99 protein-coding genes (1 of these 99 running past the window's edge) are annotated in these 114,401 nt (G+C 63.1%); 58 read left to right on the top strand and 41 right to left on the bottom strand.

The annotated features are described in order from the left end of the window. Positions 1-1,568, bottom strand: the 5' portion of a protein-coding gene (locus tag ACODTJ_RS10010) for a DotA/TraY family protein (RefSeq protein ID WP_488848458.1). The gene continues 1,435 nt to the left of window position 1, outside the view; the window shows 1,568 of its 3,003 coding nt (coding positions 1-1,568); the start codon lies at positions 1,566-1,568; the stop codon falls past the left edge of the window. 224 nt (positions 1,569-1,792) lie between these two features. On the opposite strand from ACODTJ_RS10010, the gene ACODTJ_RS10005 reads away from it, so the two are divergent. The 3 genes from ACODTJ_RS10005 (at position 1,793) to ACODTJ_RS09995 (ending at position 3,026) form a co-directional block, all read left to right on the top strand. Next, positions 1,793-2,191, top strand: coding sequence for a hypothetical protein (locus ACODTJ_RS10005; RefSeq protein WP_488848457.1), 399 nt, complete (start codon positions 1,793-1,795; stop codon positions 2,189-2,191). Continuing rightward, positions 2,191-2,412 carry a hypothetical protein gene (locus ACODTJ_RS10000; RefSeq protein ID WP_488848456.1) on the top strand — a complete coding sequence of 74 codons (222 nt, stop codon included), beginning with the start codon at positions 2,191-2,193 and terminating at the stop codon, positions 2,410-2,412. Before ACODTJ_RS10005 ends, ACODTJ_RS10000 begins: the two co-directional genes overlap by 1 nt. A 356-nt stretch (positions 2,413-2,768) precedes the next feature. Then, positions 2,769-3,026, top strand: coding sequence for a hypothetical protein (locus ACODTJ_RS09995; protein ID WP_488848454.1), 258 nt, complete (start codon positions 2,769-2,771; stop codon positions 3,024-3,026). Between the two features lie 44 nt (positions 3,027-3,070). Here the strand turns inward: ACODTJ_RS09995 and ACODTJ_RS09990 are convergent, their stop codons facing one another. Beyond that, a complete protein-coding gene (locus ACODTJ_RS09990; protein WP_488848452.1) occupies positions 3,071-4,108 on the bottom strand; it encodes a hypothetical protein in 1,038 nt (345 codons plus the stop codon). A 273-nt stretch (positions 4,109-4,381) separates the two neighbouring features. Here ACODTJ_RS09990 and ACODTJ_RS09985 point away from each other — a divergent pair, with 273 nt between their 5' ends. The 8 genes from ACODTJ_RS09985 to ACODTJ_RS09950 all read left to right on the top strand — a co-directional run bounded on the left by ACODTJ_RS09985 (position 4,382) and on the right by ACODTJ_RS09950 (position 11,521). Beyond that, complete coding sequence (locus ACODTJ_RS09985) at positions 4,382-4,696, top strand: GcrA family cell cycle regulator (RefSeq protein ID WP_488848451.1); 315 nt, start codon at positions 4,382-4,384, stop codon at positions 4,694-4,696. Positions 4,697-4,701: 5 nt separating this feature from the next. Beyond that, entirely contained in the window at positions 4,702-5,403 is a 702-nt protein-coding gene (locus ACODTJ_RS09980; RefSeq protein ID WP_488848449.1) for a hypothetical protein, read from the top strand. 8 nt (positions 5,404-5,411) lie between these two features. Beyond that, positions 5,412-6,080 carry a nuclease-related domain-containing protein gene (locus ACODTJ_RS09975; protein ID WP_488848447.1) on the top strand — a complete coding sequence of 223 codons (669 nt, stop codon included), beginning with the start codon at positions 5,412-5,414 and terminating at the stop codon, positions 6,078-6,080. Then, positions 6,081-7,016 (top strand): glycosyltransferase family protein, encoded by a 936-nt coding sequence (locus ACODTJ_RS09970; RefSeq protein WP_488848446.1) that lies wholly within the window; start codon positions 6,081-6,083, stop codon positions 7,014-7,016. A gap of 55 nt (positions 7,017-7,071) precedes the next feature. Continuing rightward, positions 7,072-7,902 (top strand): hypothetical protein, encoded by an 831-nt coding sequence (locus tag ACODTJ_RS09965; protein WP_488848444.1) that lies wholly within the window; start codon positions 7,072-7,074, stop codon positions 7,900-7,902. Beyond that, a complete protein-coding gene (locus ACODTJ_RS09960; protein WP_488848443.1) occupies positions 7,899-8,270 on the top strand; it encodes a hypothetical protein in 372 nt (123 codons plus the stop codon). Before ACODTJ_RS09965 ends, ACODTJ_RS09960 begins: the two co-directional genes overlap by 4 nt. Positions 8,271-8,333: 63 nt before the next feature. Further along, positions 8,334-9,749 carry a hypothetical protein gene (locus ACODTJ_RS09955; RefSeq protein ID WP_488848441.1) on the top strand — a complete coding sequence of 472 codons (1,416 nt, stop codon included), beginning with the start codon at positions 8,334-8,336 and terminating at the stop codon, positions 9,747-9,749. A gap of 386 nt (positions 9,750-10,135) precedes the next feature. Further along, positions 10,136-11,521, top strand: coding sequence for a hypothetical protein (locus ACODTJ_RS09950; protein WP_488848438.1), 1,386 nt, complete (start codon positions 10,136-10,138; stop codon positions 11,519-11,521). A gap of 47 nt (positions 11,522-11,568) precedes the next feature. Here the strand turns inward: ACODTJ_RS09950 and ACODTJ_RS09945 are convergent, their stop codons facing one another. The 3 genes from ACODTJ_RS09945 to ACODTJ_RS09935 all read right to left on the bottom strand — a co-directional run bounded on the left by ACODTJ_RS09945 (position 11,569) and on the right by ACODTJ_RS09935 (position 13,043). Then, positions 11,569-12,066: a ribonuclease toxin HepT-like protein gene (locus ACODTJ_RS09945; RefSeq protein WP_488848436.1), complete on the bottom strand. Its 498-nt coding sequence runs from the start codon at positions 12,064-12,066 to the stop codon at positions 11,569-11,571. After that, positions 12,063-12,392, bottom strand: coding sequence for a nucleotidyltransferase family protein (locus tag ACODTJ_RS09940; RefSeq protein ID WP_488848434.1), 330 nt, complete (start codon positions 12,390-12,392; stop codon positions 12,063-12,065). Before ACODTJ_RS09940 ends, ACODTJ_RS09945 begins: the two co-directional genes overlap by 4 nt. Positions 12,393-12,470: 78 nt before the next feature. Next, complete coding sequence (locus ACODTJ_RS09935; RefSeq protein ID WP_488848432.1) at positions 12,471-13,043, bottom strand: hypothetical protein; 573 nt, start codon at positions 13,041-13,043, stop codon at positions 12,471-12,473. Positions 13,044-13,612: 569 nt separating this feature from the next. Here ACODTJ_RS09935 and ACODTJ_RS09930 point away from each other — a divergent pair. Genes ACODTJ_RS09930 through ACODTJ_RS09900 form a run of 7 tightly spaced genes read left to right on the top strand, consistent with a single transcriptional unit; the run spans position 13,613 to position 18,820 of the window. Beyond that, complete coding sequence (locus ACODTJ_RS09930) at positions 13,613-14,194, top strand: hypothetical protein (protein WP_488848430.1); 582 nt, start codon at positions 13,613-13,615, stop codon at positions 14,192-14,194. Between the two features lies 1 nt (position 14,195). Continuing rightward, positions 14,196-15,161, top strand: coding sequence for a hypothetical protein (locus ACODTJ_RS09925; RefSeq protein ID WP_488848429.1), 966 nt, complete (start codon positions 14,196-14,198; stop codon positions 15,159-15,161). Between the two features lie 56 nt (positions 15,162-15,217). Then, positions 15,218-15,697 carry a hypothetical protein gene (locus ACODTJ_RS09920; RefSeq protein ID WP_488848427.1) on the top strand — a complete coding sequence of 160 codons (480 nt, stop codon included), beginning with the start codon at positions 15,218-15,220 and terminating at the stop codon, positions 15,695-15,697. Between the two features lie 9 nt (positions 15,698-15,706). Further along, positions 15,707-16,090, top strand: a complete 384-nt coding sequence (locus ACODTJ_RS09915; RefSeq protein ID WP_488848425.1) for a hypothetical protein — start codon at positions 15,707-15,709, stop codon at positions 16,088-16,090. 2 nt (positions 16,091-16,092) lie between these two features. Then, entirely contained in the window at positions 16,093-17,196 is a 1,104-nt protein-coding gene (locus ACODTJ_RS09910; RefSeq protein ID WP_488848423.1) for a hypothetical protein, read from the top strand. A 5-nt stretch (positions 17,197-17,201) separates the two neighbouring features. After that, on the top strand, positions 17,202-17,870 hold the full coding sequence (locus ACODTJ_RS09905) for a hypothetical protein (RefSeq protein WP_488848421.1): 669 nt from the start codon (positions 17,202-17,204) through the stop codon (positions 17,868-17,870). Between the two features lie 2 nt (positions 17,871-17,872). Beyond that, entirely contained in the window at positions 17,873-18,820 is a 948-nt protein-coding gene (locus ACODTJ_RS09900; RefSeq protein ID WP_488848419.1) for a hypothetical protein, read from the top strand. On the opposite strand, the gene ACODTJ_RS09895 is transcribed toward ACODTJ_RS09900, so the two are convergent. Together ACODTJ_RS09895 and ACODTJ_RS09890 are read right to left on the bottom strand one after the other, a co-directional pair. Then, positions 18,810-19,970: a hypothetical protein gene (locus tag ACODTJ_RS09895; RefSeq protein ID WP_488848417.1), complete on the bottom strand. Its 1,161-nt coding sequence runs from the start codon at positions 19,968-19,970 to the stop codon at positions 18,810-18,812. The genes ACODTJ_RS09900 and ACODTJ_RS09895 overlap by 11 nt on opposite strands. A 59-nt stretch (positions 19,971-20,029) precedes the next feature. Then, entirely contained in the window at positions 20,030-20,386 is a 357-nt protein-coding gene (locus ACODTJ_RS09890) for a hypothetical protein (protein WP_488848415.1), read from the bottom strand. A gap of 143 nt (positions 20,387-20,529) precedes the next feature. Between ACODTJ_RS09890 and ACODTJ_RS09885 the strand changes: the two genes are divergently transcribed. Further along, a complete protein-coding gene (locus tag ACODTJ_RS09885; RefSeq protein WP_488848413.1) occupies positions 20,530-20,739 on the top strand; it encodes a cold-shock protein in 210 nt (69 codons plus the stop codon). Positions 20,740-20,796: 57 nt separating this feature from the next. Here ACODTJ_RS09885 and ACODTJ_RS09880 read toward each other — a convergent pair whose 3' ends face one another. The 4 genes from ACODTJ_RS09880 to ACODTJ_RS09865 all read right to left on the bottom strand — a co-directional run bounded on the left by ACODTJ_RS09880 (position 20,797) and on the right by ACODTJ_RS09865 (position 45,859). Next, on the bottom strand, positions 20,797-32,094 hold the full coding sequence (locus tag ACODTJ_RS09880) for a beta strand repeat-containing protein (RefSeq protein WP_488848411.1): 11,298 nt from the start codon (positions 32,092-32,094) through the stop codon (positions 20,797-20,799). A gap of 410 nt (positions 32,095-32,504) precedes the next feature. After that, positions 32,505-43,802: a putative Ig domain-containing protein gene (locus ACODTJ_RS09875; RefSeq protein ID WP_488848410.1), complete on the bottom strand. Its 11,298-nt coding sequence runs from the start codon at positions 43,800-43,802 to the stop codon at positions 32,505-32,507. Between the two features lie 319 nt (positions 43,803-44,121). Continuing rightward, entirely contained in the window at positions 44,122-44,880 is a 759-nt protein-coding gene (locus ACODTJ_RS09870; RefSeq protein ID WP_488848408.1) for a GntR family transcriptional regulator, read from the bottom strand. 385 nt (positions 44,881-45,265) lie between these two features. Then, positions 45,266-45,859 carry a hypothetical protein gene (locus ACODTJ_RS09865; protein WP_488848406.1) on the bottom strand — a complete coding sequence of 198 codons (594 nt, stop codon included), beginning with the start codon at positions 45,857-45,859 and terminating at the stop codon, positions 45,266-45,268. Between the two features lie 300 nt (positions 45,860-46,159). On the opposite strand from ACODTJ_RS09865, the gene ACODTJ_RS09860 reads away from it, so the two are divergent. The 3 genes from ACODTJ_RS09860 (at position 46,160) to ACODTJ_RS09850 (ending at position 47,548) form a co-directional block, all read left to right on the top strand. Next, positions 46,160-46,690, top strand: coding sequence for a transglycosylase SLT domain-containing protein (locus ACODTJ_RS09860; protein WP_488848404.1), 531 nt, complete (start codon positions 46,160-46,162; stop codon positions 46,688-46,690). Between the two features lie 64 nt (positions 46,691-46,754). After that, positions 46,755-47,243 carry a hypothetical protein gene (locus ACODTJ_RS09855; protein WP_488848402.1) on the top strand — a complete coding sequence of 163 codons (489 nt, stop codon included), beginning with the start codon at positions 46,755-46,757 and terminating at the stop codon, positions 47,241-47,243. A 14-nt stretch (positions 47,244-47,257) separates the two neighbouring features. Beyond that, positions 47,258-47,548: a hypothetical protein gene (locus ACODTJ_RS09850; protein ID WP_488848400.1), complete on the top strand. Its 291-nt coding sequence runs from the start codon at positions 47,258-47,260 to the stop codon at positions 47,546-47,548. Positions 47,549-47,554: 6 nt separating this feature from the next. Here the strand turns inward: ACODTJ_RS09850 and ACODTJ_RS09845 are convergent, their stop codons facing one another. After that, entirely contained in the window at positions 47,555-48,046 is a 492-nt protein-coding gene (locus tag ACODTJ_RS09845) for a L,D-transpeptidase (protein ID WP_488848397.1), read from the bottom strand. Between the two features lie 119 nt (positions 48,047-48,165). Here ACODTJ_RS09845 and ACODTJ_RS09840 point away from each other — a divergent pair, with 119 nt between their 5' ends. Then, positions 48,166-49,080: a hypothetical protein gene (locus tag ACODTJ_RS09840; protein WP_488848395.1), complete on the top strand. Its 915-nt coding sequence runs from the start codon at positions 48,166-48,168 to the stop codon at positions 49,078-49,080. A gap of 87 nt (positions 49,081-49,167) precedes the next feature. Here the strand turns inward: ACODTJ_RS09840 and ACODTJ_RS09835 are convergent, their stop codons facing one another. Beyond that, the gene (locus tag ACODTJ_RS09835) at positions 49,168-50,382 is read right to left on the bottom strand and encodes a hypothetical protein (protein ID WP_488848394.1); all 1,215 of its coding nucleotides are present in this window, start codon (positions 50,380-50,382) and stop codon (positions 49,168-49,170) included. Positions 50,383-50,585: 203 nt separating this feature from the next. On the opposite strand from ACODTJ_RS09835, the gene ACODTJ_RS09830 reads away from it, so the two are divergent. From ACODTJ_RS09830 to ACODTJ_RS09820, 3 genes are all read left to right on the top strand, one after another. Beyond that, positions 50,586-51,029, top strand: a complete 444-nt coding sequence (locus ACODTJ_RS09830) for a hypothetical protein (protein ID WP_488848393.1) — start codon at positions 50,586-50,588, stop codon at positions 51,027-51,029. A gap of 259 nt (positions 51,030-51,288) precedes the next feature. Further along, entirely contained in the window at positions 51,289-51,492 is a 204-nt protein-coding gene (locus tag ACODTJ_RS09825; protein WP_488848391.1) for a hypothetical protein, read from the top strand. 107 nt (positions 51,493-51,599) lie between these two features. Beyond that, positions 51,600-52,055 carry a MarR family winged helix-turn-helix transcriptional regulator gene (locus tag ACODTJ_RS09820; protein ID WP_488848387.1) on the top strand — a complete coding sequence of 152 codons (456 nt, stop codon included), beginning with the start codon at positions 51,600-51,602 and terminating at the stop codon, positions 52,053-52,055. Here the strand turns inward: ACODTJ_RS09820 and ACODTJ_RS09815 are convergent. From ACODTJ_RS09815 to ACODTJ_RS09805, 3 genes are read right to left on the bottom strand one after another with little or no spacing between them, the layout of a single operon-like run. Next, entirely contained in the window at positions 52,035-53,156 is a 1,122-nt protein-coding gene (locus tag ACODTJ_RS09815) for a hypothetical protein (protein WP_488848385.1), read from the bottom strand. The two genes, ACODTJ_RS09820 and ACODTJ_RS09815, sit on opposite strands and share 21 nt — an antisense overlap. A gap of 10 nt (positions 53,157-53,166) precedes the next feature. Beyond that, a complete protein-coding gene (locus ACODTJ_RS09810) occupies positions 53,167-53,844 on the bottom strand; it encodes a hypothetical protein (protein WP_488848383.1) in 678 nt (225 codons plus the stop codon). Between the two features lie 57 nt (positions 53,845-53,901). Next, complete coding sequence (locus ACODTJ_RS09805; protein ID WP_488848381.1) at positions 53,902-55,002, bottom strand: methyltransferase; 1,101 nt, start codon at positions 55,000-55,002, stop codon at positions 53,902-53,904. A 276-nt stretch (positions 55,003-55,278) separates the two neighbouring features. Between ACODTJ_RS09805 and ACODTJ_RS09800 the strand changes: the two genes are divergently transcribed. Further along, complete coding sequence (locus tag ACODTJ_RS09800) at positions 55,279-56,169, top strand: hypothetical protein (protein ID WP_488848380.1); 891 nt, start codon at positions 55,279-55,281, stop codon at positions 56,167-56,169. A gap of 251 nt (positions 56,170-56,420) precedes the next feature. Beyond that, the gene (locus tag ACODTJ_RS09795) at positions 56,421-56,837 is read left to right on the top strand and encodes a hypothetical protein (protein WP_488848378.1); all 417 of its coding nucleotides are present in this window, start codon (positions 56,421-56,423) and stop codon (positions 56,835-56,837) included. A gap of 124 nt (positions 56,838-56,961) precedes the next feature. Here ACODTJ_RS09795 and ACODTJ_RS09790 read toward each other — a convergent pair whose 3' ends face one another. Next, positions 56,962-57,303: a hypothetical protein gene (locus tag ACODTJ_RS09790; protein WP_488848376.1), complete on the bottom strand. Its 342-nt coding sequence runs from the start codon at positions 57,301-57,303 to the stop codon at positions 56,962-56,964. 161 nt (positions 57,304-57,464) lie between these two features. Between ACODTJ_RS09790 and ACODTJ_RS09785 the strand changes: the two genes are divergently transcribed. The 5 genes from ACODTJ_RS09785 to ACODTJ_RS09765 all read left to right on the top strand — a co-directional run bounded on the left by ACODTJ_RS09785 (position 57,465) and on the right by ACODTJ_RS09765 (position 62,078). After that, positions 57,465-58,061 carry a hypothetical protein gene (locus ACODTJ_RS09785; protein WP_488848373.1) on the top strand — a complete coding sequence of 199 codons (597 nt, stop codon included), beginning with the start codon at positions 57,465-57,467 and terminating at the stop codon, positions 58,059-58,061. Beyond that, a complete protein-coding gene (locus ACODTJ_RS09780) occupies positions 58,058-60,367 on the top strand; it encodes a penicillin-binding protein 1A (protein ID WP_488848372.1) in 2,310 nt (769 codons plus the stop codon). The genes ACODTJ_RS09785 and ACODTJ_RS09780 overlap by 4 nt, the downstream gene beginning before the upstream one ends. Before the next feature lies 1 nt (position 60,368). Next, positions 60,369-60,659, top strand: a complete 291-nt coding sequence (locus ACODTJ_RS09775; RefSeq protein WP_488848370.1) for a hypothetical protein — start codon at positions 60,369-60,371, stop codon at positions 60,657-60,659. Next, positions 60,652-61,467, top strand: coding sequence for a hypothetical protein (locus ACODTJ_RS09770; RefSeq protein ID WP_488848369.1), 816 nt, complete (start codon positions 60,652-60,654; stop codon positions 61,465-61,467). The genes ACODTJ_RS09775 and ACODTJ_RS09770 overlap by 8 nt, the downstream gene beginning before the upstream one ends. 95 nt (positions 61,468-61,562) lie before the next feature. Next, the gene (locus ACODTJ_RS09765) at positions 61,563-62,078 is read left to right on the top strand and encodes a hypothetical protein (RefSeq protein ID WP_488848367.1); all 516 of its coding nucleotides are present in this window, start codon (positions 61,563-61,565) and stop codon (positions 62,076-62,078) included. A 292-nt stretch (positions 62,079-62,370) separates the two neighbouring features. On the opposite strand, the gene rtcR is transcribed toward ACODTJ_RS09765, so the two are convergent. Beyond that, positions 62,371-63,963 (bottom strand): RNA repair transcriptional activator RtcR, encoded by a 1,593-nt coding sequence (rtcR, locus tag ACODTJ_RS09760; protein WP_488848365.1) that lies wholly within the window; start codon positions 63,961-63,963, stop codon positions 62,371-62,373. A gap of 300 nt (positions 63,964-64,263) precedes the next feature. Between rtcR and ACODTJ_RS09755 the strand changes: the two genes are divergently transcribed. Beyond that, positions 64,264-65,655 carry an RtcB family protein gene (locus ACODTJ_RS09755; protein WP_488848657.1) on the top strand — a complete coding sequence of 464 codons (1,392 nt, stop codon included), beginning with the start codon at positions 64,264-64,266 and terminating at the stop codon, positions 65,653-65,655. Positions 65,656-65,885: 230 nt separating this feature from the next. Here the strand turns inward: ACODTJ_RS09755 and ACODTJ_RS09750 are convergent, their stop codons facing one another. The 3 genes from ACODTJ_RS09750 to ACODTJ_RS09740 form a co-directional block, all read right to left on the bottom strand. Continuing rightward, complete coding sequence (locus tag ACODTJ_RS09750) at positions 65,886-66,389, bottom strand: dihydrofolate reductase (RefSeq protein WP_488848364.1); 504 nt, start codon at positions 66,387-66,389, stop codon at positions 65,886-65,888. Further along, on the bottom strand, positions 66,386-67,144 hold the full coding sequence (locus tag ACODTJ_RS09745) for an adenine nucleotide alpha hydrolase family protein (RefSeq protein ID WP_488848362.1): 759 nt from the start codon (positions 67,142-67,144) through the stop codon (positions 66,386-66,388). The genes ACODTJ_RS09750 and ACODTJ_RS09745 overlap by 4 nt, the downstream gene beginning before the upstream one ends. 88 nt (positions 67,145-67,232) lie before the next feature. Beyond that, positions 67,233-68,063, bottom strand: a complete 831-nt coding sequence (locus ACODTJ_RS09740) for a thymidylate synthase (protein ID WP_488848360.1) — start codon at positions 68,061-68,063, stop codon at positions 67,233-67,235. 117 nt (positions 68,064-68,180) lie between these two features. Here ACODTJ_RS09740 and ACODTJ_RS09735 point away from each other — a divergent pair, with 117 nt between their 5' ends. From ACODTJ_RS09735 to ACODTJ_RS09725, 3 genes are all read left to right on the top strand, one after another. Beyond that, positions 68,181-68,510 carry a hypothetical protein gene (locus ACODTJ_RS09735; protein ID WP_488848358.1) on the top strand — a complete coding sequence of 110 codons (330 nt, stop codon included), beginning with the start codon at positions 68,181-68,183 and terminating at the stop codon, positions 68,508-68,510. 39 nt (positions 68,511-68,549) lie between these two features. Continuing rightward, the gene (locus tag ACODTJ_RS09730) at positions 68,550-69,746 is read left to right on the top strand and encodes a hypothetical protein (RefSeq protein WP_488848357.1); all 1,197 of its coding nucleotides are present in this window, start codon (positions 68,550-68,552) and stop codon (positions 69,744-69,746) included. Positions 69,747-69,809: 63 nt separating this feature from the next. Then, on the top strand, positions 69,810-71,261 hold the full coding sequence (locus ACODTJ_RS09725) for a hypothetical protein (protein WP_488848355.1): 1,452 nt from the start codon (positions 69,810-69,812) through the stop codon (positions 71,259-71,261). 3 nt (positions 71,262-71,264) lie between these two features. Here the strand turns inward: ACODTJ_RS09725 and ACODTJ_RS09720 are convergent, their stop codons facing one another. Beyond that, the gene (locus ACODTJ_RS09720; RefSeq protein ID WP_488848354.1) at positions 71,265-71,765 is read right to left on the bottom strand and encodes a hypothetical protein; all 501 of its coding nucleotides are present in this window, start codon (positions 71,763-71,765) and stop codon (positions 71,265-71,267) included. A 125-nt stretch (positions 71,766-71,890) separates the two neighbouring features. Between ACODTJ_RS09720 and ACODTJ_RS09715 the strand changes: the two genes are divergently transcribed. Beyond that, positions 71,891-72,442 carry a hypothetical protein gene (locus ACODTJ_RS09715; protein WP_488848352.1) on the top strand — a complete coding sequence of 184 codons (552 nt, stop codon included), beginning with the start codon at positions 71,891-71,893 and terminating at the stop codon, positions 72,440-72,442. Between the two features lie 30 nt (positions 72,443-72,472). Here the strand turns inward: ACODTJ_RS09715 and ACODTJ_RS09710 are convergent, their stop codons facing one another. Beyond that, entirely contained in the window at positions 72,473-73,402 is a 930-nt protein-coding gene (locus tag ACODTJ_RS09710) for a radical SAM protein (RefSeq protein WP_488848655.1), read from the bottom strand. Positions 73,403-73,630: 228 nt separating this feature from the next. Here ACODTJ_RS09710 and ACODTJ_RS09705 point away from each other — a divergent pair, with 228 nt between their 5' ends. Then, a complete protein-coding gene (locus ACODTJ_RS09705; RefSeq protein WP_488848350.1) occupies positions 73,631-74,230 on the top strand; it encodes a hypothetical protein in 600 nt (199 codons plus the stop codon). Here ACODTJ_RS09705 and ACODTJ_RS09700 read toward each other — a convergent pair. Beyond that, positions 74,220-74,759 carry a hypothetical protein gene (locus ACODTJ_RS09700; RefSeq protein ID WP_488848348.1) on the bottom strand — a complete coding sequence of 180 codons (540 nt, stop codon included), beginning with the start codon at positions 74,757-74,759 and terminating at the stop codon, positions 74,220-74,222. The genes ACODTJ_RS09705 and ACODTJ_RS09700 overlap by 11 nt on opposite strands. A 150-nt stretch (positions 74,760-74,909) precedes the next feature. Here ACODTJ_RS09700 and ACODTJ_RS09695 point away from each other — a divergent pair, with 150 nt between their 5' ends. After that, complete coding sequence (locus tag ACODTJ_RS09695) at positions 74,910-75,839, top strand: hypothetical protein (protein ID WP_488848346.1); 930 nt, start codon at positions 74,910-74,912, stop codon at positions 75,837-75,839. 2 nt (positions 75,840-75,841) lie between these two features. Then, a complete protein-coding gene (locus ACODTJ_RS09690; RefSeq protein WP_488848344.1) occupies positions 75,842-76,468 on the top strand; it encodes a hypothetical protein in 627 nt (208 codons plus the stop codon). Between the two features lie 25 nt (positions 76,469-76,493). Here ACODTJ_RS09690 and recD2 read toward each other — a convergent pair whose 3' ends face one another. Further along, positions 76,494-79,118 carry an SF1B family DNA helicase RecD2 gene (gene recD2 / locus ACODTJ_RS09685; RefSeq protein WP_488848342.1) on the bottom strand — a complete coding sequence of 875 codons (2,625 nt, stop codon included), beginning with the start codon at positions 79,116-79,118 and terminating at the stop codon, positions 76,494-76,496. Between the two features lie 182 nt (positions 79,119-79,300). On the opposite strand from recD2, the gene ACODTJ_RS09680 reads away from it, so the two are divergent. Both ACODTJ_RS09680 and ACODTJ_RS09675 read left to right on the top strand, forming a co-directional pair. Then, positions 79,301-80,347, top strand: a complete 1,047-nt coding sequence (locus ACODTJ_RS09680; RefSeq protein WP_488848340.1) for a hypothetical protein — start codon at positions 79,301-79,303, stop codon at positions 80,345-80,347. Then, positions 80,347-81,324, top strand: a complete 978-nt coding sequence (locus ACODTJ_RS09675) for a DnaJ C-terminal domain-containing protein (protein ID WP_488848339.1) — start codon at positions 80,347-80,349, stop codon at positions 81,322-81,324. Before ACODTJ_RS09680 ends, ACODTJ_RS09675 begins: the two co-directional genes overlap by 1 nt. Here the strand turns inward: ACODTJ_RS09675 and ACODTJ_RS09670 are convergent. From ACODTJ_RS09670 to ACODTJ_RS09655, 4 genes are read right to left on the bottom strand one after another with little or no spacing between them, the layout of a single operon-like run. Then, entirely contained in the window at positions 81,321-81,539 is a 219-nt protein-coding gene (locus ACODTJ_RS09670; RefSeq protein WP_488848338.1) for a hypothetical protein, read from the bottom strand. The two genes, ACODTJ_RS09675 and ACODTJ_RS09670, sit on opposite strands and share 4 nt — an antisense overlap. Then, a complete protein-coding gene (locus ACODTJ_RS09665; RefSeq protein ID WP_488848337.1) occupies positions 81,536-82,150 on the bottom strand; it encodes a hypothetical protein in 615 nt (204 codons plus the stop codon). Before ACODTJ_RS09665 ends, ACODTJ_RS09670 begins: the two co-directional genes overlap by 4 nt. Before the next feature lies 1 nt (position 82,151). Next, positions 82,152-82,751, bottom strand: a complete 600-nt coding sequence (locus ACODTJ_RS09660; protein ID WP_488848336.1) for a hypothetical protein — start codon at positions 82,749-82,751, stop codon at positions 82,152-82,154. Beyond that, positions 82,741-84,501 carry a PcfJ domain-containing protein gene (locus tag ACODTJ_RS09655; protein WP_488848334.1) on the bottom strand — a complete coding sequence of 587 codons (1,761 nt, stop codon included), beginning with the start codon at positions 84,499-84,501 and terminating at the stop codon, positions 82,741-82,743. The genes ACODTJ_RS09660 and ACODTJ_RS09655 overlap by 11 nt, the downstream gene beginning before the upstream one ends. A gap of 269 nt (positions 84,502-84,770) precedes the next feature. Between ACODTJ_RS09655 and ACODTJ_RS09650 the strand changes: the two genes are divergently transcribed. Next, positions 84,771-84,914, top strand: coding sequence for a hypothetical protein (locus ACODTJ_RS09650; RefSeq protein ID WP_488848332.1), 144 nt, complete (start codon positions 84,771-84,773; stop codon positions 84,912-84,914). A gap of 113 nt (positions 84,915-85,027) precedes the next feature. Here the strand turns inward: ACODTJ_RS09650 and ACODTJ_RS09645 are convergent, their stop codons facing one another. Further along, positions 85,028-85,594, bottom strand: coding sequence for a hypothetical protein (locus ACODTJ_RS09645; protein WP_488848330.1), 567 nt, complete (start codon positions 85,592-85,594; stop codon positions 85,028-85,030). Further along, a complete protein-coding gene (locus ACODTJ_RS09640) occupies positions 85,591-86,025 on the bottom strand; it encodes a hypothetical protein (RefSeq protein ID WP_488848328.1) in 435 nt (144 codons plus the stop codon). The genes ACODTJ_RS09645 and ACODTJ_RS09640 overlap by 4 nt, the downstream gene beginning before the upstream one ends. A gap of 164 nt (positions 86,026-86,189) precedes the next feature. Between ACODTJ_RS09640 and ACODTJ_RS09635 the strand changes: the two genes are divergently transcribed. The 3 genes from ACODTJ_RS09635 to ACODTJ_RS09625 all read left to right on the top strand — a co-directional run bounded on the left by ACODTJ_RS09635 (position 86,190) and on the right by ACODTJ_RS09625 (position 91,365). Continuing rightward, entirely contained in the window at positions 86,190-88,634 is a 2,445-nt protein-coding gene (locus tag ACODTJ_RS09635; protein ID WP_488848326.1) for a DNA gyrase subunit B, read from the top strand. Between the two features lie 96 nt (positions 88,635-88,730). After that, positions 88,731-90,542, top strand: a complete 1,812-nt coding sequence (locus ACODTJ_RS09630; RefSeq protein WP_488848323.1) for a PcfJ domain-containing protein — start codon at positions 88,731-88,733, stop codon at positions 90,540-90,542. 28 nt (positions 90,543-90,570) lie between these two features. Continuing rightward, positions 90,571-91,365: a hypothetical protein gene (locus tag ACODTJ_RS09625; RefSeq protein ID WP_488848320.1), complete on the top strand. Its 795-nt coding sequence runs from the start codon at positions 90,571-90,573 to the stop codon at positions 91,363-91,365. A gap of 71 nt (positions 91,366-91,436) precedes the next feature. Here ACODTJ_RS09625 and ACODTJ_RS09620 read toward each other — a convergent pair whose 3' ends face one another. Then, complete coding sequence (locus ACODTJ_RS09620; protein ID WP_488848318.1) at positions 91,437-91,619, bottom strand: hypothetical protein; 183 nt, start codon at positions 91,617-91,619, stop codon at positions 91,437-91,439. 222 nt (positions 91,620-91,841) lie between these two features. Here ACODTJ_RS09620 and ACODTJ_RS09615 point away from each other — a divergent pair, with 222 nt between their 5' ends. The 7 genes from ACODTJ_RS09615 (at position 91,842) to ACODTJ_RS09585 (ending at position 101,169) form a co-directional block, all read left to right on the top strand. Next, entirely contained in the window at positions 91,842-92,192 is a 351-nt protein-coding gene (locus ACODTJ_RS09615) for a hypothetical protein (protein ID WP_488848317.1), read from the top strand. A gap of 75 nt (positions 92,193-92,267) precedes the next feature. Continuing rightward, complete coding sequence (locus ACODTJ_RS09610; RefSeq protein WP_488848315.1) at positions 92,268-93,005, top strand: bactofilin family protein; 738 nt, start codon at positions 92,268-92,270, stop codon at positions 93,003-93,005. Between the two features lie 22 nt (positions 93,006-93,027). After that, positions 93,028-95,877: a DNA gyrase subunit A gene (gene gyrA, locus ACODTJ_RS09605; RefSeq protein WP_488848313.1), complete on the top strand. Its 2,850-nt coding sequence runs from the start codon at positions 93,028-93,030 to the stop codon at positions 95,875-95,877. Then, entirely contained in the window at positions 95,874-96,791 is a 918-nt protein-coding gene (locus ACODTJ_RS09600) for a hypothetical protein (protein ID WP_488848311.1), read from the top strand. The genes gyrA and ACODTJ_RS09600 overlap by 4 nt, the downstream gene beginning before the upstream one ends. A gap of 15 nt (positions 96,792-96,806) precedes the next feature. Then, the gene (locus ACODTJ_RS09595) at positions 96,807-97,598 is read left to right on the top strand and encodes a hypothetical protein (RefSeq protein ID WP_488848309.1); all 792 of its coding nucleotides are present in this window, start codon (positions 96,807-96,809) and stop codon (positions 97,596-97,598) included. 67 nt (positions 97,599-97,665) lie between these two features. Continuing rightward, positions 97,666-98,652 carry a lytic transglycosylase domain-containing protein gene (locus ACODTJ_RS09590; RefSeq protein ID WP_488848307.1) on the top strand — a complete coding sequence of 329 codons (987 nt, stop codon included), beginning with the start codon at positions 97,666-97,668 and terminating at the stop codon, positions 98,650-98,652. A gap of 186 nt (positions 98,653-98,838) precedes the next feature. Next, a complete protein-coding gene (locus ACODTJ_RS09585) occupies positions 98,839-101,169 on the top strand; it encodes a hypothetical protein (protein WP_488848305.1) in 2,331 nt (776 codons plus the stop codon). Positions 101,170-101,555: 386 nt separating this feature from the next. Here the strand turns inward: ACODTJ_RS09585 and ACODTJ_RS09580 are convergent, their stop codons facing one another. Continuing rightward, positions 101,556-102,494, bottom strand: a complete 939-nt coding sequence (locus ACODTJ_RS09580) for a hypothetical protein (protein WP_488848302.1) — start codon at positions 102,492-102,494, stop codon at positions 101,556-101,558. A 9-nt stretch (positions 102,495-102,503) separates the two neighbouring features. After that, entirely contained in the window at positions 102,504-103,352 is an 849-nt protein-coding gene (locus ACODTJ_RS09575; protein ID WP_488848301.1) for a hypothetical protein, read from the bottom strand. Between the two features lie 477 nt (positions 103,353-103,829). On the opposite strand from ACODTJ_RS09575, the gene ACODTJ_RS09570 reads away from it, so the two are divergent. Then, positions 103,830-104,831: a site-specific integrase gene (locus tag ACODTJ_RS09570; RefSeq protein ID WP_488848299.1), complete on the top strand. Its 1,002-nt coding sequence runs from the start codon at positions 103,830-103,832 to the stop codon at positions 104,829-104,831. Positions 104,832-104,843: 12 nt separating this feature from the next. Here the strand turns inward: ACODTJ_RS09570 and ACODTJ_RS09565 are convergent, their stop codons facing one another. From ACODTJ_RS09565 to ACODTJ_RS09555, 3 genes are all read right to left on the bottom strand, one after another. Next, on the bottom strand, positions 104,844-105,458 hold the full coding sequence (locus ACODTJ_RS09565; RefSeq protein WP_488848298.1) for a hypothetical protein: 615 nt from the start codon (positions 105,456-105,458) through the stop codon (positions 104,844-104,846). Between the two features lie 84 nt (positions 105,459-105,542). Then, complete coding sequence (locus tag ACODTJ_RS09560) at positions 105,543-107,966, bottom strand: ATP-binding protein (protein WP_488848296.1); 2,424 nt, start codon at positions 107,964-107,966, stop codon at positions 105,543-105,545. Between the two features lie 9 nt (positions 107,967-107,975). Further along, positions 107,976-108,239 (bottom strand): hypothetical protein, encoded by a 264-nt coding sequence (locus ACODTJ_RS09555; RefSeq protein WP_488848294.1) that lies wholly within the window; start codon positions 108,237-108,239, stop codon positions 107,976-107,978. 157 nt (positions 108,240-108,396) lie between these two features. Between ACODTJ_RS09555 and ACODTJ_RS09550 the strand changes: the two genes are divergently transcribed. Further along, entirely contained in the window at positions 108,397-108,972 is a 576-nt protein-coding gene (locus tag ACODTJ_RS09550) for a YcbK family protein (protein WP_173050261.1), read from the top strand. A 69-nt stretch (positions 108,973-109,041) separates the two neighbouring features. Continuing rightward, positions 109,042-109,998: a hypothetical protein gene (locus ACODTJ_RS09545; RefSeq protein WP_488848292.1), complete on the top strand. Its 957-nt coding sequence runs from the start codon at positions 109,042-109,044 to the stop codon at positions 109,996-109,998. A gap of 10 nt (positions 109,999-110,008) precedes the next feature. Here ACODTJ_RS09545 and ACODTJ_RS09540 read toward each other — a convergent pair whose 3' ends face one another. The 4 genes from ACODTJ_RS09540 to ACODTJ_RS09525 all read right to left on the bottom strand — a co-directional run bounded on the left by ACODTJ_RS09540 (position 110,009) and on the right by ACODTJ_RS09525 (position 113,573). Next, positions 110,009-110,887: a hypothetical protein gene (locus ACODTJ_RS09540; RefSeq protein WP_488848290.1), complete on the bottom strand. Its 879-nt coding sequence runs from the start codon at positions 110,885-110,887 to the stop codon at positions 110,009-110,011. Between the two features lie 9 nt (positions 110,888-110,896). After that, positions 110,897-111,787, bottom strand: coding sequence for a hypothetical protein (locus ACODTJ_RS09535; RefSeq protein ID WP_488848288.1), 891 nt, complete (start codon positions 111,785-111,787; stop codon positions 110,897-110,899). Between the two features lie 83 nt (positions 111,788-111,870). After that, entirely contained in the window at positions 111,871-113,307 is a 1,437-nt protein-coding gene (locus ACODTJ_RS09530; protein ID WP_488848286.1) for a hypothetical protein, read from the bottom strand. 2 nt (positions 113,308-113,309) lie between these two features. Then, positions 113,310-113,573, bottom strand: coding sequence for a hypothetical protein (locus tag ACODTJ_RS09525; RefSeq protein ID WP_488848284.1), 264 nt, complete (start codon positions 113,571-113,573; stop codon positions 113,310-113,312). Positions 113,574-113,708: 135 nt separating this feature from the next. On the opposite strand from ACODTJ_RS09525, the gene ACODTJ_RS09520 reads away from it, so the two are divergent. Beyond that, on the top strand, positions 113,709-114,401 hold a 693-nt coding region (locus ACODTJ_RS09520), incomplete at its 3' end, for a hypothetical protein (protein WP_488848282.1).

The raw sequence follows: 114,401 nt of genomic DNA, 5'->3' as shown, positions 1-114,401 counted from the left end.
GCCGCCGTCTTCGCGAGGTTCTTGAGCTCGCTGTTGTTCGCGATCTCGGTGATCGCCTGCTTCTTGGCGTCGAGCATCGCCTTGGTGTTGCTGATCTCAGGGGTGTTGAGGCTCACTGCGAGAACCTCAAGGGAGATCATCCCGCAGACCGGGCCGTAATCCATCGTCTGGATGTTTTTCGGCACCGACTGGCTCGACCACATGTAGTGGTTGGGGTTCGAGACGGTGGTCCAGGACGGCGGGACCGAGATCTGGGCGTTTTGAACGCCGAGGCGCGTGTTGCCGAGGTTGACGATCTCCGCGCAGAGCGTCTTTTCGAAGATCGCCTTCACGGCGGCTGTCGCGTTTGCGGCGTTGCCCATCTTCACGGTGTCCTGGACCTGCTGCTGCATGCCCGGGATCGTGCCGGCGGTGATGGTGTCGATGTAGGGGTTCCAGACCAGGTTGGCGAGGTTCCCGCCCCAGGAGATCAGGTAGAGCACCAGGATCTGCGCTGCGCAGAGACCCTTCATCGCCGGCACCAGCATGCCGTAGCCGACGACGACGCGCATCGGGGCCCAGACCTCGTGATAGTTGCTGCCGAGGGCCTTGCCTTCGCGCGCGCTCGCCACCAGGCCGGTGGTGATGTGCCAGCCCGCCATTGCCGAGCCGATGAAGAGCAGAGTACCGCAGAACGCCATAAAGCCGTTCTTCACGGCCGAGTGCCAGCCCTGCATACCGATGTCCGGAGTGCCGACCGGGCCGGCGTCCGGGATCACATAGGCCAGCAGACGCATGAACAGGTCGGGCTGCGACTTGGTCTGGAAGATGTCGTTGGGATTGACCGTGCCCGAGGTGTTCGTGGCCTGGGCGAGCACCGCGTCGGGGAAGACAGCGATCAGCAGCGCGGCACCGAGCAGCAGCACGATGGCCGCGGTCGACCGCGGGGAACCAGCGGTCTTCTTGGTCTTCACCGGAACAGGTGCCGGCGCGCGCGGCGCCTTCGTCGGGAGGAACTCGCCCGAGCGAAGGTAGTCACTGAGGCCGTCAAGGCGCCGGCGGCGGAATAGCCAGTTCGTGAAGCCGGCGCGCAGCACCAGCGCCGCCAGGATCGGCAGGAGAGCGAAGCGGAAGAGAACGTCGGTGACCATGAAGATGCCCCGGCCGACGCCGGTGGCAATCAGGCTGCCCAGCCCCCAAGCGAAGGCGAGCACGAACAGCGAGGTGAAGAGCCAGAACTGGCGATAGGTGTTGTCGACCGAGCGATTAACCTCGGTTAGGGTCCGGCCGTTGGCCTCCATCGCAGCCCGGAAGCGCAGGTGAGCGTCCGTCACCTCTTCCTCGACTGCGACGCCTTGGTCGTCATGGCGGAACGCGCCGACCTTGAAGAAATTCCAGCGCCAGAACGAAGTCCGGCCGTGCTGAGCGACGCCCCCGACGTTTCGCTTCAGCGACGAGAAGCCGAAAAGATAGCCCAGCTTTGAGCGCTTCCATTCGCCCTTGCCGATGATCGTCTCCTGAACGGCATCCTTGATGCCCTCAGCAGCTTCGCGGCCGTAGTTGATGTCGTCGCTCTTGCCGGTTGCCATGGCTGGTCCACGATTCCTTGAAGGACAGGGTCCTTGATCGCGGAATTGTCCTCCGTTTCCTTGAAAGTGTCGAGGCCAGACGGCTGCAACGCTTGATCGTTATCGCGATTCTTGGAGGTAGCGCGGCACTATCCGTGGATTGAGCCCGGTCTATCCTTGTTCGCAGGCTCGCCCCACATCAGTGTCAAGCCATCGACTTCGATCTCTCATCAAGGAATGCCCCGATGTTCGCGGCCGCCTCCACCGACACCTCGTCCCACCAAACGGCTGCCGGCAACCACCAGCCCGAGGGCAAGCCGCAGAACCCGCTCACCGTCTGGTTCGGGCCGATGCCGGAGAGCAACGGAAAAACGAACTGGACGGCGGTGCTGATGCCGAAGGGCGGTCGCATCTGGGACGGCATCACCCTCGATCGGTCCGAGTATAAGGACCGGGTGCGTTACACTGCCGATCGTGTCCGCTATCTGCTCGGGGAATACGAGGAGGAGCCTGACCTGCTCGCCTATGATGAGAACCTGCAGGAGCATCTCATCCAGGAGGCGACCGACAACGATCTAGCCTCGAAGGTCGGCCAGCTGCGCGAAGCCCAGAAGGCCCATTCCTGGTTGGAGGGCCTGCGCTGATGCCTTGCCCTCATTGCCAGAACGGCTTTCTCGACAACCGCTTCGGCCAGGACGTTGAGTGCGTCAACGGGATTCTGATCGATATCGACGAGTATCATGAGGGTTGGAAGCGCGACCTCTGCTATCCCGTCGCGCCCTGTCATCCCGACTTCGCGAAGCAGGTTGCCGACCCGGACTACAGCACGAGCTTGGCCGATATCTCCAAGCGGCTCGGCGCCTAGGACGATGATGACAGCGTGGCGCCAAATTGTGCGGCCGGGCTGCCCCGGCAACGGGATCGGTGACTGATGGAACCAGAGAATACCAGGCTGAGCTTCTCCTTTGAGCGCCGGCGGAAGCGGATCAGCAGTCTGCCTCCCTATAGCTGGAAGCGGAGCACCGGCTTGTGGTCCACACCCAAGGAAGCTGACACCGCAGCGACCGAATGGCTCATCGCCTTCGCGCCGCCCGGATCCGTCATCGAGACGCGTGTCGTCGAGGTGTGGACTCCGGCGACCAGCTAGGAGGTTCTTGCCGACGAGCAACAGCAAGCTTACGCTGCGTCCGCTGCCGAATTTCCGGCATTGTGGAGGCTGCTATGCGTTGTGCACTGGTCTTCCTGCTTGGCATTCTGAGTTCTGCGGCGCTCGCGCAGTCGAGCGGCAACACCCCGCAAAGCCGAACAGACTACAATCCGCGGTACTCGTCGGGGAATTCCTCCGTCGGCACCTACAGCAACCAGAACACCTCGGGTGGCTATAGTACGGGCGGCTCCGGGCAGTACATTCCGGATAACTCCCGAGGGAGCACGGTCAACAGCTCCGGCGGCGTGATGTACGAATACCGCTTCAAATAGGCGGTTACCCGCGGGGAAGAACCGTTTCCCCGCGGGGCCTTTCCTTACTTGATCCCGTAGAGCTGATTGAAGGCCTCACGCGACAGCGTTGTGTAGTTGATGTCGCCCGTTAGTCCGCCACCTCCCTGCAGCCCTATACTGCCCTTGGCGCCATCGACGCCGCGTTTTCCACGACGTCCCGGCTCATCCTTGCAGTATGGGAGCGCCTTTGCTCCCTGAGAGCCTTCAGGCCCGCCCTTCCCGAGAGCGCCGCCTTCGCCACCATCTCCACCTTCGCCCCCTGCAACATCGGCGCGAACGAGCGATATCAGCGCGGGGAACGCGGTGGGCAGGGACACGATCGTGAACGTCCCGCCTTTCCCTCCTACGCCGCCTCTGCCACCCTGACCGCCAGTTCCGCCGGCTCCTCCGTTACCGCCGCGCCCGGCGCCCGACTTGCATCCGACTGCGCTTGCACTCGCGGGGGCGCCCTGGCGACCGACGCCTCCATCACCTCCCTGCTGCCCGGTCCCGCCCTTGCCGCCGCGCTGCCCTCGGAGGTCGACGATCGGGGGAGCGCCTTCGGCCGAGAGCATAAACACCGTCAAATTCGGCGCGGACTGCCCGGTAAGCCCTGGATTGCCGGGAGCTCCGTTGGATCCAGGGCCGCCGGATTCTCCGTCAGAATTCCCATGAGGTCCTCCTGGCGCCTGCCCGGAGTGAGGAGGACTGGCTGCGGGGCCCTCGCCCCGGGACCAGGTGATGATGCCCGGCTTTGATTGATCCTCGTTCACGATGGTCTTGGCTGCGAAGATCAGGTTGTTGCGGACCTTGAGCGCCTTGTCGCTGAAGATCAGCTTTGCGCCCGGCTTGAAACGGATGACGTCGGCGCCGACGAAATAGCTGTCGTAAAGGACATCCCCCGACACCACGAATTCTGGGGTAAGGCCGATCAGTGCCACGGACTCCCTCACCTCCTTGGCGTCACTCACGACGCTGGAAGACGGAACTTCCTTCGGCTTGCCATCTTGCGCGAGCGCCGCCCCCGCGATGCAAAGCGAGGAAACGGCGCATAACAGGCTGATTTTCGCCCTCGAAATCATGTTGTCCCCAATCCCTGTTCGACCTCGAATTGGGAGAAGAGCGGGTCGGCGCTGCTTCCCCATGGTCATCTAAGCAGACCATCCCGAGTGCCGCCATCCCCATACAGGGGGAGAGATAGCGAAATCCTGTTCCGGCCGCGAACGCGCGGCTCGGAAGTCGTCTTAACTCAGAGCTCTCAACTTGGTGGATTGGGGTGATTCAATCCTTGTTCCGGGGCGCCTCGACCCCGCATTATCGATGGCATCCTTAAGAATTGCGTGATTGGTCCATCGATGGCTCAGGATTACTGGACCCCGGAGCGGGTCGCGAAGCTCAGGTCGCATTGGGACACCGGCGCGAGCGCGACGAAGATCGCGGACGAGTTCGGCGGCATCACGAAGAATGTCGTCATCGGCAAGGCAAATCGGCTGGGGCTCGCCCGGCGCGCGCCAGGTCGCCGCCGCGGGAATTCGAGTTTCCCGATCGCGAAAGCCAACGCGGCGCCGGCAGCGGCTAAGCCTGATGGTCATCTCCCGCTGCCTTACGTCGATGTCGCTGTGGTTCAGGCGCACCTCGCAACTGCCAACGGCGCCGGCGGGAAAGGCTGAGTTCCATGGCTGATTCAGATCATCAGAGCCCTGCCCTCGTCCCCACCGGTGACGGGGAAGCGATCGCCGCGCGGTGGGCCGACCGCTTAGCGAGCCTGTTCGCGAAGCTCGAAGACGAAGCGCTCGGCCTCGTGGGCAGGGATCCCGCTTCCTATGATCGGGATGCGACAGAAGCTCGGATCGGGCAGCTGGGTGAAGGGATTCGCTCGCTACTGTCTGCGTCTGCGCCGACGCCGGCCGACGAGATCAACGCGCAGCGCGCACTCGCTCACGAGGAGATCGCGAACGATGTGCTCGGTTGGCTGCAAGAGCGCGGGCTCTACGACCCGCGGGACTTCGAGCACGAGGGCCCGAACGTCGCCGAGATCCTGACTGAGCATGAGGAAGAGCTGCTGAAGCCGCGAGATCCCCGCTCCGCCGAGGAGGTTCTCCGCGACATGATCGCGGCTAAGTCAGGGGGAACGTCAGAGCCCTCGCCCTTCAGCACCCACCCGCGCCCGAACTTGGCTCTCTCGCTCGCGAGCGACGCGTTGAACGCCATCGCTTGGGGTGCAGGCGCTCCGGACACTGCGGATCGCTCGACCGCGCTCGCAGAGGCCGCAGCTGAGATGGCCACCAAACCTCGCCGCGCTGTCAACTGGCTCGTCGCGCGCGCTGCGCTGCACGAAATCGATGCTCTGGCTCGCGCCGACGCCCGTCCCGAGTAGGAGTTCCAATGAACGCGTTTCTGATTAGCCTGGTGCAGGTCCTGGAAACCCACTGGCAAACGCTCGCGATCATGCTGTTCCTGATTGCAAGCGCCGTCGCGTATCTGTTTCGCGACCTTTGGACGGGCTACGGCCCGATGATCGTCTGGAAGATCGTCGACAGCCTCGGGCTTCAGGTGGTGCACAATGTATACCTGCCCTACGCCGGCGGCGTGAAGGTCGTCGACTACATCGTCCTCGCGGGCGATACCGTCGTGGTGATCCAGCACGCGTTGTTGCGAGGCAAGATCACCGGTCTGGCTCACGAACCGACCTGGCTCGTTGAGCGCGACGGCGTCTCGTCGCGGATCCCGAACCCGCTCCGTCAGAACTATCCGGTCGTGGAGGCGCTCCAGGAGCGTGTGGGCCCCAATGTCGAAGCGGTTGGCGTTGTGGCCTTCATCGGCGAGGCAACCTTCGCCAAGAGGCTTCCCGATGGCCTCTACACGCCGCGGGCGCTTCGCCGTTACCTGCGCGAGCTCACGCGCCGCGGAACGGGTGCGGCGGCCCTGGACTGGAGCTGGTTCGCCGGCACGCTGGCTCGCGGCGATCAGCCCGGGGATCTCGACAGCCGGGGCAAGGCCAGGAAGACGCCTGGCTGTCCGACGGCCATCAAGCTCCAGCATCAGGGGCTTTGAGTGAGCGGGTTCGGGTCCACAGTTCCCGCTTGGCGCATCAAGCAGCTTCGGACCTATCTCATCGAGGTCGGGCAGCGCGCTTTGACGGCCGGCGATGACGGCGTGGATCTCGAACACCGAGCTGCGCAGCGCCGCTTTCAGGCTGCGCGAGCTCGCGCTCTCCCGGTGGGTAAACCTGGCAAGCGGACGCTCCCGCAGGCAGTCGTGGACGAGATCTGGAAAGAGCTCGTTCCGGGACGTCAGGCCGGCCTTCTAACCAAAGACATCTACGCCCGCGTTTCCGAAAGATGCCTGAAGCTTGGAGTGCGCCCACCGTCGATCACCACGATCCACTCATGGCGGTGGCATATCTGCCCGAAGCGCGATGCGGATCGCCTCGGCCTCACAGACCTGCCCTTGCCGCTTGGCGACACGGTTGCGATCGGCGAAGAGGCCTACCAGGTGATTGCCCGGACGCACGGCGAGATCATCGAGGCGCCTGTTCTGACGGACAACTGGCGTCCCTGGGGCAAGTTTGAAGCCCACATCCGCAGCTCTTTGGCATTTCGGGAGCCAAATCTGGGCGTCTGGTGGGAGGCACGCCCCGCGCTGGAGGAAGCCTACCAGGCCGCCCCTGACCTCAATGATCGACATCTGGAATGGCGCCTCTGGGTCAGGGGTACGCTCGAATACGAGGACTATTTCCGCCGCTTTCGTGACAGCTTCCGGTATTCCGACAACGCGATGTCCGCGACGAGCAGGATCTCGGCAGGGCATTGCTGCAGTACCGTCAGAAAGTCCTGCCTTTCATCGTCCCGCTCAAGCCACCTCCGCCGGCGGACGCGGACAGCGATTTTGCTCGCTCCCTCGCTGACATCGTCATCGGCGCCTACGCCGCGGCTGGCACTGCTCCCGGCGGCGCCATCGACCTCGATGCGGTTATCAAGTGGCGGCTGAACGGCAAGCCTCTGAAAGCGACCGCTGCGTGACGCCCTGCTCCAAGGATCATCCAATGACGTCTGACGTTTCGACCACCACGCCCACCGAGGAAGAGATCGCGCAGATCATCCGCGAAGCCGGCGTCGACGAGTATGCTGCCGCTTCCCGGATTGCCCAGCTCTTTGCGCAGAAGCGGCTGCCCTCCCTCCCGCCGGCGACGGCTAAGCCGATCTCGGCTCACGACGCCCTGGCTCAGGCGATCTCCTGGATCGAGGACCTGCCGAGGAAGAACGCGTCGCACCAGATGTTGGATCACGTCCTGGAGGATCTGCGGGCGCCTCTCGTCCGGGCGGACGAGTCTTCGGCCGGCGCCGGTGCTCCTCCACTTGATAGCGATACCGCTGCTCTCCTGCGCCGCATCCACTTCGTGCTGAACGTCCGCAAGGGCGACACGACCGCCCTGGGTTCGGACGTGTGGGAAGGCGGCGACGGATTTCCCCGCTCCCGCCCGTTCACCGACATCTTTTGCGAGGAGATCGATGCCGCGCTGACCGGCAAAGCGGCCGCAGGACGCGTCGTTGGGCTGAAGCCGGCCTTCGACCTCCTCGACTTCGTCACGCATCGACGTGTCTGGCGGAGCTCCCTCGTGAGCGAGATGGGCAACGCCAACAGGCGCGGCGACGACATCTCCTATTGGAAGCGCGAGATCGAGGTCTTCGATCGCTGCTTCGATATCATCGAGCTTTTCGCGAAGGCCGCGAATGCAGACGAGGCAGCGGACCTTTTCGTTCGCGTTCGCGAATGCTGGGATGAGGACGAGTGCCCTGCCTGGGTTGCGGTCGAGCCTCTCGTAAGCGAGCTGGCGCGGCGCGCAGCCGGTGCAGCGCTGCGAGCTGCGCCATGACGAACAATCTGAAGCTCCCAGACACCGTCGAGGTCTGCGCCCTCTGCCATGGCTGGGGCGAGGTGATGCAGGCCTGGTGCGATGCGCCCGCTGGGCACGGCACCTGTGACCTCTGCATCGGCGCCCAGTGGGTATATCGCCACAACGCCAAGGGCGTGCCCGAGAGCGTGCGACACCAGATCGCCAACGCGAACGGGCTGGTCGAGGCTCATCGTCGGACGATGCGCGGAGGCGCGCTTTTCTACCCTACCGTCGACCACGAGCAGCCCTGGGGCGCCTGGCCGTTCCAGCACCAAGTCGACGCCGATCCCCGATTCCGCAAGCTGCTTGGGAGCGCCTTCGAGTGCTCAGAGGCTGGCACAACGTGACGCTGATCCGCAACGGTGTCGCATCGCTATTAGTTGGTAATCTTCCGGATTAAGGCCGCAACCATGGGTGTCACCCTTCCCAAGAACATGCGCTTCGCCTCGTTCAATGTGAGCGCGATTAAGGGAGGTCTCCAGTCGATCGATAAAACTGGATCTCCCCTCGCCTTTCTCCACCTCAAGAGTGTCGGCACGGGCTATCGGGACCGGGCCATGCTTTTCGAGGAACTTTTAGATCGCAAGCTGATCGAACGTGGGGAAGACTTCTACTACCTGACGGAAGCAGGCAAGGCGGTAGCCACCGGCAATGGCCGTGCTCGAACCCCAATCGCCAGGGCGCAAACCGAGATTGAATCCTTTCTCGCGAGAATCGAGGCCTACAACGCGGACCCTGAAGCGTTCCTCTATGTCGACCAAGTATGGGTTTTCGGAAGCGTTATGCGCGGAGAGGCTACCGTCGGCGACATCGACATGGCGATTTCCACCAGCCGACGGCCGGTTGATGAAGGCAACTGGGAGCAGATGCGGCAGCGGGTTCGAGAGGCCGTTCGAAAGCATGAGGACCGCCCGAGGAGGCGCAGCTCCCTGTTTTTCAGCGGCGAGGATTGGCTGATGAACCGTGCAATCTTCGGGCGGCGGCGACATCCCCTTCTATCAGGCGTCCAAGATGGAACCCGCGATCTTGAGACACTTGGCGCGCCATGCCAGCTGCTGTTTGATCGTATGCGTGGTGGACGAGTGAACGACCCCGTTCTTCCGCGTCATCCTGCGTCGGAAGGGCGGCGCGACAACGCGCCCGAGCCGCAACAGCTTCCGGATCTGACGCCTGATCCTTTGCGCCCGATGGATGCTCATTGGATTGGTGGGTACGACGTTCTCACGGTCGTCTCGGCCTACTCGATTTTCGGGAGCTGGGAGGACGCGAAGCGCCTCTACGTTGAACGACCGAGGAAAATGAGATTGCTGTTTGATGAAGACCTAGCTCATTGGCCCGGGTGGCGGCCCCACGCTCTGGAAAGTGGCGTCCTGGACGGAAGAGACCGGGTTCTCCTCTTGAAGGATGGTGACGAAGGCTCTGCGGGAACGAGCGTCGTCCTTAACCGGACGATTGTGGAGGACGAGACGGGCGTTCGCGTCATGGCGAGATTCGAGTCGCCCGAGTTGATCAATACGGTCCACCCGGCACAGGAGCTTTACGAAGATCACGGGAAAATCGCTGCAATCCTGGTTGCTGCCGACGCTCAACGCGTTCTTCGTCGCCAGATGGATTCTGGCTCAACTAAGGGAGTTTCGATCGTGATCGATTGCTCCGGCATTGAGGACGATCTGCGCTGCATGATCGCCAGCGACATGGCTTTCGCGTTGGAAGAGCGTCTCGTGTCGATCGAGCCGGCTGAATGGTCCGGTCCGACCGCCGAGATCCGGCGTATGAACATGGATTGGTACGTCTGTTCCTCAAGCGAAATGTCGCCGGGTCCGTAGTTCCTTCGACTCCTAGAGGAGGTTTCTCCTCGGCCGGAAAGCATTTCCTGACCCTTTCAACCGGACGAACCGCTGCCTCAATGACGCGCCCAATCCATCTTCTCGATGTCGCTCATCGGATGCTCGATCTTCTCGATCATCTGCCCCGAGCGCGGAGCCTTCCTCGTCGACCGTACGTGCATCGGCCAGAGCATGATCCGCCGGGCGTCAGGGCGGCGCGCGCCGTGGCCGAAGAAGCTCGGATCAATGTCGCGTTATCGGCGGCGGAGGCTAAGCGCGCTCGGCGGAATGCGGCGCGTCTGAGGGCAAAATCCGCATAGGGCACCGAATTGTTCCATGCGCAATTCACCCTATCCTTGATCCATTAAGGATAGGATTCGGGATTCATGGGCGTGACACTTCCGAGGGATATGCGCTTCGCCGGCTTTAAGGCGAGTGCGATCAAGGCCGGCCTGCAATCTATCTGGAAGACTGGGTCTGCAGGAGCGTTCGCGCAGCTGAAGGGTGCCGGGCCCAACGTCCGTGAACGCGCGATCCTGTTCGAGGAACTCCTCGACCGCAATCTCATCGAAGCCTCTCGGCGCGGCTACCAGCTGACGAAAGGGGGTGAGTCGATCGCGGTCGGCAAGGCGCGGACCCGAACGCCGATCGCCCGGGCGCGCATGCATATCGACAATCTGCTTGAGCGCATCAACGCCTATAACTCGGATCCCGACGGCTTCCTGTTCATCGACCATGTCTGGTTGTTCGGGAGCGCTATGCGGGGCGAGGACACGGTCGGCGATGTCGATATCGCGCTATCCACCAGCAGGCGCCCTCCCTACGACAAAAGCTATTACCTCATGCAGGAGCGCGTTGAAGAGGTGCTCCAGAAGCGAGGCGAGATCCCGGCGCAGCACGGCTCCCTGCTATTCAGCGGCGAGGAATGGCTCATGAAGAAGGCAATCTTCGGCGAGCGACGGCATCCCCTCCTGTCCGGAGTTCAGACCGGCACCGGCGACCTGGAGTCCATCGGCGCGCCGTGCCAGCTGATTTACGACCGGTCCCGAGGCAGGGTGAATGATCCCATCCTGCCTCAACATCCGAAATCGGAAGGTCGAGCAGAAGGGACGCCCGCCCCGAGACAGCTTCCTGACCTCAGCCCCGATCCGGTGCGGCCAATGCATGCTCGCTGGCTTTACTCGTACGACGGGCCCGAGAGGGTTTCACCCTATGACATCTTCGGGAACTGGGAGATCGCAGAACCGCTCTTCCCTTCGTTCCCCGATGGATTGAAGGTGATGCTCGCAGGGGACGGCTCCGACGCCGAGTGGACACCCAAGGCTCTGAACAAGAAGGTCGATGGTCGAGATCGAGTCCTTCTCAAGGTTGAGCGCTTGGGTGCTGGAACCAGCGTGGTTCTTCATCGCTCGATCGTTGATGGCGATGACGGCGTTCAGGTCGTCGCCCGGCTTGAGAGAGCGGAAATGGTCGGAACCTCCAGCCCGGCGCCGGCGCTCTTCGACGACATCTCTCGAACGATTGCTTTGCTGCTCGCAACCGATGCCCAGCGCATCATGCGCCGTCAGATGGACCTCGGGGAGATCAAGGAGGTCGCGATCATCGTCGACACGTCATCGCTCAAGGACCCACTCTCCGATCGCCTAGCCGATGACGCCGCGGCTCACCTGGAGAACCGTCATGTGAGCATCGAGCCCGACAACTGGAGAGGCAACCCTGTCAGGGTTGAGATGACTGATCCCGCATTGGTCGCTCACGCTCTTGCCATGTGAGCCAACCGCCACGGTCGCTACGACCCGTCCAACCAAGTGCTAGAAATCTAGCGCTTATAACCGGTCGACGGTGGGTCAATCACGGCCTTGAAGGCTTCGATGGCGGGACCGAGGCTTTCAGCCAGGCGCCTTGCAGCTTCGATCGCCGGTAAGGCGCGATCCGGTTCGAAGTTATCGTAGTCATGAGTGGCCCGGTGCCTGAAACGCCTGGATTCATCCACGTCATGGGCGACGCTTCCCGAAAGGATGGCCGGACGTTGGTGACCTTCCAATTCAAGCGAGCGAGTCACGCGCTTTATCAGGTCAGCATGCGAGTTGGCTCCGCTGGGTAGCTCTTCGCCTAGAATTTCCAAGATGCGCTTCAGAGCCCCCTCCAGTGAGGTATGCGCCGACTGCATCGCGTGCTGGAGGGCCATTTCGGACTTGTATCCGCTAAGCCCTTCGTCCTCGAACCCGCCTTCGTCGTAAAGACGGGCGGCGTTCCCGAAATGTTTGCAGGCCGACGCCAAATCGTCCTCAACCTCAACCCACCTGGCATCAGTCATGGTAGGCACAGCCCATTTGCTCGCGCTCGCTGCACGAACGCCTCCTTCGTCGTTGCAACATCGAGGATGTCCGCGGGGATGGCGTGCTCCGCGCAAATGTCCTCCACATAGACAATGGCCGCAGCCGATTTCTCGGGAGGGAAATCTACCAGGACATCGATATCGCTGTCGTAACGCATTCCGCCGGAAGCTGACGAGCCGAAGACGATGAAGCGGCCGCCTTCCGTGATGGCATATGCACGCAACCTGTCCATAACGCCCGCCGCCGCATTCTTGCGACGAGAGGCCTCCGCAATCTTTCTGCTCTGTAGCGTTGCCACCATCATCCGCGAAATATAGTCCCTATCGCGAAATCTCGAAACCGCGTCCCTGCGTGATCACGCTGATCAGCAGCGCGCCGCCGCTCAGATCCCCATAGACGGCCGCTGAGCCAGTTCGAGGTCGTGCGCCGCGGCGACGTCCCGGCAGAACATCGCATAGCCCTCTGTGGCCTCGCACGGGACGCCCAGCGAGGCGAGCGCAGCCGTCATGGCAGCCGCCTCAAGGTCCAGGTCGCCGGAATAGGCACGCACGGCCATCTCAGCCTCCTGGCCCCACCATCCCGCTTGCCGCGGCCTCAGGCGTTCGACGAGAGATGCCGACCACGCCGGCGCCTCGGGCTCTGGATAGACTGGCCAAATGTCGGCAAAGAGATAATCGACCTGCCGAGCTCCGATCCTGGCGCGGATGGAGGCCCGAAATTCGTCCGAGCCGGCATCGCAGCAGACGATGTGGACCTTGGGGCTGAGAGCTATCGCCCCAGTCACGAGCTCGATGACGTCCGGGTCGATCTCGGCAACGATGACCCGCTCGACTTCGGGCTTGGCCGCGGCCGCGTGCGCGAACAACGCCATGCCCAGTCCGGCGACGACCACGATGCCCCTTGCCTGGTGGAGGTGCCAGGCATGGCTCTCGATCTCCAGGAGCGAGCTCGCCATCCAGGGCACACCCTCGCGAGAGAGAACGTGGTGCGGGTGCTCGATCGCATGGGTCGCTACATAGGAAGACGAGAGACCGCCGCGACGGGCATCGATGCGCCAAGCGCCGAGGGTCGCTGGTCGATAGGCTGGAATATCGAGCGGGAGGGGGAAGCCGTAATCAGCCTCCATCTCCCCGCTACGTTCGGCCCATCTCGACCATGGAACGTTGTTCATCCGAGCAACGTAATGTCGCTGGCGGAGTGAACTAACGGGTTGCCTCAGCGGGCTTATTGGTCTGAGCCTCTCGTTCCCACTGCGCGAATTTCGGCCCGGCGTAGATTAAGCTGGCTCCCAGTACTCCGATGGCGATAGCCAAAAACAACAGGGGGGAGTTGACCTTGGACTTCCTGAGCATTCTTCGACCTGCGATTGGTGAGCGTGAAACTGTATCAGGGACTAAGCATGCAGTCGGACAACGTCGCAAGATGAGTGTCTCGTAAAGGCGTGGATGGGGTGCTCCCCCGGAGCGGGATCCTTTTAATTTTCACGCCTTCCGTGGATCCTCTGATGATTCAGGGAATCGATCCATGCTCACGGCAGACCAGTTTCAACTCCTCGTCGCCAATCTGCGCGCGGCAGGCTGGGCCGACGGTGATATCGGCTGGGCCGAGAACATCCAGCCGCCCCAAGATCCCGAGGCCTTCGCGCTGGAGACGATCTTCGTCATCTGCAACAGCGGCATGCGGTTCACGGTCGCTCAGAAGATCTTCGATGGCGTCAAATGGGCGCTACAGGCCGGCAACTCGGCAGCAGATGTCTTCGGCCACAAGGCGAAGGCCGCGGCGATCGACACGATCTGGCAGACCCGGGCGCAGCTCTACAAGGACTTCCTGGCGTCCGATGACCGAATGGCTTTCCTGAGGGCCATTCCGTGGATCGGACCGACGACCGTCTTCCACCTCGGCAAGAACTTTGGCGAGCAGGTTGCGAAGCCCGACGTCCACCTTGTGCGCCTCGGTCAGCTCTGGGGGAAGGAGCCGCAGGCGCTTTGCGAGGACCTCGCTGCAGTGACGGGGTTCCGGGTTGCTACGATCGATACCCTGCTCTGGCGCGCGTGCGCCACCGGCGTCCTCTGCACCCGTACTGGCGACATCCGGGCTGCGAGCTGACATGCGCATTTTCCTTTCACCCGCGACGGATACCGGTCTCTCTGTGCAGTCGGGTGCGGAAGTTGAGGACGTCTCGGCCCTGCCCGATTGCCAGGTCGAATTGCACACCTTCCGCTCGTCCGATACGGCCGGCGCGTTCGTCGCCGGGTTGGAGCTGGCAGGATCGCGCAACACGCTTGCCTGGACGTGGCAGCCCGGAGCAGATCAGCGCTCCAACCGCACTGTCGTGGTCCTGCGCCTGGATGAGCCGCGGCCGCCAGCGCTCGACGTCGAGAGCGCGGTTCGCCAGATCGGTCACGACCAGGTCCATTACGAGTCGACCGCCCAGGCAGCGGCCATGGATGCGCTTCAAGCCCGGCGACGTGAGGCTGACGCCGAAGCCTCGAGGCGGACCTCATCGCTCCGCGCGGCCGGCAAAGTCGCTGGCTTCGAAATCTATGGGTTCGCATCGAACTGGGTCCGGATTGGACCGGGGATCGTCTCCTACGAGCGAGACGGGATGGTGGTGAGCGTTGCCGACGGCCATGAAGGGAACGATCCGACGGTCCGCGATCGCTATGCCGAGTTGGCGCCGCCGGACACGCGCTACGACCCCCAAGAACACTGCTTCGTCTCGCGGCCGCTGAACAACGACGCCGAAGTCATCCGCACGCTTCGGGCCTTTCAGGAAGCCGTTCTGGCCTGCGCAATCCTACGCAAGGAAGCCTGGCACACCACCTTCGTCGCCTCGATGAAGATGAGCGCGCCGCGTCGGCGCTTCGTGTCCGCGGCGGCCGAGAGCGGTATTCGTCTCGCCTACCACCGCAATAATCTGCAAGCCTCGGCTGGCGGGATCGTCAGCGGCGCCACGGAATTCAGCATGTTGGAGCGCGTGGGCTGGGTCCGCCGCGATGGCATGACCGCGGCGGTAACCGATGAGGGACTTGCTGCGGCCGATCTAAATCCCTCGATGGCACCCCGTCTTTGATCGCCTTCGTGGCTTGCAAGATCCCTCGGTAGATTCCGAGCCGAAGGAGAATCCCCATGCGTCTCGCAATCGACCCGACCAAGCCGCTGCCGAACTACACCGACCACAACCTGCTTCGCGCTGCGACCCAGCTCTATATCGCGCGCGCCCATGGCGACCTGGATTTCCAGATCGATCGCGTCTCGAAGGGTAGCCATCGCACGATCGCAGAGATCGGTGATGCCCTCGTCGGCAAGGCCGGCGACCTGACTGCAGATTTCGGCTTCGAGGTGCACGAGCATCGTGCCGATGACAATCTCTCGACTGCGCGGGTCTATCATGCGGCCTGTCAGCTCTACGCGTCGGACCAGTACTGCTGGAACGATTTCGAGGGCGACTGCGAACGAGCCGTCGAGCGCGGCGATGTCATCGCCGACCTCGTCGACGAAACGGCCGCGGATTTCGATATCAGCAGCGTCGATGACTGGACGCGCCGCGGCCTGCGCGAGAGCGGCTTCCTGGCGCCCGTCGAGGACGCGCCCGCACCGCGCATGTGAGCTCCCACCATGGCGGCCGAGATAGGTATCGATGAACTGAAGACGCTGGGCATGCGGGGGATGTGCTCAGTGCTGGCGCTTGTTGTTCACGATCTCACCGGCTGGCCTCTCGTCGGTGTGTGCGAGGTCACCGATCGCGGCGCCACCGGCGTTTATCACGTTGCCTGTCGGGCGCCTGACGCGCTTCTCGTCGACGTTGCTGGCAGGCGAGATGAAAAAGACGTCCTTGCCGATTTTGCGGCGGAAGGTCGCCATCTCGGCCTTCGTGATCTCAATCGGGATTTCGTCTCCGCCAGCTTTCGGCGTGATCCCGTTTGGTACCAGAGATATTCCCAGGCGCTGCCCGATCTCCTCCCCGAGGATGCGTTGGCGTTGCCCAGGCCAGGACTTTGAAGATGCTGCCGGCGAAGATCCACACCGTCCAGATGGTGCGCCAGCGCGGCGTGCACGGGATCGATCTCACGACCACGATGGTCAAGATCCCCGAGGTCTCCCGCAAGGAGGTCCAGAACGCCTATGCCGGCAACCCGGGCGATGGGCGCCTTCCCATCATCTGGAAGGCCTACGAGGGAAGCCTGTGGCGGCCGCTCCTGGCGACGAACATCCCAGTCTCGGCGCGATACCATCGCCCGCCCGAGCTCCAATACGTTAGTGCCGACCGGGCGCTCGCTGGAACCATCATCGCCCAGTTGCCGCTCCTAGCTTCCATGCGTGAGGCCGCCGAGTGGCACATCGTCGAAGCCACGTCACATTATGGCTGGCATCGCGAGCCTCCGCTCACCACACGAGGCGCGGCCGCCGCCCTCCCGGAGGCTGAAATCGCGCGATGCGCCTCAAACTTCCTAGCGATCGACGGCGAAATCCACTGCCGCTCCGTCGGCCCCCTGTTCCAGGCTTCGCCGACTGGACATCGCCTGGTCTGCTGGGCGGACGAGCGACCGATCTTCACCAAGGACTTCGACCAGAACCGGAACCCGAGCTGGCGGCCTGTCTTTGCGACCATCGATGGCGAAGCTGCGCATCGGTTCTGCCTTGAGACGGGTTGGGCTGCAGGGTCGAACGCGACCATCGTTCCCCTGGATGCCGCAGCGGCCTTCCCGCTCGAAGATACCGCACGCTTCTGCACGGGGCGCATCTTTGCCCGCGGCCTGATGGAGGTCTTCACGCATCAACGCCTCACGTCGGCGCCCCGGGAGCGCGTTCGCGCCGGACACGCGCTGCGCCGGTTCTTCGCTGAGCTGGAGGGGATGGATCCAATCGAGGTCAAGAATGGCCTGAGATCGCGCAATGCCGTGTTCGACGATGTCGCCGATTACGACCAGGAGGTTCTCACTCACTTGCTCGATCGAGCGCTGGAGACGATGGAGCTCCATCCCTTCTCCGATCAGCATGACTACCGGCTCAAGCCGCTGGATCCGATCCGAGCCGCATACGCCATTTATCGCGAGCTTGCTCCGAAGCCCGAGGACGGGCTTGAGGGCTTCGGGCTGGGCATGTGACCACCATGGAAGAGATGTCCACCAGCGCGCTCCCTGAGCCCATCCTTGATAGCATCCCAGTCGAAGGCGAGGCCTATCGCGACTTCACCGAGACGGCGCGATGGGCGGTTTCGCTCGATGGCTGCCGCATTGGTGAGATCTGGCGGGCGGAACGAAGCTATATCGGCCAGCGCAAGCCGGTGGTCTGCTGGATGAAGAAGCCGGATGTTCTGGGGGTCTCCCTAACCGACACTTCCGTCATATCCGGCTACGGCCGGACCAGTCGCAAAGGCTGCGCGCAGCAGCTCGTCAGCTGGCATATGAACCGCGACCGCAAGCTCTTGATCGACGGTTGGGAGCTGCATTGCTCGACATCGCGTGACGACGACCTGACCTACCTTGGCGTCCATCCCAAGCTCGGCTGGCGCTGGATCCATGCGAGCTGCAATCGAGAGCTCAAACCGTATCGCGGTGCCATGGGTGGCCTCGGCTGGCAAATCACCGGATATCGTGGAATCAGGATGGTCATCGTTCATGACGCTCCCTCGCTCGACGGTGGGCTTGAGCTGCTGATCGCAAATATTGGCCGGAAACCTGATCCAGCCGATGCGCCAAAGCACCCGCCCATCTCCGGTCTCTCCGTCGAGCGCCACTATCCTCAGCCCGAGCCCGGGCTCTCTTTTCCCGGACGATGACGATGATCACCGAACTTCCCGCTGTCTACGAAGCCATGGCCGTTCCCGCCCGGGCCCGGAACAAGGTGCGTACGCTCATCGGCGAAATGGTCCCGGTGCATATCCCCGAGGTCGCACCCGGCCTCGCGCCAGAGGCTATCGTGGCTTCTACCGACGCCGGCCGCACGATCTGGCGCTTCTGCGATGGGATCCTGCTGGCTCCGGTTCAGCCGCCCGAACAGCCTTTCGTCGCCGACAACCCATTGATCACGCCGGCGATGCGCAAGCTTTTGACCGAGACGCCTCGCGTTCACGAGGCCGGCGAGCTGGAGAAGCGCTTTCGCTCCACGGATGCGGCAATGCGGCCTGACGCCGTTGCCGCCACCCAGCGCTATGCTGCGACCCTCAAGATGATCGACGGGCAGATCTATGTTCCGAGCCTTGGCCCGGTCATCTCGTTGAACCCGGTCGAGGACGGCACTGTGAAGGTCACGGTGACCGAATGCGACAAGGCACCCTGCCCCGCTTTCCTCCTGAAGGCGGATCAGTGGGAAGGGCTCGACGACATGCTGAAGCTCATCGGCACCGATGTGCGCTTCCTGCCCGTCAACCGGCCGGAGATCCTCATCGAGGGGTGCCAGGATTTCGATGTGGAGGAGATGGCGCTCGTCCAGACCGCCAGGGCGATCTTCGAGAGCGTCCCGGATCGCTACCTTTACAACTACACGGTCGACTACCTCGACGCTTATTTCGAATATTTCAGTGCCCAAACCAAGCCGGACGAGGCATCTCCGGAGCTGGCCGATCTCATCCGCCGCGTCGTTGCGGACGCGCCGAACGCCTATCTCAACGGCAACGGGAAGCAGCGTATGCAGCGCGGCTTGGAGATGGCCGCGTGGCTGTCACAGCGCCTGCAGGGTTCCACTAACCCGAATGTTCGACCCACAGGCGCCTTCGCGCTCAGAGCGTAAGGCCGGCCAGTTCGGGCGCCTCGATCGGGCGCATGGCGAGCTCGCGCTCGATTTCGGTCCAGCGCAGCAGTAGCTTCGCGTCCCGGCCGCTGATCGGCGACTGCAGGTTTCGGGCCGCACAGGTGTCCCTGATCGCAACGACGGCGTCCAGAGCCACCGAGAGATCGGGATTGTCGCTGTAGGCCTCCCTGCGGGCTTCCTGCCACATGTCGATGATGTCGTCCGGCAGGTCGTTTGCCTTGTTGCCGATGGTTCGGGTCATCACCTGGATGTCGATCTTCTTGAACTCCATCCGGGAGGTGTCGGGAAAGACGCTCGTGTCGACCTCGGTGACCAGGTCCGGACGAGCCCGTGCGAACTGGCCGAGCTCGGTTGCCAGGGCTAGCGCGAACTTGCGCGCGCACTCGAAGCGCCCCAGCGGGAAGATCCGCCAATCCGCCTCGAGGTCTGAGCGATCGCCGAGCTTACGCTCGCTCTTGTTCTGGCCGTACTGGAATGCCTTGATGACGGTTGGCCCGAAGATCTCGTTGTCGTCCCCGTCGAGGCGCGTCACCGGCTGCTCGCCAGGAATGATGTCGGTCATCGAGTAGGTGATCCGCACGGAGTCGGCCATCATGCGCAACACGATCCTGGGCTCGGTGCAGCGCACATAGGCCATATCGTCGATGACGATGATCCGCTCCAACTTGCGACGGAAGGAAGCCTCCGCATCGGCTTTCTGGTTGTCCCCGAACTTGCGGATGGTCCAATCCGGCGGGACGGTGCGTTCGGCGCGCGGCGCTGGGTCCCGATTGGTCTTCGGCCGGCCGGTGACGGGATCGTCGACCCAGTAATACTCCCCCATCAAGCCGAAGCGCAGCTGCTCGACATTGCACGGTGTCGGCACCTCGTCGGGAGCAAGCAGCGTCCGGTAGAAGCCATCGGGGCCCTGGCGGACCTCGATATGCGTTTCGTTGCCCTCGCCGTAGAGAAGCTTCGCGACGACTGGATAGTCCTCGGCCGCGCCCATGCGGATGGCCACCGGCACTTCCTGAACAAGGTCGCCTGATAGCCCCTGGATCTTCCCGGAGCCTTCAGACGGATAATACGTCTGCTTGTAGGTGTGCTGGGCCTGGACGATCAGGCGGCCGCTCTGGGTGGTCTCGGACATGGGTCAACCTCTTTCGAGGCTGAAGATCCAGCGCCGGGATGCAAGGCACAAAGGCTGGCTCAGGGCGTCATCGCAGGAGCCGGATCGGACGTGATCGCGATCAGTGTCCCGAAGCCGATCTCGCGCGATTTCTGAAAGTGGAACTCGGTCTCAGCTCCGACGGGATACCGAGCAGCCTGGTCGGCATCAAGCAGCAGAACCTGCCAGGCGCCGGCGCCGTCGGGGTCCGAGGAGAAGCCTACGAAGAAGTGCGGGGCGGATAGCGCAAACTTGGCATAGGCGTGCGTGACACCGGCCTCGGTGAGAGCCTTCTCGTCCGCGAGATCGTTTCGATAGACGACCATCCTGCTGGAGTAGCCGTGTGGACCGATATCGACCTCGGCGCCGGCGTCCAGGAAGTTGATGCTGTTGCCCATGGGGTCCCTCGCTTCCCAATAGACCTGTCATGCGACCTCGAAAGTTTCAAAGATCGGCGTCTTCAGGCCTTGGGTCGACAGATCCGGCCGGCTGAGTCTAGGCTGCGCCCGCAACCCACCTCTACAGCGCGACAGGATTGAGAATGGCGACCGGTACCGTGAAATGGTTCAACGCAACGAAGGGCTACGGCTTCATCACGCCGGACGCCGGCGGCAAGGACGTCTTCGTGCACATCAGCGCTGTTGAGCGTTCGGGCCTTCGCGAGCTCTCGGATGGTCAGAAGATCTCCTACGACCTTGAGGCGGATAAGCGCTCCGGCAAGGAGAGCGCGGTCAATCTCAAGAACGGCTGAGCTGCTTAGCGCAGGCTGGAAATCAGAAGGGGCGCCTCGCGGCGCCCCTTCTTTTTGTCACATCACGTTGATGATGATCTCTTCACTGAAGACCAACTGTCCGCGGCGGTCCGATCCGTTCATCTTGTACCCGCGGTAGCGACCAGGCGTCACTCCAACGGCCACGGTTCCCGAGATCGTGCCCGTCGCCTGATCGTAGACCAGACCCGAAGGCAGGAAGCTCTTCACGAAGTCGCCGTTCGCTCCATCCTGGACGCTGGAAGTTCCAGCACTGAGGCTCGCGCCGAAGGTGAACGGCCCAAGCGGCGTCGTAGCCGTCGCCTGGATCGTGACCGGCTGCCCACGCACCGCGTCGGTCATGGTCGGCACCTGAATCCGGGCGGCATCCGCGGCAACGACCTCGACGATGATCTCGTCAGAGAAAGTCAGCACATTGCGGACGTCCCTGACTGAGACCTTGTAGCCGCGGTATCGGCCAGGGGTCACATTCACCTGGATCGTTCCCGTGATCGAGCCGTCCGTCGGGTTGTACACGAGCCCGCCCGGAAGGGTGCCCTTGTTGAAGTCTCCCGCCTGACCGTCGGCCACCGGCGCGGTGCCTGCGCTGAGGGAACTGTTCCAGGTGATCGTGCCGAAGCCGTTTTCGACCGTTGGAACCAGCGACACGGCCTCACCGGGCCTCACCGTGACATAGGTTGGCACCTTCACGGTGAGCGCTGGGCGCTGCAGGACACGGATCAGGATTTCGTCCGTGCAAGCTGCCCGATTAATGCTGTCGGTCGCGCAGATGCGATATCCGCGATAGTTCCCCTCCGGCGCTTGCGCCGACAGAGTTCCAGTCAGTGACCCGGCGCTGTAGCTCAGCCCCGTTGGGAGGGACGTCTGCTTGATCGTGCCAATGCCATCAGTCTGGGTGTAGTTGGCAGTCGTCGAAATCGCGCTGTCCCACGTCACCGAGCCGAAGTTGCCCGAGATGGTCGGTCGAACATCGACGCTGTCTCCCGCCGTGATCTCCAGCAGCGACGGCGCCTTCAGCGTGAAGGGCTCCATCTCCGCGATGCGAATGATGATCTCCTGGGTCATGCCGCGATAGGTGGCGCCCTGGCTATCATTCGCCGCGATTTTGTAACCTCGGAAATTGCCGATGACGGTTGGCGTTCCGGAGATGGTTCCGGTGCTGGTATCGAAGCTCAGCCCAGCCGGCAGCGTGGTCAGCATCTGATCGTCGTTGCTGGCCGCGCTTGGTGAGGTCCGCTGGGTGAAAAGCTGCCAGCTCACCGCGCCGACCGCATTGCTGACGGACGGAGTTACGCTGAGGGACTGGCGCCGCGTCCCGTCGATGTAAGGCGTCATCTCGACCGTCACCAGAGGACGATCAGCGATTTTGAAGGTCACCTCGTCGGCGCAAGCCTGCCCTGCCGCCGTGGGCCCGCAGACCTTATACCCGTGCCAGTTGCCGCCAGCCGTCTGCTGAATGCGAGCCGCGCTGAACCTGCCGGTAGTCGTGTCGAAGCTGACGCCGCTCGGCAACGCGCTGCTATAGTATTCCTTCCCGCCCGTCAGGGACGGGATAGGGCCGTAGGTCAGGGTATAGGGACCAGTCACCGAAGCCGCGCCGGAAAGGACCGGAGTGACGTCGAGGGGTTCGTTCGCGGTCGCCACGATGGTGTTGTTCGTCCCGTAGGCGAGCTTCGGCGCCGAACTCGCGGCGGCACCAGCGAGCTTGAAGTTCCTCGCTGACACGGTGTTGTCGACGCTCGTTCCGTTAACCGAGCGGGTTTCTCTCAACTGCACAAAGTAGATGCCGGTGCCATAGGTCGCGACCGTAGGCGTGCCGGAAATGCGACCCGTCTGCGGGTTAAAGGACAGCCCCGCGGCCAGATATGTGGTTCCGTTGGAGGCAGCCCAGGTTGACCCGGTGAAGTAATACAGCGTGTAGGCCGTGCTGCCTTCGACGTTCGAAACGACTGGATCAATCGTCAGCGGTTGGCCGATCACCCAGTCCGTTCGCTCCGGATAGGCCACCGAAGGCATGTCCCAATTCGCGATCGCGATCGAGAACGCGTTCGAATAGAAGGTCTGGACGATCCCGTTCCGGTTTTCCGTGAAGATGTATCGGTAGAGCGCGTTGGGAGTGGACGTCGTGACGGGGGTCCCGGTGATGACGCCCGTAACGGCGTTCATCGTGAGGCCCTGCGGCAGGGTCGCAGTTGTGTAGTAGCTCCCGTTGAAGCCCTGAAGCTGCACAGGGTTCAACGTCCCCACAACGCCGGTGATCGTCGGCGTGATCGTCGCCGGAACGCCACGACGGATCTGAACCGTCTGATCGACCGTGGCAGCCGGCTTCGCCCAGTCCGCGACCGTGATCACCATCTGGTTCGAGTAGATCTGGATGCTCTGGCCGTTCCGATTCTCGGTCGCATAGAGGCGGTAAGACTGGAAGAAGGGGGCTGCACCAATCGGAGTGCCTCCGAAGGCGCCGGTGGCGCTCGACCAGGTCATGCCCTGAACGACGCTTCCGCTACCAATATTCGTCGTGGAGGTTCCCGAGAGACCGTAAAGGTACCAGTTCGCAATCGTGCCGGAAACACCCTGAAGGGTGGGGACAATCTCGATGGGCTGCCCACGGGCCACCGTCACATTGGACGGCAAAATGATCTTGCCGGTTTCCCAGTTCTGGATCGAAAGCGTGAACTGGTTCGACAACGCGGCCACGGACCGGGAGTCGACCGCGTAGATCGCGAATGTCGTCGCCGGCACGCTCTGGACGGAGGTGGTGCCGCTGATCGTACCGTTGGCGGGGTTGAAGGTGATGCCCGCTGGAAGATGGGATGCGGTCGCCCCGATGAGGCTTCCGCTCTGGGCAACGTACAACGCGTAGGTCGTCGCACCGACATTGCCGGTGATGGTCGGCGCCATCGAGAACGCTTGTCCGCGCTGGATGTCGAACTTCGACGCCGTCGAGACCTTCATGGGCTCCCAGGCTTCGACCACAATGGTGAACTGGTTGCTGGTTGCCGTGACGGCCGACGGGGATCGATTATCGACTGCAACGATCCGGTACGAAGGCTGGACTGAATTCGTCGTCGGTGCGCCGGAAATCGTTCCGGTCGTCGCATTGAACGTCAGGCCCGCCGGAAGCGCCGACGCAGGCGCGTTGTTCCAGTAGGTGCTCAGATACTGAAGGGTGAAGCTCTGCGAGGCGCCGGTGGCCCCCGTCAGAGTAGGAGCGACGGAAATCGACGCGCCCTGCTTCGTGTAGACGATCGACGGCATCGCCACCGAGAACGAGGCGGAATCCGCCGTGACCGCGATCGCGAACGAGCGCGAAGTCGCCGTAAGGCCGTCCCCGTCACGCACAAGCAGACGGATCTCGGAGCCGGTCCCGACGGTGGTCGGGGTGCCGGAAATCGCTCCAGTGCCGTTGTTGAAAGAGAGACCGGCGGGCAGCGTTCCAATGACTTCCCAGACCAGAGTGGGAACAGCATTGGTCACGGTCGGCGTGAAGGAGAACGCCTTGCCTGCCACCGCGGAGAGTGCCGAGATCGATGCGATCTGCGGAGCAGCGCCCACTGTGATCGTGTAGCTGACGTCCTTCGAGGCACCGGTGGCGTCCGTAGCGCGAAGCTTCACAAGGAAGCTGCCCGCCTGCCCTGGCGTACCCGTGATGTAGCCGTTTGCCGCATTCAGGTTGAGACCCGACGGGAAGGGACCCTGGATCAGGCTCCACGTCACGGTCCCGCTGGCGCCCGTCGCAATCGCGTTGGCGAGATAGACCTTGCCGACGCGATTGTTGGAGCTGACCTCGGTGACGGCCGCATCGAGACCATCCTGAACCGTGATGGTGATCGTCTGGGTGTTCGCCGTCTTCGAGGAATCAGAGACGCGCAGCGCAAGCTGATACGTGCCATTCACCGTCGGAGCGCCATAGAGCGCGCCAGTAGTTTCATTGATGGCAACACCCGCAGGGAGCGCGCCGGAAATGACCGACCACATCACGCCGCCGATCGTATTCTGCGACGTCGGGCGGATGTCGAGCTGCGCATTACGGCGGACCGTGTAGGCGTTGGCATCGAACGACGCCGTCGGGATCACGCGGTCGGAGACCGTGAGGGTCAGCTCCGGTGTGCTTGCCGACTGATAGTTATAGGTCGCCTGGATGCTGAAAGAGCTTGCACCGACCGCGAGCACCGTGGGCGTGCCGGACACGACACCGGTGATGGCGTCGAACGACAAGCCCTGTGGCAGGCGGCCCGAGATCACCCAAGAAGCGTATTGGCCGACAGTCTGGTTCTGCAGGTAGGCCACAGGAGCCAGCCGGAAGGGCTGGCCGACCGTAGCGGTGAAGGCCGTGGCGCCGGCGTCGACGACGAAGGCGTTCTCGCTGACGATGAGCGAGAGCTGCGCCTCTGCCACCGCGCCGTCGCTGTCCGTCAGGCGAACGGTGATGAGCGTGGGAGCATTCGCAGTCGGGCCGGTTGGCACACCGGTGATCGCGCCCGACGACGTGTTGAAGCTCAGCCCCGCCGGCAGGGTGCCGTTGAGCGTGAAAGTCGGTGCTCCAAGGAGGTTCTGCGTGGTCGGAACGATGTTGCTGTTCACAGCCGGGCGAATGACCGCCGACTGATAGACCAGCGACGGGCCGACCTGGACATCGAGCGTGTGCGTGAGCGTTGCGGCCGCATTCTCGCTGTCGACCACTTTCACGACCGGCACATAGCTGCCGAACTGCGTCGGAGTGCCCGAGATCTTGCCGGTGGAGTCGATCGTCACGCCCGGGGGCAGCGCGTTCGACGAAATCGACCAAGTCACCCCGCCGACCGCGTTGGCGACAGCCAACTGTGTCGTCGATGCAAGACCCTTGCGCCATTTCGGAGCCGCCGAGACGACCGAGATCACGTTCGGCTGAGCGACCGCCAGCACGAAGGTCTCGGACGAGCCCGAGATCGACGTCGCTGTGTTGAGCGCGTTGATCTTGAGCGACCCCGAAGTGACAGCCGTCGTCGGGGTGCCGGTGATGGAGCCGTTTGCGGCCGTGAACGTCAGGCCGGCCGGAAGCGTCCCGGTCAAGGACCAGGTGACCGTCGAGATGTTCGTGGTCGGGACCAGGGTGAAGGGCTTGCCGACCTTCGCGGTCGGGATCTCACCGAGGAACACGTCAGGCGCGTTCGAAACAGCGATACGGATGTCCGCCGAGGTCGCGACGTAGCCGTCGGTGTCTCGCGCCTGAACCCGGACGATGGACGTTCCGTTGACAGAGGCAGAGCCGCTGATCTGGCCGGTGCTGCCGTCCAGCGTGATACCAGCCGGCAAGGTCCCGCTGGAAACCGAGAACTGAAGCGCACCCAGGTTGTTGCGGACCGTCGGGTTCAGCGTCAACGATTGGCCGGGAGTGATCGGCGAGTTCGCGGTGTAGCTGATGGTCGTGGCCGGCAGAACCGTGGCCGTGACCTCAGTCGAAGCCGTCCGGCTGTCCTGCGAGTCCTTGACGGTCAGGGCGTAGACCCAGTTGCCGCTGGCTCCCGCCTGCGGCGTGACAACCATCGCGCCGGTCGCGGAATTGATGCTGTACGGGCGAGGATTCCCGCTGACATTCGCGATCGACCAGATCGGGGTCCCGCTGATACCAACGGCAGTCGGCGCCTGCGTCGTGAAGGAAACGCCAGCGCGCGTGGTGTAGGTCGGCTGCGCAGTGGTGACCGCGAGACCCGAATTGACCGTGATCGAGAAGGGCGACGATGTCGTCGACCTGTTGTCGGTCGTATCGGTCAGCGTCAGCGTTAGGCCAGGGAAAGTCGCAAGCGTCGCATAGCCGGTTGGCGTGCCCAGCAGGCGACCGGTAGCGGGGTTCAGCGAAACACCATTTGGCAGGTTCCCGCTGATCGTCCAGTAGCCCGCGTTCGGGTAGAACAGGTTGCCGCCGGTCGGCGCGAGAGCGTTGCTCTCGACTGCAGTCTCGTTGCGAAGCGTGACGTTGCCGACATTGCCGATCGACGGGTCCGGCATCACACCGAATGTGAAGGACGCGGTCGCCCTCGCATAGTCAGAGGTATCAGTCGCCGTCAGAGTCGCGATCGTCGGCGAAACGCTGGTCGACGGCACGCCCCGGATCTGACCGTTGGCGGGATCGAGACTGAGACCCTGCGGCAGCGCGCCGTTGGTCAGCGCCAGCGAGAAGGTCACTGTCGGACCGGCCTGGCCGATGATCGTCGGCTGACCGAGGTCGATGAACGAGCCGATGCGGGCGAAGTAGGAGTTGCCCAGGCCTGTGATCGAGAACTGCGGTCCGATGGTCAGCGAAACGAGTGGAGAGTCAGCGACCGACTGGTCGTTGCTGTCCGTCACCCGAATCATGAAGAACGACGAGCCAGGCGCGGTCGGCGTGCCGGTGATGCGGCCGGTGGAGTTGTCGAAGGTGAGACCCGCAGGCAGCTGATCGCTGCCTGGCTGGAACACCAGAGACCACGTCGGCGTGCCAGCCAGGCCGGTTGCATTCGCGGTCACGGAGACCGCGTCGCCGACGCGCTTCTTCACTGTGTCCGTCGAGACGGTGACGGTCGGCTGGTTGTAGACCGTCAGCGTGAACGGAGCGGACGAGGCAACCTTGCCGGTCGTGTCCGACACGATCAGCGTCAGTCCGCTGCTAGTCGTGATCTCATTCGGCGTGCCGGTCAGAACGCCTGTGGCGGCGTTCAGCGAGACCCAGGCCGGAGGGTTGGAACCCTGCCCCCACGACCAGTTCGAAGCGCCAACCGCATTGACGGCGGTGGGGCGAGCGCTGGTGAAGGCCGTACCGTTGCGAGCGAGGAAGCTGGTGGGGAGATTGGCGACGCCAAGTCGGCCGATCACCTGCAACGACAGCGTGAGCTCGTTGGACTTCTCCTGGTCAACCGAGTCGGTTGCCGTGAGCGTGAGCGGTCCGACCGTCGTCAGATCCACGGGCGCCAAACCGGTGATGGTGCCCGTGCCCGGGTTGAAGGTTGCCCAGCCCGGAAGGGTTGCGCCGGTGAGAGTCCAGGTCAGGGTTCCGCGCTGGCCGGAGACCGACGGAGCGTTGCTCGCGAAGGTGTCTTCGGCGTGCACCTGGACCGTGCTCGGGCCGGCGATGTTGAGCTTTCCGGCGATCTGGACGGTGAGCGGGACCGCGAGGGTCGCCTGGTCGCTCTTGTCGCGAACGATGAGGTTTGCGGTGAACGCACCTGCATTGCTCGGCGTACCACCAAGGGCACCGTTCGCGCCGTTCAGCGTCATCCCAGGGACGAGGCTGGCTTGCGGTGCGAGCGACCAGACCAGCTCTCCGAGAGAGCCGTTGATGGTCACTGGAGCCATGCTGAAGGCGCGCTCGACACGTCCTCCGTAGCTCGGCGCCTTGTTCGCGACCGAGAGGCCAGGAGTAGCCGAGATCGTGAAGTTCGGGCTGGTGCTAACCGCGCCATCCGCCTCGGTCACCTTGAGCGAAAGGGTCCAATCGCCAGTCGCCTCAGGCGTGCCGGTGATAGCGCCCGTCGACGGATTGAGCAGAGCCCACGCCGGGAGCGTGCCGGTGTTGACGCTCCAGCTCGTCGTCGTGACGGCGCCAGTGACGGTGGGCTCGAAGGTAAGCGGAGCGCCGACGCGGACGGACTTGTTCGCAACCGCGATCTGCGCCGAATTCTTCGTGTCGATCGTGATCGGCGTAACCGTCGCCGAACCGCCGGCGGAATCCGTCAGGCGGAGAATGACCGTGTGATTGGACGCAGCGGTTGGCGTGCCGGAGAACACGCCCGTGGTCGTGTCGAGGGTCGCCCAACTCGGGAGGGTCCCCGAGTCGATCGACCAGCTGATGGTGCCCTTCGCGTTGAAGACCTGCGGGGCCTCCGATGTGAAGGCGACACCGATGCGGGGGGTGTAGTTCGAGGGAGTCGCCGCGGATAGGCCGGAGCTGATGACGATCGAGAACGGCGTCGAGGTCGCGACACCGCCTGCGGCATCGGTCATGCGAAGCGAGATGCCGGAGATCGTTTCGATCGCGGTCGGGCGACCGCTGATGGCTCCGGTCGAGGTGCTCAGCGTCGCCCAGCTCGGAAGCGTCCCGGAGGCGAGCGTCCAGGTCTGCGGACCAATAGCATTGGTGACCGACGGAGTGGCTGCGAAGGCAGCGTCGCGCGCGCCCGGATATTCAGAGGCGACTGTGACCTGAGGGTCCCCGAGAACCGAGATGCTGAAAGCGCTCGTCTGGGCAGTGGCCCGATCGTAGCTATCCGTGACCGTCAGGATGAGGTTGGTCGCCGAGACAGAACTCGACAGATTGCCCGAGATCACGCCGTTCGACGGGTTGAGCGTCAGGCCGGCCGGCAGTGTGCCGGAGGTGATCGCGAAAGTCGGTGAGCCGAGCACCCCGGCGAGCACCGGCGCCGGGGTCGCGATCGGGCTGTTGATGTGGAAGCTCAAGGACGAATCCAACGTCGCCGTCAGCGTCGGGCGCTTAACCGTCAGCTTGAAAGGCGTTGTTTGGGCATTCGTTCCGTTCTCATCGGTTACGCGCAGGCGCAGCCCTGCCGTCTCGGCGAGGGAGTTCGGCGTGCCGCTAATGCGCCCGGTCGAGGTATCGAGCGTAGCCCAGGCCGGCAGCGTCCCGGCTGCGAGCGACCAGGCGACCGTGCCCTGGGCGCCTCGAACCGTCGCGGCTGGCGCGTTGAACGGGACATTGAAATAAGCCATCAGCTCTTCGCTGAACGGCTCCATCGTCAATGGCGAAGGACCAACCGTGATGGTGAACGGCTTGGTCGAGGTCGTTGCGCCGCTCGAATCCTGTCCGGACACGACCAGGCCCGAGAAGGTGCCCACAGTCGTCGGTAGGCCCATGATCGTGCCGCTCTGCGTAAGCAGTGCGAGGCCCGCTGGCAGATTTCCCGCGCTGATCGACCAGGACGAGGTTCCCTTGGCGCCGACGACAGTCGGCGAGGCGCTGAAGGTGCTTCCCTGCGTCGCGGAGAGGTTCGCCGCCATCGAGGCCGAAAAGACCGGCAGATCGACAACCGAGATCGTGAATGGAGCGCTGCGTCCAGAACGACCGAACCGATCCGTCACGAACAGGCTGATCTCACCGCTGATGCCAGCGACTGGCGGGGTCCCGCTGATGACGCCCGTCGAGGTGTTCAACGTCGCCCACGAAGGCAGTTCGCCGGAGTCGAGCTTCCACGTCAGCGGAGCAAATGCGTTGGTCAGCTGCGGGGTCGCGGAGAACTCCTGGCCGGTCGTTGCGGTGCGCGACGACATGGCGACCGTGGGGCTTGTATTCGAGGCCCCAACCGAGATGGTGAAGTTGTTGGAGACACCCGAGCGGCCAGCCTGGTCGGTGACGAGGATGCTCAGGCCAGGCAGGTCGCCCGACACGATCGGCATGCCAATGAAGCGTCCGGTCTGGCTGTCGAAGGCGAGGCCCTCGGGAACGCGACCAGAGACGATCGAGTAAATCGGTTCAGCGCCCGTGCCGGTCACGGTCGGGGCGGCCGTCGTGGTTTCTTCCGCGACGCGCATAGAAACCGTCTCAGGCATCGTCACCGTCACAGGCGACGAAGGCGTGATATTGATCGCGAAGGTGTTCGACGAAGCCTGGGCGCCGTTGCTGCTGTCGGTGGCGCGAAGCGAGAGGCCCGGAACCGTGCCGACGGCGGTCGGCGATCCGACCAGTGCACCAGTTTCAGCATCGATCTGGAGCCAGCTCGGGAGAGAGCCGTTGACCGCCCAGGAAACCGCCCCCTTCGCACCGCTCACCGTCGGGGTGTAACGGAAGAACTGAGTTGTCGATGCAGGCAGCGTTTCCGGGATATCCGAGACTGCAAACGGCACCGGCTCTTCGGCCGGACGGACGTTGATGTTGAACAGGCGCGAGCTGGCCTGGATACCATCATGCGAGTCACGGACCTGGACAGAGGTCTGCATGTTGCCGACCACCGTCGGCGTACCAGAGATCACACCGGTCGTGGCATCGATGGACAGGCCGGGTGGCAGGCTGCCACCGACGCTCCACGTACCGGTGCCGACGAGGCCGTCAACTAGCGGAGCAGAGGCGGTGAACGGCTGCCCCAGGCGCGCAGCGGGGATCGAGGGCTCAGTGACCGAGAGGCCCTTGAGAATGTTGATCGTCGTCGGAGCGGAAGTCGCGTTCGCGCCGTCGAAGAGATCGACCACGCTGAACGTGATGTCCGGGTAAGAGGCCAGCACACCGACGTCACCGAAGAGAGTGCCGGATTCATGACTAAATTCGTAGCCCGGGATCGAGCGCGACATCGACCAGTAGCCGCCGGCGAGCAGATTGTTGCCCTGCGGGCGAACCATCAGCTTGGCGTTCTGGCCCCGACGAAAATTGTAGACGCTGCTCACCGCGATCGTCGGCGCTTCGCCAACGGTGAAAGAGACCGGCGGCGAGATCGTCGAGGCACCAGTGGTGTTGTCGACGACCTTGAGCGCGACGTTGTCGTACTTGCCGGCGGCGGAGGCCGATCCCGAGATGACGCCAGTCGCGCCGTTCAAGGTCAGTCCGGCCGGGAGCGGCGAGCCTTCCTCAGAAACCGACCACCGATAGGGGCCCGGCGTGCCGCTCGCATTCGGGCGCACTTCATTGATGACGCGTGCCAGACGCGCGGGGACCTTGCTCGGCAGGCCCGTGATCAGGATGGTCGAGGTAACCGAGATCATGAACTCGGCGGACGAGCCGGTGGCTCCGTCAGCGTCGGTGACCGTAAGGCGCAGGCCCGGATAGGTGCCCTGCTGCCGCGGCGTTCCGAAGATCGAGCCGGTGTTCGGATTCAGGCTGAGGCCGAGTGGAAGCTGACCAGCGATCGACCAGCTCTGGGAGCCAAAGACCGGGCGAGCAGTGGGGTTGATGGTGACCGCATCGCCGGTCTTTGCGGTGTAGTTCGGCAGAACGGTGACAGTCGGGACCGGCTGAACGTCGATGATCAGCGACGGGCTCTCACCGGTCTTGCCGCTGGCATCGACACCCTTGAAGCGCGCGGCCGGCGAGTTCTGGATCTGAGACGGAACGCCTGCGATCAGGCCTGTCGAAGGATTGAAGGTCAGGCCCGCTGGAAGCGCTGTGCCAATGCTGCTCCACGCGATTTCGCCGGTGCCGTTCTGCGCGGTCAGCTGCAGCGAGAAAGGGACGCCGAGCCGTGCGCGGACCTGGACGGGAAGATAGATTGCGAGATCGCCGGTGCCACGGACTGGCCCTTCTTCGCCAGGGGTCCCGGGGTTCGTCGGGGTCGCGACGCTCGACACGGTGTGCCGGAAATAGAACGCTTGCTGGGCGAAAGCGCCCTGCGGAAGCGCGATCGAGACGGCCAGGACGGCACTGATGATACGGCGAAGCATTTCCGCTCTGACCCCAAGAACCAGACACTACAGTCCTTGATGTGTAACTGGGTTCCTTGCGCATTTCCATAGACGCAAGCCGCCAGTCCACCAACCGCTTATGGATAATGGAATTTTACCATCGGTCGAATCCGACAATCGAAGAAATTTCTCGGGCTTTGTGATGGATTCGCCCCCGAGATCTGAAGGATTGAAGGAACAGGAATTCGAACGATTCGAGCGACTTCGCCGTGCTGTCGATGACGGCGTGACCGAGGCAATCGGCAAGGACTCTTCGTCTAAATCAGCGCGGTCGAGCGCTCGGGCATGCGCGAGCTCCAAAACGGACAAAGGAGCGCGCGGTCAACCTCTGGGCTGGCTGGAAGGCACTTTTGGAACTTGAAAGGGGCGCCACGGCGCCCCTTTCTTTGTCACTGGACGTTGATGATGATCTCGTCGCTGGTCACCCCAGCGTTGCGGCTGTCGGTAGCGCCGAACTTGTAGCCTCGCCACCGGCCCGGCGCGGTGGCGGCCGTGACCGTGCCCGAAATCATTCCGGTCGCAGCACTATAGCTCAGGCCCGGCGGGAGCGAGCCGCTGACGTAGTCGCCATTCGTTCCATTTTGAGCTGTGCTTGCGCCAGTGATGATGGTGGGATTCCAAGCCAGCGTTCCAATCACATTCGAAGCAGTTGCCTGGATGCTGATAGGCTGTCCCCGCACCGCTTCTGTGACCAACGGCGCCTGAATCGCCAGCGGCTCGCCCGTCACGACCTCGATGATGATCTCATCCGAGTTCACCGAAATGTTCCGGCCATCTCTGACGGCGATCTTGTAGCCTCTCCAACGTCCAGGCGACGTGGTGAGTGAGACAGTTCCCTGGATGGTCCCCGTAGCCGCGGAATAGCTCAGGCCCGGCGGCAGACTACCCGAAACGAAATCGCCGTTGTGCCCGTTCAGCACAGGTGCGGAGCCCGAGATAATCACGGAGTTCCAAACGGGAGTACCATAGGCGTTCTCGGCATTCGGCACGATCTGGACGGCCTCGCCCTGCCTGACGGTGACGTATAGCGGCACCTTCACGGCAAGAACGGGCTTCGGCTGGACGCGGATGATGATCTCGCCGGTGCACGCTGATCGGGCGAGCTCGTCAGTACCGCAGATGCGATAGCCACGATAAAGCCCTTCAGCCAAGCTGACCGCAGGCGTGCCCAAAATGCGGCCTCGGCTCGCATCGTACGAAAGGCCCAGGGGCAAAGCGTTCTGCCTGAACGTGCCCTGTCCGTCGTTGATCGTGTTGGCGAGGATCGTCAGAGAGCCATTCCAAACGACCGACCCGACGTTCCCCGCGGGGACGGGAGAGAAGTCGACCGGTTCATTCACATTCACGTCGATGATCCCCGGCGCCGTCAGGGTGAACGGCTCGACATCAGCGATGCGGATGATGATTTCCTGGGTCTGCCCCCGGAAGCTAGCTCCCTGACTATCTGTTGCGACAAGGCGATAGCCGCGGAAGATGCCGGCTTGCGTAGGAGTGCCCGAAATCGCTCCCGTGGAGCCGTTGAAGGTCAGCCCTGGCGGCATGGAGGCCGTGGCAAACTCTCCAGCGTTCAGCGCGTTGACGGAGATGATCTGCGCCTGAAGTGTCCAGCTGACAGCCCCTACCGCGTTGCGCGCCGTCGGAACCACGTTCAGCGATTGCCTGCGCGTTCCGTCAATGTAGGGCATCACGTCGACAACGACGTTCGGCCGGTCAGCAATATTGAACGTCACGGTGCCGCAGGCTTGGCCGGCTGCCGTGGGTGCGCAGACCTTGTAACCATACCAGCGTCCGCCGGTCGACGGCCCCAGCGCGGATGCCGAGAAGCGTCCGGTCGTGGAGTTGAAAGTCATCCCTGTCGGTAGCGAGTTGACATAGTTGACCTTCCCGCCGGTCAGGCCAGTGATGGGCGTGAATGTCAGGGTGTACGGTCCAGTGACCTGCGCGGCCCCGGCGAGGGCCGGCGCTGCGTCGACCTGACCGTTGGCAACGGCGTCGACCGTGTTGTCGTTGCCGTAGCTCAGGGTCGGCGTTCCGGATGCGGGCGCAGCCTCGATGTGGAAGTTCGGCGCCGACATCGCGATGTTCTGGTTGACCCCACCAACAGAGCGGGTCTCGGTACCATTCACATAGTAAATCCCGGTTCCATATGTGCCGGCCGTCGGCGTCCCCGTGATCTGTCCGGTCGTTCGATCGAAGGCCAACCCATTCGGCAACCACCTGCCATCGCTAGATGCCGAGAGGGCCGTCCCATTGTAGTAGTAGAGGTTGTAGTTGGTCGTTCCCTCGACGTTCTCGACCACAGGCTGGATGGTGATAGGCGCACCTATGACGAACGACGTCCGCAGGGGATAGACGATCGTCGGAGGAGACCAGTCCGTGATGTTGATGGCGAACGCATTCGAGCTAAAGCCGAATGTCTGGCCCTGGCGCGTCTCCTGCCCGTAGAGGCGATAGTAGGACTGTGGCGACGTTGCCGCTTGAGGAGTTCCGCTGATGACGCCCGTGGTGGTGTTCAGGGTCATTCCCTGCGGAAGCGAGGCCGTCGCCCAGTTGCCCCCGGACAAGCCATAGACTGAGAAGTTCCCGAGCGTACCGGAGACACCCGTGACCGTCGGCGTGATCACTGCTGGCACACCGCGAGCAACCTTCACCGAGGAATCGATCGAGATGGTCGGCGTCGCCCAATCATTGACCGTGATGACCAGCTGGTTTGAATAGACGGTCTGGACCTGTCCGTTTCGGTTCTCCGTCAGCCAGATGCGATAGGCCTGATAGCTCGACAGCGAGGACGTCGGAATGCCTGAAATCACACCGGTGGCGGGATTGAAGGTCACCCCCGGCATGACCGCGGTGCCGGGATTGAAATAGCTACCTCCCGACAGGCCCTGGAGGCCCATGCTCTGGATCGTTCCCGCCACTCCCTGGATGATCGGGGCGATCTCAATGGATTGACCGCGATTGACGGTCACATTGTTCGGCAGAGTGATCCTTGGCATTTCCCAATTCGCGATCCCAAGAACGAATTGGTTGGAATAGGCGGTCACATTCCGCGCGTCCCTGACCAGGATGCGGAAGGTCGTCATGGGGACGTTCGGGACAACCGTGGTGCCGCTGATCGATCCATTCGCGGGATTGAAGGTAATGCCGGCCGGCAGATACGCGGCGTTGAAGGCGACCCAGCTTCCTCCTGACGCGGCCTGCAGGGTGTAACTGGTTTCACCGACGTTGCCGGTCACAGCCGGCTGCATCCCGAATTCCTGGCCGCGCACAATGTCGTATTTGGGCGCTGTGGTGACCTGGATGGGGGTCCACGCGTCGATCGAGAACGTGAACTGGTTCGTCGTGGCGGTCACGTTGGAAGGCGAACGGTAGTCGATCACGACAATGCGATACGACTGCGAGCTGGTCGTGGTCGTGGGAGTGCCCGAGATCACTCCCGTCGTTGTATCGAAGCTGACGCCAGTCGGCAGGTTTGCCGAGGAGGCGGCGTACCAGTTGGCACCGGAGTACCACTGGAGCGAATACGTCTGGGACGAGCCTGTTGCCCCATTGAGGGTCGGGGAGACAGAGGTGGCCACACCCATCTTGAAGTTCACAACCGACGGCATCGTCGCGGTGAAAGTCGTCGATGCAGCGTTCACGGTGATTGTGAAGGCGCGCGAGGTAGCGGACAGCCCATCGCCGTCGCGGACCACGAGCCGAAGGTCATTGGTCGACCCCGGGGCGGTGGGGGTTCCGGATATCCTGCCGGTGGCAGTGTCGAAGGAAAGGCCGGCCGGTAGCGTCCCGACCATGCTCCAAACGAGCGTCGGGACAGCTGAGAGCGCGCTAGGGGTGAAGGAGAAGGGGCTGCCTACGACCGCCGTCTGCGACGCGACGACCGCGATCTCGGGAGCACCATTGACGTTGATGATGTGGCTGACCTCCTTGGAAGCGCCGCGCGCGTCAGTCGCGCGAAGCTTCACAAGGAAGTTTCCAGCCTGCGTGGGCGTACCGGTTATGTAGCCATTGCTGGCGTTGAGGCTGATGCCCGTGGGCATTGGTCCCTGGACGACGCTCCAGGCGACCTCCCCGTCCCCTCCGGTGGCAACGGCGTTGGCGAGATATACCTTGCCGACGCGGTTGTTCGAGCTGACCTCGGTAACCGCGGCCGTGAGGCCGTCCTGGACCACCAAGGTCACCGTCGGGGTGACGCCAAACCTGGAGGAATCCGTCGCACGCAAGGCGAACTGATAGCTTCCGTTGGTGATGGGAGTTCCCGTCACGGCGCCGGTCTGGTCGCTTGCAGCGAGCCCTGGAGGTAGCGTCCCCGAATTCAGCGACCAGAAGACATCGCCAACGGCGTTCTGAACGGTGGGCACGATCGAGATAGGCGCGCCGCGGCGAATTGTGTAGCTGCTCGAAGCAAACGTCGCGATCGGGGCCGCACGGTCGGCGACCGTCAGGGTGAGCGAAGGCGTGCTGGCCGACTGGTAGTTGTAGGTCGCCTGGATGCTGAAGGTGTTTGTCCCCGCAGCCAACGGGCTTGGTGTACCGGAAATGACACCGGTGATTGGATCGAAGGTCAGGCCCTGCGGCAGCTTCCCGTTGATCGACCACGAGGCGTACTGACCGACGGTCTCGTTCTGCAGATAGGCAACGGGCGCGAGCCGGAAGGGCTGACCCACCGTCGCCGTGAAAGCAGTCCCGCCGGCATCAACGATGAACGCGTTTTCGCTCACAATCAGGGATAGGGAGGCCTCGGCGATTGCTCCATCGCTGTCCGTCAACCGGACGGTGACGACCGAAGGCGCGGAGGAGGCATCCGTCGGCGTGCCTGCGATGGCGCCCGTCGACGTCGAGAAGGTCAGCCCGGCAGGCAGGGTGCCGGTGATAGCGAACAACGGCGTGCCAATGAGATCCTGCGTCCGCGGGAGGACGTTGCTGTTCACACCGGGGCGCAGGATGACGGCCTGATAGGTGATCGAGGGTCCAGCCTGAACACTCATCGTGTACGGGAGCGTTGCCGAGGCCTGCTCGCTGTCGACGATCCTGATAACTGGCTGATAGGTGCCGAAGGACGTCGGGGTTCCCGAAAGCGACCCGGTCGAGGAGTCGAGCACAACGCCGGGGGGAAGCGAACCGGAGCTCACGCTCCATGTCACCGAACCAACGGCGTTCGCGACGGCGAACTGAGCCGTCGACCCGAGACCCTTGCGCCATTTCTCGGCCGCGGCGCTCACCGAGATGACGTTCCCCTCCGCGACAGCGATGGTGAAATCCTCGGAATAACCGGTGATCGACGTCGCCGTGTTCAGCGCGTTGATCCTCAGCATCCCCGACGATCCCACAGAGGTTGGCGTTCCGGTGATGGAGCCGCTCGCGGAATTAAATGTCAGGCCCGCGGGAAGCGTCCCGGTCAGCGACCAGGAGACCGTCGCGATGTTGGTCGACGGAACGATGCTGAAGGGCTTGCGGACCTTAGCGAGAGGGACTTCTCCAACGAAGACGTCAGGCGCGTTGGTGACGGCGATGCGAATGTTGTCCGAGATCGCGTAGAAGCCGTCGGTATCGCGGGCGGCGATCTTGATCGTTGAGGTGACGGTGGCAGCGCTGGAGCCAGTGATCGCTCCGGTCGTAGCGTTAAGCGACATGCCGCTCGGCAGCTGACCGGTGTAGACCTCGTACGAGAGCGCCCCGAGATTGTTCCTCACGGCGGGAGTCAGCGAGATCTGCTGCCCAGGTGTGAGGGCGGTATTGGACGCGTAGGAGATCGTGGTGGCAGGGAGGATGTTCGCGGACACCTCCGTGGAGGCAGTCTTGCCGTCCAAAGAGTCCTTGACGCTCAGCGCGTAGACCCAGGTGCCTGCAGCATTCGCCGGGGGCGTCGCGACGATGACGCCTGTGGCCGAGTTGATGCTGTAGGGACGGGGGACCCCAGAGATGGTGGTCAGCGACCAGGTCGGCGTCCCGCTTACTCCGATAGCCGTGGGCGCCGCAGTGGTGAAGGACACACCAGCGCGCAGAGTATAGCTCGGCTGGCTCGTGGTCACCGCCATTCCCGAGTTCACGGTGATGCTGAATGGCGCCGAGGTGACCGCTTTGTTGTCGGTCGTGTCGGTCAGAGTGAGGGTCAGGCCCGGGAAATTCGTCGACGCGGCATAGCCGGTCGGCGTGCCCTTGAGGCGGCCGTTCGCGGGGTCCAGACTGACACCGGTGGGCAGGGTTCCGTTGACGGTCCAGTAGCCAGCGTTGGCGTAAAAGAGGTTGCTCGCCGAAGGAACCAACGCGGCGGTCTCAACGGGCATGTCGTTTCGGAGCGAAACATCCCGCACGCCGCTGATGGCCGGGTTCGGCAAGGCGCCCAAAGTGAACGTCGCCCGGGCTTTCGCCTGGTCATAGCTGTCGGTTGCCGTGAGGGTCGCCACCGTGGGGGAAAGGGCGGTCGCCGGCACACCTCGGATATGGCCCGTCGAGGGGTCGACCGAGAGGCCAGACGGCATCGTGCCGCCAGCAACCGAAACCGAGTAGGACACGGTCGCGCCGGCCTGGCCGACGAGCGTCGGCTGTCCGAGGTCGATAAAGGAGCCGATGCGGGCGAAATAGGCGTTCCCGAGGCCGCTGAGGACGAACTTCGGTCCGATGGTCAGCGAAACCGGCGGGGAGTCTGCGATCGACTGATCATTGCCGTCCGTGACCCGGATCATGAAGAACGCAGACCCAGGCGCGGAAGGCGTTCCCGAGACGCGGCCAGTCGCGGTGTCGAAGATTAGCCCGGCCGGGAGCGGATCGCTGCCAGGCTGGAAGACGAGCGACCACGTTGGTGTCCCAGCCAATCCCGTCGCCGTCGCGGAAATCGAAATATCATCGCCGACCCGCTTCTTGACGGTGTCTGCGGAAACGGTGACGGAGGGCTGGTTGAAGACTGTCAGGGTGAAGGGCGCGGAGGACGCTACCTTGCCGGTCGAGTCGGTTACGATAAGCGTTAATCCGCTCGTGGTGACGACCTCGCTCGGCGTGCCGGTTAGCACGCCGGTTGCGGCGTTCAGCGTGACCCAGGACGGAGGGTTCGAGCCCTGTCCCCAAGTCCACGTGGCTTGCCCGATGGCGTTGATGACCGAGGGGCGGGCGCTTGTGAACGGCGTGCCATTACGAGCAGAGAAGCTGGTCGGAAGCCCCGCGACTCCCAGCCGACCGACGACGTTGATACCGATATCGACTTCCGCAGATTTCTCCTGATCGAGCGTGTCCGTTACCGAGAGCTTGAGGGGACCAACCTTCGTCAGCTCCCCGGGCGCGGTGCCCGTGATTGTGCCGGAAGCAGCGTTGAAGTTCGCCCATCCGGGCAGGGTCCCACCCGTGAGCGACCAGGTGAGCGCACCTCTCTGGCCGACAACCGAAGGCGCGGGCGTTGCGAACGGCTCATCGGCGTGGACGGAAACCGTTCCAGGCGCTCCGACCGTCAGTTTCGGAGCGATCTGGACCGACAGCGACACGCGCAACGTCGCCTGATCGGCCTCATCACGGACTTCAAGGTTCGGGGCGAAATTACCTGAAAGGTTCGGAGTTCCACTGAGAGCACCATTGGCGGTGTTCAGGGATAGGCCGGACGGGAGGTTGGACTTGGGAGCGATCGACCAGACGAGGGTTCCGATGGCTCCGTTGACCGTGACAGGTGTCATGCTGAACGGCCGCTCGATGCGTCCGCCGTAGCTCTGAGCCTGGTTCGCGACGGAAAGACCAGGGGTCGCGGTGATTGTGAAATTTGGGCTGGTGCTGACCGCGCCGTCGGCCTCAGTCCCCTTCAAGGACAGCGTCCAGGCACCGGTCGCTACAGGCGTTCCGGTGATGGCGCCGGTTGCCGCATCCAGGACCGCCCAAGGGGGGAGTTCGCCACTGGAGACAGTCCATTCCATGGTCGTGACGGCGCCGGTAACGACCGGCTGAAGCGCCAAAGGCGCTCCGACACGAAGCGATTTGCTCGCGACGGCGATTTCAGCCGAGCTCTTCGTATTCAAGGTCAACGGAGAAAGCGTCGCAGTTCCGCCAGCGGAGTCCGTCAGGAGCAACGTGACCGTGTGGGTCGAGGTCTCAGTCGGCATGCCCGAGATGACGCCAGTCACCGCGTCGAGGGTTGCCCAGCTCGGTAGTGAGCCCGCTTCGACCGACCACGAGATCGTGCCCTTGGCGTTGAAGACGCGTGGCGAATCACTTGCGAACGCGACGCCGATGCGGGGGGTGTAGGTCGTGTGATCCGACGAGGCCGAAAGGCCCGATCCGATGGCGATCGAGAAGGGTGCCGAAACAGCAACTCCTCCGGCAGCGTCCGTCATCCGAAGCGAAATGCCGGTGCTGGTTTCGATCTGGGTGGGGGTGCCGAAGATCTTGCCGGTGGTCGCGGATAGCGATGCCCAGCTTGGCAGGGTTCCGCTCTCGATCGTCCAATTCTGGACGCCGACAGCATTGGTCACGGAAGGCGACGCGGAGAAGCCCTCATCGCGGGCGCCGGGATACTCCGATGCCACGGTGATCTGAGGATCACCCATAACGGAGATCGTGAACGAGTTCGTCCGGGCCGTCGCTTGATCGAAGCTGTCCGTCAGCGTCAGGATCAGACCGGCGCTGGAAGCGGGTGCGGACAACGTGCCTGAGATGACGCCCGTCGCGCTGTTCAGGACGAGGCCGGCAGGGAGCGTTCCGGCCGTCAGCGTAAAGGAAGGCGAGCCAATCAAACCCGCCATGGTCGGAGCCGCGGAGGAGATTGGCGTATTGACGTGGAAGCCGAGGGAGCTCGGGACCGAAGCGGTGAGCGTCTGGCGCTTGACCGGGATCTTGAAGATCGTTGTCTGCGCGTTGGTCCCGTTCTCGTCCGTAACGCGGACACGCAGACCGGCGGTCTCTGTCAGCGCGTCCGGTGTGCCGCTGATGCGCCCGGTGGCTGGATCAAAGCTGGCCCAAGACGGAAGCGTTCCGGAAATGAGCGACCAGACCAAGGTTCCTTGGGCACCGCGCACGACTGGCGCCGGCGCAGTGAAAGGCGTGCCATAGGTAGCGGCAAGCTCCGCGGGGTAGGCCTCCATCGACAACGGCGACGGTGCGACCGTGATGGCGAATGCGTTGGTTGAGGTCGTGGCGCCGGTGGAGTCCTGACCGGAGAGAACAATCCCTTGGAAGGCCCCAACTGTGCTCGGAACGCCCGAAATGTGACCGGTCGCAGCATTCAGACCGAGGCCCGGGGGCAGCGTGCCGCTGCTGACAGACCACGTGACTGCACCCTTTGCGCCCACCACTGAAGGGCTCGCACCAAAAGTGCTCCCTTGAGTTGCCGTGAGGCTCGCGATCGAGGCCGAGAACACTGGTGCGTCGACGACGGAAATGGTGAACGGAGAGCTGCGACCGCCGCGACCAAACCGGTCCGTGACAATGAGGCTGATCGCCCCGCTCACTTCTGCCTGCGGCGGAACGCCGGAAATCACACCGCTCGTGGTGTTCAAGGTAGCCCAAGAGGGCAAGGTGCCCGAGTCGACGGCCCATGTCAGCGGAGCAAAGGCGTTGGCAACGGACGGGGCGGCAGCAAATTCCTGGCCCGTGGTTGCGATGCGCGAGGCCATGGAAACAGTCGGGCTGCTATCCGACGGTGCGATCGAGAAATCGAAGTAATTCGAGACGGCCGAGTTTCCAACTTGGTCCGTCACAAGGATCGACAGACCACTCAGGTCTCCCGAAACGGTCGGAAGGCCCGAGAAGCGGCCACGGAGCGTATCGAACGTGAGGCCCTCGGGAACCCGCCCCGTTGCAAGGGCATAGAACTGGCCGCCCTGCCCGCCAGATACGGTCGGAACTGCCGTCGTAATCTCTTCGGCGACCTTCGCCTGCAGCGTCTCCGGCATCGAGATCGCCATCGGCGCAGAAGGCGTTACAGCGATCGAGAATGTTGAGGAAATTGCCTGGGCATTGTCGGCGGAGTCGGTGGCGCGATAGGACAGGCCAGAAATTACCTCCGGAGACGCAGGGGTTCCCGCGATCGTGCCAGTCGCGGACTCGAAGAGCGCCCAGCTCGGCAGCGAACCCATCAGCGACCAGCTCACAGTGCCTTTGGCGCCGCTGACCGTGGGTGTGTACTTGAAGAACGTGTTGGTCGAGGCCGGAAGGCTCTCGGGGATCGCAGCGATCTCAAAGGCGATCGGCTCTTCTTCGGGACGAACATCGATCCGGAAATCGCGCGAAATCGCCCTTATGCCGTCCACCGAGTCGCGGACCTGGAGCGATGTCTGGACTGCCCCGACGGTCGTCGGGGTGCCGGAAACAATGCCTGTGACCGTGTCAATCGACAGCCCGGCGGGCAATCCGCCCGAGATCGACCAGGTGGGCGTCCCGATCAGGCCCTCGACCACGGGCGCAGCCATTGTGAAGGGTTTATTGACCCGGGCAGCCGGGACAGAGGGCGCCCCGATTTTAAGGCCCTTGACGATGTTGATCGTGGTCGGTGCGGAGGTTGCGGTTGCTCCGTCGAACAAGTCGACCACGGTGAACGTCACGCCTGGATAGGAGGCTATCCCGCCGACATCACCGAAGAGGGAGCCGTTAGAGTAGCTGAACTCGTAGCCGGGCACCGATCGCGACATCGACCAATAGCCGCCGGCGAGCAGGTTGCTCGCCTGCGGACGAACGAGAAGCTTGGCGCCCTGCCCCTGGCGGAAATTGTAGGTTGCGCTCACCGCGATCGTCGGCGCGTCTGCGACGTTGATCGAGACAGGAGCGGAGATGGTGGAGGCGCCGGTCGTGCTATCGACGACCTTGAGCGCGACGCCCGTGGCATTTCCGGTGGAAACAGCGGTTCCTGAGATCGCACCAGTGCTGGAGTTGAGGGAAAGGCCAGCTGGCAGGGGTGTGCCCTCTTCGGACACCGTCCAAGTATAAGGCCCTGGCGTTCCGGTTGCAGTCGGACGGATCTCATTCATCGCGCGAGCGAGGCGAGCCGAGATCTTCGAGGGCAAGCCCGCGATGTTGATCGACGACGTGACCGCGATCGCAAACTCCGAAGAGGATCCGGTGGCGCCGTCGGCATCGGTCACCGAAAGCCGAAGGCCGGTATAAGTCCCCTGCTGACGCGGCGTGCCGCTGATCGAGCCCGTGTTGGGATTGAGGCTCAGGCCAAGCGGAAGCTGGCCGGAAAGTGTCCAGGCCTGCGAACCGAACACAGGGCGCGCGTTGGGCCGCAACGCGAACTCGTCCCCGGTCTTGGCGGTGTAGCTCGGTGAAACCGTGATCGTCGGGACCGGCTGGACATCGATGATGAGCGATGGGCTTTCGCCCCACTTCCCGTTCGCGTCCACGCCTTTGAAGCGGGCCGCTTGCGAGGTCTGGATGGCGGTCGGAACACCCGAGATTAGGCCGGTGCCCGGGTTGAAGGTCAGTCCATCAGGAATCGCCGTTCCGATGCTGCTCCACGCGATCGTGCCGGTCGCATTCTGCGCGGTCAGCTGCAGCGAAAAGGGAACGCCGAGACGAGCCCGGACCTGCACGGGAAGATAGATGGCTAGATCGCCGGTGCCGCGAACGGGACCCTCTTCGCCAGGGGTTCCGGGATTCGTCGGGGTCGCGACGCTCGACACAGCATGTCGGAAATAAAACGCCTGCTGGGCGAAAGCGCCCTGCGGGAGCGCAATCGCGACGGCCAGGACGGCACTGATGATACGGCGAAGCATTTTCTGCTCTGACCCCAAGAACCAGACACCAAAGTCCTTGATGTGTAACTGGCTTCCTTGCTCACTTCCATAGGCGCGAACCGCGGGTCCACCAACCGCTTATGGATAATGGGGTTTTACCATCGGTCGGACGGAGGAATAGCCCGACATTCGAAGGAATTTTCAGGACTGATGATGGATTCGCTACGAGATTTGAAGGATTGAAGAAACAAGAACCACAGCGATTCGAGCGAATTCGTCGCGAAATGCGTTTGACGCAAGCAAGGATCGCGCGTGGGATCGATACCGCGCCGCATCGAAATCAGGGGTGTCGGACGGCTCAGCGAATTTCGACGCTGAAGGTGAAGTCGCCGGCGGCGCCGCGCGCGGCCCGGTATTCCATCGGCTCGCCGGCATAGTCGTAAGCGATGCGCGTCAACACGACCATTGGCTCGCCTGGTCGGGCGCCCGTAACGCCATCGGCCTCAGTCGCGCTGTCGATGGAAAGCGTTTCGACGACAGAGGCAACCAATTGGCTGCAGCTGGCCTCGTAGATTGGGTACAGCAGGCCGTTCAGGGATCCGTCCCCGAGCTCCAGCAGTCCATGAAAGCGCTTCCGTGGGAGCCAGATGCGCTCGCTCAGCTCGGGCTTTCCACCAACGGAAGTCAGGCGCCGCAACTCGATGACGTCCTGGACCTTGCGAAGCCGTAGTTTATCGAGGGTTGCCTGGGGCGGTTCTGGATCGACAAGCACCGCCGAAGCCTGGATAGGTCCGACACCAGTGATCGGATCAGGATATCCCTCTCCCGCGGCTTCGACTGGAAGGTCGGGGTCCCGAAAAGCCCTATAGAGTGACTTCTCGAAGCTTGGGCGTCTGATGAAGGTGCCTCGCCCTCTCGTCCGCACCAGCAGCCCATCGTCGACCAGAGTCTCGATTGCCTTGCGAATGGTGCCCATCGACACCTGAAGCTTCGAGGCAAGCTCTGTTTCTGGGGGAATTGCCGAACCGAACGCCCAATGGCCTTCCGCGATATGTTGCGCGAACTCATTTCGCAGGCGGACGTAAATGGGGATCCTGTGATCCAGCGCGTTTGGCATGGGTGCTTCGGTTTGAACGGCCGATTCTCCGAAAGGGAAACGGGCCAAAGGGGTAGTCGGTACGCTCGTACGTCAGCTTCCATCGGCTCTGGTCTACACGCCGGCACCTCGGTCTCTGGCCTACTTGAGCGGTTGTTGCCGAGGAACCGTCCGTTGCCAAGCCCTCCTGGGTAGTACCTGGAAAGAGGGATGGCGCCTCAGCCCGTGAGACATCGCCGGAAACGCGGGATTCACAGGGGGTTTGGCGGATCGATTGCGAGCGTAGGACCGTTCTTCGATAATCCTTGAACGACACGGATTTTTGCTAGCGTGTCCTTCGAGCGACACCCCGAAGGTGAGATGGTACCGCTCATTCCGTGTCGCGAAACCAGTCCGGCTGATTCGCCTAAGGTCGTAGAGCCGTCGTCAGCCGGTGTTCGAGCTGCCCCAGGTCCACATGGCGCTTGAATTTGGCAAGCAAGGCCTTGTTCCAGGTATCGGCCGTGCCGCCTGGTTTCAGTCCCGCTCGAAGGGCAAGCGTTTCCCCTGGCCAGAAACGGTGATCGCCACCCGCGCCGAAAGTGAAGGCAAGGATCGCATCGGAGGCAGCCACCCGTGTGTTGCGCTCCTTGAACCCGCGATAGGTCGCGGTCATCGCGCCCTTCTCGGTGGCACGCGAAAGCTCCGCGAGGCTGTCGATCCCACAGGCCCTGCTGAATGCCTCGTGGTAGAAGTTCGCGGTGCGACCGTCGCCACGATCGGCATAGGCACTTCCCTGCCAGGGCGCGGGCAGATGCAGCTGGAGCTCTGTCACCACATCCTCAAGGAAGAGCGTCACGGCGACGTGGTCCGCGAAAGCGGCGCCTCCCGAGATCAGCCTGGTCGCCCCAACGTCGCGCACCATGACGCGCGCCTCGGCGCACATCTCCGCGTACAAGTCCGGGGTCATTCGATCGGCATCGTCGCGCCGACCAGCTGAGCCAATGATAGCGAGATGCATCGCAAGTCCGACCGGAAAGTTGAGCTCCTGAGATCCTACTGAGCAACGCTGAAATTGGCACGCTCCTTCTCCACCGACGGCGGAAATATGGGATGGCCATCCACGGGCGATTGATGGATTACTCATTTTATCCTTGTTCCAGTCGCGAACCGATCCTAGTCCTTTATCTCCGGGAGATTGATAGCCGCAGCGGCGCTCTCCTGATTGAACCGGATCGGACGATCCATTCCTTTCGAGCTGACCGTTTTCAGCTCTCTCACCGTAGGCCCACAGCGCCAACGCAAAACGCGAGACTACGGAATGAAATTCTCACGCATCATGCTCACGGCGATCGCTGGCCTGTCTCTCGCAGGCTGCGCGCAGACCCGTGTCCAGACCGCAGCCGTTGCGGAGCCGGCTCCCCAGGCCGTCAAGGCCAGCAGCAACACGGTCGGCAAAGTCGCCCGCACGCCGGTCCACGACCTCGTTACCAAGGTCGCTGAGCGCAAGAAGGTTCCTGTTGCGCTGGCTCATGCCATCGTTCGCCAGGAGAGCAACTACAACCCGTCCGCCGTCGGACGCGGTGGTCCGCTCGGCCTCACCCAGATCAAATGCCAGACGGCGCGTGGTCTCGGCTTCAAGGGCGATTGCTCCCAACTGAAGGATGCCGAGACCAACCTGGTCTGGGGCCTGGAGCATCTCCACCGCGCGATCCGCCGCGGCGGCGCCTCCTGCAAGGGCGTTGCGCTGCACCAGATGGGGCTCTACGCCACGCCCCGCTGCACCGCTTATGGCAGCGAGGTCATGACGATCGCAGCGAACTTCTCGCGGACAGGTGTCGCTTCTAAGTGACTCGTCGCGACAGATCAATTCCGAGGGGTTTCGTGGCGCTTGGATTTGAACTTTGATGCTCGCGATGCTCGGACGCCTCATCTTTTCCGTCCTCGTTGTCGCGGGGCTCATCACTGGTGTGGTGCTGTTCTCGTTTCCGCGAGAGGAGGTGAAGCCGGCTTCGCTCTCGCCCGAGAACGCCTTCCTCAAGTCGATCCGGACGGCGCTTGCTGAGCGGGGGCAGTCGCGGGAGGTCTATATCGACCTGACCGAGAAGGTGCGGCCGCATTTCGAAGCGAAGTCGCTTGAGGCGATGATTGAGGACATCCGCGCCGTGGCGGCAGCAACCGGCGAGATCAGCTCAGTCCCGCTCAATCCGGATGGCATCGCCAATCTGCTTCGCAGTGGCCAGGAGGTCGCTCTTGGCTTCAACCGATCGCAAATACGCGCGCTCGCCGGAACGTCCGAGGGTCTCGCGAGCGAGGATCGCATGCTCATCCGCCTTCGCGGAGGGAGCTTCTCACACCCGCGGGTGGAGTTCGCTTCCCTCCTCGATACCCGTGTTTATCCCTGACGCCCGAGACTAAAATGACTGATATCGATCGCGCTCCGCCGAGCCGCGTCCGCACGCTTCTGACCCGGGCCGTGATGGCTCTCGGTGTTCTCGGCTTTGCCGCCTATCTGATCGACGACCTCTACGGTCTCAGCAAGCTTGGCGACAAGGTCATGGAGATTGTCGGGAACGTCCTCGCGGCCTTGTTCCTCCTTACGGTGGTCAAGCTCCTGTGCGAGATGTACTGGCCCTGGATCCGCCTCAAGCTGATCTGGATGGTGACTCTCGCCGGTGTCTGGGCCTGGTGGCGGATCGGCGGCTACTGAGCGTTTCTATCGAACTTCGACCGAGGCGCCGGCGCTCACGAGCTCGTAGAGCTGGGTGACATGGGCATTGTGCATCCGGAAGCAGCCGCTGGAGGCCGCTCGACCGATTGATCCCGGTGCGTTTGTGCCGTGGATGCGGAGAGCGCCCTCGGCGAGATAGATTGCCCTGATGCCAAGAGGGTTGCCGGGCCCAGGGGCGACATAAGCCGGTAGCCGCGGGTTCTCGGCCCGCATCGATTCCGTCGGCCGCCACGGTGGGTTCTTCGCCTTGTTGATGACACGAGTGCGGCCGAACCATTGGCGCCCCTCGCGCCCGACGGCGATCGGCCAGATGTGTGCCTCACCATCCGCCCGAACGAAGTAGAGCAGCCGTTCGCGGGTGTTGATGACGATCGACCCCGGCCGCCCGGGCCCGTCATAGGCATAGACCAGCTGAGCGGACGCCGGCTGGGCGAGCGCGAATATAAGGATTGCGGCGAGAAGCAGGAGCGTGAGCATCCTGCGACTATGCCTCGAGGCCGTGCATGGTGGAATTCATTTGGCCGCGCCTTGTGACAGGCATCCCCTCGCGGCATTTTCACAGCAAGCCGGACCGGCCCAGATCAAGGAATTCCTCAATGCCGCATCCCGAGCTCCACCGTCTGCCGGAAGGCGCGATCTACCGCATGATCACCGACCGCGTGCAGTTCGAGGACCGTATCCAGCTGGAGTTCTCGGATCCGATCCGCTGCCTGCGCGTCGAAGACGGTGTACTGCAGCAGGGCCGTGGCGACGTGATCTCCCATGACGAGTTCAACGCGGACGCCTTCCGCTGCACCGACGATGGCATGCCTATTCTGCCGGTCGACACGCCTATTTCCTTCCAGGTCGAGGCGCTGCGCGAAGCTACGAAAACGATCGATCCGACGCCGGATCTCAGCGCGCATTTTGCCGACATCGCCGCGCTTCGGCAGCGGATGCCCGAACTCGACGCTCTCGACCCCGAGGCGCGCAACGATGCCCTCACCTATGACGCGATGACGCTCGACCTGAAAGATCCGCGCGTTCCCCAGAAATACATCGGAGAGGTGACGTCTCGCGCTCCGGAGAAGGCAGAGCTCGATCCGGTGATCATGCGGATCGAGCAGGAAACGCGCGTCGCGCCCGAGAGCTGGCAGCGCGTCGTCGACATGCCTCGCTATCAGCAGGAGCCGCTTCGGGCACTTGCTCGCGCCATGCTCGCTCCCGTGATCGGCAACGCCGCTGATCTCGAAGATATGCGCGTCCTCATGATGACGCGCGCCGAAGTCGAACGCTCGGCGGCCATGAAGCGCTGGGTTCGCAATTCCGACGAGAGCCGGGAACTTGATCCCTTCAGCCATCCGACGCTGCCGGGCTACCAGACCGGCGTTCCGGTTTTCGCAGAGAAGGACGGCGTCGGCGTGGTCTTTTTCGACGATCACGAAGGCTCGTACGCTTACGCCTTCGCGACCGATCCAGAGCTGAAGCTCGAACTCAAGGATGACGAGCCCCCGGCCCCGCGGTTCTTCTGAAGATAGTCGCTGCGGCGCACCAGCTAGAGTTTCAGTTACGGTCAGGGAAAGGCCGTAGCCTCGGGAGTCCCGCCTACGACCAACGGGTCAGCTCTTGTTGGCTGCGACCTTCATCTTCCGGAAAAAGCGGAGCAGCCAAGCGTCCATGCTTGGCGCCGCAGTCACGGCGTCGAGCCCTTGCCATCTACCTACGATGTCCGGATCCTCACAGTCCTTGGGGAGCTTGTTGAGGAAAGCCGTTCCTATCGGTGAAAGGCGAACACTATCGCCCCCAGGAGCAAATTCCATCAGACCGGTGCGCAACAGGTCTGTCACGAGCCATCCGAGCCATCCAGGGTTGATTTGGACGGGAGCATATTTGCCGGTCCCCACCCAGAAAAAGACGCTCTCGACACCCATTCCAATTACATGGACGAGGCTGGAAACGGCGAGTGCTCGCCGCTCATTGATCTTCCATGCAATTGCCTCATGGGGCATCTCCCACGGGACACTACCCTTCTTCCGGAGGATGTAGAGTACCTGCAAGGACTCCGGGTAACTCAACCATCCGAATGACCTGTCTTCTGACAAGAACCTGCGCCGCGGGGTCTCGGAGGCCCGTCTCGACGCCTCGAACCCCTGGCGTTCCAGGGTGTCATGATCCACCGAGAATCCATCGAACATCGACGAAAGTATCTTACCGCCAATCGCGCGGAAATTGATTTCGTATGAGTACTCGAAGCGCTCGCTTAATGATGAGCGCGCCCCAAGGGCGACGAATTGATCCCGATCTAGCGCTTCTAGCGTTCCGTCCGGCATCTGCCGGAAGATGGCGATCCGATCGATATCCGGGTGCTGGCTCAGAAAAATGCGAGACCGATCGAGATGGAAATCAGATCCGTCGGTAATGACAACGGTCTCGGCGGCTGCCAAACACTCTTCGAGGGTGATTTCGGGTAGAGATGTGGGTTGGGCAGAGCCCGGCTCCCAGATCGGATACCCTTTGACCCCGAACGGCTTGTAGCGCGCCTTGCTCAAGATCGGGAAGGCGGTCCACGGGATACCTTTGGGCCAATGATACCCAAATTTTCCGTCCGGGTTCAGTGTCATTAGGGACACGCCATCCAACCCAAGCTGTTCGCGGATGGCCGTGGCGCGAGCGACTACCTCTGGGGTCTGCTTGGGGCCCAGACGTCGAAGCTCTTCCGAGCCGTCGAGGACGATCAGTTTCGGCAATCGCGGCTTCGGTTTGCCTGAGAACAGATAGGGGGAAAGGTCGATGGACGCGGCGCGAAGAGCTGCAGGCTGCACGTAGGGGGTCATTGAATGAGTTTCCGTACCTTGATCCTGTGAGACCAAGAGGTGTGGTCAAGGGCGGATAATCCGCCTATCTCGAAGGATAGCATCACAAATCCGATCGGCAATCTTCAATTTCGTCAATTCACGCTTGTGTCGCTTGCCTCGGCGCTGGCGGCTTTCGTCGGGTCGCCATAGGCTCCCAGAAATCAGACATAGGACCGCGCGAGATGGAATGGGATCAGCTGGATTCGAAGACTTGGCACCGCCCGATGACGGCGATGACCGTCGAGACATTCCTCTCGGGCGAAACCGGTTCCGCTTTCATCAATCTTGACGGGGGCAAGTTCTGGCTCTCGGTTCCGGACCAGGCCGGCCAGTCGCCCTTCGAGACCCTCGCGGCCGCGCAAGCCGCCGGCGATCGCGTCGTGGCAGCGCTCGATGCCAAGCAGGCCTCCGAAATCGCCCGCAGCGAAGGCCTCGACGACGACTGGGCATTCCAGCTCGATCGCGATCTACCGACCTTCATCTCCGGCACCGGCTTCGAGCTCACCCGCATGAAGCGCGGTGAGTGGGCCGTCTTCGAAGGCGATGAAGAGATCCTGAAGGCAACGACGGCTGCTGACGCAGCCGTCCAGCTTGCTGCCAGAAACGCCTTCGCGCCGTCGATCTGATCGAGCCGCGGCGTCCAAGGCCTCAGTTTCGATCACAAGCATCAAGGATCGATTCACTCATTCTAGAGTCGTTTCCTCTGGACTTCGGTCCAGGGGCTTGCTCTTGCCCGGGATCTATGTTCCCTATCTGTTCCATCGCAACGCCATGAAGGAGACTGTGCCATGGCCCGCAACGCAGCCCTGACGGCGAAATCGCTCCGAGACGGCAAAGAGCTCACGAAGCTCTCGATTCTGTCCGCATTCTCTGGAGATTATCGCGATGTTTTCCGATTTTACCGGGGCCGAAGCGCCCGTCGAGACTGATCAAGCGCGCGACCCCTGGACGACCGATCCCATTCTGGCGGGATCGATGTTGGCCCAGGCTGACGCCGCCGCGCGAGACGAACTGATAGCCTTCTTCGCCGCGGCCTCAGCTATCGCGAGCGCACAAGGTCAATCGCAACCATTCATGGTTGCGGCCTGAACAATCCTTCCGGGCGGAGCGCTTCCGCCCGGATTTCTCCTTGCCCAATTTTCGTATTCCTTCGATATTCGATTCAAGGTTCAAATCGAAGGGTGTCGGGGAAGGCAATGAGCGGATCAGATCGTCGCGGGAAAGGGCATTGGGCCGATGTGGCCGTCGCTTCACACCGCGCGCTCCGCCACTTCGACGATTTCATCCATCCGCTGCTCAAGCAGGCAGGGCTCGGCAACATGGCCGTCGCCAACGTCATTTTCCTGCTCAGCCTTGACAAGGGCCCGAAACGGGTCGTCGACCTGATCAAGGACGAGAATATCGCCGGCTCGAACGTCTCCTACGCGATCGCATCGCTCGTGGAGTGCGAGCTCGCTGTGCGCGAATCCGATCCCAAGGACAAGCGCGTCCGCGTCGTGACCCTGACCGAACGTGGGCAGAGCCTGGCTGCCTCAATTCGCCGCGCGACGAGTGGCGACGCCGGTCAGATCGGCGCCGCGCTCAAGGGCGTCACGCATTTCGAGAACCACTGCTCGACAGGCATGCGCCGCCTAGCGCATGCCGCCGGGTAGTGGCCGACGCGCCTGGGCGCTCCTGAAGGGCAGCGGGGCGCTAGGCTGGTCATCTCCGTCATCGTCGTAACCTGGCGCTGAAGTCGCCCTCTCTGGCGCTCGACGCTTCGCATCGACAGCCATCTGCTCCGCCGACCAGAGCTCCCGGGTTTCGAACGGCTTCATCGGTTTCCCGGAAGCGTCCTTCATGTTCGCCGTTCCGATCATCTTGCGATCGATGGGAGCAACGACATCAAGCGGTTCCACGCAAGCCGCGACCCGATGCGTCTTTTCCGTTTTCCCGCCAAAAGCCCATTTGTCCTCGTCACAAAGGATCAGGAGACTAGGGACATAGCCCTCCCCGTAGAGCTTCGAGACCGAGCCTAGCACCTTGCCAGCGGTTTCGACGCGCGTGTTGATCCCCTCGCGAAGCGACTGATCGCGACCGACATGGACGCTGAAAATCGGCATCAGCTCGACTGGGCCGCCGGCAAGCAGGCGGTTGGCGTCCACCAGGCGCTTCACATAGGCCGCAGCCTTCTCCCCGGGGTCCATCTTGAATTCCTGCCGGCCGGCGCGGGAGCGCATGTAGAAGCTCACCTCCCCGCCCGGGAACTCTCGTCCGACCTGGCTCATGACAAGAGCCTCGACGTCCCCGGCATTGCGCATCACACGAGCGGCGAGCGGGTCGGGGATCGAGACCCATTGCGAGAAGCCGCCCTTGTGGACATTCGCTGCCGAAATGCGCGCGAGCGCCTTCATGACCTGGACCGGACCGCTCATCCCGTCATGGATACGCCCCGCAACCCGGCCACAGACGAGGGCGTCACCCTCGATGAAGGCAGCTTCGAGCACGATGAGATCGCCCGGAGCGGTGCGATGTGTCACGCGTCCCTCTGGGCTGCGCGCGCCGGTGAGTGCGGTCACCAGCGGCAGGCCCTGGACGTCAGGCTGGTGAAGCTTGAGCTCCGTTCCGGCCGGGGCAGCGCCTAGCGGCGAAACGAGAATTCCGTACCCTGGCTTTTCCGCCACCCGAACCGCGACGGCTCCGCGCTTTTTCGCCAGGCGCGACGCGGCGTTGTCGGCCGCGCCCTTGGTCTTTGCGATGTTGGCCAGGCCCACGAGTGCCTCCTTAGCGCATGCCGGGAGCCGCGGGCTCCTCGACCTCGGGATCGAACGTCACAACGGGCTCGCGCGCGCCGAGGACGGCTGCGATGCGATCGCCCATGATCTTCAGGCGATGGACGTGCCGCTTCTCGTACCGGTCACCGCGCAGCCGGACGTCGTGACCCACGAACTTCTGCAGGTTCTCGTGCTCGGTGAGCGGATACATGTAGAGGTAGCGTTCCTCGGGGCTGAAATCGTTGTGCGCTCCCTTCCGAGGAACGTCGTACATGATCTCGCCCTTCGGCAGGAAGCGCGGCAGCGGCTTGTGCTCGACGAGCTCGACATTCGTCTCCATCGTCAGGCCGACGGCTCTGCCGGCGTGGTCGCGAGTGACGCTGCGTGTGCTCCGAAACTTCACCGGAATGAGCTGGTCGAACTTCCTGGCGTAGTCACCCCATTGGGGACGCCGCTCGTCCGCATTGAGCCAGAACGGCTCCTCTTCCAGCACGATCTGGAGAGCCTCCGGGCCGCGAACCGAGAAGATCGCGCCGTGATCGTCCGTGCTGAGCTCCGGGATCTCCACCACGCCGTATTCTTCGCTGTCTTCGCTGTAACGCCGACGCAGCCTGACCTGCCGACCGGATGTGGCATCCAGGAAGCCATAGCCAACGATCGTTTCGTCATCAGTGTCGGTCTGGGTCATCTGAGGCTCCTTTGGCGCCATGATCGCTCGATAGCTGGAAAGCCAGAAGCGAGCGCCTCAAATCGGCAAAGGCAGGTCGAGAAGGTCAGCCTTCCGGATCACCCTTGGCCCGACGCCGCAGCTGATCCGCCGCAGAGCGCGCTGGCCTCCCGGGCTCAGTAGTGAGGTCAGCACCACGCGGCGCCACGCCTGCGGGATACGGATCGCGTAGACGCAGTCACTGAGCGGAGAGGATCCGCGCTCGACCAGGCCGATCTTCTCATGGGACGAACGCCCGACCCTGGCGAGCAGAATGTCGCCGGCGCGCGCGTCCGTCTTTTTTCCGGCACCAGTTTCGTCGAGATGGATCTCGCGCGGCTCTTCGGCCTTCGGGAACGACGTGGTGTGAAAGCCACCCTTCTTCCTGATCTCCACCGAGGTGCGATGGCCGCGGACGATCTCGGCGCGCAGCTCACGGAGCGTGATCGAACGCTCCATCTGCGTCGGCCTCAGCGCGTAATAGGCGTGATCGAGCCGCCTCGCAGCTTCCTGAGGCGAAATCTGGAGAGGTTCGGACAGCCCGTCCTCATCCAACGTGTGGAGATTGACGTATCCGGTCCCGCCCGGCTCGTTGCGCATTATTAGCGCATGGGCCTGAGCTGATGTTCTGAGGAAGGAGCCGGGCTCCAACGAAACGACTTTCGAGATCGCAACCCTTTGCAACATGGCCCTGCGCACGGACGCGTTCTTGAAGGACGTCATGAGGCCGTCAGGAACGATCATTCCGAGTTCGGCGCCCGACTTCGCCACGCGAAGCATCTGGGCCAGGAAAACAAGCTCAGCCGTGCAGATCTCCGGCGGCAGAGCCATCAGACCGGTCAGGCCTGCATCCGCGAAGATGCGCTCGATCGCGCTCGTCCTCTCGACCCTTTGATAGGGCGGGTTCGACAAAAGCACGTCGAATTTGCGGCCGAGCCGTTGAGGGAGGTCGAGTGAGAACGCGTCGAGGCAATGATGCTGATGGCGGACGCGCCCCGCGGGGCGCAGCCGGCGCCTCAGACTGAGCTCGATCGCCGGGTCCTTGTCGACGGTCACGAAGGCCGACGAACCCCAGCGCTGTGTCACCGGGAGCGTCAGCGATCCCTCGCCGCACCCGAGATCCAGGACGTTCTTCGCCATATCAGTAGCGAACAATGCCGCGAAACCGTCGGCTAACGGCGGCTTCGAATAGAAGCGAGAGAGCGGGTCGGCCGTCCCGAAGTCGGAGCGCGAAGGTATGGCTGCGACATCCGCCGCGAAAGACGACTCGACCACGTTGGCTCCAGATCAAGGATTCGATTCACATGATCCCATGAGGTTTCGCGTCCATCCATGGTTTCGATCGGAATTCCTTGGCATCTTGCTCCGGCCGCTCGCCGCGTTGTGACTTTCAACAGCGCCACGCACGCTCCGCGCATGACTGATTTCATTCGCGGCCAGATCATCTTTCGGAGGGCTGTGGGCTCGGCGACGCCCGATTACAGCCAGCCTCAGCACGCTCGCTTCGAGAGCCGGCATCCTTTCGTCTACGACATCGGCCTCGCGATGATCGAGTGCGATCCCGACACCTTCGCGGACGAGCAGCTGCTCGACTTGAGCTTGTCGGGTGGTCCCGACAGTCGCAGGCTCTCGATCGGAACGCGCGGCGAGCCGATGGATCCCGATACGAAGATCGACAAGCTCGACGGCCTTCTGACCCGGATGCAGATCAAGCCGCCCTTTCTGGGTGCTTTGCTGTGTTGTGGCGGCATGGTCCTGAGGAAGACCCGCTTTCCCGCATCGCCCGGTCGAATTGTGATGGCGGGCGCCGCTCTCATGCGCAGCCCCATCGAGGTGGTGCCCGAGCGCGAGATGTTCACGCTCATGGGTACACCCTCGCGGCTGACTATGGGTTCACCCGAAGAGGTTCCAGCGGCTTTCCCCATGGGGAGTGCGCTTTGCCAGACCTTCGGAGCCCCGATTTGGGGTTTCGGCGAGAAGCGAGCCTTCTACAGCACGCTGCATCTCGATTGCATCGACGCCGGCAAGGAATACGTGCCCCTCACATCCAAGGAGGAGCCGACTGACGCCGACCGTGTTCGCATCGCGGAGTTGGAGAGGACCGGGCTGGTCGACGCGTTCCGGTGGAACAAGAACGATCTGCTGTTCAACGAATTCAAGCGTCGTGCGATCGCGGATGGCATTGCCCTGCCACTGGATTCCTATCCGACGGCAGCGGAACTGAAGGCGCACTCGGCCTCCGTGAGCGACCTGGTCAGAGAGCTGGCTGACATCTTCGAGGAAGAGAGCCGGCCCCGTTACGCCTGATGGTGGTGGATGATCCATACGCGTCCAGGTAGGCGGACTTCGCGAAGGATTCTATAATGGGCTATCTGCTGCGATGATTCCGCTCTCGAATCCTTCGGGAGACTGACCCGCTGATGTTGTGACTTCCTTTCGCGCGCTCGTGCGCTTGTGAGCATCCTACGCTGGTGGGGCGGCTGCCTTCACGCCACTCAGGGATGCCCATCGGCATCGTGAGGTCTCAAGCTGGAGACCGCCGCAGAAGGATCAGTTGCATGAAGTCGCATTCACTTTTTGTCGCGTTCGCGTTCGTTGCATTCGCGTTGGGCGGTCAGCCTGCGCAGGCCGACACCGCCAAACTCTTCGGCACGGCCCAGGTCAAAGTGCTTTCTTCAGACGAGGCTCGGGCGGTCAGCGGCAAGGGCGCCGACCAAACCATTGTTGCTCAGCATCTCGGGCAGTTCTCGGGGCATTCCGATCTGGCAGCCCGCGGCGCCGTCGCGGGCCCGCTTCCGCAGATCGGGCAGCTTGGAGGGCTCAGAGCGCGTATCGATGGCGCGCCGGCGGCTCCCACTGGTGTTCTACCTTCGCTGCCGGTAGGGGCTCCGGCTCCGATGCGCGACCTCGGCCGGGCGAGCACTCCGCTTCCGCAGATCGGCCCGATTGGAGCCATGCCGATGCTGCACCGCTGAACGCACGCGAGCCGGCCAGCTGCCGATCGGGAGATCCCGGTCTGCCCTGGCCGGCATTCCTCGTTGCCCACAACCCTCTTCGCAAGAGAGCCGGCTCCGTTTCGCCTACCTTGGCGTCCCGGTTCTAGATCGACGGGGCTGGATCGTTCGACGTGCGGAGCTTCAACACCTCCGCTGGCGCATCATCACCGACGAACTCGCCGTACTCACCCCGGGCGGACAGGGAATTCGGCTGATAAGCTTCCATGCGCGGGAGCTCCTCGCCTGAGGCCAGATGCGCGCCGATATCGAAGTCGTCCAGGCAGGCGATGCCATTGTTCTCGTGGAAATGGTCGAGCGCGACCTCCGCCTTCTCTTCCGGGGAAAGATCCGCGTCGACCTCGGCGCTGTAGATCCCAGGGATGAGCGCATCTTCCTCCTCGGACGGCGTGCCGTTGACGACAATATAAATGGTCTCGCGGCTCATCGGGCTCTCTCCGTTCGAGTTCTCCGGAGATGATATCGCAGCGCTTCGCAAGCCGCACCCGCGGATCCACAGTTTGCTGCACCATCAAGGATTGCCATCGTTGTTCCTTGTTGCGCCCGCGGATACGCTCTTTCGTCTGATCAAGAATCCAAGAGCAATTCGTGCTGTCCTTCTTTCGCCGGCGCCGCGCGCGAACCATTGTGGAACATGTCCGCTCCAGCCTAATGGCTGGACTGACCTCCCTGTCCGGCCCCGACCGCGCCGCGGTCATGGCAATCGCCAATGCGCTGATCGATGTCGCAGCCGAGAGGTGGGGCGCAGCCGTGGCCAACCGCCCGATAACGCTCGATCCGGACCTGGCCTCCGACATCGTTGTTGCTCTGTCGGAATCTCACGAACGGGTCTTCGAAGAGGGACTAAAGCCGATCGCCAATCGAGGCATGGACGACATTGCCTTTGCCCAGTCAATGCGACAGCTGCGCGCCTATGAAGTGGTCATCGCCACGCTCGGTGCCGCTGCGGCGGACAAATCATCCGGCTCCGTTGTAGGGGAGGCCTGGAAGCTGCTCTGGCTCGCGCGCGAGAATGCTGCGCAAGGTGCGGAAGAGCTTCGCAGGTTCTCGAAATTCGCTGATGCCGACCCGGTGCCGCGGTCGAAGAAGCTGCGCCGGCGCGCGGAACTCGCCGATCTCGTCCGGCTTTCAACCACGTTGCCGGCCTTTTTCCTCAAGAAGCCCGCCAAGAGGAAGGCATCGTGAGGGTTGTTCGCCTCGTCCTCGGGCTCGGGCTTCTTGCCTCGGTCGGCGTCGGCGCCGTGTCGCTGGCGACCGGGCTCGCTGTGGTCGAGAACTATAGCCGCGACCTTCCCGACCACCGGGCGCTTGCGACCTACGTTCCGAAAACCGGCTCGGAAATCCTCGCGGCCGACGGCAGTCTGCTCTCCAAGCGGACCGACCAGCGCCGAACGTTCGTCGCGATCGGCAGCATCCCCCCGCTCGTGAAGCAGGCCTTCATCTCGGCCGAGGATCGCAGCTACCTCACGCACCAGGGCGTCGACCTCCTGGCCGTCGCGCGCGCCGCGGTTGGGCACGCATCCGGCGCGAGCTCATCTGGTGGATCGACCATCACGCAGCAGGTCGCGAAGAACCTCCTCGTCGGCAACGAGCGCAGCGTCGTCCGTAAGGTGCGCGAGGCGCTTCTGGCCATGCGGATGGACAAGGACCTTGGCAAAGACCGGGTGCTGGAGATCTATCTGAACGAGATCTACCTCGGGCTTGGCGCTTACGGCGTCGCCGAGGCTGCGCAGACCTATTTCGGCAAGTCGCTCGACGCTCTCACCGTGGGGGAAGCTGCCCTTCTGGCCGGCATGCCCAAGGCGCCGAGCTCATACAATCCGGTTCGCAACCCGTCGCGTGCTCTTGAGCGGCGGAACTATGTGCTTCGACGAATGGCTGAGGACGGAGCGATCGATGTCGTCACCGCCTCGGCGGCCATCGGGCAGCCGATCCGCCTTGCCGAGCGGAAGCACAAGGAGAATGCCTCCGACAGCCAAGAGGGGTGGTTTCAGGATCTCGCCTGGAAGCAGGCGCTCGCAGGCCTCCCGAATGACCTGCAGAGCCGCCAGGACATTGTCGTTCGCACGACCCTGCGCCCGGACCTTCAGACGGCGGCGAATACCGCTCTCAAGGCCGGCATCCGGCGTACAGATCAGACCCTCGGCTGGCGCGGTCCCTTGGCTCGCGTGCGGTTGCCGGTGAACTGGTCCGATCCGGAGCTGGATCCTCCCGCCGGCAGCTCCGACTTCTCGCTCGGGGTCGTTGAGAGCGTGGGCGCTGAGGCCGTTGTCGCCCTGGGCCCGGCCGAGCGCGTGCGTCTCACAGCCGACGGTGTCCGCTGGACCGGGCGGCGGCTACAGGACGTCGTCCGCGCCGGCGATGTTATCCTGCTCGACCTTCTTGGCAGCCGGCCGCAGCTTGCTCAGATGCCGGAGGTCGAAGGCGCGCTGGTGGCGCTTGATCCCCGCTCCGGCGACGTGCTCGCGCTCGTTGGTGGCTTTTCCCGCGAGCGCTCCCAGTTCGATCGCGCGACGCAGGCTCGCCGTCAGGCCGGATCCTCGTTCAAGCCGATCCTCTATAGCGGTGCGCTCGAAATCGGCTTCGACGCTACCTCGCCCATCCTGGATGCACCTATCGTCATCGAGCAGGGGCCCGGCATGGTCGACTGGCGCCCGGCCGACCCGCAAGGTCGAAGCCGCGGCGGCCTGGTCACGGTCAGACGAGCGCTCGAACAGTCCCGCAACATCCCCTCTGCCCGGCTCTCCTGGACGCTCGGCCTGCAGGACGTTCAGGACGTCGCGCGTCGCCTGGGGATTTCCGGCTCAATGACCAACGCCGCGGCGCTCGGCGCCATCGAAGTCACCCCACTCCAGATGGCGATGGCTTACGGCGCCTTCGCCAATGGCGGCGCTTTGGTGCAGCCACGATATGTCAACGAGATCCGGTCCCGCGAGGGCCAGCTGATCCTGCGCGAGCCGGTCCAGTCCGCGCCAGTCATCGACCCTCTCGGAGCATCGCAGATGGCGTCGATCCTGAAGGGCGTCGTGGAGCGCGGCACTGCGCGGGCCGCCTTCTCAGGCTTTGGTCGAAACTTCGCCGGAAAGACCGGCACGACGAACTCCGCCCGCGATGTCTGGTTTGTCGGCTTCGCCGAGGATGTCGTGGTCGCCGTCTGGATCGGCCGGGATGACAACAAGGTCCTCTTCCAGGGCGCCGGCGGCGGCCGGGTCGCCGCGCCGATCGTCCGCGACTTCCTCGACCACTCCGGCACGAGCTTCTCGCTGAAGGAGCCACCGGTGGCGCAGGGCCTGGTTCCGCTTGTTGTCGACCCGACCACCGGCCTTCCGTCTCGCTCGGGACAAACTGAGCTGGTTCGAGCCGACTCGCCTCTGCTGTCTGCAATCCCGATCGAAAGCGGCCGCCCCGGAACTCCGCGACGCGCTCGGACCGCACCTGCCTTGCCGGTTGATCCAGTCACGCCGCCTGAATTCGTGCCTGAGGAGGACTGACATGACCGAGGATGGCGAACTGACGGATATCGAGCACATCGATCTCGAAGAGTTCGACGGCATGAACGATGCGCAGATCGAAGAGCGCCTTCGCCGGCGTGCGCTGGCGATGAAGGCAGAGGTGCTCTCGAACTTTCTCTATGGGGTCGCTGCCACCGGTGATGAGGAGCATGAGGACATGATCTTCGACTACCTCACCCGGCGAAGAGCCGCGATCCAGCGAATGCGTACCCTCAGGGGCGAACTCGACAGCAGCCTCGCCCAGCTTCTCGGAGAGACGTCTCATGCGTGAGAACGTGGTCCACGAATATGTCGATGAAGTCGTCGAGACGCGCCGGCGAACGATCCAGATCATCGAGGATGTCCACGCCGAGATTACAGCTTGGCATGGCGAACGCCATCTCTGCGACATTTCCGGCTGGACGTGTGTTGCAGCCGCGATCCAGGAGGCCGAGAAGCAGGCAAAGCGTTACAATGTGGACAAGAGCGCGACGCTCGTCCTGCGTGTCAGCGAGAAGAAGACCCGTCGCTTCCAGGAAGCCGAACGCCCCGGCGGGAGGTACAACCCCAATGCGCACGTTCGGAATGACGAGATCATCAGCTTTCGTCATGTCTGGGACAGCCATGCCGGATCGCTCGACGCGAGCATCGAAAAGGCCGATTTCGACCTGGTGGTGCCGATTGGGATTCCCGATGGCAGCGATCCTGGTGACGGCCTAACGCACATCATACTCGGGGTGCGCGGAGATCTCTCAAAATTCAAGCCGTCGTTACTCTCTGGCTTCGGGATCGGCGAATACCGCATGGCGTCATGTCGGCGCGTTGGGCTGACCCAAATCCCTCCAGATGAACGCCGGCGCCCCCTGAACTGGGCAGGGCTGCGCGTCCAGGGAACGCTTGATGTCTACGTCCCCGGCGGAATGCCGACGGTCAAGGTCCAGGAGTTTCTGGAGGATATCGAGCCCCAACCGATCTTTGATCGCACTATGACCACGAAGCTTTCGTCACTGGTGCTCTACGGCTGCCATCAGGACGAGAGCAAGGTGATCCATTACCCAGCCGCGATCACCACTGCCTATCTGCCGGCTGTGCTGGCGTGAAAAGGCTTCCCGTCCCACCAAGGCCAGGCGCCGTCCTGCGACCCGACTTTGCGTTCATCGACGTGGAGTCGTCGGCGCTCGTATCGGGATACCCGGTGGAGGTCGCGCTCTGCGATGACGCGCTCAACGTCTCCAATTGGCTTGTGCGGCCGCATGAGCGATGGGCGGGTCTCAACTGGAACGACGAGGCTCAGGCCATCCATGGTCTCTCGCAGGCCTATCTTCAGGCGGAAGGCCTCCCGGCGGAGCAAGTGGCTGTCGAGATTGCGGAGCGACTGGCGGATGTCCGCTTCATATGGTCCGACAACCCTGCCTATGACGCGCACTGGCTCGGGCATCTCGTTGCTCTTCATCCCTCGCCGGCGTGGATCAGGCTCGGGATCTATCACGAGGCAAACGCGCTTTCGGAGGCACTGGGTGAAGCTGCGGCTGGCATGGCATGGACCTCGCGCAAGGACGATATGGTCGAGCTCGTCCGAGCGACATTTCCCCATGTCCACCGCGCGGGCCCGGATAGCCTCAGCCTCGCGTCACGGTTCCGCCTTTTCGCAGACGAGGCATATTTCGCCCAGCTGAAGGCCTTCGTTGCCGGCTGGGTTGGCGCGCTTTGAAGAGCTGATGCTACGATAGGCAACGCGAAGGCTTTTTCCGGGGGGGCTGAAATGCGTGTCGTTGGGAAGCGATCCTCTCCCGCTTTCGGTTTGCGGGGCCCGACAGCGGCAGAGATCGAAGCCAGCGTGCAGAACGCGCGCTTTGCACCCAGGGTGGTTCCCAAGGGCATCTATCGCTACCGCTCTCACGAGGAAGCAAACGCTGACATGGATCGGTGGATCGCCGAAGGGATGGCGCTGCGCTCCGAGAAACTGGCTCGAAAGCGTCCCTGACCTTCGAAGAGCGGTCGCGTCAGCCGGCAAGATCCTCGAATGCGAGATCGAAGCGCGCGAGGTATTTCCGGACACGATCGGTGTCGTTCGAGCTGGCCTTCTTTCCGCGGGACACGGCGAAGAGCTCGCGCCCGGCAGCGCTCATCGTGTTGTGGCGCCGGCAGACGCCGACGACGTGCGCGAGCTGCACCCGATCGAACGGATCGATCTCCGCCGCCCTGTCGCCCAGAAGCTCCTCGAGGCTGTCTCCGCCCTGATCCGCCGCCCAAAGCGCCTTGAGTCGGCGGATCTCTGATTGGACGGTCTCTTCGTCGATCCGTCCCTTCGGCGCCAGCGTCGCCATTCGTGTCGTGCTCGCGGTCAGGTCGCGGAAGTTCGCGCTCCAAGCGGCCGCAGGAGACGTCGCGAAGGAAAGAAATAGCTCGCGCGCCTCACGGGTCATCCCGACTTTTCGACCTTCCCTGATGCTGAAGCGGTCGAGCTCGTGATCGAGGTTCGGCTCGATATCCTCCACACGCTCCCGCAGCGCTGGCAGCGCGAAGGTCCAAAGGTTCAGTCGGGCATAGAGGTCCTCGCGGAAGCGCCCTGCCCTGACCTCCTTGCCCAGATCCTTGTTCGTGCCGGCGATGAGCAGGAAGTCCGAGGAGACATCGCGATCGGATCCGAGAGGCAGGAAGCGCTTCTCTTCAATCGCCCTCAAGCACATCGCCTGTTCGTCCGCGCCGAGTTCAGCGATCTCGTCGAGAAAGAGCATGCCCTTGTCGGCAGCCTTCATCAGCCCCGGCCGATCGGCAAGCGCGCCGGTGAAAGCACCCTTGCGATGCCCGAATAGCGCCGACATCGCCTGGTCGCCACGCAGGGTCGCGCAGTTGACCTCGATGAACTGCCCGGACACCTGGCCGCGCTTCTTGCGGAGCTCGTAGATCTTGCTCGCGAGCTGGCTCTTCCCTGCTCCCGTGGGCCCAGTCAGCAGTACCGGCGCGCGGGAGTTGATCGCGACCCGCTCGATTTCGTCGATCATCGTGTTGAAGATGCGATTGCGCGTCGCGATGCCTCCCTTCAGGACCGAGGTCGACGCGAGCCGCTCCACCGCAAAGCGCGTCGTGATCGCGTTGTAGCGGGAGAGGTCGAGATCGATGATCGTGTGGCGGCCAACAGCCTCGGGCACGTCGGTGCCGCGCTTGGGCGGCGAAAGCTGGATGAGCTTTGCGGACGGAATGAAGCGCGCCTCCACCAGGAGGAAGAGGCAGATCTGCGCGACGTGCGTGCCGGTGGTCATGCTGACATAGACGTCCTCCTGCTCTGGCTTGAAGACGATCTCGTTCTCGATGACGGCGAGAAGCTTGCTGTAGACCTCCTCGAAATCCCAGGGATCGCGCGCGTTGAAGGCGTGCCGATGGACCTCGGTGGCTGGTGCCACTTCAGCAATATCGGCCGTGACCTGCCTGAAGAGCGCGTCGCTGTGGGTATCCACGAGCAGATGGAGGTCGTCAATGAACAGGCCTGGTTGCTGGCACATGCCGACAGTCGGGCGCCACTTGTTCCAGCGCTGCTCCTTCATCCCCGCATCGAGCTTGGTACCGAGGATGGCGATGCCAACACGTCGCTTCATGAACTATCCAAAATTCTAATTTGCTATCCCTCTGTATAGCAACCGCGGGCTTCAGGCAATCCTTGATCAAAGGATTCATGATCGCTCATTAGTACGCATTTCATTCATATAATCAGGTACTTGATTCCCAGCTCAACGATCCTTCCAAGGATTGTTCTGTGAGTTGGCACGCCCCTTGAAATCCTCCTCCCCGTAACCGGCGGCGGAGGAATCCCTCCCTCGCCACCCATCCCCCGACACGACCGGCCTTCCAAGCCGGGACGAGGACGCATGCCGGCGCGAGGCCGGGAGCGAGGACGCATGACCATTACGATCTCGGGACAGGATCTCATTGATGCCGGACTGCGGCAGGGCCGCTGGTTCAAGCCAGCACTCGAAGCAGCCAACTCGGCCATCGCCCAGGGCGAGACTTTCAACGCCGCCCTGGCGATCGCAGCCGGCTTCGCGCCGCCTCCGGCGTTGGCCCTGCGCGCGCCGGGTGATCTGCCTTTCTACGCCAACATCGAGGCGGAGACGCCTGAGGAGGAGGCGAATGTCGAGGCTGTGAAGCACACTATGACGGAGCTCCTGAGGACGCCGGTGGTGACCGCCGGCGCGATCATGCCCGATGCGTGCCCTTCCGGACCGGGATCGATCCCGGTAGGCGGGGTCGTGTCGAGCACGGGGATCCATCCCGGCTTCCACTCGGCTGACATCTGCTGCTCGATGGCGATCACCGTGGTCCCGGGCGTGTCTCCGGCCGCGCTGCTCGATGCCGTGCATAAGGTAACGCATTTCGGTCCGGGTGGCCGCGAGCGCGGCAAGCAGATTCGGATGGCCGATTCGTTGCTGCGTTCCTTCGATGGCAATGATTTCCTCAAGGATCTCGTGTCTGTTGCTCGCGAGCATTACGGAACTCAGGGCGACGGCAATCACTTCGCGTACGTCGGGCAGCTCAAGTCGACGGGCGAGACCGCGTTGGTGACCCACCACGGCTCGCGCGCGCCGGGAGCGAAGCTTTACGCGAAGGGGATGAAGCTGGCCGAGGCCACGCGGCGTCGCGTTTCGCCAGAGACCCTGGCGAGCAATGCATGGATCGAAGCCGATACCCGCGAGGGGGAGGCCTACTTCGATGCGCTACAGATCCTGCGTCGCTGGACGAAGGGTAGCCACTACGCCATTCACGACCTGGCGCTGGCAGTCCTCGGTGTGGGCCCCGGCGATCGCTGGTGGAACGAGCACAACTTCGTCTTCAGGAAGTCGACCGACGGGCAGTTCTACCACGCCAAGGGAGCTACGCCGGCGTTCAAGGGCTATGCGGATGACGATATCGGCCTGACCATGATCCCGCTGAACATGGGGCAGCCGATCCTGATCGTGCGCGGTAGCGACGCTGAGCACGGTCTGGGCTTCTCGCCCCATGGTGCCGGCCGGAACCTGTCTCGGACGGCGCATAAGCGCTCGATGGGGGATCGTCCGGTCGAGGATATCGTCGCGGAGGAGACCCGCGGGCTCGACTGCCGCTTCTTCTGCGGGCGTCCCGATATCTCAGAGCTGCCGAGCGCCTACAAGTCGGCGGCATCGGTGCGTCGGCAGATCGAGCACTTCGGCCTGGCCGAGGTGGTCGACGAAGTCCTACCGTACGGCTCGATCATGGCCGGGGACTGGGAAGCTGACGCTCCCTGGCGCCGCCGCCGGAACAAGGCAGGCTGAAGCGAAAGGCCGGGGTTTGTGGCCCCGGCCTTTCTACTACCGCTTGGAGCCCTTGGAAGGGACCGCCTCGCATTTGTAGCGGACCGATAAGCTCTGATCCGCCCAGGTCTCGTGTCCGGTCGCTTGCGCATGCCGCGCTGCCACTGCCATGGCGTTCTTCGAGATCCAGATCGCTGTCGATCCGGCGCAGGTGAAGCAGCCGGCCATGACGTCCACTGAGGTCGATCGCGTCAGCATGCACACCTCCGGTGCCAGATTTCGTGCGCCAGATCACCGACTTGGTCGGAACTCACGCGTTGGAAGGCCGGGGATAACGCATCCAGGAAGACGTCGCATTGGTGCCGGCCCGGGATGCGGGTGGCGATAATGCGATCGGTGTGAGGACGCGTCGACGCGTAGATCTCGCTGCCGCCGGCAACGATCAGCTCCTCGGCACCGAGATCGATGGCCCTGGAATAGGCGGCGTCATAGCTCTGCTCGAAGAACACCCCATCGATGGCCTCAGGAGCCTGCCTGGTGAGAACGATGCTCGTCCGTCCCGGCAGCGGCTTCCCAATCGACTGGAAGGTGGTGCGTCCCATAAGGAGCACGCGCCCGAGCGTCATTCTTCGGAAGTAGGCAAGGTCCGAGGGATGGTGCCAGGCGAGCTTGCCGCGACGACCGATCCCCAGGTCTTCGTCGAAGGCGACGATCTGGGCGAGGGATAGCCCGCTCGGGGGGCTCGGGGCGATCATACGGGCTCTCCAGCGCAAGACACGCCGCATTCGGAATCCGACGGCTCCCACTCGTCCTCGAAGAAGGTCGGGGCGCGCTTGGCCTCGTCGACGAGCTTCTGCATGGAGTCGCGGCGATCGAAGCGCCCGAAGCGCTCCTCCTTGTCGAGCCACCAGGACACGTCTTCGGGGTGAATGCGAATCCGGTTGATCCGGTCGGCTCGCGCCATGGCGAAGCAGTGCGTGCAATTACCGACGCCGCGGGGAAGCTGCAGATCGAATTCCTGTTCCGCCCAAAAGGCGTTGATGTCGTCCTTGCGCATCTTTGCCTTGGCGAGCGGATAGTTGACACGGCGGCCGTGCTTCTCGGCGTTCTCCAGACCGTTCAGGATGCGCATGCCCTCGTCGTCCCGAAGCCCAATCGCTTCGAGATAGTTGCCCGGCTCGCCATGGCCGAGCGATCGCATCAGCGAGAACATGGGGAGCACCTTCAGGAACTGGGTGCACCAGCGCTCCTTCCAGTTCGGCACCCGCTTCTTCTTCTCGATCAGCGCGGCGAAGGGCTCGCCATCGCGGCTCGCGGAATTGTAACCGACGATCTCGAAACCCGGCGCCTCCGGGCACCATTCGATCCAGTAGATATGGATCCCCCATCGGGTGCTGCACTCGTGGACGAAGCGGAGGGTTTCCTCGCGCTCCTTCCCCGTGTTTGCGAAGGCGACGACGATGTTTTCGGGGAGGCGCCCGCCATGGGCATCGATGATCGCCTTGAGCATGCGGGCACTCGTCCGGCCTCCGGAGAAGCTGACCAGCGCTGGTCCTTGCAGCAAGAATGGATTGGGCTTGAGGGTCATGGCGAGGATCTCAGACCGCCACGTCCATCTTGATCGCCGGATGCGGATCGTAATCCTCGATGACAATGTCCTCGAACCGGAACGCGAAAAGATCTTTCACGTCGGGGTTCAGCCGCAGCCTGGGCATGGGCCGCGGAGCCCGAGCAAGCTGTTCCTGCAGAGCCTTCTCGTGGTTCCGGTAGACGTGGACGTCGCCGAGCGAGTGAATGAATTCGCCGGCTATCCTGCCGGTGGCCTGCGCCATCATGGCGAGCAGGATGGCGTAGCTGGCCACGTTGAAGGCCCAGCCCAAGCCGGAATCACAGCTCCGTTGGGTCAGCATGAGATGGAGCCGGTTGTCGCTGGTGCAAAACAGCTGGACGAGGCAGTGACAGGGCGCCAAGGCCATCTTCGGGATATCAGCCGGGTTCCAGGCCGAGATGATAGTACGCCGTGAAGCCGGATTGTTCTTGATGTCGGCGACGGCGTTGGCGATCTGGTCGATCGTACCGCCCTCGGGCGTTTCCCACCGCCTCCACTGCCGGCCGTACACAGGACCCAACTCAAGATCCTTGTCGGCCCACTCGTCCCAGATGGTGACACCGTTCTCCTTCAAATAGCGGATGTTGGTGTCGCCCTTGAGGAACCAGAGCAGCTCGTGGATCACCGACTTCAGATGGATTTTTTTCGTCGTCAGCAAGGGGAAGCCGTCGGCGAGGTCGAAACGCAGCTGCTCGCCGAATAACGCCTTCGTTCCGACCCCGGTGCGATCCATACGCCGATCGCCCTTTTCGAGGATCTTCCGGATGAGCGCGGCATACTGGTTATCGACGTGGCGGGGATCGCTGCAAGGAATGGACATTGAATCGTCTCCGATCTTTCGTCGACGACAGTCCTCCGGTGGATTACAAGCCACAATCCTTGTTTCGCACCTCGTCCACCGATTATCGTTCCTTCATTCAGAGAAAGGAATCGCGACGTGGCCAAGAACATCGAGCGCATGCGGCGACTGCTGGTGGTGGCATGCGACGCGGCGCACGTCTCCGGTGCGCCGACCTATGATGCGAACGCCAAGCTCTTTCGGCTTCCAGGCAGCAGCGTAGAGATTGCGCTTGAGCTGGGCAGCAACGGCTACGTTTATCGTCTCCGCGAAATCTACGAGGTTCCCGACCTTCAGGCAGGGGGCGCGCGGCCCGTTCGCAACGAGCTTGCGACCCTGCCGATCGGGAGTGAGGTCGAAGTGGCCCGCCGTGCGGTCGTCCATCTCGTCGGCAGCCGTGTCAACTCTGCGCTCGACGCTGCCGCCTAATCCTCAATCCAACCTGACACCCGCCTGAAGGAACGCATGATGTCCGAAGCCACCCCGTTCGATCTCAGCCGCCTCGAATTCCGCCTCGAGGCTGAGAACGGGCTCTCGACCCTGTCGGTCGCAGCTAAGGGCAGCGCAAAAAGCCACGCGCCCGTGATCCTTCGCGCGCCGGGCAATCAAATCAACAGCAGCTTGAACCTTCCGCTTTATGGGGTTCTTGATCGCCCCTATACCGACTGGAGAGGCGTGGCGGTTCAGCCCGTTCCCGTCCCTGTCCCTCCTCAGCTTCGACGCGATGCTTCGTCGCTCTTCGTCGAGCTGTACGGTCGAGCGGCCGGCACCGGCGAGATCAACGGGTTTCTCGAAGCCATTCGGAATGCCGCGACTTCATCCCCCGTCGTCCGGAGCTGGGGTGAAGGCGTGATCGATTTCGATGCGCTTCATGCTCTGCCCTACGACAACCGAGGCAGCGAGCTGATGCCGCTGGAGCACTACAACTGGCTCGCCGAACCCACCGTCGGGGCCCAGGCCGTCAAGCGCTTCGTCCTCACCCATCCCATCCTCGCTGGCATCGCGATGAACGGTTCGGAATTGTTCGAGGTCGCTGAGGGTCATGTCACCCCCGAGGCGGCATACGAGGCGATTCTCTCTTCGATCGAGACCGTCGGCTTCACCGGTGAGGGCGGAGGCTGGAAGCGGAAGGTTGGGCCGATTTCGCGCGATATTCTAGCTCGTCTGGCCGATCTGCCGCAGACTTGCGCGACCTTCGACGACGAGGACCTCTTTTTCACAACCGACTGGCTTTCTCTCGCCCGCCGGCTCCTGCCGAGTTCCCTGCCTAGCTCGAAGGTCGGCCTGATCAATCTCGCCGAGGCCGGCCGCTGCGTAGAGGGGTTCACCGAGAAGCTATCGGTTCGCGGGGCTCTTGAGGAAGGCGATGGCTTCGGGTTCCAGTTCAGCGATACCGAGATCCAGCAGATTTTCCGCAACGTCGATTTCGACAAGGCACTCGGGCTGATCACGACGCTGGACATGGGCGGCGCCCCCTTCTTGGGAGCGTATGGCGCATTGCTGGAGGAGCGTTGGGATCTGGTGCGGGAACCGACCACTGATGCCGACGGCTTTGCATTCTCTGCGCTCCGCGAGGCCCTGCTCCGCGACGGATTCGTCTCTGTCTCCGAGAAGGCCAAGGAAGCCGTTCTCGAATTCGAGGGCCTGTCTTCGCCGCGACCGTAACAGCTCCGCTTGTTGCTTGCGCCGGCTCCGAGCATCCTCGGTGGAATCGATTGGAGATAAGGCATGGCAACGGCGAACCAGGTACGCGCCCTTCGGTTTGAGGAAAGCACGCTGCGCCGGCTGTCCGCCGGCCTGCGTAACGCGACGGCGCTCGTCATTGCGCCTCAGCGCTCGCCGTTCGACAATTTCGGCGTTCTCGCCGCTCGTAATCTCGCCCCGCGCAAGCGGCCGGCGCTCGATGCTGGCTTCACCATCAAGGACGCCCGGGAACGCATCACCGAGTTCCTCGACAACACTTTTCGTCCCGAGAGCCTGTTCGAGCTCGTTGGCTATCTCCGCCAGCGTCTGCTCCATATCGAGCATCGGCGTCAGCCCGACGGCGGCAGCGCGAACTACCTCATCGACGGGGTGACCAAGCAGAGCGTGCTCGCGGCTTCGGTCGATCGCCGTCTGTCGCGCCCCGGGCTTGCGCGCATGTTCGGTCGTACCCTCGATGCCGAAGTCGAAGCGGCTGCTCGGATGCGTGTCCAGCAGGAGACCCCGGAGCAGACGGAGGCGCGCCGCCTGCGCTCTTTCAATGCTACCCGACTGCGCGGCCGTGCCGGCGATCCGGATGCACCGCCCTTCGGTGACTGGGACGACATGCGCTTCTCCGCGCAATCGATGTTCCGCGGACGCGAGATCACCGTTCAGGGCAACGAGGTCTGGGCAGGCTTCGAGCTCGCTCGGGCGTCCGACGACCCTGCCGCGAACCTGCGCCTCTATCGGGATCTCCGTGCGCAGGGTCACAACGTCATCGTCCCCGCGAAGACGCGCGAGGATGCTGAGGCCGGCCGCTTCGTTCCCGGCATGCCTCTCGTGGCACGCGACGGCGCCGTTCGCACGCGCCTGATCGCGAAGTCGCTGAGCTATGCGAAGCTGACCGAGACGTTCAAGCAGTCGCCATTCGCCTATTTCGAGGAGATGGCGCGCCGCATGGGCCGGCAGACGCCGGCGCCGAACAAGGTGGTCGAGCTCGCAGCCTTCCGCGATCGCTTCCGTCGGGTCGAGTCGCCGGAGCCCATCCAGCCCGCTATTCGTCCGGAGGTCGTCCGCCAGGTTCTGATCCGCATCGGCGTCGAGCAGCTCACCGTGTTCGATCCCAGCACCGGACATGAGCACCCCTTCGATCCGACGAAGCTTCCGGCCGGGCGCTACAACAAGGAGGACGGGTTCGGACTGCCTGCGGGCTTTGTCCTTGTGGACGCCGATGGGGGCTATGCGCACCTCGACGAGGACGAGCGCTACCACAATGCCTTCGGACCTGCCCTGGTGCCTCCCAAGGGCTCTCAGGAGCCGCCGCGCTGGGCAATGAATGGCGAGTTCCTCACGAAGGTCGAATTCCAGGCTCGCACGACCTACGAGCGTCTTCTGGATCGGACGCCTGCACGGCCGGAGCCGGAGCCGGAACCTGATCTGGGGCCAAAGTTCCTCCCGGAACCGACGCCGCCGCGGCCCGGCGCCCGCAAACGCTAAGGCCTACCAGTCAAGATCGCAGTACGGCACAGAGGGCGCCTTCCGGACCAACCGGGCGGCGCCCTTCTCCGTAAGGACGCCGAAGACCCGGGCACTTCGCGAGAAATCCTGGACATCCAGCCCGAGAAACTCAGCGTAGAGCTCGATCACCGCCAGGACGAAGCTCTCGCCATGTGCGGGCTCGCCGACGGCGACGGCGTCGAACGTCACCAGGTGGGCAAGCTCGTGAAGGATGGTGTGCTTCGTTCGGCCCCAGTCTGCGATCGAGATCAATCCGGCCGGCGTCGCATAGCAATCGCCCGTAGCGGTGAAGCGTAGAGAGCTGACCGAGATCGCGCGGCTGCGAGCCACCAGGCGAATAAAGGCGGCGCACTCATCGCGCGACATGATCTCAGGATGCGCTCGGCTGTCGACGCACGCGCGCTCCCAATCGTAGACACGCTTCTGCAGCGGATCATCGTCGGGACCGAAGCTCCTTTGCGTGTTCCTGGTCGAGCTGTTCATTGAGGATCCCCGGGGCTGCTAACGCGCGCTGCGCGTCCCGAAAAGATTTTCGTGGATTCTTGTTGTGCATTTCAAGGACCGCTTTCACGCTGCTTGGGACAAACTGCCGAAGCGGAGACGAATCGATGAACGGACGCCAGATCAACGTCGAGAAGGCGGAATACATGAAGGCGGTCAACGGGAGCATGGCGGCGAGCTTCGGCGTGGGCTTCATGAAGGTCCACAACGACATCGACCCGCACCTCGCGATCATGAGCCAGGCGCTCGCAGACGGTATCTTCGCCGACGACTTCGTCGACCGGCTCTCGAAGACCTACGGCTTCGTCCGCGCCGATGGGGACACCAGTCTCGAAAGCGCGCGGGCCGAGAACCTCCGCATTGCGGCCCTTGCGAACTATGTGCGCGAGGATGAAGGCTGGGCGATCGGCGGCGACGGAGCGGTCTATCGCGCCGGGGCCGGCGGCGTGTTCAAGATGGAGGCCGTCACCTCGCGGACCGGAAGCTGGGGCTTCGGCGCCTTCTTCTCCGAGGATGCCGAGATCACTCTCGATGACGAGGGCTTCGCGACCGTGACGGGAGGAACCTTCGACTTCCTCGGCGGTGGCGTCGACATCCACCACGCGGTCGCTCACTATGAAGCCCGCCTGGAGATGACCCAGGCCCCCGGTCTGCACTGACCCGGACCGCTCCGGCCTCGTGATTGCAAGTCACGAGGCCGTTGCAAAAAGATCGCCCTGATCGGGGCCAACGACGCGGCTCGCCTTGTAGCCGCCATCGTAGGACTTCCACGGGACTGCTCGATACAGCCCCGTCACGACCCAACGCTGGAACCTCTTAAGGTCTCTCCGGCTCTGGTCGAAAACCATCGGATAGGGACGGATCCCACGTGCGACCATGCGGTCGAACCGATGGAATATGCGCTCCCAGGTTTCCTTCTTGTCGAAGCCGACCAGCATGAATGTCATCAGGTGGGAAGGCGGTACGCCGTGGCGTTCCAGCGTGTCAACGCCGCGGAAGAAGACCTCCTCGTCCTTGAGATTGTCCCAGGCGGTGTAGAGCCGGCGCTTGGTAAAGCCGTCATCGCGGTATTCAACCGACGCTAGCGCTGCAGCGACCTCGTCCGTCATCGCGCGGACATTGATCCCTTGAGTGAAGCTCACCTTGAAGCCCCCAGTGCGGATCTCGGACATCCGCTCCGCCCAGTCCGGCGCCCCGAAGAAGTCGTTGTCGAGCAGGTGAAGGTTCCGCGGCCACGGGTCGCCGCGCCAGATGTCAGTGATCGAAGCGACTGAACGCGGCTTACCCTCCTTTCCGGGCACGACACAGAATTTGCACGAAAGCCTGCAGCCGCGCTGGGTGAAGCCGATGCTGGCATTGAAATTCGGATAGAGCTCGTAATCGAGGCCACTTTCGACGAAGCCAGGGATATCCTCGACGGTGGCGAGGCGGCCGCTTCCCGTCCCGCCCAGCAGAGCGCCTGGCCATTCGGCCTCGAAGCGACGAACCCGCTCCTCCGAGAACTTGAAGATCGCACCACCATAGACTGCGTCATAGGCAGGCTCGTCGAGATGACGGTATGGCGACCTGGTGAAGTGGATCACGTCGCCTCGGGCGCGATGCCAGGCCGAGATCTTCATCAAGGCGAGGTTCGGCAGCTTTCCGTCGAGTTGTGTGATTCGAATATGGCGCATCGATTCTTTCGCGGCCTACTGGCATCAGATTGGAATCGACGATCGGATGTTCCCGCCCGGCTTGAAAGACCCGGCATGCAATCCTTTGGTGGATAGCCAAATACAATTCGTGGCGCCGCTTTCTCCGACTGGCTAGTTTCATCGGTGTGGAAGTCCGATGGAGAGGCCAGAAGGTTGCTGCCGAGAACGCTCAGCGAGACATTGTCCAACGTGATGGGGGTCCCCGCCTCGACGGCGGTGATCTTCATGCGTCAGCTGCGCGAGGCCAAGCTGCTGTCAAAGTCTGGCCGGGGGCGCGCAGCCGCCGATATGACCCCACTCGACGCCGCCCGGGCCATGGTGGCGATGGCGGCGACGCCTCGGCCGTTCCATGCGGTCGAGGCTCATGATCAATTCGCGAACACCAAGCTCGCACAGCACTCCACCGGTGGTCTTCTGGACACCCTTCCCGAGACCGACGGGATCAGTGCCGTCGCTGCACTCATCGAGCGCTATGTGAACGGCCAGGTCGACCAGCACTTCAAGACGACCGGAGTGACCTGGGAGGCGCGAGCCTCGGCGGTGGACCTCGTGTTCATGGTCACGCCGCCGGTTTCGATCCAGTTCCGGATTGTCGTCAATAACCAGCTCGTGGAGAGCCGCAATTACATCCAGGAAGGCGCCGTCGCGCCTCAGGCGGATCTTCGGGAGTATCGCAGACTCAGCGGGCGGACCTTCATGGCGCTCGCTGACGCCTTCAACGCCTTCATGCGCGAGGATTTCCTCAGCGCTTGACCTTCGTGGTCTCGGGCTTCGCCGCCGCCTCGGCAGCAGCCGGCCTCGCGCCGGGCTTCGGGCAAGCCGCATCGATCGTCTTCTTCGCCACAGGGAAGCCTTCCAGGCGATAGTTCTGGACGATCATGCCGTCCTTGCGCAGCCAGGTGACGCGGGCTTCTTTGCCCTGCTCCAGAGCCGAGACAAGGCGCTCCTCAGGCTCGCCCGATCGCACGAAGCCGGCGCCCTTGAAAATCAGCAAGCTGAACTCCTTGCCATCGATGTCGATGGTTCCTTCTTCGCCGGTGTCTTCGCCATAGCCGGAGACGATCACCACGCCGTTGAAGTTGTCGAGCTTGGGGGCGTTCTTGATGGCGATGTACGGGCGCCCAAGCGGGCGCACGGGCGCTTCGTTGTCCGCGGCCATGCCGAGCAGCGCGAAGCACTCCTCACCCTTCGTCCAGGTCTCCCAGCCCTTGGTCTGGGCCGAGGCGCCCGCGGCACCGATCAGGACGAGCGCGGCCGTCGCCAGGCTGGTCAGGATTTTCATCACGTCACTCCAACAAGATTCCTTCGACTCTCGAATGACTATCCATGGGACTGAAGGCGACGTCCACATTTCTCCTTGCCCGATGATGGTGACTTTCATGGAGTCAACGCAGATTCCCGTGGATGAGCTAATTCCGGTGCGGAGCATCCAATGAAGATCGTAATGCAGCTGAGCCGCCCGCAGATGGGCCTCTACAAGGATCGCCCCTATCTCTCGATTCTCGGGCGCTCCGATTCCGGCGAGTGGGTCAAGGCGATGGCCTGGGATTCGGTCGCGGAGGCTCTTTCCGCCAAGATCGAGAACCTGACGCAGGCCGACGAGGATCTCGCCTCGCGCCGCGCATTCATCGACTGCTCGGGCTATACCAAATCCACGGACAAGACCCGGCGTGACGGCTCGACCTATGTCGAGAACAAGTTCATCATCAAGTCCTTCAACTTCCTCAGTGGACCGAGCCTCGAGGCGGCCCGCACGCGCCTGGATGCCGCGATCACTCTGGCGGCCGCACACCGTGCACGCGAGGCCGGCGATCTGGACGGTGCCTACCGCATGCTGGAAGGGCTGGCGGCAAGCATCGCTCGCGTTCCGGCGCCTTCTCTGCGCGTCGAGATCCCCGCTGCGGAGATGGATCCGCCGGCCGAACTCAACGCGGGCCCCGAGGAAGCGGCGGCCCAGCGCATTCGTGAGGCGGACGCTGCCCGCGGTGCGTCCGACGGGGTGGCGGTTGCCGAGCCCTCACCGGCGGAACCGGCTGGGGTGAGTGCGACTGCTGAAGTGGTAGAGAACGCCGCCGAGGCCGAAGCGACTGTCGAAGCCACTCCTGACGCGGAAGCCGCGGCCGAGCATGCTCCTGCCGTCGAGGCGAGCGACGAAGCGACCGAGGATGACGACCAGACCTTCGGCGACGCACCTGATGCGACCGCTGAGGCCAAAGAAGAGCCGTCGACCCCCGAGGTGACGGCTGCTGAGGAGAAGCCATTCAATCCGGCACCTCAGGCTCGCCCCGGTGCTCGCCCGCTGCCTGGACGTGCCGCCCCGCCCCCGCCACGTCGCGCGCCCGGCATGCGCCCAGGTATGTGATCGTGATGGATCCCATCACCAAGCCCCGCGCCGTCGACGCTAGCCTCGTTCTCGAAGGCGGCGTCATCCCGGCGCGGGGTATTCTCTTTTCCGACGGCCGGTATGAGCTTGTTTCGCTCCCGCCCAACCCCTCCGCGATCGAGGATGGCGATATCGTACTCGCCGAGCGCTTCGGTGAGCGCTTCTATACCTCAGCCATGGTCGGCGACGGGCGTCTGCGCGGCTTCCTGCGTTTGGCCAGCGGCCCCGAGATCCCCGTCGACCTCTGTGAGCCGCTCCGGGTCCTGCCGAACGTCATCGAAGCCTCTGTTCATCTCAAGAACGGCGCCATCGTGGGTATCGATGTGACGGAAGAGATCCTCGGCATGGACCACGCCGATTTCCTGGCGCTGAGCGACGCTCGTGTCTCCGCCGGCCAGACCGCCGTGGGTCGCGAGATCCGCGCCACCTATGGCGCTGACCAGGTCGAACGCGTTGAGCTGGTCGCGGCCGCCTCTGCTTTCTTTGGACGCCTGCCGGCCGCGGACGATCGCGGATTGATCGCGACCCAAGATGTCGACGCGCTCGACTATGCGTGGCGCGTGGAGCTCCATCAGCGCCTGGTCCCGGCGCCCTCTCCCAGCTTCTGATTTGAAAGGGCGATGATTCCGCCCTTCAAGGTTCGTCGATCTGAAGGAAGCCCCCCGGCACCATCGCCGGTACCATGTGATCGATGCCCTCATCGAGCTCAGGCTCGATCGCCATCTCACTCTGCAGGCGCTTCGCGAGGCCGGTGTAGCGGCGGTCAAGATCAATCGTCGCAGCAGCCCGCTCGATGCACTCGTCGGCGCCGATCACGACGCACAGCTGCTTGGCGCGGGTGATCGCCGTGTAGAAGAGGTTCCGGCGAAGCATGAACATCTGGCTGCGGTGCGCGGCGAAGATGACCACTGGGGCTTCGCAGCCCTGGCTCTTGTGCACCGTCGTGGCGTAGGCGAGCTCGATGTCCTCGATATCCGACTTGCCGTAGGTCGCCTTGGCTTCCGGATACTCGACCACGATGAAGGGCAGCGGCTTGCCATTTTCCTCGTCTGGGCGGTGCCCGACATGGCAGACGAAGCCAACCTCGCCGTTGAAGATCCCCTTCGAGTAGTCGTTGCGCTGCTGCATGATGCGGTCGCCGACCGTGTAGGTCGTCTTCCCGATCGTGACCGAGTTCGGGTCATCCTCGATGGCCGGATTGAGGGCCGCCTTGATCGCCTCATTGAGCTTGTCGACGCCGATCTCGCGCGGGCGCATCGGCGTCATCACATGCACGTCGCGCAGCGGGTCGACGCCGCGAGCCGGCAGCACATCCTTAAGCAGGGAGATGACCTTGCCCAGGATCTCCTCCGGCTGCTCGATGGGCATCACCTTGAAACCCTTGGCTGTGTAGACATCGGCCGGGAGGGGAGTGAGGCCATTGTTCACGCGGTGGGCAGCCGTCACGATCGCTGAGTCATTGCCCTGGCGGTGGACGACCTCCAGGCGCGACGTCGGGATCACCCCCGAATCGATGAGATCTCGAAGAACCTGGCCGGCGCCCACCGACGGTAGCTGGTCGACGTCACCGACGATCGTCAGCCCGCTGTCGCTAGCGATCGCCTGGATGAAGCTGCAAGCGAGGTCGACATCCACCATCGAGAACTCGTCGACGATGAACCAATTGTTCGGAAAAGGATTGTGCGCGTCATGGACGAAGGCGCCTTCCTGGACGCGCAGCAGCCTGTGGCAGGTCGAAGCCTCGCGACCCGAGACCTCGGCCAGGCGCTTCGCGGCGCGCCCGGTAGGCGCAACGAGGGCGATGTCGCGCTTGAAGTTGCTGAGGGCTTGAACGATGACCTTTTGGGTTGTCGATTTACCCGTGCCGGGGCCACCGGTGATGACGCTGACGGCGTGGGTCAGAGCATTGACGGCCGCCTCACGTTGGCTCGGATCCAGCGTGATATGCATCTGTGTTTCGGCCAGCCGAATGGCCGCCAACGCCTCATCGTGCTCGTAAGCGCCGCAATTCAGTAGGCGAGCGAGATCCCGAGCAACGCGCTGCTCGACAGCGCGCACCTTCAATGAGACGGCGAGCCCGGTCTCCTCGTCCAACACCGCAGCGTGGCCATCGAGCGCCAGGTCCAGGTATTTATGGACGATCGGCTTCGGATGCTGGAGAAGCATCGCTGCCTTCTCGACGAGGACGTCCACCGGAAGGCCGCAGTGACCGTCTCGCTTCGCAGCGATCAGGGTATGACGAAGCCCCGCTCGCATGCGAAGCGGGGAATCCTTGGCATGTCCTTCGATAGCTCCGATCCGGTCAGCCGTCGCGAACCCAACGCCCTCGATGAGCTCGGAAAGGCTCCAGGGATTTTCCGCGATCTTCTGCCTCGCGGTCTCACCCAGGACCTCCATCACGTTCTTGATCTGGCGGGAATTCAGGCCGTGCTCCGCCAGGAAGGCGACGGTTTCGGGGCGCATGGCATTGGTGAGCCAAGCTTCGGCGATCGCCTTCGCCTTTTCGAGGGGGATGTCGGCCTCGACGAGAATCTCTGGCTGAGTGACGACGTCAATCAGGCGGACACCGAAATGCTTCCCGAGCGCGTCCGCTGTTGCGGCGCCGACCCCCGGGATCTTGCTTTTCTTGATCCAGTAGACGACGCCCATCGCGGACCGGGGCATTTCGCCGACCACCGCGACCGCATTGAAGACCCGCTCACCGCGGCTGGTGCCCCATTTTCCGCGGATCATGACCTCGTCACCGATCTCGGTGCCCTGGGCAAAGTTCGTGATGACCTTGAACTTGTCCTTGCCCTTCGTGACGAGCATCACGCGATAGCCGTCCTCAGCCGAGTAGAGAACTCGGCGGATGCGCACCTTGGCTTCCAGGTCGGCTTCGACCTCTGCCTGCTTCGGTGCCTCCGAAACCTCCGGGGCAGCATAGTCCTCGTCGTCGTAATCGTCCGGCTCAGAAGAGCGCAGGGCGGCGAGGCCGGACGCGGCCTTAGGCGGAAGGCGCGACGGCTGATTCAGGACCGCGGCAGGCGATGTCTGTTGCATCACCGCGGGCGCCTGCGGAACAGCGCGTCGATCGCCAAACGAGGTTGACGGCGGACGCTGGCTGGGACGTGCCGGCGGCGGCGAACGGCGAGCGGGTGAGGGCTGCGTCGGTTGGGGCAGCGCCGGGCCGGAGGCGCCAAAGAGCTCACCCTGTGAAGTCGCAGGGCGTGGCGCTGTCGGTCTGCGGGCCGCGGGCGGCGGCGGTGGGCGACGCATCATTTGAGGGAACCATCCTTCAATCCTTCAGCACCATTAGGATTGACCATGCGAGTGTCAATGATCCATGCACCCTATCCATGATTTTGAGCGACGACGATTCTTGCGTCGCATGCACCTTGCCTCTTATCCTTCGATTCTTGGATGAAACCGCGATTCCAACCCGTCGCGAGAGGCTCATAATGAAAAACGTGATCGCAGCCCTCGCCGCGATGGTTCTTGGTCTGGGCTCGATGGCTGCTGAGGCAGCGCAAGGATCGTGTTCGGGAATTCAGCTGCAGAAGCTCGTTTCGAACGCGAGTTTCCTCTCGGACAAGATGGTTCGCGTGGCCTCTCCGAGCTCCGACGCGATCGCTTTCGTCCATCCCGACGATTCCCGGTTGTCAGTCGCCTTTGCGCTGCAGTCGGTTCCCGCCGAGGCGATTTCACGGGCAGATTTCGTGAAGGATCTCGAACGCCGACTCGATCGCGAGGTGGCGGCGCGCACCAAGCCTGGACTGGAGCTCCAGAGGGGTATCTTTCCGTACGATCCGGTGTCCTGGACGCTGTCTTCCCGTCAGCAGAGCAACGACGGTGTCCGGGTGCAAGGCAACATGACGGTGCGGCTCACCGCAGGCTGCCATCTTCTGGCATCATGGGAAGTGATCGAAATCCCGGTTCTGATGAGCCGCATCGCCGGGATCACCAGCGCTCTCGACGCGGTCCGGCTGCGCGCGCCGACTGTGGTTGCCGCGTCGGAATTTCTTCCCGATCGCCGCGTTCCCCAGGGGATGCAGGCGCTGGTCTACGGCCTGCTCGGGCCCACCGCCGCGGCTTTGGCTCTCGTCTTCGGTCTATCTGGGTGGCTCAACCGGGGGCGCCCCAGCGTGATCAGCCGGGTGAGCCTGGCAGCGGGCGCGCTCGTCGGCCTGTACGGCCTGATGGTGGAGGCGCCGGTGCTCAAACCCGCGCTGCAGGATCTCCGCTATCTTGACCATGTCCTCCTCGCCGTGGCTGCCATTCTGGCGATGATGGTCGGGGCGACTCTCGGCTCGCAACGCTCGGTTTTGATCGCGTCGACTTTCGCGATTTGCGCTGGTCTTTCGATTGCCGTCTCGGCCGCGCTCGGTTGGGCTCCTATCGATACCGTCGCTCCGACCCTCGCTCTCGCCTATATCGGCGCGGGCGTCGCCGGATTTGGGACCTGGAGCATCCGTCACATTGGGATGCCCAAGGCTCGGGCACGCTGATGCTCCGCGGGCTGGATCCTTTCGGGGTCCTCGGCATCTCCAATGGTGCCGGCCGTGAGGAAGCGGAGGAGGCTTTTCGTCGGCTGGCGAAGCGCCACCATCCGGACGCGGGCGGTGACCGCAATCGCTTTGAGGAAATCTCGGCCGCGATTGACCACATTCGACGAAATGTGGTCGCTGCACCGGCCGCGTCCCATCCGAATTTCCAAGGTGGTTTCGAGCACGCCTTCACGCGTGTCTTCGACAACATGCATCGTGCGAGCCGTCGGAAAGAACACGTTCGCGCGGAGCGCCTCCGTGTCGATCGCGAAATCAGCCTTTCGATGGACGAGGCCCATAGCGGCGGTTCGTTCCGCCTCGATCCGAAAGCGATCCTTTGCTCCGGTTGCAAGGGGCACGGCCTCGTCGAGTGCAGCGGTCCCGTTACCTGCCCCGGATGTGCGGGCGCCGGCGCCTACCGCCAGGGCAAGGGGATCGTCTCCGTCCAGACTAGTTGCCAGGATTGCTCCGGTACAGGCGCGGTCACCTGGGCGCAGTGTAGCGCTTGCGAAGGCCGCGGTGCCTTAGAGGGACGCTATGGGCTAGTCCGAATCCCGAAGGGCGTCGACACCGGATTCAGCGTCTCCTGCCCCTATCGCGGCGGCAATCGCGATCTGCGCGTCACCGTGTTCGTTCGAAGTGGACATCACCTATCCCGCCGCGGAGACGATGTCTTTGTCGATCTCACGATACCGGTGTGGGACGCCGCGCTCGGGTGTGATGTCCCGATCCAGGGTCTCGCAGGAGAGGTTCTCAACCTCCAGATCGCTGCAGGAACTCCGAGCGGCAAGCGTCTGAAGGCCAAGGGCAAGGGCATCAACCGGATGGGTGGCGGCCGAGGCGACCTTTACGTCGTTCTGGCGGTCGAGATACCCGATGCGAGCTCTGGCCCGCTGCAGAAGGCGTTCCGGGATATGAAGAGCAAACTCGGTCGCTAGTCTTCGTCGGGCAGCTCCAGGAGCCGCCTTACGCGCCTCCGCTCCTCAAAAGCCCGGAATCGGGCCAGCATGAAACCAAGCCAAAGCGCCCCGTTCTCCTCGAGGCAGTTGTCGTCGTCGTTGGGCCTGGTTGGCTCCTGCTCGCCACGGCCGAACATCTTGCCTCCTCTGTGGAAGGCAAGCGTCCAGGCGTCGACAACGACGGCGCCGGTCATACGCTCTCCGCGTGCGCTCGGATGCGGCGCGCCGCTTCTCGCAGGCGATCTTCAGCCTCGCGATGGGCAATGATCTTGGTCTCGTCGGTTTCGCGCATCGCAGCCACATCCGAGCCATCGGCCATCAGCTCGACGATCTCGGCGGCAGCTTCACTGGCGGACGTGCGCGCGGTGTCCGACGCCCGGTCGGCAGCGCGCTTCTCCCGCTCGGCGAGGATTTCCGTCGCTGTGCCTTCCGTCAGCTGAAAGCCGAGATCGGTTAGCTCTCCGGGATCCTCCGGATCCAGCTCGCGCAGGCGACGGACAAAGATGCGGGGATCCGCATCGCACTGCCTGAAGCGCTCTGAGCGTGCATCCGCTAGAGCTTTCGAGAAGCCATCTGCGCGTTCTTCTCGTAGCTGCTTAAGCTCGATCAGCGCCGGGGAGAGGTCTTTCCAAAGCCGCGTGACCGCCTCGTCCAGATAGCTACGCTGCAGAGGCGATAGCCGATCGCGAGCGTCGCCGGACATCGGCGGTTGGGTGTTAAGGCTCATCAAGAGAGGTGCGAGGATCCTGCCCAGATAGTTCTCTGTGATCTCGGGCCGTGCCACTGGCTGCTGCGTCGCATCCATGTCAGGCAGGTTCCTGCGTCTGGACGCGTGCTGCCTTCACGAGGGCGTCACAATACGCGCTCGATGCGGCCACGCCCTCGCGGAAACCCCGCAAATATTCATCGGGCTGCTTCAGGTCGCCAGCTTCGAGCTCGGGCTTGGCTGCATGGGACGCCACCTGTTTGGCGATCGCCCCCATTATGCGATCATTCAGGCCAGCATCCGCCTTCACGGCGTAGCTGAAGGCGCCAACGGCCGATGGCATCGTCGGATGATGGCCCGGGCTTTCCGGGCCGACCGTGTATCGAAGATATGGCATGATGCGATCGGCGGCCTTTTCGAGGCTTTGGATCCGCTTCTTCATCGCCACCATGGTTCCAATCAGCGGATCCGTCAGTGTCTGGGATTCGACCTTCGCGATGGCCTCGCAGTCGGTTGCGCCCTCACCTCGCAGGTAGAGGCCACAGGGATGGGTGAAGAGCCAGACGGAGGTGCTCTTTCCGTTCGACCCGACAACGTCGCAGTGGGATGCGACGGTCCAGCCCTCCTGGCGGAGGCGGTCGAGGATCGGATTGGTAAAAATCGAGGTGGCCGTTGGCGCCGCGAGGGTATCATGCTGCATGGAGAGGAGCTTCCCGTTGGAGGGCCACTGCGGCCCGTATTCTAGCGATGGCCGCTTCGCGTACGGCTGGCGTGCTGATCTCGGTGTTGATGAGGTCGCGCAGTTGCTGACCATCCAGCCGACGCCAGCTGCGGGGCAAGAAGGGGCGAACCCGGTCCATTGCCCGGCTTGCGAGCCAGGCCTTCATCTCGGGCGTGGGCGTTCCGACCGCCGCAAGCTCTTCACCCGCCTTGTGGGCTGCCTGGATGCGCACGAGAAGGGCTTCGAGATCCTCGATCTCGAATGCCTTCGCGAACTCCACAACAGCAGGGACGTGGTCCACCGGCGGGTCACCGTTGTTGACGCCCTGGAGCTGTTGGACCGCAAGGCGGTAACCGGTCTGTTCGCAAAGATGCAGGACGAGCTCAAGCGTGCTCCGGCCCGCTGGCGATGAAAGCCCGAGGATCAGCGAGCGCCCGACTGCCGCGTCGCCGGCGTAGGTTGCAACGCAGTGGAGCATCTCCTTGCCCTCCGCGAAGAACTGCTCGGTCGTAACCAGCGGCGTGAAGGTCACCTCACCGAAGCGCTTCGGTTCCGCGATGAGATGCGGGTAAAGTTGCGCGGTCAGCTCCTCGATCACTTCCGTGTCGGGCATGCACTGCGTCCGCGCCCAGTCATTGTCTCGTCTTTCGGCGTCAGACAGGGACCTCGAAACCAGGTGCCAGTCCCGGTCGAGCTTATCGAGCCCGTCTAGGTCGCGGTTTTCCGGGAAGACGACCTGCAGTCCAGCTTTGCGGGCCCAGATCAGCTCAATCCCTGTCGCCGTAGCGATCTGGCCGCTGATCCAGCGGAAGACGCTGGGCGCGTTGTTCGCTTTTGCGCTGCTGATCAGGCCCCGCTCATCGCGGTAGCATTTGACCACGCGGTTGAAGCCAAGTGCGTCGACCTCGCCGAAGTTGCTTGCCATCCAAGCGAGCGTTTTGAACTCGCGTCCGGATGGGACAGGCGCATGAGGGTCCGCTGACAGGAGCTTCTCGTACGCATGTACGCCTTGCTCCAAGACTTCGTAGCGGAACCCGTCCCCGAGCCTGACCCCAACAAGCGCCTTCAGCGTTTTCCGGTGCAGTCCCTCCAGCCCGAACAGGGTGGGAATGAAGCTCGCCAGCGGTTTCCTGGCCCGGAAGCCGGCCTGGACGGGTGCATAGAGAAGATGGCGCCATTCCAGCCAAGGAAGCGTCTTTCTCAGCTCTTGGGCGAGCTGATAGTCAGTGGCGTTCCAGCCCGCTCTCGCCCTGAAGAAACCGACAGCGCCAAGCCTGTCGGCAAATGGGCGCTGACTACGCGCGGCGTGCTCGATGATCGCGCCGGCAAATGACCGTCGGAAGCGTGCGAGCGCTGCGCGCTCCCCTCGCATCAGCATGACTTTGACCGTCTCGCCGAACCCGGTGAAGCGTTCGATATCGAGCGGTGGTCTCATGCTCATGCCGAGGACGAATAGGTTCTCGTCCGGCGTCAGGTCCGGAAACTTCTCCTGCATATTTTGGACAAGCGCTTGGCTGACAAGCGAGCGCAGCGCAGCGTCGCCATCATCGCTCAGAGGAACGGGCAACTGCGCAGCATCAGGCAGGTAGAGCTCGCGCGTGACGCTGCCGAGCTCATCCATCGCGACGAAAAAATGAAACCTGGTGCCATGCGTCTCGTCCGCACGCTGCGGAACGCGGACCACGAGGGCGCTATGCCAGGCGGCGCCCTGCCCCGCGACGAAGCGCAAGGACCAGGTCTGAAGAACGTTACCGAGGTCCGTGGCGATGCGCTCGTTCTCGACAGGATCCTTCGAAAACCGGCGATTGGAGACGCGCCGCAGGCCGCGCGCGATGCAACTGCCTTCGGCATGTTGCCGAGAACGACAATCTTCTGTGATTTCCGATTGACGAGGGCGTGGGCGATGCCGATGGCCGAGAGTTTGTCGACTACTCTGTGCCCGACCGTCTTTCGATAGAGGTACATCGCCTCCACGCGGATCGGCTCAGAAGGAAACGGATGGGCAGCGGCGACGGCGCGGCATTTGGCGATCAGCGGGTGTCCGACCTTAGAGGAAGCATCCTCCAGCAGATTGTCGAGCCGCTCACGCAGGCCCACCAATCGCTCAAGGCGGTGGGACGAGGGCGTGAGGATGGCGATTGACTCGCGCATGGGCAAACCAAGAACTAAAATCGGACGGTCCTTGGTATCCGAGCGCGAGATAGGATTCGACTCGAATTTCTTGTTGCGGCCCCGCCATCCACCATCTTGAACCGTCAGGCCTGGACGCGAGCCAGCTCATAGATCGAGCGCGCCCAAGCCGACTTCAGGCGTGCTTCCGCCTCATCGGCAGTTGTCGCCCGGCTCGTGCGCCCTCCGAACCGCCACTCGAACCCTCCATCGCGTGCGCGCCGTATCCATCCGACCTCAACAGCACCGAACGATACCGTCCACCCTTGATCTCGCTCTTGAAAAACAAGGGCCTCAAGCACGGGTTGCCATCGCGTTTCCATCCTCGCGATCTCGTCGCGCGAGAAGGGGTTTCGAAGGTAGGGGTTGGCTATGGCGCCGGTGACCCAGCCGACGAACGCCATGAACGCCGTTGTGCCGTCGCCTTGGTCGTAGGTGTCGTCGTATCGTACGTGATAGGGACTGCTACTCAGTTCGAGCGTCATCGTGTGCTTTTCGCCCTCCAGCCTGTCGCTGAGGTCGATATGACGTGTGACGACGGCTTTGCCGTCGAGCGTCAAGAAGGCAGAGCAGGCGATGTGAGCAGGAAGACTCGCGATGACCCTGCGAGATGCCAGCGGACGCTTGCGGGGGAGGTCATCGTCCCAGGTCATGCTGCGCTGACGGTGTTCCGCTCTCCCAGAAGCAGCATCATCCCTTCGTACCCCACCTGCTGAGAGGAGAGCCCGAGTTCGGCGCATGCCGAGGCCAAGAGCGCCGTTTCCTTCCGGTCGAACCAGCCGGCCATGACCTTCGTACCCTGCCGGGCCGTCGTATGGCCTTCGACCTTTCGCACGGCCGCTGCCTGCTGTTTGCGGACGAAATGCGAGATGCGGACCTCGCTGAGAATCGGGTTGAAACCATCCTGCTTGAGACGACGGTTGATCGCCTTTGCCACCGTCTCCTGCAGCGTCTCGCCAAGAGAAGCCGCGCGCACCCGGACCGCGTCTGCTTCAGCTTCCGGGAGATAGATGGTGACCTGGCGCTGCGAGAGGCGCAGCGACGGCTTTGAGATGACACCCACGGACAACGGAACTTCCTCCAATCGATGCGCGGATTGTCCGATAGAAGCGCGAATCCTTCAACAATCCTTCGATGCTCGTCCCCGGTTCAGTGCGCGGTGGATGGCGGTTCATTGATAATTGACCCATTCCTTCATCGCACCCATGGTCGACGGTGAATTCCTTTTCGAATCCGTCAGGACCAGAGATGCAACTGCTTCAGCCCACGCCGATCGAGATGCCCGTGCCCGTCCAGCCTCAGGCCGAGTATGGCGCGGCGTCCATCAAGGTCCTGAAGGGACTCGATGCGGTCCGTAAGCGCCCGGGCATGTACATCGGCGACACCGATGATGGTTCCGGCCTGCACCACATGATCTGGGAAGGCGTCGACAACGCGATCGACGAGCACCTCGCCGGCCATGGCCTCGTGGTCGGCGTCACGCTGACTGCAGATGGTGGCGTTATGGTCTCCGACCAGGGCCGCGGCATTCCGGTCGCGATCCACCCCGAGGAAGGCATTCCCGCGGTCGAAGTCATCATGACCCAGCTGCACGCGGGCGGTAAGTTCGACCAAGCCTCCTACGAGGTGTCGGGCGGCTTGCACGGCGTCGGCATCTCGGTCGTGAACGCTCTTTCGTCTCGGCTTGAGGTTCGCGTCAAGCGCGACGGCCGCGAGCACTTCATGGCCTTCGAGGACGGCGAAACAGTAGAGCAACTTCGGGTCGTCGCCGAAGGTGTCGAGGGTACCGGCACCACCGTGCGCTTCTTCCCTTCCCCGAAGACCTTCACGGGCGTCACAAAATTCGATCGCGCGATCGTTGAGCGACGCCTTCGCGAGCTCGCCTTCCTCAATCCGACCCTGACGATCGTCTTCACCGACGAGCGAGATGGCTCGGCTCCGCTGACGCTGCACTACAGCGGCGGCCTCAGTGAGTTTGTCCGTTATCGCGATGGATCGAAGAAGTCCCTCCTGAAGGCGCCGATCACCGCCAAGGGCGAGCGCGGCATCGTCAAGGCGGAAGCAGCCCTGCAGTGGAACGACGGCTACAACGAGTCGCTGCTGGCGTTCACGAACACCATCCCCCAGAAGGACCACGGCACCCACGTCGCTGGCTTCCGCGGCGCCATGACGAAGGCCATTCAGGCCTATATCGAGGCCAATCCTCCCGGCAAGAAGCTGCGCGCGGAGATCACGGCAGAGGACATCCGCGAGGGCCTCACTGCGGTCATCTCCGTCAAGATGCCCGATCCGAAGTACTCCTCGCAGACCAAGGACAAGCTGGTCTCGTCGGAAGTCACCAACCCGGTGCAGCAGATCGTCGGCGAGGCGGTGGCAGTGTGGCTGGACGAGAATCCGGCCGAAGCCAAGCAGGTCGTCGCCAAGATCTGCGAAGCCGCGGAGGGGCGTGAGGCTGCACGCCGCGCCCGCGAGCTTACCCGAAAGAGCGCGCTGTCGGTGACATCGCTCCCGGGCAAACTCGCTGACTGCCAGGAACGCGATCCGGCTAAGTCCGAGCTGTTTATTGTCGAGGGTGACTCGGCGGGTGGCTCGGCCAAGCAAGGCCGCTTCCGCGAGTTCCAGGCGATCCTGCCGCTGCGCGGCAAGATCCTCAACGTGGAGAGGGCTCGCTTCGACAAGGTGCTCCAGAACGAGCAGGTCGGCACCCTCATCACCGCGCTCGGCGCCGGCATCTCGACCGAATTCGACCCCAGCAAGGTGCGCTACCACAAGATCATCATCATGACGGACGCCGACGTCGACGGCGCCCACATCCGCACGCTGCTCCTGACGTTCTTCTTCCGTCAGATGCGGCCGCTCATCGAGGCCGGCTACATCTACGCTGCCCAACCGCCGCTCTTCAGTGTCCAGCGCAAGCGTTCCAAGGACCGCATCTACCTCAAGGACGAAGCCGCCCTCGCCAAGCACCTCTTCGAGGCGGGCCTCGACGGCGCCGAGCTCAGCCGCGCGGATGGCAGTGTCCTCAAGGGCGCTGAGCTGGTGGCTTTTGCCCTCCAGGCGAGCAAGGACGCGGAGCTCATCGAGAAGCTCGACATCAACATCGACTGCCCGGAGCTCTCGACGGCGCTCGCAATCTGGGGAGGCTGCAGCCCCTACGTATTCAGAGAGGAGAAGTCGACGCTCGCTGCCGCCGAGTTCGTCGCGGGCCTTCTCGCCAAGCAGTCGGGCCTTGCCTGGAGCGGGCGTCTCAGCGACGACGGCTATGAGCTGACGCGGAAGGCAAGGAACGGCGTCATGACGACGTTCCGCGTCCGCTCCGAGCTGTCCAAGCTCTCCATCGGCAACGAACTGGTGAAGCGGATGGGAGCGCTAAACGCCGCGTACAAGGGCGAGATGACGCTTCGATCGGGTTCCGAGGTCGTGACGATCAACGGCCCGCTGGAACTTGTGCGAACGGCGAAAGCCTGGGGTTCCGAGGGCGCGACGATCCAGCGCTACAAAGGCCTGGGCGAAATGAACCCCGACCAGCTCCGCGCGACAACGCTCGACCCGTCCGTTCGCGTCCTGAGGCAGATCACCCTGAAGGACGTGGAGGACGCCGAGCAGCGTGTCAGTTCCCTTATGGGCGATGATCCGGAGAATAGGCGCCTATTCGTGGTCGAAAATAGCGATTTGGCCCAGGTCGACGCCTAGGCCGCGCGAAATCCCGGGTTATGGCGTCAGGCCTTAGTCCGGGTTTTCGAAGGCCTGAACCCGAGCCTCCTGCTCCGATCGAACCACCCGCCCCCTATGCTCGTCAATCATCAGGAAAACCGACTGGCGGTCACGGACGGAGCTCTCGCTGAGATAGGCGTTTCCGCTGGTATCGTTGAGGGCGATGGTCGGATCGGCTTTTGGGTCGTCTATCCGATCACTGAAGGGAAGTTTCGCTTCCTCATGGCCGCCGCGAACGACGACGGTATCATCGATATCCTGCAGTCCGATGCCCCTCCTCATCCCCATGACTTCGCGTTGGCGACGCTCGCGGCCATGCCGACCAGCCGCGTGTCGGCCGACGAGGAGATCTACCAGCTCCGCGCGCTCGGGGTTCTTCCAGACCGAATGCGGCCGTCTGGTGATGTTAGCGTCGGGATCGGCATCGCGCTCTGCAAGCGCTTCGGCGGAAGTGTAGTCGAGCAGGAGGAGCGTTTTGAGGTCATCCGCCGCGTGGCAACCTGGCTCGATGAGCGAGGGCTCTCTCGCCTACGCCATCTTGTCGATGATGGACGCATCGCCCTCTCCGAGACAGCAATTGCTTTGGACGGCGGGTGGCGGGACAGTGGCCGTTTCGGGCTCAGAGCCCTTCGCTGGCCGTCTGAATCGGTCACTGATGTCCGCGCCGCTTTGGATGCCTTCCCAGGGCTTGCGTCGCTAATCTTCTGGTCCCCGGCCGTATCCGGGGCACCGAAAGCGGTCGCGATGGAGATGCTTGCAGCATTCGACATCCCTCCAACGAAACGCCAAGGCCTCCTGAGGCGGTTGGCGGGGGTTGACCTCGCTCCAATCGGCGTCAGCGCCTTGCACGCTGCGGTCGGGTTTCCTTTGGATTGGTTACCTACGCGGCATGATGAACAAGGCTGGCGGCGTTTCTCCGGCGCGCTTTCGCTCTTCGTTCATCTCCGAGATGCCTTCGACACCGCACCCATGGTGTCGGCGGGCGGCTTCGGAGGACGATGGAGCGAGCTCGACGAGCGTATCCATAGGATGACGGGGCGCCGTCTGGACGATCTTTGCGTCCTTCCAGGCACAGCAATGGCCGCGGAGCTCGTCGATTTCGTTCGCGGGCAAGCCTATGACGTCGCGTTCGACTTTTTCGAGACCGTTCTTTTGCCAATGATGGCGCGCGACGGTCATGGAGAAGCTCGGGCTTCGTTCCCGACATTCCGAAACGCGATCGGGAAATTCCTGTTTGGCGAGCGATCGTCAGTCGACGTCATCGAGACGGCAAAGCGCTGGCACGATAGAGGCGTTTTGATTCCGACCAGGCTCAACACGGCGCGCTCCTGGGAAGCGTGGCTGCCGGAATTCACGCTCTATGACCGCGTCTCAATCAGGCAATTGACCACCGGGCGTGATCTCGTCGACGAGGGCAGGAATGGTCCTGACGAGAACGGTGTTCAAGGCTTAGCCCACTGTGTCGGGAGTTATGCCTCCCGCGCGTCCCATGGTGACTGCGCAATCCTCTCGTTCCGGACGGTTGGCGGATCGAGGCTTTCAACCGCTGAGGTTCGCTGGAAGGAAGAGCAATTTGAGGTCCGGCAGCACTATGGAAAGGCGAACACCCCGCCGCCTCCTGAATGCGTGAATGCCCTCAAGCGCTATCTCAGGTGCTTCTCTGATGGCATTCTTTCCGTAGATCGGCAGGCGCTGGCGCGCGTCAAGGCGAGCCGGAAGGAGGACGTCGCTTCAATCTGCGGCTACGACTGGACTGCCGAAGGTGCAATCGAAGGGATCCTCGATCTGTGGAGACCGTATCTCTCGCGGGACCGGGCGCATATCACGCTCGATGACCTCGCGGATCGGTTTTGCCTTTCACCCACGCCGGGCATGATGATGCGGTAGCCGGCCGTCGCCGGCGAGAGGCATCGACATGTACAAGCTGACCCTTTCCAGCCGAGGCAACCCAGATTTTGGGCAGGACTCCACTCGGAGCTTGCCGGGTGTGGCCGATCACACGGTCGAAGTGGTCGATTTCGCCGAAGCCTCGCAGGAATGCAGGAGCTTCATCGAGCGCAACGGTCTGGGCGGCGGCAACTGGTCCGGCGGCGCGATCGTGGACGCCGAGGGCAACCTGGTCGGTCAGGTCAGCTACAATGGGAAGGTCTGGAGGGCGGGTGAGGACTTCAAGCTCGGAGCAACGCCGATCTTCAACCCCCATCCCGAAAAGCCCGAGCCGGCAGACAAGTTCGCTTACGAGATCGCTCGGATCGAGGTTCCCGGGCTCGGCACACTAGAGGCCCAGGGCTGCTTCCGGGCCGCGGTGATCAAGTCGATGCCGGGGAGTTTCAAGATCGACGGGCAGGACGTCGAATTCTATGTCAACGCGTCCTATAAGCCCAAAGGCAAGATCTCGTTCCATGGGCGCTCTCTGAGCGTCCTGCCCGGCGGGGACCTACGGCAAAGCCAGCAAGCGCCGCAGGAGTTTTTCCTCGCCATCAAGGCTGCTCTCATCAAGTGGGCCGCCACGCCCGAGGCACAGAAGCTCGTCATCCGAAACGATATCAAGGATCAGAACCGCTCCATCGGGTGGCACGATCACGCTATCGGTATCGCGAAGAAGCAGATCGCGCAGCACGAGGCCGACCAGGCGGCGATGCGAGAGCGCATCGCCGCCTATGAGCAGGAGCTTGAGCGGTTCGATCGCGGCAGTTCGCCCAAGCCCTAGCTTGGTCGGCGCTGCAGCGTCGGTAATCTGCCAGCACCAGTTATGGGCCACGCGGCGAGCGATGGATCCCTTCAATCTCTCCGCGAACGCCACCATTCGATCAGCATCTCTGATACCGAGATTGAGTTGCGGATCCCGCTCAAGATCGACACCAAATTGGTCAAAACATCCCGGTGCTCAGGAAGCGCGAAAGACGCGATCCTTGCAATGAACTCGACCCAACGCACGCACACTTTGATTTTTGCTGTCGTCACGCCTTTTCCTTTCGTGGTTTGGAGGCGTGGCGACGGTGTTTGAAAGGGGTACGGGGAATCATCCGGGAAATGCACGGGGCAAAGAAAAATCCCAATCCACCGTTTGATGGACCTTGACATCATTCCTTGATGGACCGCGAGACTGCGCCGCCTTAATCCTTGAAGGTCCCTTCCCTAGGGCGGAATCGAATATCGACCGCCGGGCACCACAGGATCAGGCTCGTGACCACTCAGACTGCCCCCACCGTCCGCCTCTTTATGAAGGAGCGCGAGATCATCCCCACCGAGGTGAACACGTTCTTCAATCGCCACCTCCGTCGCACCCTCGACAAGATCAAGGCCCAGCAGATCAAGGCCTTTGGCCACCTTGTTCACCCGGAGAGTGGCGAGCGCCCGCAGATCTGGCTCGTCGTCAAGGACGTCCTCAAGGCGCAGGTCGAGGTCCGCCTGGTCACCGACTCCGAACCGCTCCGCGCGTGGCTGAAGGAGAAGGGCGCACCGATCGGCGAGCTGATCCAGAAGGAAGGCGTCGACGCCCCCGTCATCCACGAGAATCAGCCGGACGCGGCCTGAATTAACGCCGCTTTCGTTGACCCATTCAAGGATCTCTCAATAGGGTTTCTTGAATAAGGGAAGGATCGAATCGAGATGCTTGCTCAATCCTTGGATACAGACGCACGCGACGTCATCAGTCAGCCCGGGACCGTTCGCCTGGATCGCCCCTTTGAGGGAACGATCAAGTGCCATCGGCTCATCCTCGAGGCTGGGGCTGCCGTGTCCGCGGATGTGCAGGTCAATCTCCTCGACATGCTCCCCGGCGCGCAGCTGACCGGTCCGGTTCGGGCTCGTGAGGTACGCCTTCACCGTGAGACGGTGCTGCGCGGCGAGGTGCGATCCGAGAAGATCACCACCTATGGCCAGATCATTGGCCTGTGCATCGCAGGCGAGCTCCGCGGCGCGCGCTCGGCGACGTTCAGCGGCATCGTTGTCGCCGAATTCTTCGGCAGCGAGCCCGGCTGCGAGATCAAGGGCGGCCTCCGCGCCGCGATCGGCCTCACCGCCCAGATCGAACGTCTCAATCGCGATCGCGAGAACATCCTTCGCTCGGGCCTGCTTGCCCCTGCCGATGTCTGGGCGACGCCAAGCGATCCGTTCGTCCTTTCGGATCAGGCGGCGCCGGCCGTTCAAACATCCGTCCCGCCCGCTCCTCTGACGGTGGTTTCGCCTCAGGAGCAGCTGGCGACTGCAGCGCAGAGCCCCACCGTGAAGCCATCGCTTCTCGACATTCGGCGCGTCTCGCTTGCGGCTGTCGCTTCCGCGGCGCCCGACCAGCCCCGGCCCGAAACGGCAACGGTGCACGAGTTCAAGCCCCGCCTTTTCCCCTGATTGACTGAGAGAAGACTGACCAATGACCGATCAGAGCCCGCCTCCGAGCGACGGTGAAGGCATCGAGGTCTCCGAGCTGTCGGAGGTCTTCAAGCAGGACTTCCTGAACTACGCGATGAGCGTGATCGTTTCGCGCGCTCTCCCAGACGTTCGCGACGGCCTGAAGCCCGTCCATCGCCGCATCATCTATGGAATGGATAACGGCGGCTATCACTCCGACAAGCCGTACATGAAGTCGGCGCGCATCATCGGTGACGTGATGGGTAAGTATCACCCGCACGGCAACCTTGCGATCTACGACGCGATGGTCCGCCTCGCCCAGGACTTCAAGATGCGTCACCCCCTGATCGATGGTCAGGGCAACTTCGGCTCGCCGGACGGGGATGCGCCGGCCGCCGACCGTTACACCGAAGCCCGGATGACCCGGCTCGCGCATTTCCTGATCGAGGACATCGACAAGTCGACCGTCGACTTCAAGCCGAACTACGACGGTAAGGAGCGCGAGCCTGTCGTGCTCCCGTCCCGCTTCCCGAACATCCTCGTCAACGGCAGCGCCGGCATCGCCGTGGGCATGGCGACGAACATGCCGCCGCACAACCTCACCGAGGTGATCGATGCGTGCCTCATCCTCCTCGATCGCCCGGAAGCTTCGCTCGACGACATCATGGAGGTCCTGCCTGGGCCGGATTTCCCGACACAGGGCGTGATCCTCGGTCGCAGCGGCATCCGGAAGGCCTACGTCACCGGCCGCGGCTCGATCATGATGTCGGGCGTCGCCGAGATCGAGACCGGCAAGCGCGGCAAGAACCACATCATCATCACGGAGCTCCCGTATGATGTGAACAAGGCGCTGCTGATCGAGAAGATCGCGGACTATGTGACCACGGTCTCCAAGGCCAAGCCTGGCGACCAGAAGGTCGCTCAGTATGCGGTCTTCGGCGGCATCTCCGACATTCGCGACGAGTCGAACCAGGAATCCGTTCGCGTCGTCATCGACCTCAAGGCCGATGCAGAGCCGGCCGTCGTGCTGAACGCGCTCAAGCGCTTCACCGACTTCCAAACGACGTTCCCCTACAACGCGACCTGCCTGAACTCGCGCGGCAAGCCCGCCGAGATGGGGCTGATGACGATCCTGACGGAGTTCCTCGCGTTCCGGCGTGATTGCGTGCTGAAGCGCTCGATCCACGAGCTCGATGTCGCCCGCGGCCGACAGCTGCGGCAGATCGCGCTCTACCTCGCTCTCGATCGCGTCGACCAGGTGGTCGCGCTGATCCGCGCGTCGAACAACGACGAAGACGCCGCTGCCAAGCTGATGGCGCTCGAATTCACCATCGACGACGAGCTTTCCCAGCTGCTGCTGGAGGCGGATCCTGACGCTACGCTCTCGGGGACGATGCGCCTGACGCTCGCCCAGGCGAAGGCGATCCTGGATGTCAGCCTGAAGCAGCTCAGCCGCATGGGCCGGGACAAGATCTCGGACGAGCTCCGGACGCTCGCCGGTAAGATCCGTGAGCTGCTGCCGATCATCAACGACCGCGTCGTTCGCGACAACGTCGTGAGGAACGAGTTCATCGAGATCCGCGAGAAGTTCGGCAACAAGCGGGTCACCCGTATCGAAAGCGTCGAAGCCGACGAGATCGATGACGAGTCCCTGATCGAGCGCCGCGACATCGTCGTGACCCTGACCAACTCCGGCTACGTCAAGCGCACCGAGCTCTCGGCCTATCGGGCCCAGCGCCGCGGCGGCAAGGGCAAGACCGGCATGGACACGAAGGACGATGATTTCGTCACGTCCACGATCGTCTGCACCACCCGCACGCCGCTACTCGCCTTCACCGCGCGCGGGCACGCCTACAAGATCAAGGCCCACCGGCTGCCGGAGGCGAATGCGAACGCCAAGGGGCGCCCGATCGTCAACGTCATCGAGTTGAAGGACGGCGACACGGTTCAGTCGCTTGTCGCGCTGCCTGAGGATCGCGCCGCACTCGAAGACATGAGCCTGCTCTTCGTCACCGACTTCGGCGATATCCGACGCAACAAGGCGACCGATTTCTCGGACCTCAACCGTCGGGGCAAGGGCGCCATGAAGCTGGAGAACGAAGACGGGTCGACCAGCGGCCGCCTGGTTACCGTGTTGCCGGCCGGCGAGACGGATGACGTCCTCCTGGCGACCGCCCTTGGGCAGGCGATCCGCTTCCCGGTCTCCGACATGCGGGTCATGCAGAGCAATTCTTCGACCGGCGTCCGGGGCATCGCTTTCAAGGACAAGGCAGGCGCCGACCGCGTCGTCAGCGCGACCGTGTTGCCGCACAGCGAGGCCTCAGTCATCGAGCGCAATGCCTACCTCGCCAAGGGCACGATCTTCATGAAGGAAGGCGAGCTCAAGGACGAAGCCGGTCAGTCGACCGCACCGGCCTCCGTGACGGTCACGCCGGCCAATGACCCCGAGCGCCCCGATCGCGTGAAGGTCAGCCTCAATGTCGATCGGATGGTGGAGCTCGCCAACGAGGAACGCTTCCTGCTGACGGTCACCGCCAACGGCTTCGGCAAGCGTGTCTCCAGCCACGAGTACCGGGTCACCGGTCGCGGCGGCAGCGGCATCTCGGCCGGCGTATTCAACGATACGACCGGCGACCTCGTTGCCTGCTTCCCCGTCGACGAGGCCGATGGCCTCGTGCTCGTCACCGACGGCGGTCAGGCTATCCGGACCAATGTCAACGACGTCTCCGTCTACGGACGCGATACCCGCGGCATGCGCGTCTTCTCGCTCCCTGAAGGTCACAAGGTGACGGGCGTCGCCCGCATCTCCGATGACACGGGTGAGGAGGAGGCCGCTCCGCTCACGACCTCCAATCAGGGAACTGAACAGTGACCACTCTCCATGAACTGTTGGCGGAAGCCGACCGCATCGCTCTCGCTCGGTTGGATTTCGAGCCTCTGGTGGCCCCGCTTCGGCAGCAGGCCGACGCGCTGAAGGCACAGCTCGCGATCATCGAGGCCGAGATCTCGACCAAGCTCAAGGGCCGGCACTCGCTGGACGAGGAGTTCGAAGCTGTCGGTCGCAAGATCGAGAACCATGGTGTCGATCGTGACACCCTGGAGCAGCTCGTGGAGACCCGCATGCAGCTCCTGACGGGCGCAGGCATCGTCGTCGTTCCGGCATCTCCCGCCCCCGCACCGGCGCCGTCGACCGCAGCGTCCGCCGCCCCGGAAGCGGGCGTTGCGGCGCAGGAGGAAGACAAGCAGAACCCCGCCCGCCAGCGCCGGACTCGATCGACCCCGGTCGTGACCGCCGACACGAGCGCAGTGGCGCCGGCACCGGCGAAAGAGGAAACGCCCGCTCCCGACGCGGCGGCGCCCGCGGGCAACCAGCCGGCGAGCGCGGAGGAAGAGGCCGCAGGCGCGGTCACGCACTACATGGCCATCGAGCCGGAGAAGATCTCTTTGAGCCCGCAGGCCTTCCAGGGCGAGCATGCTGCAGAGCCCTCTCCTGAGGACGCTGCCGGCGAAGGCGCTGAGGACGCTACGGTCGACGGCGAGGAAGTTATGAGCCTCCCGGAGGCTGAGCCCGCCAATGACGATGCGCTGGCCGTGCTGACCGCTCGTGAGCAGGAGCCGATCAACATCCCGGAGACGCTGCGGTCCGATGCCCCGGCCGCGCCGGAAGGCGATCCTGAGATGCCGGCCTTCCTGATGTCGGCGGAACCGGCCATCTCTGCTCCTCCTGTCCCGGCCGCCGCGATGCCGCAGGACGAGTTCGTCCCGCCCTTCCTCGCCCACTCGTAATCCAGGAGCGTCCGCGTGCTGCGTCGATCCCATTCACTGCCGGCCGGGCTTGTCCTGATGACCATGGTGCTGGCCGGATGCCAGACCACGGCCAAGCCGCCTGAAACGGGCTCGGTTCAGACAGCGGCCGCTGCTGTCGATCCAGACATCAAACGCATCCTGGCCGGCGGCGGCCTCGACCCCAGCGCACCGGCTGCCGTTGCCGGAGCTGCACCGTCTGTGAAAGCTGCCGGCATCGCTCCTGGCCTGGTACCGGTGGCGCCGCCTCCAGGCAGCGCTGCAGCGGCGGCATATGCAGCGCAGCAGCCTGCACAGGCGAACCCGCTGACCACCCCCGGTCAACCGTTGAATGTCACCCCGGCGCAGGCTGGTGTTTCCCCTGCTGCGACGCCGATCGCCGCCGCCATCGCTTCTGCCGGCCATGGCGCGAGGGGCAAGGGGGCTCGCAAGCGCGGTCGCGTTGATGCGCCGCTACCCCAGATCGAGGTCACCCAAGGCGCTCCGGTTCAGGCTCACCCTGCTGTACCGGTCGTCGGCGCACCGCTTCTCGCAGCCGGCAGCGGCGTCCTTCCCGTACCTGTTCCTGGCGGCGTTCCGACTGCGGCCACTGCGCCGGCGCTTCCTGCGGGCCTCACAACGTCGATGATCCCGGCGCCGCTTGCGCCCCAGATGATCGATATCACCGGCCCGAATGCACGCCCCAGAGCCGAAGCTCCTCGGGCGAAGGCTGTCTCTGTCGCCGAACCGGCTCCCGCGCCGGCGCCGGTCGCTCCGGAGCCCTACGTCCCGAAGATCAAGCGGTTCTGATCACCATCAATCCTTGATCGGATGAAGGATTGCATCGAAGGTCTTTCTGACGACTTGGATTGGTGTGATGACTCGATTCGCTTCCCGTTGGATTCTGGCCTGCGTCGCCGTTCTCACGATTGCGGCCGCTGACGTCTCTCCTGCCCTCGCCAACTGGCTGAAGGTCCGGGACGCGGCAATGACTCTGCGCGAAAGGGGCCGGTCTCAGGAAGCCTATGCACTCGTTGCCCAGACGGGCGTCACGACCGTCGCTCACGAGGTCGATCGTAGCTTTATTGCCGGCTTCCTGGCCCTGCGCGTCCTTGGTCGCCATGACCTCGCGCTCGCCCATTTCAAAAACATGGCGGTCATGACAGCCAGGTTGCGCCCGAGTGACGATCCCGCTGGGCATCGTGCGATGGCCGGCTACTGGCTTGGCCGCACGTTGCAGGTCATGGGCCAGGCCGATGAGGCGAAGACGCTGTACACGACCGCGGCAATGTACAGGAACACCTTCTACGGGCTGCTGGCGGCCTCCCAGGCGGGACTATCCGACACCCGCGCCGCAATCGCGCCCGCAGCACCCGCTTATCCACGACCGCAGCTCTTCTGGCACGACCCGCGGATGAACACCGAATTGGTGCTGGCTATCATCAAGACGGAGAGCAATTTCCGTACGACGGCGGTCAGCTCGGCCGGCGCCCTTGGCGACATGCAGCTGATGCCCGGCACCGTCAAAGCGATCTCCCGGAAGACCGGCGTTCCGCTCGATCCGAGGATGGTTGCCAGCAACCGAAACTACAACGTCGCCGTTGGCTCCCACCACTTCGCGGACCTCCTGGCGAAATATGCTGGCAACGTCACCTTGGCCGCAGCGGCCTACAACGCCGGCTCTGGCGCCTCAGATGGCTGGATCGCCCGCTTCGGAGATCCTCGCACGAACAGCATCGACATCGTCGATTGGATCGAATTGATCCCGTTTCGGGAGACGCGAGGCTACGTGAAAAAGGTAGTCTCGAACTACGTGGCTTACCTCAGCACGGGGACATCCTCGGTCACGGCCAGCGCGCGCTGAGCGTTCGGTTATGCTCGATATCGGGCAGTAAAAGCGCACAATGTGCGCCTTGCTCTAGCCTCTATGTTTGTGGATATAAGCTCCGCTTCACCGCCAGCTTTCTCGACTCCGATTTCTACCTGTCATAGGTAGGAATCGCGGGCGGTTTTCCGCGCTTTTTGTGGTGCGAATGCGTCGGGACAATCTATGATTTCTGAGCATCTCCTGCTTGATGAAATTCGTAGAAAGCCAGCCTCATTCGCCGAAATTTGCCGCCGCAACGGTCTCACGAGTGTTGGCGACAGAACCAAGTTCAGAACAATACTTAATCGCCTCAAGTCCAGGGGCGTAATTGCTATCGTGACGTATCAAGGCCGCGCCTTTCCGAGCGGTGGAAGCCCGTTCTTATATATCACGACTGAGCCTAGAACTTTCAGAGCGGCCCTTGAGGCGGGGCTTGCCCTCGGATTCGATGTCGAGGTTGATACCGCGCCGCCTGAATATCAGTCGATGGAGACGCAGGCGGTCCTCAGAGGCGAAAGCCCGGAAGGCGAGCCGGTTCTCGAACGCCCGTCTATCCCTTCGCCAGAACGGATGTCTGAGGCGCAGGCCGGCGCCGGGTTCAAGCCTGAACCGGCAACCGCGTCTGCAAGCAGGAAGCCATTGTCTCCTGATGAGTGGCACTCCCTGGCGGATGTGGGCCGCTACTATGGCCTTTCCGGTTCCGAAGTGGTCGAGCGAATGCAGCGGGGGATCGCGAGCGGTGCGTTCCAGTGCATCGACCTGCTCGGGCGACCGACGACGCCTGATCAGGACGCCCGAATAGGCGTGTCCGGCCTTGAACCGACCGTCCTCATCTCCCCTCCTTCCGAACGGACCGGAGAGGCCACATTCGCCTTCCTGGAGTTCATCAGGGTTCTCAAGGATGAAGTGGTGGCCATCCGGGATCTGCCCGAGAAGCTCGGCTCATCGGTCGAGACTGCGCATGAGTTTTTGTGTTTCGCAATCCGAGGCGAACGGGTCCTGTTGGGCGCGAGCTCTCCGCCGCGACCTACCGACCTGGTCAGCCTCAGCAAGAGCCGACACGTTCCGTTCCTCATCGCAGCAGACCTTCGCGGAAGCCTCATCGGCGACGTCGCGTTCAAAGTTAGCGATATCGCCCGCGTTCGACGCTGTAGCGATGACAGGGTCGTAAGCGCTGTCCGCATTCTCGCGTACCAGTCGGTGCCAGCTTTGGCGACCTGCTTTGCCAACGATTTCAGGCCGCTTTGGGCGAGTGAGGTGGGATCGGAGACGGTTATTCGTCCAGGCGACTTCCGGCCACCTTCGAAGACACGTCACGAGGCGAAGCCGCCAACGCCTCGTGAGGTCGACAAACTGGTTCCCCAAGCCCGGCCGGCGTGGCCACCCCCATTATCATCAGCAGACAGGGATCGTGCGGCTGGGCGTCGGATATCAAACGCACCAGTATCGCCGTTCTTGCGAGAGCTCACGAACCTGCTTCAGCCGGGAGACTCCCCGCCGCCGCAGCTGCCTTCTCTCGAAAGAGAGACGCGAACCGCCGAAACTCCAAGGCGTGCGGCTGCCGACGAGACACCTCGCCTCCCTTTTACGATCGACGACACGCGAGAGCTCCGTTCTGTAGCCAAGGCGACCAGATCCGGCGCGGCGCGCATAGAAGTCGTCGATGGATCGGCGGGCCCTGCGCTGCAGTCACGGGCTTCGACAGATGTCGCTCTTCCTGCTCTTCTAAAGGAGCCTCTCACGATCGAAGAGCTCGTTATGCGGTCAGGGAGGCGCCGCTCCGACGTGATATCCTCCCTCGAGGCGCTCGCCGCCGGCGGGGATCTCAGCCTTGCCAGTAAGGAAATGCCTCATCGCTATTTGCTTGGCCAGAGCGCACCAAGCGACGATCCGGAGGCTCTGACTACGGCAGAAGCGCTGATAGAAGATCGAGCAATCGATGATGACGATGGTACTCCCCCTGGTAAGGCGCTGAAACGGATTGAGGCTGCGCTTTGGTTCCCCCGGGATTTGATCGCGCTCTCAGCCGAGGTGCGCATGGCTCCTGGTGAGGTGCGCAAAGTCCTTGATGGAGCAATCGGCCGCACGATCCTTGCGACCGGAACCCCCGGCGGCCGCGACGAGAGGTTCAGCGCAGGGCCTCAGGTCAAACAGAAGATCGTCTCGCCCGAAGTACTTTCGCTTTCCGACGCGGTGTACCATAGCACGGCAGACGGCCCGGTCTTTCTGGCCGAATTGAGCACCCGGTTCGAGGAGCACGCCCAGCTTCTGCCCTTCGCTGTTGCTCGGCTGACAGGCCTCGGGCTCCTGGTCCGGGTCGGCAATGCGCTTCGCCGGCCAATCCTCGTCGGCGCAATTCTCGATTATTGCTGGATTCCGCGGACCCGCGTCGCGCTGGATATCGAGTTCCCTCATATCGGGGAGGCTGCAATTTTAAGGGCGATCGAAATCGGAGCTATCCACCAAGCGGGCGGAAAGTATCTAGCGGGTAGCGGTAAAGCGACGCTGCCATAAAGAACACCCGCCACCATCCTTAACGGAGTTCCTCCCCGCCGTTTTGAGGGGATCATCACCTTCAAGCAGTTGCGCTTGCCCATCGACGTTCTCTAGCCTCCGACTCAGGAGGCATGCCGAATGACTGAGAAATCGGATTGGGTCGTACGTCTCTCCCGCGCCGGCAAGTTCGCGGGAACAGCGCGTGTCCGCGGCGACGACATGGCGGATGTCCTGGCGCGCGCGGCGCTAACCTTCCCCGGTTGTGTGATCCGGGGTATTCGCCAGGCGCACCCAGGCGAGTTCGAGGGGCAGTCGGCCCGATCTTCGGGAAGCGCTCTACCGGCCGAAACGGCGCTTGGCGCCGCGATGAAGCGAGCTCAAGATCAGGTTCGCCTGTCGCAACGCTAGGCTGCCATCGCTTTCCGGCAGATGTAGCTGCGGTTCTGCCGGGAGCCATCGAGCGGTGTGATGACACCGGCTTTGATCAGCTTGTCGATGATGAGACGAGCGCCGAAATCGCTCGACCCGATCGCGCCGGCGATATCCTGCGCTGTCTGGATGGGGCGCTGCAGGAACAGTTCGATTGTTGGGCCGCTTCGCGACGTTTCGCGCTCACGCGGAAGCAGCGCGGATAGGTCGGCTTTGACCCGCGCGAGCGTGTTGAGCGCCTCATAGGTACGAGAGGCGCTTTCCTCGACGGCGGCGTAGAAGTGAAGGAGCCAGGCCTCCGGGTCGACAACTGCCTCGTTAGTGAGATCCGCGTCGCGCGCCAATGCCCTGGCAAGGCCGCATTGAACCAGAGGCGCCTTGAATGCTCGCTGGATCAAGAACGGCGCCAGGAGCAAGGCCATCCGTTTGCCGCGGCCGTCAAAGGCGTGGCCCACCCAGATCTGCCGGACGCACTCGGCGACCACCTCCGGTGTGGCCGTGGTCAATGCGCTTCGGATCGGCGCGAGGATCTCGTTGATCGAGGCCTCATGTCGCCACTGGGCGGCACCAACGTCGCGATGGCGGTTCGATGTCTCAGACTCTCCCCAAACAGCGGCGATCCAGTCGAGCGGATCTTCTTCGCTGGCTGGGCCGGCGATGGAGCGGAGGATTGCGCTATGAATGCAGGGTGCGAGCCGTTGCTTCAGCGTCGAGAGCTCGTACAGGTCATCGATCAGCAGATGACACAACGTGACCTCCTGCAGCAGCTCGCCTTCGGAGGCCTGCATCACCGCAAGGGTCTCTGACCGCGCAAACCACGCTCGCGCGATCTCAGGGTTGCGGAAGTGCCTGGTGTATTCATCGAGCCGGGCCATGGCCGCGAAGGCCGCGGCCAATGCATGGGCCTCGGTCAAGGATTGCTCCTAGTTCAGCGTCGGCGGAATCGAGTCCGTCGCTTCCTGGGAACGAGTCTCCACCGGAATTCCGATATTGACCAGCGTGTGAGCGATCGCGTCACGCACGAGGTTGGCCAACTCGACGAGGTCTAGCGCTTCAGGTGCCAGCTTGGCTCTCGTCTGGGTTTCGTTCGAGACGAGATCAGCAAGCGGGAACCAGGCCGGGTACTGCGTCGCGGTCTGCCCGGTCGCGTTCCAGCTACCGGCATGGATCGATGCGAGCCCAGCAAAGCTGCGGGCAGCACAGCGTTCGACAAATTCATGATCGCCTGTTCGATGAATCGCGATCGACGCAGCGAGCTGCATCAACCACGGCATCATATCGGCGAGATTTCCCGTGCATTGGATCGGAAACAGGCTCGCGACATAGTAGGCAAGGTCGGAGGCGACGACCTCGTCAAATTCCGCCGGCGAGCCGTCCCAGGCGACCATCGATGGGCCGAGGCCGATAATCAGGTCCATGGGGCTGAGCTCCCAGCCGATCTGATCGGCGAGCGCCCGCGACAATTCAGGCTCGAAGCCGGAGATCGTCAGCTGTCGCGGCGAGCGGCCTTCTTCGGCTCCAACCTGCGGGTCGTAATAGAAGCGCAGAGAGCTGGAGATCCCCACCAGCAATCGCTCTGCGGCCTCCCGGTACTGCTTGGCCACCTCTGAGGCGTGCGCGGCGATGTCGTGGCCGTCTCCGACGGCGGCTTCAGCGCGGTTCAGTTCGTGGTCGACTGTGACAGCAGGCAATCGATCCTGTTCTGATTGGCTCCCCGTCCAAAAGCTTGGATCCCGGCCTGCTGGCCTCTCGGCGTTATTCTCACGCGGCATTCTAGGCTCCTCGAACCGGCTCACACCTAGAAATGGTGCGGAAATTCCTGCCGGCAATCCTCAACGCAAGTTAATCCTCATTAACTTGCTCTTCCTCGTAACAAAACAATCCTCAAAACTCGGTGAATCCGCCATGGATTGAGCGAGCCGATTTCCTTGCTATGTCCGATAATCCCCTCTTCTCGGTCCCCAATCCGTAGCCCCTCAAAATGCCCTCCGCAAGGTGCATTTTTGGCCTCCGAGACCGCTGTTTTCGTTGATAGCAAGAGCAAGCTAAGGCCAGTTAGCTTGCTTTCATCAAATTTGACGCATTTCTCCCCCAAAACGTTCGCGGATGGCCAGGTAAAGGTGTTGCGTGGCCGCTGGGGTATTTCGGCCGCGCTTCCGGCAAGATCCTTCTTGCCGTGTGCAAGGATTTCTCCGATCCTTTCGGGCAATCCTTGGAGAGAAGCTGCTTTGGATACCCCTGGGAGCGCATTGGCGCCCGTCACTTCCGCCGGCCTGCCAGCGGATCTGGGCGATGCCGTTCGGCGCATTCTCGAAGAAGGCAGTGCGGCCAGCACACGGCGCGCCTACGCGTCCGATCTTCGCTACTGGCTGGGTTGGGGAGACCTCAACTCGATCTCGGTGCTTCCGTGCTCGATCGAGCACGCGATGATGTTCGTCGTCCACCATGTCGACGAGATGCCGGCACAGATCGATGTTGGCCTGGTCGAGCTTGGGGTGAAGAAGGCCTCTGGCTTGCCGGCCCTCTCGTCTCTTAGGCGCAAGATTGCGGCGATGTCAGCAGTCCACCGATCCCGCGGCTACGCGAACCCGTTCGAGGATCCGCGCTTTCGGATGCTGATGAGCAAAGCCGGCCGCGTCGCACTCAAGCGGACCGGCTACTCGACAAATCGGAAGACGGCCTTGGTCCTGGAGCAATTGGAGCCATTGCTGGCGACGTGCCAGGGGGATCTCCGTGGATTGCGAGATCGGGCGATCCTGCTGTTCGCCTTTGGAAGCGGCGGCCGCCGGCGGTCAGAAGTGGCGTCGGCGGTATGCGAGCGCCTTACCGGTCATGGCGAGGAATACGTCTACCAGCTCGGCGTGACCAAAACTCATCAGGATGGTGACGCTGGCTCTGTTCCAGTGGCCGGCCGGGCGGCGATCGCGCTGCGCGCCTGGCTCGAAGCGTCAGGGATCAGCAAGGGGCCGATCTTCCGAGGTGTTGGTCAGGATGGCGTGGTCCTCGATCGCGCGATCAGCGATCGTCAGATCAACCGGATCGTAAAGGCGCGCGCGAAGGCGGCTGGCTTCGATCCGTCGGCGTTCGGTGCTCACTCCCTGCGGTCAGGCTTCATGACCGAGACCGGCCTGCAGGGGATCAGCTTGATGGAGGCGATGGAGCTGTCCACCCATCGCGATGTTCGGGTTGCCGCCCGCTATCACCAGGCGGGGCGCGGTCTCCGGAACAAGGCCGCGCGCTTACTCGATTGAGGCCGTCGTCGCTCACATGCCCATAGCAGGCGCCGGCTCTTCGCTCAGCTGAAGATCGATCTTTCGGAGAGTATCCTCGCGCCACTCGCGCAGATCACCGACCACGCTAAGCACGTCGTCGATGCCGGACGGCGCGAGCTTTGCGGCAACCGAGGCGACGGTCGTCGTCCTGTCGAACAAGCGGAACTCGAAGCCCGCGCCCGTCGAATTCACGCGGCAGGAAAGCCCTTCGACACAATCGTCCGGCGTGGCATCGGAGAATTCCGTCTGCGCCGAGTTGTGATAGCCTTCGAAGGTTCCCGCCGGCCGTTGATCATAGCCAGGCACGAAGGAAGCGCTGGCGATAGCGCCCAGGACAGCTTCTACCTGCCCAATATCGCTGCTGAACAGGATGAACTCCGGATGCGGCGCTGAGGCCGGAGTCGCTGACTGGTCCTCCTGCCGGGTGGCCTTGAGCCAGTAACTCTCAGTGGGTTCGCATCCGACTTCACCGTAGATGTCGGCTTCAACGAACAGCCCGAAGATGCGCTGCGGCGCAGCGCCGTTGGTCGCGAAGCCCAGAAGGCCCGCAGCCTCGTCGAATGCAACCGTCTTCGACGTGTTGAAGAAATGGGGCTCGTCGCTCATCGATCTTCCTCGTTATCTACACCGATGCTATGGGCGCCCCTTGCAAGACAGAAATGCTGATGAGCCCCGATCAAGATGAGCGCATCAGCCCATGGAAGGCCGAGCACCCTCCTGGTCGAGCCAAGCGGCGAATGTGCTTTCCAGCTCATCGATCCGGCCGCCATCCACCTCGCGGACGCCATCGGCGCGTAGCTCGACCGCCTCGCTTCGCGCGTCATCACTGAGCGAGTCGAGTAGACGCTCGGTTGGGCGTGAGCCGTTTCCCTTGTCGAGCGCCACGATCCGGGTGCGTCCGCGCCCATAAAGCCGGTCGATCAGCTGGATGGAGGCGTCCATTTCCTTGTGAATTTCGCGCAGGCGCTTCGGGGTCAGCACCATGGAGATCTCGGTCAAAGCCTGCGCGAACGCCGAGTTATGGTCGGTAGGAGCGTAAATATGGGCGCATTCGTGAGCTGCGAGCGAAATGATCGCATGCCGATCCTCGGCATTGCCGGCGCTATAGCGGAGCTGGCACTCCTGATCGAGGGGATTGAGCAGAAAGTAGCGCAGATCCTCCTTCGCATCCGGCCGGTGGAAGACCGCCTCGGGGATGCTGTAGCCATAATCCCCCGAGAGGGACTGCCACTGGTGACGCGGCAACGCCAGTACCCAGCCCACTGAATATGGGAACGAAGGCGTCTTAGGCAGCCTCTCCGCGGCAATGGCGAGGCACTGCTGAACCGCGACCTGCCAGATCGCCAGCAGCTTGCGGGCCTGGAGCCCCTCACCGTTCGGCAGATCCCAATTTCGCGGATCGAGACGCCTTCCCTGGGCATGGAAGGCCCGGGTCAATTTTTTCGCGAGAGCCGGATCGAGCTTCTCGTCGGCCTGCAGGTTCTCCTTGTAGATGGGCACGTCGTGCAGGTCCGAGAGTTTGTCCCGGTTGAGCGCGGATTCGGCTTCATCGGCGAGCGCCTGGTGAAGCTTGATCGAGTTCACGAGGTGCCCGAGTAGCGGGCCGGATGCGACTTCCATCGCCTTCCGCGGGCCGTAGCGATCGAGAGCGGTAAGGAACGCCTCGCTCTGTTGCCGGCCGGAGAAGCGTTCAAGAATGGTGCCCTCGACCGAGCCGCGACCTTTCAGGCCCTCGAACAGCTTATGAAACTCCGACGCAGGCACGTTCTCCAGGCCGTCTTTCACAAATCCGTCGAACTGCCAGTCGCTGAACCAGATACTCTGGCTCGCCTCAACTCGCTCTGCCAGGCGCTTGCTCCGGCTCGTCCTGAAGCCGGTGACCGCGGTCGGCGCCGCGAAATCGATCTCGACCTTCTCAGGCCGAGAACTGAGCAGGCCTTTTCCACCCTGAAGAACCGTGAACTCGGTCTTCGGCTTGCCGCGGAGCGCAGCGTCCGTGTCGGTCGCCATGCGCTGGGAGAACTCCTCCAGCGCCGTTTTGTACTCATCCCGGAGTGCATCGCGGTTCGAGGTCATGACCTCTCGCGCGAGGGAGGGGTTCAGCTCCAGAATGAGGGTGTGCTCAGTGTTGCCAGAGCTCGTCTCGAACATCAGCGCGCCAGACGAACGCACCAGGATCTTGCCAGCAGGAAGACCGTGGTCCGATTTCGGATCCACGAGCTTCATTTCGCCGAATGCGATGTCGGACGCACCGTCCCCTGCGGGCAGGATCTCAATCTTGGGGTTTTCCCGCCAGCCGTCGTTGATCCGGTGATTGTCGACACGAGCCAGGATCTTGGCAGCGGGCTTGACCGCGACCTTCTTCGTCTCGATGAGCTCGCCGTTAAGCGTCACCTTCGCCTTGATCGCGCTCCGGCTGAGATAGGCGTGAAGCGTCTCCTTCATCCGCTCAACCGTTGGCCGGCGCTCCACCGACTTTGCATCCTGCGGATTGAGGTCGAGCTCCACGCGGCAGCCCTTGGCTTTCCGCGGGCCCTGCGCAAGCGCCTCGTATTCCTGCTCCAGTAGGTCGATCTCGCGCTGGTGCAGCAGCTGAGCCTGCGCATCGCCGGCAGCTGCCGCCTTGCGATCGCGAGCCTGATCGAGCCAGTGATCGATTTCCCGCAGAGCCTGGTCCCGCGAGCGGAGCACATACTCGGCACCGACGCCTTGGGCCCAGCGATCGCCGGTCCTGATCGAATAGCGCGGCTGTGAGAATGTCGTCATCAGGCGAGCGCGGCCGAATCCGCCGACCGACTCGCCGGAGCTCTTCGTGGAGCCGTGCAGCGAGAAATAGACATCCTCCAGAACCTCCGGAGTCATGCCGACACCGTCGTCCTGGTAGGCCACCCGCGTTACGATCGGGCACTCCGCTGCGCGCCCCAGAACGCCGCGTCCGAATTCGCTCGTAATCGAGATGTCGATGTTCCTGGCACCGCCATCGACGGCGTTCTGGATGAGCTCGCGATGGAGGCTTGCGGTCCAGTCCTCGTAGGCCCTGTCGCGCTCAGCGACAAAGAAGCTCCTGTTGGATCGGACCTGCGCAATCGTGCCGATGATATCGCTGTCGCTCATGACGCGCCCTTAGTTCACCAGGTGCACGACGATCGTGCCCGTTCTCACAGGGCGCAGACCGTCCATCCTGACGATCATGGCTTCCGATTGATCGATGACTTCCGCCCGCAGATCCTCCGGGATGATCTCCTCGATCTCCCGAACGGCCCCGCGCGCGAGCGCAAACAGGCACTGGCCTCCGGCGCGCTTCACAAAGAAGCCGGTAGCCCCATCGAGGGTCGGATCGTCGTGAACGATCGTGACCCCTGCCTGATTGAACGCGATATCGATCATGGATTACGCCCCCAGATGAACTTCAGCGGGGGCAGCGAAAGGCACAATCCTCCACGCCGTCCTTTGCTGGACGACGAAATGGTAGACCGACTTCCGGGAATCTGGAAGGATTGTGATATCGGTCCTTTGTGTTGAATCGATTCTGGGTTCCTTTTGCATGTCCGTTTCGACCTCCCGGCGACAATTTCTGATGGGACTCGGTCTCGGCGCATCCGCGATTTTTGCGGGTTTGCCCAAGTGCCTTGCCCAGCCGGCTGTCGAGGCGGCGCAGAAATCGATTCCTCTTCGCCTGCTGAATCCGAACACGCGTGAGGCCTACGATCTGGAGCTGTTCATCGGCGACCAGTGGAATCCGGTTGCCTTGCAGTGGTGCCATTGGCTGATGCGCGACTGGCGCCAGCAGACCGCTGTCGAATGCGATCGCCGCCTCTATGCCGCCTTGTACGTCCTCCAGCGCTACTTCTCAGAGAACGGGCGGATCACCATCAATTCCGGCTTCCGCACCCAGAAAACCCAGGAGGCGCTGCGCGAGGCGGGATATGGTCCGGCGGTGAACAGCTTGCATCTGCGAGCCAAGGCCGTCGATTTCACCCTTCCCGGCGTGAGCATGCGCAATGTGGCTCGCGCCACCTGGGCTCTCAAACTCGGCGGCGTCGGCTATTACGAGGACATGAACTTCGTCCACATGGACTCCCGTGGCGCGCAGGCGCGCTGGGCCGACTCGTTCCTCTGATGGGCGCTTGAGGGTTTCAGGCGACGGCCATAGCCTTCGCTTCGGACACGATCATCTCTGGAGCCCTCCATGCCCCGCGTCATCGATTTCAGCCACGGGAACCAGACCGAGTGGTCGGAAAGTCGGCTGCCTGAACCGGTCTATGGAGATCGTGAGATCCGCCCAGAAGAGCTCATTGCTCTCAGCGAGGCATTCAACAGCCCTGTGACGGGCTTCACGCCCCAGTTTTCGACCTACGGACGCTCAATTGATCTGCGCTCGCGTGCCGAGCTTCCGGATGAGGCTCACAAGTTCCTGTCCGAAAATATGACCGGGCCCTGGCTCTGGAGCGAGCACTGGGCCAATCACGGGCATTCGCTCGACCTGGCTGTCTACATCGAGCGAAGGCCGGACCAAGAACGTTTCCTCGCTGCGTTTGGGGAGACGTTCGGTTTCACCGAGCCCAGTTCATGGGACATCGGATGTCTCGCGGTGAACCGTGGCGTGCTTCCGCCGCTGACGGCGCTGGAGTCGTTCTCGAAGTGGGGAACGAAGCATTGCGGCTTTCGATGGCTGCCAGCTGAGGACATCGGCCCGCGCGGTATGCGCGTTGCCTTCGATCACGCTGGCCTCGAGGCCGAGTTTGTCGCGCGCTGGGGCGATCGAATGATCGTTCGAGAGACCGATGAAGGACGCCTCTATGAGGCGGATCTGACCGGCACCTCCTGGCGCGACGATCCAAGTGGTTGGCTTGGAGCGAACTCGGCCGTCGGTTCGATCGCCGGGCGCTCTTCAGTTCCCGGCGAGCCATACAAGTGGGTCGTCGAGACACGGTTCGACGACGTTGCCGCCGCGCTCAAGCGTGACTGGGGTCATTTTTTCAAGCCCGATGCCACTGGCCTCATCTTCAGCGCGGACGAATATCCACGCATCCCCGAGCGTGTCGTGCCCGATGACTTCCTCGCCTACCTGCGAGGCGAAGCGGAGGACTTCGCGGCCCCACACCTCTCCGCCATCGGCGGGGCAACTCCCAGCCCCGCTCCTTAGGCTGGCCTCCTCAGCGGGTTGCGTCAGCGAAGAGGGAAGGTCGCTCGACCTTCCACTCGATCTTGGCGGTGCGAAGCACCTCGTTAAGGACGCTTTCCTGCTTCCAGGCTGCATACTCAGTCTTGAGCACCTCCAGCGCCGGCTCGGCGAGGCTCTCGAACTTCCGCCGCGGGCGATTGAGGACGCCTTCGACGATCCAAATCGACCAAGTCCCGCTCTTGGCCCGAACTGGGCCGCCGATGTCGCCCATTCGCGGTGTGCCTAGATCGATGCCTTGGCGCCACTTCCAAAGGAAGCCGGAGTCGACCCGTGCTTCCAGAGCGAAGGGGGCCCCCTCACCTTTCGGTCTGTTCTCGATCGCGGCGAAGTCAAATGCATCCTTTGCCTGCGCTCTGGCTGCCCTGGCCTCTCCCTCGGTTGCGAAGGACAGGATCTTGACCTTGTAATCTGCCCCCTCGGTCAGGCGCGCCCAAAAGTCGCGAAGATCCCCTTCGGTCGATTTCAGAATGGCGTCCTGCCCAAGCTTCTCGTTCCAGAGGAAGGCGAGTAGCAAGTCTTCGTCGATCTCGCCGAGCTTGCCCTTTCTGGCTTCCTCCAGGCTCTGCTTGAGCCTGGGGTCGTCGGCGTATCCGGCGCGCCGCGCTGCCCGGGCGAATGCGACGCTCGATACAAGGTCGCCCAACGAGGCCGTTGCCACGTCCTGCTTAAGGCGATCGGGAATCGAAACACTGCTGCCCCGATCCCGTGACAGTGCTTCGAGCTGCCGAGAGACGAACTCGTCGACATGCTGGCGTTCGATCACCACACCGTCGACAATGGCGAGCTCCTCGGCGGTGGCACAGGAGAGCGCTGCGGTCAGGGCAAGCGCGGCGAATAGGATACGCTTCATGGTGTGTCCTCAGAACTCGTTCGTGGGAATCGAGATTCGGCGTGCGAGATCGGTCCAGCTCTCCGGAGCAGGCTCCTTCCACTCGATCTTCGCCGCGGCCAAGGCCGTCGAATAGGCTGAGCGCATCTTCAGGAAGACGCTCATCCCTCGCAGTGAAGCCATCTGCTTTTCGTCAAGTTTATCGAAGGCCGGCGTCGGAGCCGTTTCGACCTTTTCGACGAGCCAGATCGAGCAGAGCGGCCATTCACAAAACGGACCGCCAACAGTTCCCGCGGCGGGGGCGTCGATCGAGAGCCCCTGCAGGCGCCACGCCCAGGCACTTGTCGCCTCCATCACGTCCTGGGTCTGCGACGTTGCGGCCTCCTGCTTGGAGCCGAACATCCGGACGGCCTCAGCATCGAAGCTGGCGCGATCCACGATGGTCTTCAGAGCCTCGGTCGCGGCCTGACGAGTGGGATAAGTGAGGAAGCGAAGAGCGTAGCGTGGCCCGGCGCTCGCCTTTTCGTAGAAGGCCTTCACGCGAGCGGAGTCCGTCTGTGTCCGCAGGTCGGACTCGACCTTGGTCATCCACACCTCGCGCAATAGCCCATCACGCGAGGCAGGAGCCTCCTTGATCTGCTCCATCGTGACCGAGTTCTTGTCGAGGCCGTCGCGCTCTGCGGCGGCGGCAAGCGCGGCCCGCTCGACAGCCTGGACAATCCCTGTCTGTCGAAGCCGGCCGTCCTGCCGAGCCTCCTCTCGATCATCGTCTTCCATCATCCCGTTCTCGATCAGAACGCTTTCGACCGAGCTCTGCGTGATGGCTCGCCCGTCGACCGTGGCGATGACGGGATCGGATTCGGCGAGAGCGGGAACGTTGGTCACGGCGACGACAACCGCGGCGGCGAGGAATGCTCGCATGGAAAAGGCTCCTTGTTTCCAAGAAGCCTTACATCTTTCCTTGCTGGAATCCTCGCGGGGGAGCGAGGATTCGGTGGATGAGCTCAGCGATGCTCAAGTTCTGCGCTGACGCCAGGGGCGCCGGTGACCTGATCTCGTTTCCAGCGACCCTCCAGGGAAACGTCCGCCTGGCCACCGGAGAGCTCGACCTTGCCGGCTTGAACGACGCGGCCGGTCTGCTGGTCCTTGATCATGTAGCTGGATTGGTCAGCCGAGAAGCTGATCTGCTGAGTGTCCATCGCCCACCGAAGCACGCGATCGGAAACGACCCTGCTGGCGGAGAACTGTAGTGGGATCTTCGCGTCGTCCTTCATCTGCGCGACATACTCGCGCTTGAGTGATCGCGCACTTACGGGAGCCTCCAGATCAATGGCCCGGCCGATGGCGATCGCGGTCGGGTCACCCTTTTTGGCCAAGGTCGCGATCGCTTCTCGCAGTGCTTTGCGATCAAGCTTCGGCGGATCCCCTGGGTCGGAGCCATCCATGATCGCGCGCGTCAGCTTCGTCAGCCGCTCGATGGGCGCCAATCCACTGGCATGCAGCCAGCCAGCCAGGTCGGTAGGCTTCAGGCCGCCACCTGGCTCCGGGATGAAGTGCGCCTTCTTCGAGATGGCGACAGCGACCATCACCCGGATATCCCGGATCGCCAGCTTCTCGTCGACGGTGAAGTCCGCCCTTTGTGCAACCTGATTGGCGAGCGCAGCAATTCCGTCGACGCTCATCGACATGAATTCCGGATCGGCGCGGAGTTTGTCCTCCATCCTGACGATTTGCCAGATGCCCTTCGAGACGTCGTGGTTGTCGTCGATCTCCCGCGCTTGAAGCTCAGCGCTCTCGCGCCACATCGCCCAGCGCAGCAGCATTCCGGGCTTTGGGGTATCCCGGATCGTCATCAAGGCCGCGAAGATGTCGGCTTTCATTTCACTGCCGCCAACGAGGCAGTGACCGATTTCGTGCCACGCCACCTGCCGGTGGAAATCCTGATCGGAGACATTCTCCCGGTTCGGATCGACGCCTGTGAGCTTGTTGAGGACATCGTCGATATTCACACGCGGCGCGAAGGGGCTGACCATGCAGATGCGGCCTCCCTTCTTCCGATCCAAGCCGAGTGCGATGCCGCCCTGCTCGAACCCTTCTTTGACATAGCGGCGAGCCATCTTGTCCTGGGACGTCAGCTTCGCCAGTCGGTCGGCCTCGGCTTTCGCATTGCCGGCGAGGTCAACGAACTCGATCGTATAGTTCGGATTCTCAGGAAGCTCAGCCTTCAGCCGGTCCTTGATGGCCCCGATCGTGCCCCGATAGGCCTCGATATCCGCAGATGACTTGGCGGTCATCTCGGCGGTGCGACCGGGCGCGCGTGCGGCAAGCGAACGAATGACGCCTTCCCGAACATCCGTCGGGGCGTCGGGCGCTTCAATGATGTAGGGGGCTGCTGCGACCTTGTTGAGAAGGGCGACAACGTCGACGGGAGGCATATCCATCGTCAGGCTCCCACGACAAGCTGGAAGCCGCGGCCGTGCTCTCCGGCCTTGTTCATCTCAATGACGAACACGGTGGCTCCGTCCTGGCACTTCTCCAGCGCGAGGGGGCCGTAGGTTTCATCGGAGATCGCGCCATCGGCGTCCGAGACGACGAGCCTGTCGTCGTGGCGAACGATCTTCGTCGGGGTCCGCGTAGTCGGGGAGATGAAGACGATTGTCTCTCCGCTGTTGCCGAGAACGGCGACGCCAGTGATCGATTCGGACATGGATAGATTCTCCGTTTCTCCGAGTTTGCCATGCCGCGACGAAAGAGGCGAAGGATTGCTTGTGAGTTTCAGGGCGCCAGCGCTCACTCTGGGGATCATATCCTTGGAATAGGTGCCATGAAGCGAGAGTTCGGGTTGGTCGACAACGAGGGCCGCAACGTCGACGTGGTCGCCACGTTGAGCACAGGCGCGAATGGCTATTTCAGCCTCACCTGCAACAATGGCTGCGACCACGAGCGCATCCTGGCGTCTGCGACCGACGAGGTTCGCGAGGACCTTGAGGCTCTCGCGGCCGTGCACTTAGCTGATCGCAACGGCACGCCGATGCACGCCATCGAAAACGCTGCCTATCACCTGCGGGAACACCGCTTCCAGGAGGCTGCAGCCTCGCTCAATGCCGTCAGCGACATTCGCGAGATCTACGAGCTTCATGCCGCCTCGGTCCTGACCCTGATGGGGCCGGCGAGCCTGATCGAGAGCCGGACTAAGCAGGTGATAGCGCAGGTGCAGGTCGTTCAGCTGGCAAAAACTGAGTATGAGCGGGATGAGCGCCTGCGTGAGCGCATCTTCGCAGCGCCGGATCGCCTCTTCCGAGCGATCAAGCGCCTGGAGGATCTTCTTGCCGGCAACGATCCCGGGCTCACGGAGCGAACGTCGCTGCACGAGCAGAAGAAGGCGATCGCGGCCTTTGAGAAAGCCAATGCCGCGTTGCTGCGGCAACAGCCTCATCAGCTGTCGGAGCATGTGAAAGATCGCCTCACGAAGGTTCTGACTGCGGATTCCGACGTGAAGCCGGCCGGCATTCCGATCAATATCCGGCCACCGTTC

It is taken from the genome of Allobosea sp. FG18, assembly GCF_057809495.1.
The sequence above is the reverse complement of the archived record's forward strand: the minus strand, read 5'-3'. Positions and strand labels throughout refer to the sequence as shown.

What these genes read in the sequence shown, in the direction of transcription:
- ACODTJ_RS09525 (WP_488848284.1), bottom strand. Translation starts at nt 113,573, where the DNA reads ATGTCCGAATCGATCACTGGCGTCGCCGTTCTCGGCAACAGCGGAGAG.
- ACODTJ_RS09925 (WP_488848429.1), top strand. Translation starts at nt 14,196, where the DNA reads ATGCGCATTTTCCTTTCACCCGCGACGGATACCGGTCTCTCTGTGCAG.
- ACODTJ_RS09530 (WP_488848286.1), bottom strand. Translation starts at nt 113,307, where the DNA reads ATGGATATGCCTCCCGTCGACGTTGTCGCCCTTCTCAACAAGGTCGCA.
- ACODTJ_RS09770 (WP_488848369.1), top strand. Translation starts at nt 60,652, where the DNA reads ATGCGTGAGAACGTGGTCCACGAATATGTCGATGAAGTCGTCGAGACG.
- ACODTJ_RS09880 (WP_488848411.1), bottom strand. Translation starts at nt 32,094, where the DNA reads ATGCTTCGCCGTATCATCAGTGCCGTCCTGGCCGTCTCGATCGCGCTT.
- ACODTJ_RS09630 (WP_488848323.1), top strand. Translation starts at nt 88,731, where the DNA reads ATGCTCGTCAATCATCAGGAAAACCGACTGGCGGTCACGGACGGAGCT.
- ACODTJ_RS09875 (WP_488848410.1), bottom strand. Translation starts at nt 43,802, where the DNA reads ATGCTTCGCCGTATCATCAGTGCCGTCCTGGCCGTCGCGATTGCGCTC.
- ACODTJ_RS09670 (WP_488848338.1), bottom strand. Translation starts at nt 81,539, where the DNA reads ATGACCGGCGCCGTCGTTGTCGACGCCTGGACGCTTGCCTTCCACAGA.
- ACODTJ_RS09800 (WP_488848380.1), top strand. Translation starts at nt 55,279, where the DNA reads ATGACTGATTTCATTCGCGGCCAGATCATCTTTCGGAGGGCTGTGGGC.
- ACODTJ_RS09665 (WP_488848337.1), bottom strand. Translation starts at nt 82,150, where the DNA reads ATGGATGCGACGCAGCAGCCAGTGGCACGGCCCGAGATCACAGAGAAC.
- gyrA (WP_488848313.1), top strand. Translation starts at nt 93,028, where the DNA reads ATGACCGATCAGAGCCCGCCTCCGAGCGACGGTGAAGGCATCGAGGTC.
- ACODTJ_RS09945 (WP_488848436.1), bottom strand. Translation starts at nt 12,066, where the DNA reads ATGACTGATGCCAGGTGGGTTGAGGTTGAGGACGATTTGGCGTCGGCC.
- ACODTJ_RS09955 (WP_488848441.1), top strand. Translation starts at nt 8,334, where the DNA reads ATGGGTGTCACCCTTCCCAAGAACATGCGCTTCGCCTCGTTCAATGTG.
- ACODTJ_RS09895 (WP_488848417.1), bottom strand. Translation starts at nt 19,970, where the DNA reads ATGTCCGAGACCACCCAGAGCGGCCGCCTGATCGTCCAGGCCCAGCAC.
- ACODTJ_RS09725 (WP_488848355.1), top strand. Translation starts at nt 69,810, where the DNA reads ATGGCAACGGCGAACCAGGTACGCGCCCTTCGGTTTGAGGAAAGCACG.
- ACODTJ_RS09720 (WP_488848354.1), bottom strand. Translation starts at nt 71,765, where the DNA reads ATGAACAGCTCGACCAGGAACACGCAAAGGAGCTTCGGTCCCGACGAT.
- ACODTJ_RS09710 (WP_488848655.1), bottom strand. Translation starts at nt 73,402, where the DNA reads ATGAAGATCTCGGCCTGGCATCGCGCCCGAGGCGACGTGATCCACTTC.
- ACODTJ_RS09555 (WP_488848294.1), bottom strand. Translation starts at nt 108,239, where the DNA reads ATGATCGATATCGCGTTCAATCAGGCAGGGGTCACGATCGTTCACGAC.
- ACODTJ_RS09795 (WP_488848378.1), top strand. Translation starts at nt 56,421, where the DNA reads ATGAAGTCGCATTCACTTTTTGTCGCGTTCGCGTTCGTTGCATTCGCG.
- ACODTJ_RS09810 (WP_488848383.1), bottom strand. Translation starts at nt 53,844, where the DNA reads ATGACCCAGACCGACACTGATGACGAAACGATCGTTGGCTATGGCTTC.
- ACODTJ_RS09845 (WP_488848397.1), bottom strand. Translation starts at nt 48,046, where the DNA reads ATGCTCACGCTCCTGCTTCTCGCCGCAATCCTTATATTCGCGCTCGCC.
- ACODTJ_RS09610 (WP_488848315.1), top strand. Translation starts at nt 92,268, where the DNA reads ATGCTTGCTCAATCCTTGGATACAGACGCACGCGACGTCATCAGTCAG.
- ACODTJ_RS09560 (WP_488848296.1), bottom strand. Translation starts at nt 107,966, where the DNA reads ATGAGCGACAGCGATATCATCGGCACGATTGCGCAGGTCCGATCCAAC.
- ACODTJ_RS09960 (WP_488848443.1), top strand. Translation starts at nt 7,899, where the DNA reads ATGACGAACAATCTGAAGCTCCCAGACACCGTCGAGGTCTGCGCCCTC.
- ACODTJ_RS09635 (WP_488848326.1), top strand. Translation starts at nt 86,190, where the DNA reads ATGCAACTGCTTCAGCCCACGCCGATCGAGATGCCCGTGCCCGTCCAG.
- ACODTJ_RS09790 (WP_488848376.1), bottom strand. Translation starts at nt 57,303, where the DNA reads ATGAGCCGCGAGACCATTTATATTGTCGTCAACGGCACGCCGTCCGAG.
- ACODTJ_RS09935 (WP_488848432.1), bottom strand. Translation starts at nt 13,043, where the DNA reads ATGGCGAGCTCGCTCCTGGAGATCGAGAGCCATGCCTGGCACCTCCAC.
- ACODTJ_RS09865 (WP_488848406.1), bottom strand. Translation starts at nt 45,859, where the DNA reads ATGCATCTCGCTATCATTGGCTCAGCTGGTCGGCGCGACGATGCCGAT.
- ACODTJ_RS09910 (WP_488848423.1), top strand. Translation starts at nt 16,093, where the DNA reads ATGCTGCCGGCGAAGATCCACACCGTCCAGATGGTGCGCCAGCGCGGC.
- ACODTJ_RS09870 (WP_488848408.1), bottom strand. Translation starts at nt 44,880, where the DNA reads ATGCCAAACGCGCTGGATCACAGGATCCCCATTTACGTCCGCCTGCGA.
- ACODTJ_RS09860 (WP_488848404.1), top strand. Translation starts at nt 46,160, where the DNA reads ATGAAATTCTCACGCATCATGCTCACGGCGATCGCTGGCCTGTCTCTC.
- ACODTJ_RS09730 (WP_488848357.1), top strand. Translation starts at nt 68,550, where the DNA reads ATGTCCGAAGCCACCCCGTTCGATCTCAGCCGCCTCGAATTCCGCCTC.
- ACODTJ_RS09715 (WP_488848352.1), top strand. Translation starts at nt 71,891, where the DNA reads ATGAACGGACGCCAGATCAACGTCGAGAAGGCGGAATACATGAAGGCG.
- ACODTJ_RS09755 (WP_488848657.1), top strand. Translation starts at nt 64,264, where the DNA reads ATGACCATTACGATCTCGGGACAGGATCTCATTGATGCCGGACTGCGG.
- ACODTJ_RS09700 (WP_488848348.1), bottom strand. Translation starts at nt 74,759, where the DNA reads ATGAAAATCCTGACCAGCCTGGCGACGGCCGCGCTCGTCCTGATCGGT.
- ACODTJ_RS09740 (WP_488848360.1), bottom strand. Translation starts at nt 68,063, where the DNA reads ATGTCCATTCCTTGCAGCGATCCCCGCCACGTCGATAACCAGTATGCC.
- ACODTJ_RS09990 (WP_488848452.1), bottom strand. Translation starts at nt 4,108, where the DNA reads ATGATTTCGAGGGCGAAAATCAGCCTGTTATGCGCCGTTTCCTCGCTT.
- ACODTJ_RS09995 (WP_488848454.1), top strand. Translation starts at nt 2,769, where the DNA reads ATGCGTTGTGCACTGGTCTTCCTGCTTGGCATTCTGAGTTCTGCGGCG.
- ACODTJ_RS10000 (WP_488848456.1), top strand. Translation starts at nt 2,191, where the DNA reads ATGCCTTGCCCTCATTGCCAGAACGGCTTTCTCGACAACCGCTTCGGC.
- ACODTJ_RS09900 (WP_488848419.1), top strand. Translation starts at nt 17,873, where the DNA reads ATGATCACCGAACTTCCCGCTGTCTACGAAGCCATGGCCGTTCCCGCC.
- ACODTJ_RS09775 (WP_488848370.1), top strand. Translation starts at nt 60,369, where the DNA reads ATGACCGAGGATGGCGAACTGACGGATATCGAGCACATCGATCTCGAA.
- ACODTJ_RS09950 (WP_488848438.1), top strand. Translation starts at nt 10,136, where the DNA reads ATGGGCGTGACACTTCCGAGGGATATGCGCTTCGCCGGCTTTAAGGCG.
- ACODTJ_RS09825 (WP_488848391.1), top strand. Translation starts at nt 51,289, where the DNA reads ATGTTTTCCGATTTTACCGGGGCCGAAGCGCCCGTCGAGACTGATCAA.
- ACODTJ_RS09695 (WP_488848346.1), top strand. Translation starts at nt 74,910, where the DNA reads ATGAAGATCGTAATGCAGCTGAGCCGCCCGCAGATGGGCCTCTACAAG.
- ACODTJ_RS10005 (WP_488848457.1), top strand. Translation starts at nt 1,793, where the DNA reads ATGTTCGCGGCCGCCTCCACCGACACCTCGTCCCACCAAACGGCTGCC.
- ACODTJ_RS09575 (WP_488848301.1), bottom strand. Translation starts at nt 103,352, where the DNA reads ATGCCGCGTGAGAATAACGCCGAGAGGCCAGCAGGCCGGGATCCAAGC.
- ACODTJ_RS09855 (WP_488848402.1), top strand. Translation starts at nt 46,755, where the DNA reads ATGCTCGGACGCCTCATCTTTTCCGTCCTCGTTGTCGCGGGGCTCATC.
- rtcR (WP_488848365.1), bottom strand. Translation starts at nt 63,963, where the DNA reads ATGAAGCGACGTGTTGGCATCGCCATCCTCGGTACCAAGCTCGATGCG.
- ACODTJ_RS09645 (WP_488848330.1), bottom strand. Translation starts at nt 85,594, where the DNA reads ATGACCTGGGACGATGACCTCCCCCGCAAGCGTCCGCTGGCATCTCGC.
- ACODTJ_RS09745 (WP_488848362.1), bottom strand. Translation starts at nt 67,144, where the DNA reads ATGCTCAAGGCGATCATCGATGCCCATGGCGGGCGCCTCCCCGAAAAC.
- ACODTJ_RS09585 (WP_488848305.1), top strand. Translation starts at nt 98,839, where the DNA reads ATGATTTCTGAGCATCTCCTGCTTGATGAAATTCGTAGAAAGCCAGCC.
- ACODTJ_RS09985 (WP_488848451.1), top strand. Translation starts at nt 4,382, where the DNA reads ATGGCTCAGGATTACTGGACCCCGGAGCGGGTCGCGAAGCTCAGGTCG.
- ACODTJ_RS09920 (WP_488848427.1), top strand. Translation starts at nt 15,218, where the DNA reads ATGCGTCTCGCAATCGACCCGACCAAGCCGCTGCCGAACTACACCGAC.
- ACODTJ_RS09545 (WP_488848292.1), top strand. Translation starts at nt 109,042, where the DNA reads ATGCCCCGCGTCATCGATTTCAGCCACGGGAACCAGACCGAGTGGTCG.
- ACODTJ_RS09660 (WP_488848336.1), bottom strand. Translation starts at nt 82,751, where the DNA reads ATGCAGCATGATACCCTCGCGGCGCCAACGGCCACCTCGATTTTTACC.
- ACODTJ_RS09840 (WP_488848395.1), top strand. Translation starts at nt 48,166, where the DNA reads ATGCCGCATCCCGAGCTCCACCGTCTGCCGGAAGGCGCGATCTACCGC.
- ACODTJ_RS09540 (WP_488848290.1), bottom strand. Translation starts at nt 110,887, where the DNA reads ATGAAGCGTATCCTATTCGCCGCGCTTGCCCTGACCGCAGCGCTCTCC.
- ACODTJ_RS09980 (WP_488848449.1), top strand. Translation starts at nt 4,702, where the DNA reads ATGGCTGATTCAGATCATCAGAGCCCTGCCCTCGTCCCCACCGGTGAC.
- ACODTJ_RS09565 (WP_488848298.1), bottom strand. Translation starts at nt 105,458, where the DNA reads ATGAGCGACGAGCCCCATTTCTTCAACACGTCGAAGACGGTTGCATTC.
- ACODTJ_RS09820 (WP_488848387.1), top strand. Translation starts at nt 51,600, where the DNA reads ATGAGCGGATCAGATCGTCGCGGGAAAGGGCATTGGGCCGATGTGGCC.
- ACODTJ_RS09680 (WP_488848340.1), top strand. Translation starts at nt 79,301, where the DNA reads ATGAAAAACGTGATCGCAGCCCTCGCCGCGATGGTTCTTGGTCTGGGC.
- recD2 (WP_488848342.1), bottom strand. Translation starts at nt 79,118, where the DNA reads ATGCGTCGCCCACCGCCGCCGCCCGCGGCCCGCAGACCGACAGCGCCA.
- ACODTJ_RS09625 (WP_488848320.1), top strand. Translation starts at nt 90,571, where the DNA reads ATGTACAAGCTGACCCTTTCCAGCCGAGGCAACCCAGATTTTGGGCAG.
- ACODTJ_RS09975 (WP_488848447.1), top strand. Translation starts at nt 5,412, where the DNA reads ATGAACGCGTTTCTGATTAGCCTGGTGCAGGTCCTGGAAACCCACTGG.
- ACODTJ_RS09890 (WP_488848415.1), bottom strand. Translation starts at nt 20,386, where the DNA reads ATGGGCAACAGCATCAACTTCCTGGACGCCGGCGCCGAGGTCGATATC.
- ACODTJ_RS09940 (WP_488848434.1), bottom strand. Translation starts at nt 12,392, where the DNA reads ATGATGGTGGCAACGCTACAGAGCAGAAAGATTGCGGAGGCCTCTCGT.
- ACODTJ_RS09850 (WP_488848400.1), top strand. Translation starts at nt 47,258, where the DNA reads ATGACTGATATCGATCGCGCTCCGCCGAGCCGCGTCCGCACGCTTCTG.
- ACODTJ_RS09590 (WP_488848307.1), top strand. Translation starts at nt 97,666, where the DNA reads ATGACTCGATTCGCTTCCCGTTGGATTCTGGCCTGCGTCGCCGTTCTC.
- ACODTJ_RS09550 (WP_173050261.1), top strand. Translation starts at nt 108,397, where the DNA reads ATGTCCGTTTCGACCTCCCGGCGACAATTTCTGATGGGACTCGGTCTC.
- ACODTJ_RS09915 (WP_488848425.1), top strand. Translation starts at nt 15,707, where the DNA reads ATGGCGGCCGAGATAGGTATCGATGAACTGAAGACGCTGGGCATGCGG.
- ACODTJ_RS09965 (WP_488848444.1), top strand. Translation starts at nt 7,072, where the DNA reads ATGACGTCTGACGTTTCGACCACCACGCCCACCGAGGAAGAGATCGCG.
- ACODTJ_RS09930 (WP_488848430.1), top strand. Translation starts at nt 13,613, where the DNA reads ATGCTCACGGCAGACCAGTTTCAACTCCTCGTCGCCAATCTGCGCGCG.
- ACODTJ_RS09830 (WP_488848393.1), top strand. Translation starts at nt 50,586, where the DNA reads ATGGAATGGGATCAGCTGGATTCGAAGACTTGGCACCGCCCGATGACG.
- ACODTJ_RS09885 (WP_488848413.1), top strand. Translation starts at nt 20,530, where the DNA reads ATGGCGACCGGTACCGTGAAATGGTTCAACGCAACGAAGGGCTACGGC.
- ACODTJ_RS09675 (WP_488848339.1), top strand. Translation starts at nt 80,347, where the DNA reads ATGCTCCGCGGGCTGGATCCTTTCGGGGTCCTCGGCATCTCCAATGGT.
- ACODTJ_RS09805 (WP_488848381.1), bottom strand. Translation starts at nt 55,002, where the DNA reads ATGGCGAAGAACGTCCTGGATCTCGGGTGCGGCGAGGGATCGCTGACG.
- ACODTJ_RS09535 (WP_488848288.1), bottom strand. Translation starts at nt 111,787, where the DNA reads ATGCGAGCATTCCTCGCCGCCGCGGTTGTCGTCGCCGTGACCAACGTT.
- ACODTJ_RS09650 (WP_488848332.1), top strand. Translation starts at nt 84,771, where the DNA reads ATGGGCAGCGGCGACGGCGCGGCATTTGGCGATCAGCGGGTGTCCGAC.
- ACODTJ_RS09835 (WP_488848394.1), bottom strand. Translation starts at nt 50,382, where the DNA reads ATGACCCCCTACGTGCAGCCTGCAGCTCTTCGCGCCGCGTCCATCGAC.
- ACODTJ_RS09905 (WP_488848421.1), top strand. Translation starts at nt 17,202, where the DNA reads ATGGAAGAGATGTCCACCAGCGCGCTCCCTGAGCCCATCCTTGATAGC.
- ACODTJ_RS09750 (WP_488848364.1), bottom strand. Translation starts at nt 66,389, where the DNA reads ATGATCGCCCCGAGCCCCCCGAGCGGGCTATCCCTCGCCCAGATCGTC.